This is a genomic window from Brevundimonas sp. T2-11, from assembly GCF_055397675.1.
In genome coordinates, this window is the sequence record NZ_AP027920.1 from 2493390 (window position 1) to 2605717 (window position 112328).

The following is a 112328-nucleotide window of genomic DNA, read 5'->3' on the forward strand; positions in this document are numbered from 1 at the left end:
CCACCTGCCGGGGTCAGCGCCTGGGCATCTTCGCCGGTTCGGGCGTGGGCAAGTCGGTGCTGCTGTCCATGCTGGCCAAGCAGGCCACCTGCGACGTCGTGGTCGTCGGCCTGATCGGCGAGCGGGGCCGCGAGGTCCGCGAGTTCATCGAGGAGACCCTGGGCGAAGAGGGCCTGCGCCGCGCCGTCGTCGTGGTCGCCACCTCGGACGAGCCGGCGCTGAAACGGCGCCAGTCGGCCTATATGACGCTCGCCGTCTCCGAATACTTCCGCGATCAGGGGCTGGAAGTCCTGTGCCTGATGGACAGCGTCACCCGCTTCGCCATGGCCCAGCGCGAGATCGGTCTGGCCGCGGGCGAGCCGCCGACGACCAAGGGCTATACGCCGACCGTCTTCACCGAACTGCCCAAGCTGCTGGAGCGCGCCGGCCCCGGTCCGATCCGCCCCGACGGCACCGAGGCCGGGCCGATCACCGCCCTGTTCACCGTCCTGGTGGACGGCGGCGACCATGACGAACCCATCGCCGACGCCGTGCGCGGTATCCTGGACGGCCACATCGTCATGGACCGCAAGATCGCCGAACGCGGCCGCTTCCCCGCCATCGACGTGCTGAAGTCGGTCAGCCGGACCCTGCCCGGCTGTCAGACCCCGCCCGAGCGTGAACTGAACCGCCGCGCCCGCCAGTGCCTGTCGGCCTACGCCAACATGGAAGAGCTGATCAAGATCGGCGCCTATCGCACCGGAGCCGACCCCATCGTCGACCGCGCCATCGCCCTGAACCCCGCGCTCGAGGACTTCCTCGGTCAGGACAAGGACGACCACACCAGTCTGGACGAGAGCTTCGTGCGGCTGGAGGCCATCCTGAACCAGGGGATGGCCGCCCCCTAGGGCCTTCGCCGACCGTCGTTCCAAAGTATTAACCCCCGCAACCGCATCGTGACGCCATGACCGCCTGGGCCCAATCCCTGATCCGCATCTCTAACTACGAGGTCGAGACGCTGCAGAAGCGTCTGGCCGAGGTCGCGGCTCGCAAGGCCGAGGCCGAGATGCGCGTCGCCGTCCTGGACGCCGAGGTCGAGATCGAGCGCCAGAACGCTCGTCTGGATCCCGCTTCGGGCATGATGCTGCAGGCCTATCTGAAGGGCTGGGCGCTGAAACGCGCCGACGCTGAAGGCGTGGTCGCCGCCGTCTCCGCCGAGGAGGAAGGCGCCCGCGACGCCCTGACCAGCGCCTTCGAGGAGCTGAAGAAGTTCGAGCACGTCGCCGAGACCACCCGTCTGAACAGGCTGATCGCCGCCGCCAAGCGCGAAACCGCCGCCTTCGACGAAATGGGCCTGAGGCGCCGTGCGGGGGGTTAACCGCCTTTCCTCCCCATTTCATGGGGAGGTGGCGCGGGCGCGCAGCGGCCGTGACGGAGGGGGCGACGCCGCCCTATCCTCATCGCATTTCAACGCCAACCGTCGCGCCGCCCCCTCCACCGCTTCGCGGTCCCCCTCCCCACGCGTGGGGAGGAGAGCGGTCCGATGATCGACCGCCGCGCCTTCCTCGCCGCCCCCGTCGCCCTGGCGGCCTGCGGTCCCGGCGAGGCCGCCGTCCTTCCCAGCGGCCCGGTGCGCCCGCTGAAGTCCCTCGTCCCCTTCCCCGTCGGCACGGTCTGCATGACCGGCCAGCTGTCGGATCAGGCCTGGTTCCGCCTGGTGTCGGAGCACTTCTCCCAGCTCACGCCCGAGTGGGAGATGAAGATGGAGTACATCCTCCAGGACGACGGCTCGCTGCGCTTCGACGCGCCTGACCGCATTGCATACTTCGCCCGCGACCTGGGCCTGCGCCTCTTCGGCCACGCCCTGATCTGGTACGCGCAGGACCATCCCTGGTTCAAAGCCCTGACCGGCGACCGCGCCCGCTTCGCCGCCGAGTACGACCGCTATATCGCCGCCGTCGCCGGGCGCTGGCGTAGCCAGGTCGTCGGCTGGGACGTGGTCAACGAGCCGGTGACCCACGACGGCAAGGCCCTGCGCGACTGCGTCTGGAGCGAGGGCCTGGGCGGAACCGACGCCTACATCATCCGCGCCTTCGAACAGGCGAAGGCGGCCGCGCCCGAGGCGGTGCTCTTCCTCAACGACTACGACCTTGAGAACAATCCGGTAAAGGGCGCCACCTATCTGCGGCTGGTCGAGCGGCTGCTGAAGGCCGGAGCCCCGGTCACCGGCCTGGGCACGCAGAGCCACCTCGACATCGACATCCCGAGGGGTCAGAGCGCCGCCTTCATCCGCGAACTGGCCCAGTTCGGTCTGCCCGTTCACGTGGCCGAACTGGACGCCTCGCTGCGCACCGGCAACCGCCTGTTCGACCTGAAGCCTCGTCGCCAAAGGATCGAGCAGCAGACGGCCCGCGTCGCCGAACTGGCCGAGGCCTTCATGGCCCTGCCCCGCGCCCAGCAGTTCGCCTTCACCGTCTGGGGCGTGCGCGACACCGACAGCTGGCTGCGCCGCGGCTCCGAGGACGACGGCAAGGACAGCCCCCTGCTGTTCGACGCAGGCGGGCGGGCCAATCCCATGTTCCACGCGGTCGCGTCTTCCTTCTCTCCTTGAGGGAGAAGGCCAAGAAAACAAAACGCCCGCCGGTTTCCCGGCGGGCGCTTCAATATCCAACCTGAGTGGAGGCTCAGGCCGTCATTCAGGCGGCGACGTTGATCGCGCCTTCCGACGGGTCGCGCAGAACATAGCCGCGGCCCCAGACGGTTTCGATGTAGTGCTTGCCGCCGGCGGCCGTCGCCAGCTTCTTGCGCAGCTTGCAGATGAAGACATCGATGATCTTCAGCTCGGGCTCGTCCATGCCGCCGTACAGGTGGTTCAGGAACATTTCCTTGGTCAGGGTCGTGCCCTTGCGCAGCGAGAGCAGCTCCAGCATCTGGTATTCCTTGCCGGTCAGATGCACGCGGTGACCGTCCACCTCGACCGTCTTGGCGTCCAGGTTCACGGCGATCTCGCCGGTGTGGATGATGGCCTGGGCGTGACCCTTGGAGCGACGGACCACGGCGTGGGTGCGCGCGATCAGCTCGTCCTTGTGGAAGGGCTTGGTCAGATAGTCGTCGGCGCCGCCGCCGAAGGTCTTGACCTTGGTCTCGATCTCGTGGCTGCCCGAGAGGATCATCACCGGGGTATTGATCTTGCCGACGCGCAGCTGACGCAGAACCTCGAGGCCGCTCATGTCGGGAAGGTTCAGGTCCAGCAGAATGAGGTCGTAGTCATAGATCTTGCCCAGATCGATGCCTTCTTCACCCAGGTCGGTCGTATAGACATTGAAGCCTTCCGACTTGAGCATCAGTTCGATGCTCTGGGCCGTGGCGTGATCGTCTTCAATCAGCAGGACGCGCATTCATGCCCCTCCAGGCAAAGCTTTGGTTCGGCCGCCAAGGGAGCGACGGCCAGGTAACCTTGTTCCAACGTTAACGGGTCAAAACCTTAAGAAGGGTTAACGGGTCCCGATATGGAACGCCTAAGGTGATTTGCGAATCGCCGTCCAGAGTCCGGAGTCAAGGATTCGTTAATTTATTAACCATGTGGCGCGTCTTGCCCCCTTGACGCGCGCATCATCCCCCGCCGCGCATCCATTTGCTCCACAGCCGATCCCGCGCCGGACAAGGCGAAGCGACCGATTCTGACGTTCGTTAGGACAAGATTCCTAACCCACCCCTCGGCCTACTGCACGATGGGAGAACAAACGAGCGTTCGGGAGCAACTGACGACATGGAATCCTATCGGGCCGAGCCCTATCGCGTGCCGGTGACGGAGGGCGACCGCATCCGCGCCGACGCGGCCCTGCATCTGGCGGCCTACGCCTTCGGGGTGCCCGCGAGCGAGATGCTGCGGCGCGAGCGGACCCGTCCACGCGCCTGCCGCGCCCGCTGGTCGGCCATGTATCTGGCCCATGTCTCCTATGGCTGGCCGCTGGAGCGGGTCGGCCACGCCTTCGGCCTGAACCGGGCCACGGCCTCGACCGCCTGCCGCTGGGCCGAGGACGCGCGCGACGACGACCGCTACGACGCGGTGATGGACGGCCTGGAGGCGGGCCTGCGCGCCGTCTCTGAACTGCCCGCCGTCGACCTGGCCCTCGCCCTGGGAGCCGCCCGATGAGCCTGCCCCGGAAGCGTATGCTGGAACGCGCCCGGTCCCTGCTGGACCGGCCCGGCGCCTGGCTGGACCAATCGGGCGAAGCCTATCCCTTGAGGCTGGGCGGCGACCGGCGCGGGCGGGTGGTGCTGACCCTGGACGAGGCGGCGTTTCGCGCCCTGGTCGAACGGCCGGGCCTGAGGCGGCGCGACGGCGGCGGCTGGCTGCCCCGCCCGACGCCCGCGGCCAACGCCTCCCTGTCGCCCAAGCCGCCGCCGGGCCGCCCCGGCCTGATCGAGGGCGAACGCCCGGTCATGGAGGCCGACGGGCGCATGACCCTGCGCCGCGCCAATCTGGGCGAAAGCCCCGTCGCCTGGCTGGCCCGGCGCAAGGACGCCTCGGGCCGCCCCTGGTTGACCCCCGCCGAGGTCGTCGCCGGAGAACGCCTGCGGGCGGACGGCGAGATCGCCCTCAGCGGCCCGTCCCTGACCATGCGCTGGGACGCCCTGCCCCGCTCGGGATCGGGCGGCGGCTCAGCCGGGATGGAGCCGGGCGACCGCGCCCTGGCGGCTTCGGCTCGCGTTGAAGCGGCCCTGACCGCCTGCGGTTCGCGCCTTCGCGCCATGGTCGAGCGCGTCTGCATACACGGCGCGTCGCTGCAACTGGCCGAGCAGGACCTGTCCCTGCGTCGCCGACAGGGCAAGACCCTGCTGAAGCACGGCCTTCAGGCCCTGGCGGAGCACTATGGTCTCGGCTGAAGAAAAGCCCGCCCCGGGATCACCGGGGCGGGCCAAGGTCGAGGGATCACACGATCCGTCGACGCGCCCTGCAGGTCAGACGCGTCCGGCCGGTACGATCAGGGCCTTTCCGGGAACCCCATCGCATCGCCATGAAGTCCACCAATTTACTCAAATGTCAATACATCTGGTCCCCGCCCCCAAGGCGCTCATGACTGACGCTTCCGAGACGGCGCGGCGCAGATCGACCAGGCCCCGTCCCGAACACGCCGTCCGCAATCACCTGTTGAGAACCCGGGACGCCCTCTCGACGGGGTCCGCGAACCACCCTTTAGAGCGGCCCATGAAACGACTGACGCCGCTTGAACACGCCCGCGCCAAGGGCAAGATCATCGCCATGAGCACCTCGGATCGCGGCCCCGAAGCCCGCGCCCGGATGATCGCCTGGCTGGAGCAACGCCCGAGCGACGGCTGGTTCTACGCCAGCGGCGACAACTTCTATTTCAGCGCGGCGGTAGACGCCAACGCCTTCAAGCAGCGCCTGATCGCCGAAATGGCGACCTGACCTCGGCGGGCTTCGACGGCGTCCAACAACAGCCTAGATCGCGCCCATCGCCAGGAAGGCGCGAGCGGCGGCGAAATCGCCGGCTTCGAAGCGGGCCTCGGCCACGCTGTCGTCGCGGAAGAGAAATTCGATGACGAAGGTCTCGCGCGGGTCCAACTGGGCCAGGGCGTCGAGCGTCCCCGCCGGGAAGGTCCAGATTTCGCCCTGACGCGCGCCTTCGCTCAGAAGGCCGACAGGCGCTGATCGGGCCGAGGCGGCGAAGAAGACCTGCCGCGCGGATTCAGGCGGCAAGCCGCCGCCGGTCAGCCAGACCCGGGGCGCCTGCCGGCGGTCGCGCATCGCCAGTCGCGCCGCATAGGGCCGGGGCCGCCCGACGAAGGAGACCACCGCCGCCGGCGTCGTCGCCGTCGGCCCGGTTCCCGCCAGACCAAAGCGCACGGGCGAGCCGCCGGTGGCGGTGTCCTGCACCAGACGCCAGCCCGTTTCCCGGCTTTCATAGCGGTCGCCGCGCCAGACGGCGCGGTCGCCAGGGAAACTCATCCGCGCCGCGCGCGACCAGCCGGCGAAGCCCGCCTCGACCCGCGCCCGCACCCGGCCCAGATCACTGTCGTCGCAAGAGGTGCGCGAGGCCCTGGATCGGGCCCGCGCCGCCGCCGCCGTCAGGTCGCCCGCAGGCGCGCCCGCCCGTAGCGCCGCATTGCGCGCCTGCAAGGCCGCGGCGTCCAGAGCGATGATCAGTTGAGGTTCGAACAGGTCGCACTTCTGATGCGCGGCCAGCATGAAGACACGATCGTAGAAGGCGTCGGTCACCGCCGCACGCGCCGCGCCGCCCGGCGCCGCCAGCATCGCCAGCAGGGCCGTCGCGGCCAGCATTCTGCTAGCGGATCGGGGGGAAAGGCCTATCCTCATGCGTCCGACTTTAGAGCCGCAAGGTTCCGGTCCCGTGTCCAATCAGGGTTAGCGAATTGCTTCTTTCCACCGACGTCTGGGCCGGCGCCCTGATCCGCCGCGCCGAACTGGAAGGCGCCTACGCCACCGTGGTGAAAAAGGGCGACGCGCGCGGCGGGGCCGTGATCGTCAAGGCCTACAACACCGCAGACCGCACGGCCCGCCTCTACACGGAGGCGACCGGCCAGGACGGCGAGCCCCTGTGGATTCAGCCCGTCGTCAGCGAAAGCGAGAGCGAACTGGACGCCTATATCGAACGCCAGCGCCGCTACGACCCCGACCTCTGGGTCGTGGAGATCGAGGACCGGCAGGGTCGGCACTTCCTGACGGAGAAGGTGCAGGAGGAATAGAGCGCGCCCGTCTTCCTCCCCATTCCATGGGGAGGTGGCGCGGCGCCGAAGGCGACGTGACGGAGGGGGCGGCGGCGCCCTGTCCAAGTTTGCGTTTCAAATTGCCGCCGTCGCGTCGCCCCCTCCACCGCTACGCGGTCCCCTCCCCACAAGTGGGGAGGAAAGAAGCGGCAGCGCGAAGCGCGATAGGCCCAAGAATAATGGTAACCGTCCTGTTCACCGCGTTCGTGAACGGGACCGCAAGCGAGACGGTCGTAAACCGGTCTCATCGGGCCAGAAGGGCCTGGGTAGCGGTGGACGGCCCATGCTGTTTCTCTTGAACGACGTCGTCTTCGATCTGGACGAGGCCTGCCCGGCCCCGAGCCATGACGTGCGACGCTTCGAGAAGCTGGACTTCGACTATGTGCTGGAGATGGGCTGCGACCTGTTCGCCGAGGACCCGATGCTGCACCGGAACGATCCGGCCCGCGCCCGGCGTCTGGCCTGGCTGATCGCGCACAAGACCGAGGGCGTGAACGCCGCCCTGTTCGCCGCCCCCGACGCCGGCTGCGCGCCCGAACTGGTCGAGCCGCGCTTCTGCGCCCTGCCAGAAATGATCATGCGCCAGCTTCAGGCCCGCGCCGCCCACGGCCGCCTGAGCGCCGTCGCCGCCGACAAGGCCGTCTGGGGCCGGCTGGCGGCCTGACCGCGACGCCGGCTTTTCCCCTTCTTTTACATCGCGCCGTTTGCTAAGCCCCGCCTGCCGGTACGGCGGGGGAACTCAGTATGCTTTTCAAACAGATAGTAGCGATCGTAACGACCTCGATCCTGGCCCTGGCCGCACCGGCCCACGCCGAATGGCGCAAGGCGGAGAGCGATCGTTTCATCGTCTACAGCGACGTCGGCGAGCGCCAGCTGCGCGATTTCGTGCAGAATCTGGAATCCTACGATCGCGTGCTTCGGTTCCGCATGGGACTGCCCGGCGACACCCCCACCCTGCGCAAGCTGCCGATCTATCTGGTGGGGTCGTCAGCGGAGCTGGCCCGCGTTCGCCCCGGCGCATCCGCCACCCTGGCCGGTTTCTATCACAGCTCGAGCGAAGACATCTTCGGCGTCGCCATCCGCGACCGGAGCGTCGACACCCTGAAGCACGAGTATGCGCATCACTTCATGATGCACAACTTCTCCTACGCCTATCCGGGCTGGTTCGTGGAAGGCTTCGCGGAATACTACGCCACGGTCGAGATCAAGCCTGATCGCTTCACCGTCGGACGGTTCAACGAGAACCGCGCCTCGTGGCTGATGAGCGCGCCGTGGATGGAGATGTCGGACCTGCTGTCGCGCCGCCCCCAGGAACGCGTGGCCAATCAGGAGACCTATTATCCGCTGGCCTGGCTGCTGACCCACTGGTTCATGAGCGACCCCGAACGGCAGAAGATGCTGTCGGCCTATCTTCTGGACGTCGGCGCCGGCGGTGATTCCGTCGAGGCGATGGAACGCGCGACCGGCATGACCATGATCCGCCTGCGCGACACCTTGCGCCGCTACACCACGGGGACCCTGTCCTTCCAGATCGTGACGGCGACCATTCCCACCGCGCAGATGACGATCACGTCCCTGCCCGCCTCCGCCGACGACCTGCTGCTGCTGAACCAGAGGCTGAAGCTCGGCGTGCCGCAGGCGATGCGCGCCGCCACGGCGGCCGAGGTGCGCCGCATGGCCGCCCGCCACCCCGATGATCCTCTGGCCCTTCTCGCCCTGGGTCACGCCGAGCTGCATTTCGGCGATCCCGCCGCCGCCGAGGCGCCGCTGCAGCGTCTGCTGGCGCTGGAGCCCGATCATGTCGAAGCCCTGCAATACCTGGCCCGCGCCCGGATGGAGGCGATGGAAAACACCACGGACCCGGCCGAAATCGACAGACTGACGGCCGAGGCGCGCGGCTTCCTGGTTCGGGCCCATCGCCAGGATGATCTGAACTACATCACCCTGATGCTGGCCGCGCGCAATCGCCGGAACGGGCCCGGCTATCCGAACGACAACGACGTCGCGGTTCTGGAACAGGCTTTCGCCCTGGCGCCGCAACTGAGCGAGGCGCGTTTCGACCTGGCCCAGGCCCTGATCACGCAGAACCGCAACCCGGAAGCCATCGCCCTTCTGGAGCCCCTGGCCAACCATCCGCACAACAGTTCATCCGCCGCACGAGCCCTGCTGGCCAAGGCGCGCGGTGAAGCACCGGCCGAAGACGTCGACGATGAAGCGGCGGCCGTCGACACGCCCGACGACGACCCCGCGGTCCGAACGGATCAGGCCCTGAACTTCTAGATCAGGCCGAACAGGATATGTACGCCCGTCGCCAACAGGGCGATCAGGGCGAAACCCGCCACTAGACAGATTGCGGGGTGGATCTCCCTTTCGCTACGCGCGGGCGGGACCTTGCCCGGATGCACCAGAGCCATGTCGTTTCCTTTCCCTTGCGGCGTCGATCTCATGGACCGGCGTCTCACAGAAACGAGCATGCCCCTAAAAGCCCCGCTTCGCGAAGGGTCTTTCACGGCATCGTGACAATCGACTTTCGGCGCTGCGCGCTGTAGGTCCCGCGCCATGTCGAAACTGACCCTGCCCGAAGAAGCTGCGCGCCGTCGCACCTTCGCCATCATCGCCCACCCGGACGCCGGCAAGACCACCCTGACCGAGCACATCCTGCTGGCGGGCGGCGCCGTGCGCGCGGCCGGGGCGGTCAAGGCGCGAGGCGACAACCGGCGCGCGCGCTCGGACTGGATGAAGATCGAGAAGGAGCGGGGCATCTCGGTCACCGCCTCGGTCATGACGTTCGAGCACGACGGCAAGATGTTCAACCTGCTGGACACGCCGGGCCACGAGGACTTCTCGGAAGACACCTATCGCACCCTGACCGCCGCCGACTGCGCCATCATGGTGCTGGACGCCGCCAAGGGCATCGAGCCGCAGACGTTGAAGCTGTTCGAGGTCTGCCGCCTGCGCGACATCCCGATCATCACCTTCATCAACAAGCTGGACCGCGAAGCCCAGGACCCCATGGCCCTGCTGGACGAGATCGCCAACCGGCTGCAGCTGGACCCTTCGCCCATCTGGTGGCCCGCCGAGAGCGGCAACCGCCTGCGCGGCATGGTCCAGGTCGGCGGCGACGGCCGCTTCCAGCCCTATACGCGCAAGATCGCCGGCTCGGACGCCGACGCCGAACACCCCGCTCCCCTTCCCCTGGGCGAGGCGGCGCAATATTTCGAAGGTTCGGAACAGGCCGACCTGACCGACGCCCTGGAGCTGGTCGAGGCCGGCTACAAGCCCTTCGACCGTCAGGCCTTCCTGGAAGGCCACATGACGCCCGTGCTGTGGGGCTCGGCCCTGCGCCACTTCGGCATCGAGGAGCTGCTGAAGGCCATCGGCGAATGGGCGCCGCCGCCCAAGGTCATGAAGGCCCGCAAGGAGGCCCCGCCCGAGACCCGCAACGCCCCGACGCCGGAAGACATCACGGTCGAGCCGGGCAAGGATGAAGTCACCGGCTTCGTCTTCAAGGTCCAGGCCAATATGGACCCCAACCACCGCGACCGCATCGCCATGTTCCGCATGGCCTCGGGCAGCTTCAAGCGCGGCATGAAGCTGAAGGTGCAGAACACCGGCAAGCAGCTCAGCGTCAACGCCCCCATCATGTTCTTCGCCTCGGACCGCGAACTGGCCGAGGACGCCTTCGCCGGCGACGTGATCGGCATCCCCAACCACGGGGTGCTGCGCGTCGGCGACAGCCTGTCGGAAAGCGGCCTGATCCGTTTCGCCGGCCTGCCCAACTTCGCCCCGGAAATCCTGCAGCGCGTCCGCGTCAAGGACCCGCTGAAGGCCAAGCACCTGAAGAAGGCGCTGGAAGGCCTGGCCGAGGAAGGCGTGACCCAGCTGTTCCGCCCCGAACTGGGCTCGGACTTCATCGTCGGCGCCGTCGGCCAGCTGCAGTTCGAGGTCATGGCCGACCGTCTGGGCGAGGAATACAACCTCGACGTCGTCTTCGAGCCCTCGCCCTACGCCGAGGCCCGTTGGGTCGCCCCGGCCGGGGACGGAACCAGGGCCGATCTGGAAGACTTCTCGAGCAAGTACCGCCCGCAGATGGCCGTCGACATCGACCAGAACCCGGTCTTCCTGGCCAAGTCGGCCTGGGAAACGGGCTATGTCGCCGAACGTTTCCCCAAGATCAGCCTGACCAAGACCAAGGAGCGGGGCTGACCGCCCTTGCATAAAGGGCCATGGGCGGGTTCCATCCGTTCATGGCTGTTCAATATCGAAGCAATCTGGTCCTCGGCATCTGCGGTGTCGCCCTGAGCGGCAACATCACCATCGTCATCTGGCGGCTGAGCCAGGGCCCAGACACGCCGCTCGCCTGGATGTTCGTGGCGACGCACGCCCTGATCGCGCTCGCCATGGCCTTCATCCTGCGGCGCCACTGGCGTCTGCCCGCCTGACGACAAGGGCTGCGGACGAACAGCGACGGCGCCCGTCTCAGGTCTTGCTGATCGACACGCCGCCGTCGACCAGCATGGCCGTTCCGGTCATGAAGCTGGAGGCGTCGGACGCCAGGAACAGGGCGGCGCGGGCGATCTCGTCCGGCGTCGCCATCCGCTTCAGGGCGTGCATCCCCTCGACGAAGGCGATGATCTCGGGCGTGTGGGCGAACTCGCGCCCGGCCTCGGTGTCGGTCCCCCCGGGCAGCAGGCAGTTGCTGCGCACGCCCCGTGCGCCGCACTCGGCGGCGATGACCCGCGACAGGCCGACCAGACCCGCCTTGGCCGCCGCATAGGCCGCCATGCCCGGCATGCCGATGGCGTGACCGACAAAGGTCGAGGTGAAGATCAGCGAGCCGCCGCCCCGCTCCAGCATCACCGGGATCTGATGCCTGGCGCCGAGGAAGGCCGCCGTCAGGTTGACGTCCAGGGTGTCGCGCCAGCGCTCCAGCGTGATCTCGGGCGTCGGCTCATTGACCCCGATGGCCCCGGCGTTGTTCAGGGCCACATCCAGCCCGCCGAAGCGCTCGATCGCCGTGCTCACCAGCCGCTCGGCCAGGGCCTCGTCGCGGATGTCGCCCGCCACGGCGACAGCGCGGCCGCCCTCCGCCTCGATCTCCGCCACCAGGGCCAGAAGCTGGACCTCGCGCCGGGCGGTGACGACCACCGCCGCCCCCTCCCGCGCAAACAGGCGGGCGGCGGCGGCCCCGATGCCGGAGCTGGCGCCGGTGATGACGGCGACCTTGTCAGTGAGAGCAGGCATGACGACCTCGTGCGGGATGAAGGAGGCCGCCTTCCTTTCATGGCCCGACGCCGAGGTCTGGCGGTCTTCGGACGCGGCGTTCAGCCTGCGGCCAACCGTCGTTTTGCGATTGTCACGCGCGGTCGGTAATCTGTGAAACGGGGGGATGCCGACATGATGATTCAGCGAGATGGCGCGCGTGGCCGCCGGTCGGCCTCGGCCTGGCGCGGTCTGCTTCTGGGCGGCGTCGTCCTGCTGCTTTCGGCGCAAGCGGCTCAGGCCGAGTGGCGGCGCGCCGAGACGGCCAACTTCCTGGTCCATGGCGAAGGCACCGAGGGCGACCTGCGCCGCCATGCCGAGCGGCTGGAGCGCTTTGACGCCCTGCTGCGCCGCCAACTGAGCGTGCCGCCGATGGACGGGGCGAGAAAGCTGCCCGTCTATCTGGTCTATACCAACAAGGAGCTGCGGCAGGTGAACCCCAACCTGGCCGAGGGGGTCGCCGGCTTCTATTCCGCCAGCGAGACCGACGTCTATGCCGTGCTGAACCGGCGCAGCGGCGACGACATCCTGTTCCACGAATACGCCCACCACTTCATGTTCCAGAACTTCCCCGGCGGCTATCCGGGCTGGTTCACCGAGGGCTTCGCCGAGTTCTTCATGACCGCCTCGGTCGATAATGCGGACAAGGTGACGGTCGGCTATTTCAATCCGGGTCGCCTTCGGACGTTGAACGAAGTCGACTGGATTCCGGTCGAACAGTTGCTGACCAGTCGCCCCCGAGACCTTGAAAACCGACGCGCGCGCAGCGCCTTCTACGCCCAGTCCTGGCTGCTGACCCACTACATGTTCATGGACGCCGGGCGCCGTCAGGGGCTGGACGCCTATCTGGCGGCGGTGGCGCAGGGGACGCCGCCGGTCGAGGCGCTTCAGACCCATCTGGGACACACGCCCGACAGTCTGGAGGCCGCACTGAAGGCCTATCTGCGCGGAACCATGAACTATGCGGAGATCCGCATGGCTGAAACCGGTTCGGCGATGCGCTTCCAGACCCTGCCGCCCAGCGCTGACCGGATGCTGCTGGACAGCCTGAACATCCGCTATCCCAAGGACGAAGCCGAAGGTCAGGCCCTGCTGCAAAAGGTGCGCGCCGACGCCGCTCGCCATCCTGCCGACCGACTGGCCCTGGTCACCCTGGGGCGGGCCGAACTGAACTGGGGCGACGCCGCCGCCGGCGAGGCCGCTCTGGAACAGGCGCTGGTGGTCGCGCCTGAAGATTCCGAAGCGCTGCAACTGCTGGCCGGCGCCCGCATCAAGGCCGGGGACGACGCCCCCGACATGCGGGCTCAGAGATACGTCGAGGCGCAAGCCTATCTGGCGCGGGCGCTGCAGGCCGACCCGACCGACTACCGCATCTATCTGGCCCTCGCCCGCCTCCGACGGATCGCGGACACCTATCCCAATGAAAACGACTTGCAGACCTGGCGGCTCGCCGTAGCCTATGCCCCGCAGGTGATGAGCGCACGGGCCCAGGCCGCCGACGCCCTGCTGCACGTCGGTCAGCGCGAGGAGGCGGCGGCCATGCTGACGCCGGTGGCTAACAACCCGCACGGCGGCCCATACGTGGAGCGCGCCCGCGCCCTGCTGGATCAGATCCGAGCCGAGACGGACGAAGTCGCCTCAGACTGACGGCGCGAGCTCGGTCTCCCGCTTCGGGGCGATCTCGAAGCGGGCCATGAACCACTGGACCAGAGGCCCGTTGGCCAGGGCGTAGAGGACGGTGCCGACCCCGGCGACGCCGCCCAGCAGCCAGCCCATGACCAGGACCCCGACCTCGATGGCGGTCCTGGCCCAGCCGATGCGCCAGCCGGTGATGCGGACCAGACCCGTGGTCAGGCCGTCGCGCGGCCCGGGGCCGAGGCCGGCGCCGATATAGGCCGCCGTCGCCGCGCCGTTCAGCACGATGGCGGCGGTCAGGAAGGCGATCCGCAGCGCCAGACCCTCGATGGGCGGCAGGGCCCACAGGGCCACATCCGCCGCCGTGCCGATCAGCAGGACATTGCAGATGGTGCCCACGCCCGGCTTCTGGCGCAGCGGGATCCAGACCAGCAGGACCAGCAGCCCGACCAGATTGACGACCATGCCCAGACTGATCCCGGTCCGCTCCGACAGGCCCTGATGCAGGACGCTCCACGGATTGAGGCCGAGGTCCGCCCGAACCATCAGGGCCAGGGACGCCCCGTAGAGCAGGAGGCCGATCTGAAGCTGGATGAAGCGACGCATGAACATGGGGCCATACAGGCGTTAATTGGCCTTGTTTTATAGAGCCGCTTTCGTGACGATGGCCTTATGCGCGATCTGCTCGTCAACCCCGTCTCCCTATCGCGTCAGCTGAACAACTGGCGCGGGCCGGACGGCGAGCCCGCCTATCGCCGCCTGTCCGAGTCGCTCAAGCTGCTGATCCTCGACGGGCGGCTGTCGCTGAATGCGCGCCTGCCGGGGGAGCGGCGACTGGCCGAAACGCTGGGCGTCAGCCGCATCACCGTCAGCGCCGCGCTGGACCGGCTGCGGGCCGACGGTTTCGTCGTCAGCCGGACGGGATCGGGCAGCGTCACCGCCCTGCCCGCCAGCGCCGCCTCGCGCCCCCGGCGGCTGGACGGGCCGATGCAGGGCGACGACACGCCCGGCGTCATCGACATGGCCACCGCTTCCATGCCCGCCGACGAACAGGTCCACGCCGCCTATGCCCGCGCGCTGGAGGCCCTGCCCGCCCATCTGCCGGGCCGGGGCTATGAGCCGGTGGGGATCGAGGCACTGCGCCGCGTCGTCGCCGACCGCTACGCCGCCGAGGGTCTGGCCACCGCCCCCGATCAGATCGTGGTCACGGCGGGGGCGCTGGGGGCCCTGGCCATCCTGCTGCGGGCGACGACGCGGCCCGGCGACCGGGTGGTGGTCGAGCATCCCGGCTATCCCCATGCGCTGGACGCCCTGGTGCAGGCGGGGCTGGACCTGACGCCGGTGGCCATGACGCCGCAGGGCTGGGACATGGACGGGATGCTGGCGGCCATCGCCCGCGTCCGGCCGCGCCTGGTCTATCTGATCGGGGCGCACCAGAACCCGACCGGCCATGTCCTGTCGGCGGCGGACGAGGCGGCGCTGGCGACGGCGGCGGCCCGCGTCGGGGCCCTGCTGGTGCTGGACGACACCCTGCGCGAGCTGTGGTTCGACCGCCCGCCGCCGCCGCCCGTCGATCACGGTCCCCACGTCGTGCGGCTGGGCTCGACCAGCAAGCCCTACTGGGGCGGCCTGCGGGTCGGCTGGCTGCGCGCCCACGCCGACGTCATAGACGTGGTGATCCGCCGACGCCCGTCGCTGGACCTGGGCGTGCCGGTCATGGAGCAGTTGGCCGCCGCCGTCCTGCTGAGCGGCGACCCTGCGCCGCTGGACGCGCGGCGCCGGACCATCGCGCGGCAGGAGGTCCATCTGCGCGCCCGGCTGGCCGAGGCCCTGCCGGACTGGAAGACGCGCCGTCCCGAGGGCGGCCTGTCGCTCTGGGTCGAACTGCCCCGGGCCGACAGCACGCGGCTGGCCCTGGCCGCGCCGGACCACGGCGTGCGCATCGCGCCGGGCGTGCGCTTCGGGATCAACGGGGCCTATGAGCGCTTCCTGCGCCTGCCCTTCAGCCGCCACGAGGCCGATCTGGACCGCGCCGTCGAGGGGTTGGCCGCCGCATGGACCAGGCTGGACCGCCGCGCGCCGCGCCGGGCGGCGATGTGCGTGGACGCCGAGCCGGTGATCTAGGCCCGCCGCTCCAGCCCGAAGGTCATGGCGAACATCAGGACGCAGACGAGGCTGGAGGCCAGAAGCGCCAGTCCCGCCGAGCGGTCCAGCACCATACCGTAGCTGAGCGGCGCCGCCGCCTGAAGGAAGCGCGCCGGGGTCAGGATCAGGGCCTGACGCGTGGCGTAGTTCGCCTTGCCGAACAGGTGCAGCGGCAGGACGCCCGAGGCCACGGACAGCAGGCCGTTGCCCGCCCCCTGACCCAAGGCCACCGCCCCGGCCAGCGACTTGCCGCCGAAGAAGGCCACCGCCGCCCCCAGCGGGTGCAGCAGGGTCGCGAAGCGCAGGACCACGACCGGCGAGCCCTTGCCGACGGTCAGGAAGGACAGCAGCCGCACGACCACCGCCGCCCCGGCCATCAGGCTGGCCGCGCCCGCCGCCTGGGCCGGGTCCAGCCCCAGCCGGCCCAGCAGACGCGGCAGGTGGGCGCTCATGGCCGTGGCGATCCACCAGGCCCCGGCGAACAGGACCGCCAGCCGGATCATCCGCCCGTCCCAGCGTACAGGCTCGCCGTCCGCCGAAGGACGCGGCCCCGCCCGCCCGTCCGGCAGCAGGGTCAGATACAGCGGCAGACAGACCAGCAGGTGCAGCCCCGCCCAGCCGAAACAGGCCCCGCGCCAGCCGACCGTCTCGATCATGGCCAGGGTCATGGGCCAGCCCAGGGCCCCGCCGAAGGCCCCGATCAGGGACACCGCCGTGATCGGCTTTTTCGCCTCCTCGCCGTGGATGGCCACAAGCACCGCGAAGGCGGGACCGTAGAAGCCGACGCCCATGCCGATCCCCAGCGTCAGGATGGCCCCGACCACGCTGACCGGCCCCTGCGACAGGCCCAGCCCCGCCAGACCGAGCGTGAAGACCACCGAGGCGACGGTCAGCACCTCGCGGCCGCCGCGCCGGTCGACCCAGCGCCCGCCAAACGGGCTGAGCGCCGCCGAGACCAGAAAGGCTCCGGACAGTCCCGCGAAGACCAGCGACGGCGTGGTCCCCGTCCCCGCCGCCAGCGGCTCGGCCAGCACCCCCAGCAGGTAGTAGCTGGAGGCGAAGGCGACGATCAGGCCGAAGCCGAGGACGGGAACGATCAGGCGGTGAGCAGCGGGCGACGACATGGGCCGGTGTCACCGCATTGCCGCCGGAACGAAAGCGACCTATCGGGAAAGGCATGTTCGAAAACCTCACAGCTTCCGGCGCCCTGCCCTCGCTGAACGCGCTGCGGGCCTTCGAGGCCATGGCGCGGACCGGCAGCGCCACCCTGGCCGGGGCCGAGCTGAACGTGACCCACAGCGCCGTCAGCCGTCAGGTCAAGGCGCTGGAGGCGCAGATGGGGGTCCGGCTGTTCGAAGGGCCGCGTCACGCCCTGAGCCTGACGCGGGCGGGGCGCGACCTGCTGCCGGGCCTGACCGCCGCCTTCGACGGCCTCGCCGCCGCCGTGGCGCGGGCCCGCAGCGAGGGTCAGGACCTGCATGTCGCCGTCAACGCCAGCCTGTCGGTCAAGTGGCTGATCCCGCGCCTGGCCGACTTCGGGCGGCTGCACCCCGAGATCCGGGTGCATCTGGTCGAACTGGCGCCCCATGCGGTCAGTCGGCGCGGGGCCGACGTGGTGCTGCGCCTGCTGGGCCCCGAGCGGATCGAGACGCTGAAGGCCGAGCGCATCATCCCCAACGCCGTCGGTCCGGTCATCGCGCCGTCTCTGGTCGGGGCTCTGGCGGGCGAGGACCTGCACGCGGCGGTGCTGGACGCCCCGCGTCTGGTGGCCCGCACCCATCTCAGCGGCTGGAAGGACTGGTCGGCGCTGAGCGGGCGTCGCTCGACGGCCGCATCCGAACGCCCGGTGGCCCACCTGCACTTCGTGCTGGACGCGGCCCTGGCCGGTTGGGGCGCGGCGGTCCTGCCCTGGGCCCTGGCGGCCGAGGCCGTGGCCGATGGTCGGCTGCTGGCGCCCTTCGGGTTTCAGGCCGACGGCGGAGCGGTCGCGGCCATCCCCGGCGCGGGCGAGCCGTCACGCGCGCGACGCGCCTTTGTCCGCTGGCTGGTCGATCAGGGCCGCGCCATGCCGACCGCGCCCGCAGACGGATGGACTGCAACCTGAAGCTTTACTGAACACGTCTTTCATCCGACACACGACCGTGGTTCTCTAGGGAGATGCGGCGCCGGGCTTCTTTTTCCTCGGGGCGCCGTGGAGTTTCTGATGTTCATCGCTGTCGTCGCAACCGCGCTAGCGGTTCTGGGCCCGGCCCAGACGACCCGGCTCGTCTCCTACGACGAGGCGGTGCGGTGCGCTGGCCTGACCCAGGCGGCGTCGGAACTGGAGGGCGGCGAAAGCCGCTACGGCCGGAGCCTCTATGACGCCGCCCTCTATTGGTCGCTGGCGGCCATGCAGGCGGCCACCGCCGCTGGACGCAATCCGGACGACGCCGAGCTGGAACAGACCCGCGCCCGCCTGGATTCGGTGAAACGCCTGTCAGCGGGCGAGGCCGAGGCGCGCGCCGTGCTGCAGCGTTGTCGTCAGAAGACTCCGCGCCTGGGCTGAACGCGGCGATGACCGCTTTCCTCGCCATGGAATGGAGAGGAAGGCCCGGTCCACAATTCGCGAATATGCTCAAGTCGAACCCATCCGGCGGCGCTGCGTTTGCTTGTGCGTCTGCAGGATCGCCCTCGCGATCCCGAAGCGGGACGACAAAGGTCTGGGATGTTCGAATTCGGCAGGGATCTGCGACGGTTGTTCGAAAAGGCGCGTGACAGCGACGATCTCGGCTGGCTGGAGCTGATCGGAGTCGGTCTGGTCGAGGCGGAGGCCCGCCAACAGTCCGTGGAAGCCGGCCGCGTCTCCTGCGCCCGCCCCCACGACGCCAGCTTGCGCGCCTCGGCCCTGTGGCGCGAGCACGCCCGTCGCAGCGGTGCGGCGAGCAGCCTTGAGCGCGCCGAGGCGGCCGCCCGCGACGCCGCCCGCCACGCCCATAACGACGACCAGACCATTCGCGCCACGCTGGAACTGGCTCAAAGCGGGATGCTGGCCTTCGACCTTTGCGGCGAGCCGGGGCGGCTGGACGCCGTCCTGACCCTGCTGGCCGCCCTGCCGACCGCGCGCCGAAGCGACACCGCCGCCGCGGTCGCCGCCCTGCACGCCCGGCTGCGGGCGCGGCAAGCCTCGCTGTCCGGCCAGAGCGACGCGCTTCAGGAGGCCGCCTTGTTGCTGGACGGCGCCCTGCGCGGGCTGAAGGGACAGCAGCGCCCGATCGAGGACGACCTGCGCCTGGACCGGGCCGGCCTGCTGCTCGAGGCCGGGCTGGCGGCGCATGATCCGGGTTTGCTGGACGAGGCCGGCGGCGACCTGCGGGCCCTGGTCGAGGCCGCCGCGCCTGAACAACGCCCCCTCAGCCGCGCCCGAGCCCTGGCCCTGTGCGCGGCGGGCATGGCCGCCCTGGCCGCCATCGCCGACGACATGCCCGCTCGCGATCAGGCCCAGGCCCTGTTCGACGCCGCCGCCGACCAGTTCACCCCCGATCACAGCCCGCTGGACTGGGCTGCCATCCAGGTGCTGCGCGCCGAACGCGAGGCCCTGCCCCTGCTGGCTCTGGTCCAGGCCGAAGCCCTGACCGAGGGCGGCGGCCTGATCCTGGGCGCCCTGGCCCACGAACGGCGCGTGGCCCAGGAGACGTCACGCGCCGGCTCGGTCGGCGATCTGACCGCCCTGCTGGAGATCGAGGCCGGACTGCGTCGACGCCTGGTGCGTCCTGCCGTGGTTTCGACGCCGCTGGACTGGGCCGCCGATCAGATCGGCATGGCGCGAATCGCCCTGGCCCGCGCCCGCTGGACCGGTCAGGCCCCTCGCGAATTGGGTCTGATGCTGACGGAAGCCGCCGCCACGGCGCGCGAATACGGCGCCCCGGTTCTGGCCCAGCGCGCCGAGCGTCTGGCCCGGGCGCCGGAAACCGCCTGAGCCCTTACGCCGCAGCGGCCTTGACCCGGCCCCATTGGGCGCCTAGCTGACGGGCTTCTCTGAAAGGCCCCTTACCGTGACCGATCAAACCACTGTCGACGCCGCCGCCGATCCCGTCCACGCCTTCATCGCCCAGACCGTGGCCGAGCATGACGTGGTCCTGTTCATGAAGGGCACGCCGGATTCGCCGCGCTGCGGCTTCTCCTCGCTGGCGGTGCAGATCCTCGATCACGTGGGCGCCCCCTTCGTCGGCGTCGACGTGCTTCAGGACGAGGCCCTGCGCGACGGCATCAAGAGCTTCACCGACTGGCCGACCATCCCGCAGCTCTATGTGAAGGGCGAGTTCGTCGGCGGATCGGACATCGTCCGCGAAATGTTCCAGGCCGGCGAACTGCAGGCCCTGATGACCGAGAAGGGCGTCGCCCTCGGCGAGGCTTAAGCCCGGATGGCCCGGCCGCAACTGACCCCGCGCGAGGACCGCGAGGTCTTCGTCGTCCCGCTGGACGTGCGGCCGGAACACATCGACGAGAACAACCACGTCAACAACGTGGTCTATGTCGGCTGGCTGCAGGACGTCGGCACGGCCCACTGGAACGCGCGCTTCGACGAGGAGACCCGGGCGAAGTGGTCCTGGGTCGCCCTGCGGCACGAGATCGACTACCTGCGCGCCATCGCGCCGGGGGCGACCGGCGTGACCGCCCGCACCTGGGTCGGCGAACCGCAAGGCCCGCGCTTCAACCGTTATGTCCGTATCGAGGATAGCGAAGGCCGGGTCTGCGCCCAGGGGCTCTCGGAGTGGTGCCTGGTCGACGCCGCCACCCTGCGCCCCGCCCGCATCCCCGCGGAAATGCTGGGGCCGTTTTCGGCCTAGCCTCTTCCTTCTCCCCTCGAGGGAGAAGGTGGCAGGCGAAGCCTGACGGATGAGGGGTGTGTGCGCCTCGTATCCGATAGAGACTTCGCCGCCTGAGTGACGTAAGCGGTCGTCGCGCCGACACCCCTCATCCGGCCCTAACGGGCCACCTTCTCCCTCAAGGGGAGAAGGGCTTTTCCCTACAAGCTGACGGGATTCAGCACGCGCACGTGCTGGCCGGTGTTCAGGCCCAGCTCGGCGTAGGTCCAGCTGACGGCGACGCCTTCGCGGACGATGGCCTTGCACAGGTCAGGCGCGCGGCGGATCAGGCTGAGTTCGGCCGGGTCCGTATCCTTGATCCTGACCTCGAAGCTGGACGCCTCGGTGCAGCCGTTGGAGCCGACCACGACGGTCAGGCGCTGGCCGTCGAAGTCGACCTTGCGGACGGCTTCCAGGGCTTCGGCCTGGACCACGGCCTGGTTGTTGATGTTGACCTTCCGCTCCTCGCCATCGCTCGAATAGATGACGCAGCCGCCCAGCAGCGGCAGCAGGGCGACGGTCGCGACGACGGCCAGACGCATCAGTTCGACTCGGTCGAGTTCGAGTGGATGACGCGGGTGGTCGGCTTGTCGCTGGCGATGATGATGCAGCCCGAGAGCATGGGCGCGGCGATGGCGGCGACGGCGAGAGCGATGACGATACGGCGCATAGGTGTTCCCCTTCTTTGCTGGCCGGAAACTGCCAGCGTCGCCGTTCCAGATCACGTGAATAATCGGAAAGGCGGGACTTGAACGGAACCGCCACAGTCATAGCTACTGTGGCCGCCTCCCCGGGACATCATCGAAAGATCATTGCATGAGCCTGCTGTTCACCCCGCGCGCCGTCGGGCCGCTGACGCTGAAGAACCGCATCGTCATCGCCCCCATGTGCCAGTATTCGGCCGTGGACGGCGTGCCCCAGCCCTGGCACGCCCAGCATGTCGCCCGCCTGGCCCTGTCGGGCGCCGGACTGGTGGTGATAGAGGCCACGGGCGTCGAGGCGGCGGGCCGCATCTCATGGGCCGACACAGGCCTGTGGAACGACGAACAGGAAGCCGCCTTCGCCCGGATCATCCGCGACATCCGCACCTATTCGGACACGCCGATCGGCGTCCAGCTAGCCCATGCGGGGCGCAAGGCCTCGACCAATCCGCCGTGGATCGACCGGGGCGGCCCCGCCCCCGCCGACAAGGCCTGGGAGACGTTTTCGGCATCCAGCCAGCCCTTCAAGGACGACTGGCACACGCCGACGGCCCTGGATCAGGCCGGCATGGACCGGGTGGTCGAGGCCTTCGTCGATTCGGCCAGGCGCGCCGACCGCGCCGGGTTCGATCTGGTCGAATTGCACGCCGCCCACGGCTATCTGCTGACCCAGTTCCTGTCGCCGCTGTCCAATGAACGGACGGATGAATACGGCGGCTCGCTGGAGAACCGGATGCGCTTCCCCCTGCGGGTGGCCCAGGCCCTGCGCGACGCCTGGCCCCGCACCAAGGCCCTGGGCGTGCGCTTCAACGGCTCGGACTGGACCGAGGGCGGCATCACGCCCGACGAGGCCGCCGTCTTCGGCCAGGCCCTGCACGCCATGGGCTACGACTATCTGCACCTGACCAGCGGCGGCAATGTCGCCACGGCCCGCATCCCCGGCGCCGAGCCCGGCTATCAGGTCGCCTTCGCCGAGACGGTCAAGGCGGCGGTCCCCGAGGCCAATGTCATGGCGGTCGGCATGATCATCACCCCGCAACAGGCCGAAGCCCTGCTGGCCGAGGGCAAGACCGACCTGATCGCGGTCGCCCGCGCCGTGCTGGACGACCCCAACTGGGGCCACCACGCCGCCGTGGCCTTGGGTCAGCCGGAGGCCCTGCCCGTCCAGTACGAACGAGCGGGCGCCGCCCACTGGCCTGGCTATGCGGCGGCGCGGACCCCGGCGGGCTGAGCCTCGCCGGACGGCGGCGTCGCCACCACGGCGGCGCCGTTGGTCAGGGCGTCGGCTTCGGGCTGGGGACGGCCCAGCAGATAGCCCTGGACCTCGTTGCAGCCCTGGGCGCGCAGGAAGGCCAGCTGTTCAGCCGTCTCCACGCCTTCGGCCAGCACGGGGATCGACAGGCTTTCACCGATGGTCAGGACGGCGCGGATGATGGCCTGGGACTGAGGCTCGGCGCCGTCCAGTTCGGTCATGAAGGACCGGTCCAGCTTGATCTTGTCGAAGGGGAAGGCCCGCAGGGTCGACAGCGAGGAATAGCCGGTGCCGAAGTCGTCCATGGCGATGGTGACGCCCAGGGCCTTCAGTTGCCGCAGCACATGGGTGGTCCGCTCCATGTCGCTGATCATGGCCGTCTCGGTGATCTCCAGCTCCAGACGCGTGGCGTCCAGACCCGTCTCCTGCAGGACCTGTTGCACCAGACGCGGCAGGTCCACATGGCCCAGTTGCACCGGGGACAGGTTGACGGCGATCTTGTGCGGCTCGGGCCAGGCGGCGGCGTGCCTGCAGGCCTGACGCAGCACCCATTCGCCGATCGGCAGGATCAGCCCGGTCTCTTCCGCCACCGGAATGAAGTCGGCCGGCGAGATGTAGCGGCCGTCCTCGTCCTTCCAGCGCAGCAGGACCTCATAACCCGTCGCCTTGCCGGTCTGGACCGAGGCCTGGACCTGATAGTGCAGCTCGAAGCGCTGGTTATCGATGGCCTCGCGCAGGGCTTGGGTGACCCGGCGGCGCGCACGAACCGCCTGATCCATGTCCGCCTCGTAGAAGCAGATGTCCTGGGTCAGCGAGGCCTTGGCGCGATACATGGCCAGGTCGGCGTTATTGATCAGGGTCGACAGGTCGTCGGCGTCCTCGGGCCACAGGGAGACGCCGATGCTGGCGCCGCACGACAGGTCGGCGTGTTCGATGGTCACCGGACGGATGACGGCGGCGCGCAGGCGACGGGCCACGGCCTCGGCCTCGGCGCGCGACGACACCGGCGCCATGGCGACGAACTCGTCCCCGCCCTGACGGGCGATGAACTCGCCCTCATGCAGGACCTCGCGCAGGTGGTCCGAGATACGGCACAGCAGCTGGTCGCCGACCGCGTGGCCATAGAGGTCGTTGACCTCCTTGAAGCGGTTCAGATCCAGAGCGAAGAGGGCCAGGGTCTCGCCCGGCCTGATGGTGGCGGTCTGGCGCGTGAGGCGCTCCAGGAAGGAGGCGCGGTTCGGCAAGCCGGTCAGGCTGTCGTTGCGGGCCAGGTGGGCGATGCGACGTTCCTGGGCCTGGCGCGCACGCAGGTCGCGCACGGCGTAGATCATGACCTCGCCCTCGCTGCCGTGGTCGCGCTTGGCCGCCAGTTCGATCGGCAGGACCTCGCCCGCCTCGTTCGTCAGCGACGACTGCACCATGTCCCCGTCGGTCAGGCGCGCGACATCCTCGGCCCAGCGCGACAGCTTCTGGCCCAGCAGGGCCTCGCGTTCGACGCCCACCAGCTGCAACAGGGCGCTGTTGACGCCGACGATGACGCCGTCGCGTTCGACCGCCATGCCGTCCACGCCGCCCTCGATCAGGTGCTGCAGGCGGACTTCGGCCTGGCTGCGCGACTGGGCGTCCAGGACATAGCTGGCGGCGCCGGCGCCCAGGACCAGCAGACCCACGCCCGCCACGCCGATGGCGAGGGCCTGCTTGGCGTCGTCGCCCGTCAGGACGCCGTCCAGCGGCGCGAAGGGCAGAACGGTCATGGCCGACATGGCCGTGAAATGCAGGACGACGATGCCCAGGACCAGCAGAAGAACCGCCAATCCGCCGCCGCGCGCCGTGGTGGACAGCTTCTCGACCTTGAAGGCGGCGGCGCCGAACAGCAGGGAGCCGGCCACGGCCACGGCCACATAGGGGCCGGACCACTGGATCACGGCGTCGACCGCGAAAGCCGCCATGCCGATGAAATGCATCCCCGCCACCGTCAGACCGAACAGAAGGCCGCCGGCCAGGGCCGCCCCCTTGAACCGCTGCGAGGCCGTCAGCAGGGCCGCGCCGCTGCCGCAGATCGCCACCAGCAGCGACAGGCCGGTCAGGCCCGGCTCATAGGTGACCTGGACGCCGGGTTCATAGGCGATCATGGCGACGAAGTGGGTGCACCAGACCGTGGCGCCGCCGGCGACCGAGCCCAGGAAGACCCAGGCGGCGCGCGTACCGGTCCGCGTACTGCGAACCCGCTTCAGCAAGCTTACTGTGATCCAGCTGCCCAGAACGCAGATCAGGGCGGCCAGGGCGACCAGCGCCAGATTATGGGCGTTGGCCAGGCAGTCGACGATACGCATGAAAACCGAACGGAGAATGCGACAGGGGGGATCAGGCCCTTACCCGTCCATTCCTTAATCCGCGGTCGTCCGACATGACTAACAAAGCCTTGCCGAAGATCAGGAGGCCCCGTTGGCGGCGCTGTCCTGCGGCATCATGTAGGGATTGTTGACCGAAACCTCGGCGCCCGGCTCCAGCCCCAGCTCCTCGAACGACCACTGCAGCTGGACCCCGTCCGAACGAACATCCGAACAGCGGTCCTCGTCCACGCGGCGCAGGGTGATGACCGCGCTGTCGCCTGTGTGGGTGATGAAGGGCTGGACGTCCGCCTTGCTGGTGCAACCGTTCGAGCTGACCCGGAAAAGCGCGGTGTCGTGCGTGAAGGCGGCCGCGTGGACGGGCTCCAGCTGTCCCGGCATGCCGGCGGTCGACACCCGGGGATCGCCGGTCAGGGCGCAGCCCGCGACCATAAGGGCGGCGGCGGCGACGCAGAGGGCGGTGGTTCGTCTCATCGGGACCTTCCGGAGCGGAGCCTCTCCGCCGGGGCAGAATGCGCTGCTTCCTTCCGTAAGGGAACAGCGCAGGCTGAATAAGAAAGAAGCCCCGGTTTTCACCGGGGCTTCCATCAACTCTATCGTCGATCGCCTGAAATCAGGACGAGTAGTATTCGACGACCAGGTTCGGTTCCATCTTGACCGGGTACGGCACGTCCGACAGTTCCGGCACGCGCACGTAGCGGACCGAGAAACCACGGTCGCCCTGTTCCAGGTAGTCAGGCACGTCGCGTTCCGACGACTGCTGGGCTTCGAGCACCAGAGCCATGTTGCGCGACTTTTCCTTGACCTCGATGACCTGGCCCGGCTTGACGCGGTACGAACCGATGTCGACCTTCTTGCCGTCGACGGTCACGTGGCCGTGGCTGACGAACTGGCGAGCGGCCCAGACGGTCGGGACGAACTTGGCGCGGTAGACGATGGCGTCCAGGCGCGATTCCAGCAGACCGATCAGGTTTTCCGAGGTGTTGCCCTTGCGGCGGCCGGCTTCGGCGTAGATGGCCGAGAATTGCTTCTCGGTGATGTTGCCGTAGTAGCCCTTGAGCTTCTGCTTGGCCTTCAGCTGCAGGCCGAAGTCCGAAACCTTCGACTTACGACGCTGGCCGTGCTGGCCCGGGCCGTACGAACGCTTGTTGACCGGCGACTTGGCGCGGCCCCACAGGTTTTCACCCATGGCGCGGTCGATTTTGTACTTGGCGCTATGGCGCTTCGACATAGATCACTCTTCATGCTGATGCGGCCCGGCCCCTCCCCGATTGGAGCGGCGATCTCAACGGCGGTCCACGCATCGTCCGTAGTCAGTTCGCGCCTCGGGCCGAAACCCGATGCGAGAAGGGCGGGCTTATGAAGGCCCGCCCCCCCGGAGTCAAGCTGCGCGGGCGTTTCAGCCCTTGGCGGCTTCGTACAGTTCGTTGACCTTGTTCCAGTTCACCACCGACCAGAAGGCCTTGAGGTAGTCGACGCGGCGGTTCTGGTACTTGAGGTAATAGGCGTGCTCCCAGACGTCGGCGGCCAGCAGGACAGCGCCCTTCTCGTCGGCCACGTCCATCAGCGGGTTGTCCTGGTTCGGGGTCGAGGTGACCTTCAGCTTGCCGTCCTGGAGGATCAGCCAGGCCCAGCCCGAACCGAACTGACCGGCGCCGGCGGCGTCGAAGTCAGCCTTGAACTTGTCCAGACCGCCCAGTTCGGCGTCGATCTTGGCGGCCAGCTCGGCCGAGGGTTCGCCGGCCTGGTCGGCCGGGGCCAGCAGTTCCCAGAACAGGCTGTGGTTCCAGTGGCCGCCGCCGTTGTTGCGCACCGCCTTGGGCAGCTTCGACATCTCGGCGAACATCTCTTCCAGCGACTTGCCCTGCAGCGAGGCGTCGGCGTCCACGGCCTTGTTCAGGTTGTCGACATAGGTCTGGTGGTGCTTGTCGTGGTGGAAGGTCATCGTCTCCTTGTCGATGGCCGGTTCCAGCGCGTCATAGGCGTAGGGCAGCGGGGGCAGGGTGAAGGCCATGGGAGGTTCCTCTTCCGGGTTATGATTCGTCTGGCCCCTATCTAGGGCGGCGCACGAAAGACCCAAGCCTTTACGGCGGAGTTTGTTCAGTTTTTTCCCTCGATGCGGCCCAATCCGGAACCGGAAGGGCGAAACAGCCGTTTCCAAGGTTCGCGCCGCCTCCCCGAGGCGCATTGATGGAGGATCGCCGTGCCTGCCCGATCCGCCCGCTCCGTCGCGCCGCTCAGCGACGCCGAAGCGGAGACCCTGAGGCTGCAACTGCTGGAGATCATCCCGCGCCTGCGCCGCCATCACCTGCTCGACCTGGCCGACACCCTGCACGACGCCGCCCGCGAACGCCGCGACGGCGAACCGCGCCATTTCGACCTGAGAATCTAGTCCGCGCCCCGAAACGCGCCTGGGGACTTGTGCGGCCCGCCGCGTCAGGCAGACTGGCGATCGGTCGTTGCGAGGGGGATCCCATGTTGAGATTTTACGTCGTCCTGGCGACCGGACTGGCCCTGTCCGCCTGCTCGACCGGCCCGACGGAGGCCCTGCGCGCGGCGGACGCGGCCGCCAGCACGCAATGCCGAACCACGCCTCAGCCCGGCGGCGGTTCGTCAATGGACTGCACCCTGTGGGAGCGGACCACGACGACGACCACCACCACGACCACCGGCCCCGACGGCGAGAGCCGCACGACCGTGGAACACACCCGGACAGGCGGTGGCGGGTGAAGGGCGAAGGCCCTCGCTTCTCCGCGCCTAGCGAGACGTCGCCGGGCACCGGCGCCGAACGAAGGGTTCGACGCTCTCGCTATATTCCGTGAGGCGGCTTCCATCGGCCGAAACGCCAAGCCGCAAGGCGGTCGTCGAGGTCTCCTCCTCGCCGCTGACCTCAAGCACGATCAGGACCTGATCGGCCCCGTCGAGGAAAGCCCCTCTGACGCGGCCCGAGCTTTCGTAGAAGTCGATCCGGTCGGCCGCGATCACCATCACGGAATCATTGTCGGGCGTTCCGCAGTCGGCCGGATTGCTGTTCCACTCACCGCGAAACCGTTCGGGAATGGTCCGCTCGTCAGGCAGGGGCGCCGCAGCGCACGACATAAGCGCCACAACCGGCATCAGGGCTTTGAGAATTTTCATAAGCTCCGATACCCCACGCGCGCTTCATCGGCCAAGCCGCCGACGATGACGCCTGATCGAGGTCAACAGCAACGATCGGCGCCCGAGCCTTGCCCGAGAGCAGAACCATGGATTGGCCGCCAGGGGTGGGAAGCGGATATTGACGTTTGGACGGAGTCGCTGTCGTTAAACGCATGGCCGTCCGCAAAAAAATAACGCTTCAAGACTTTTTCGAGCGCATCTCATCGGAGTTTCTCTATCAGCGTCCAAAGGCGCGACTGAGGATTAATGGAGATGATGGCCTCCTTATCTGGCGCAGGAATGGGCTTAAGACCGGCGTTGTGGTCAGTCCCTCTCTAAAGGGAGCGTTCGTCTTTCTCGGCCATGCCCGCGTTCAGGTCGAGGCGGTCACTGAATGTGTTGCCATACTTAAGGCGATCTTCGCCGGAGAGATTATCGAAGTGACGGCAACCGGTCGCGACGCCGACATTTGGATGGCTCACGCCTCCGCTCCCGGCACCCACATCAATAAGTATGACCGGAGCAAAAGCGTCGAGGTCCCCGTCTTTGCCCGAATGGATTTCCGATCTTGGCCATCTGACTGATACCGCCGTCTTCGTCCGTAACGGGTCGTGAACCGAAGTTTACCTGAGGGTGGTTAGCGGACGCGCGGTCAGTGAATCGAGCGATCTGGCGAACGAGCGCTGCTCCAATCATACCCATCGAAGCTCCGCCCAAGGCTAGGTCGACCCGGGCCCGAACTCTCGAAGGGGGCGCAGGGTCACGCCACGGTTGCGAGCAGCGATCTTGTCCGCTCCCAGAGCATGATGACGCTCAGGACGGCGAATACACCTGTTGCGATGATGAGCAAGAAGACCAGTCCTGCCTCGGGTCGCTTTTCCATTTCACCCCCCGTGTCGCCAGCGCGGCCTAGGGTACGCGATAATTGATCACATCGGGATGGACGGTGAAGCCTGATCGCACGGCAAGAGCCGAGGCGCTTTCAACGGTGGCCATCATGTGGGTGGGCCGCCGCTTGGGCCTGCCATTCACTAGCGGTGCATACTCGTACCAGATGCGATCCGGCCGATCAGGCATCAATCGCCTGCAACGAAGGATGACTGCGTCCACCATAGCGCCCTCCCCATCGGAGAGGCGATTTGGCGGGGCAAAACCGATGGTTTTCAGCTCGCATTCTACCGTTGATCGGCAGGCAGAAAGCAGTGGCACATATCCCCTGGCTTATCCATCGTTTGATGCCGGAGGCGGGTGAAGCCGAGCAATCGCTTCCGGATCGGCCATCAGGGGTGCTGCTCTCGCAGGAAGCTGGCGACGACCTGAACTGCCCTGAAATCCAGTCCGTCACACCTCTGCCCGGCGGCGACGTTCACAGCGACCACATCGAGCATCGTCGCGGCTTCCGGCAGTGATTTCGGATTGTGCTTGAGGACCATGACCTCCAGCCGATCCATGACGTCATAGTTTTCTGTCTCGCCAATCGCCCGCAACACTTGCGCGGAACGGTTCAGCAACGCTTGCCCCATGGTCAGCCCTCCTGACTGATGATCACGCCCCCGAAAACTCGCGTAACGCGAGTCTCGGAATGGGACAATGCCCAGAATATTGAGCGAATAATCACTCGGCGCACACTGCGCGCCCAGCCGGGCGCGCTTGGGGGCACGCCCAGATACCTTTCCCACAACCTGAACTGGAGACCATAGAGCGCAAAGCAGACGCCGGCCGCCTAGCCGGAAAGCGGTCGCCGTCGACGTCAGCTATCGGCCCTTTTCAACCTCGTCGGCTTGCGCCTTTCGGTTCTTATCGCGGGCCCGCCGATAGCCAATATAGACCGACACAAAGGCGGTGAGCACGATCGGCGCCGCGAAGATCAGATTGGGCTGCAGAGGCAACTCGTAGATCTTGCCGATGGTGAACAAGACGACCATCGCAACAACCGCACCGCAGGCTCCAGCCAGCCAGGCGCCTCCTGTTGGCTTGGGGGCGTAAACCTCAGCACGCTCCGCGGCTTCCTTCCTTCGGGTTTCCATCGCGGTCATCTCAGGCGGGCGCCGTAGCGGTTCGCGCAAGAAGGCGTCCGCTTTGCCATAGCTCAAGAGCCGGCGCTGCATGCCGGGCGGCTGTCATCTCTTTCAGAGCGCATTCGTCGGTTTGGCAATCGACTTCGGTCGTGCCGATCAACTCGCTGGCCAAGCCAAAACGGAAAATACGGTAGGGATTCACAAAACAGCTCCTGCCTTCAGGCGGGAGTGTGCGGCGTGCGTCACCGATCTCTTCCAGCCGCTGACGCCCGATAAGTCTGGCCAGCGATGAACCACCATAACACAGATCATCGCTAGATCGGGCGTCTTTCCGACGGGAGATTTTAGCACTGAGGTCTAGGCGGCGGGCCTCAGCGCCTCTGCATTGACGGCAGCGTCGGCGATTGAGGTGAGATCGACGTCCGTTTGAGACTCTTCTTGAAGCGTCTCGTCGAGCAGGGCTGCTGCATCCGCCAGCCCCAGCACGTTTGCCCATCGTTTCAGCGTTCCGTAGCGAGTGATCTCATAATGCTCGACGGCTTGGGCCGCAGCCAGGAGGCCAGCGTCAAGGGCGGGCGTCCCCTTGTATTCCTCGATAATTTCGTCGCCCTCAGCGAGAATCCCTTCGATGGCGTCGCACGTTTTGCCGCGCGCAGGTTTGCCGATGATTTCGAAAACCTGCTGAAGTCGCTCGATTTGCCCTTCGGTCTGATCCTTGTGCTTTTCGAATGCAGCCTTCAGCTCCGGAGCTTGTGCGGCGCGCGCCATTTTTGGCAGTGACTTCAGGATTTTCCGTTCGGCGTAATAGATGTCCTTGAGCGTGTCATGGAACAGCGTGTTGAGATTTTTCTCAGCCATTTTTCTCTCCTGGCGATCAAGGTCTCGCCGTTGAGGCGAGACCTCTATTGGTGATGCAGGATCAGGCGTTGTCAGCGCGCGATTGCTCCACGCCAGGGTTTTCCTGGCTGTGTTCTTGCCCCTCGTCGTCCCCCTCATTGTCCGGCTCAGGCGCTGGCAAGTCGTTGGGGTCCAAGTCGTCTCCCGGTTCGGGATTCGACGGGTCAGGCTGGATATCTGTCATGTAGTTCTTCCTTTGATCACCCGAAGGAAGCGTCCTGACCGGTGCCTGTTCCGACTGCAGCGCTACACGAAAGAGTGCCCCAAACTATCAAGGGGCGATGCAACTCTGGGAGCAAAAGGCGGTTCGCCCGCGCGCATTACAGGACTCGTCCTGGCCCGGATTAAGACAGGCTCTTGCCGCTCCCTGCATTGTCGATCTTCGACGAGACGCTGACATCATTATCACGGAGGGGTGAAGATCATCCCTGCGCGACAGCCTCGTTGGACCAGGCGGACGCGATAAGGTCGAGGGCGGTGGCGCTGTCACGATCGACAAGCAGACCTGCCCAAGGGCTCATTCGCGTCAAGAATTGCCCTTTGGGCTGGTCCGCCTGAATGTCCGCAATGGGTCGTTTGCGGACATCGGCCCCCGGCTTGAAAGCGGACTTTCGTTCCCGCGCCTTTCCCCGCCGTCATCCCGACCGCAGCGGAGCGAAGAGCCGGGACCCAGGCGCCTGGACCTGCCGGGACCCAGCCTGTGATCCGCCGCCTGGGTCCCGGGTTCTGCGGCGTAGCCCCGGGATGACGGCGGTGCGGGCTCAGGCCGCGTGCAGTTCCTGCTTCACGCGTTCGGCCAGGGTCTTGATGTCCAGCGGCTTGGGCAGGAAGGAGACGCCGGTCTCGTCCTGCAGCAGGTCCGAGAAGTCGCTCTCGGCATAGCCCGAGATGAACATGACCGGGGCGTCGCCCAGATAGGGCCGCGCCTTGCGCAGCAGGGACGGACCGTCCAGGCCCGGCATGATGACGTCGGAGATCATCATGTCGATCTGACCCGCCCATTCCTCGGCCAGGATCAGGGCCTCCTCGCCGTCGGCGGCCTCGATCACCTCATAGCCGCGCTGGCGCAGCAGGCGGGCGGCGATGCCGCGCACGGCGGCTTCGTCTTCCACGAACAGGATGCGGCCCGCGCCCGACAGGTCGCGCGGCGCGGCCTTGACCGCTTTCTCGACCACCGGGGCCGCGACCAGTTCCTCGGCCGAGGCGGCGGGCAGGAAGATGCGGAAGGCGGCGCCCGCCCCCTCGATATTGGTCACGCTGATGTGGCCGCCAGCCTGCTGGACGATGCCGTAGACGGTGGCCAGGCCCATGCCGGTGCCTTCGTTGACCGCCTTGGTGGTGAAGAAGGGCTCGAAGATCTTGTCCAGCAGTTCGGGCGGCACGCCGGGGCCGGTGTCCGACACCTCGATCAGGGCGATCTCGCCCGCGGCCTCGCGCCAGCCCATGTCGCGGGCCTGGGCCTCGGTCAGGCGGCGGGTCTTGATGGTGACCACGCCCGCGCCCGGCTCGACCACGCCGCGCATGGCGTCGCGGGCGTTGACCGCCAGGTTCATGACGGCGGTTTCCAGCTGGCTCTTGTCGGCCAGAACCAGAGGCATGTCGCGGCCGTAGTCGGTTTCCAGACGCACGTCCTCGCGCAGCAGGCGGCGCAGCAGGACGGCGAACTCGCCGACCAGTTCGCCCAGGTCCAGCCGCTCGCGCCGCACCGTGGACTTGCGCGAGAAGGCCAGCAGCTTGCGCACCAGATCGGCGGCGCGGATGCCGGTCTGGCGGATCTGGTTCAGGCCGTCATAGGAGGGGTCGCCGACCGGGTGGCGCTCCAGCAGCTCCGACAGTTGCATCTGGATGGCGGTCAGCAGGTTGTTGAAGTCGTGGGCCACGCCGCCCGCCAGCTGGCCCACGGCCTGCATCTTCTGGGCCTGCGACAGCTGCAGCTCCATCGACTTCTGCGACGAGACGTCGAACAGCCAGACGCGGCGCTTGTCGCCTTCCGGCGCGACATAGAGGTGCAGGTGGCGATCCGGATAGGCGCGGGCCACCAGCTCGATCGGTCCCGAAGACCCGGCGGCCAGCTTGGCCTTGGCCTCGGTCACGCCCGCCAGGTCGAACAGGTGGCCGAAGGCGGCGTCACCCGAGGCGGCGGGGCCGGTCAGGACGGCCAGGGCCGCATTGGAATCCTCGGCCCTGCCCGCGAACAGGTCGTCGCCGGCGATGACGGTCGAGCCGAAGGGGGCGCCGGCGGCCATGGCGCGGGCCTCGCCGCTGACCTTGGCGGGTGCGGCGGCGGGGGCGGTCTGCGGCACCGGCAGGACGGCGTCGGGCGCGGCGCGGACCAGGAAACGCCCCTGCCCCGCCTGACCGATCAGGACCTCGATCTCGCGGGCGCCGATCTGGACGATGGCGCGGCCCTGATGCCCTTCGCGGGCCTGGGCGAAGGCCATGTAGAGGGCCTGGGCGGACTTGCCGCGCGGAAGGGCGGTGACGGCGCCGTTCTCCTCGGCCCAGGCGCCGTTGTAGGCCAGGACCTGACCCGAGGGCCAAACGAGGGCGGCCGGCTCGGCCATGGCGTCCAGCATCTCGACCGCCGTGTCGCCGTGGGCGCGGCGCACCTCGGCCCGGCCGAAGGCGAACAGCCAGATCAGGGCCGTGGCCCCCGCCGCGAAGATCAGGATCAGCCCCGGCGCCGTGAAGGCGTTGGCGCGGAACGCCGGATAGACCATGGCGGCGACCGCCAGGGCGAAGCCCAGGGCCATCACCACCAGCAGGGGATCAAAGGTCGGACGGCGCGTCGTCGCCGCCTTCGGCCGGGAAATCGTCATGGCGTCCTGCCCGCGCGAATCATTAACCATCAGCATACCGAAGCTCGTTCGTGCGCCCTAACGAGAGAGCGATCCTCCCCTGCAACGCGGGGGAGGGGGACCATGCGCAGCATGGTGGAGGGGGCGGGATCGAGACGCGTCCAGGAAGAGCCAAGGCGCGGCTCACGGCGCAAGAAGATCAGAGCGCCAGCCTGAAGCCGCCCCCTCCACCGCCTGCGGCGGTCCCCCTCCCCCGTTGCACGGGGGAGGATCAAGTGGGCGCGCCTCACCGCCGCTTGCGTCCCTGCATGACGAAGCCGATCACCTTGGCCGCCGCCTCGAAGTGTTCGCGCGGGATGACCTCGTCGACATCGACCGTCGCATAGAGGGCGCGGGCCAGGGGCACGTTCTCGACGATCGGCACGCCGCTCTCCCTGGCCAGCTCGCGGATGCGCAGGGCTACCGCGTCCACGCCCTTGGCCACGCAGATGGGCGCGCCGTCGCCCTGATCCGGCTCATAGCGCAAGGCCACCGAATAGTGGGTCGGGTTGGTGACGATGACGGTGGCGGTCGGCACGGCCTGCATCATCCGCTGGCGGCTGCGCTGCATGCGGATCTGACGCAGCTTGCCCTTCACATGGGGGTCGCCTTCGGTCTGCTTGTAGTCTTCCTTGGTCTCTTCCTTGGTCATCCGCATCCGCTTGGCGAAGCGGAACTTCTGCCAGATGAAGTCGGCCCCGGCGGTGAAGCCCAGGAAGATCAGGGCGGCGATCATCAAGGACCCCGCCAGGTCACGTGCGAAGGGCAGGATCATGGCCGGGCTCATGGCGGCCAGGTTCTCGAACTCGCGCGTGTGCGGCTTCAGCACCCACCAGCAGACGGCGCCGATGGCGATCAGCTTGAGGAAGGTCTTGATGAACTGGACGATGCCGTCCGGGCCGAAAATGCGCTTGAAGCCCGACAGCGGGCTGACCGCCGACCACTTGGGCTTGATCTTCTCGGCGGTGAACAGGAAGCCCGACTGGGCCAGGTTGCCGCCCACCCCGCCGATGACGACCGCCAGCATCAGGGCCGCCAGAAAGGGCGTCACGGCCCAGACGGCGCGCATGCCGATCTCGATCCCGGCACCGGCCTCCAGTCCGCCGATCATGGCGTGTGGCTCGGCCAGGAAGGGCAGCATGTCCTCGGCCATCTGCTGCGAGAAATAGCCGCCCCCGATCAGCAGGACCGCGACCGCCCCGGCCAGGGACATGGCCGCCGCCACGTCCGGCGACTTGGCGACGTCGCCCTTTTTTCGGGCCTCCTCAAGCTTTCGCGGGGTGGCCTCTTCGGTTTTCGACTCGGGATCGGAACCTTCAGCCAAGGCTCCCTCCCGTGAACACCCGCGCCAGGGCGCGATAGCGGTCGATGAAGATGGTCCCCATCACGCCCAGACTCAGCGCGAAGATCGACAGGCCCAGAAGGACGCTGAGCGGGGCGGCGGCGAAATAGACCTGAAACGCCGGCATGACCCGCGCGATCAGGCCAGAGGCCAGGTTGAAGATCAGGGCGAAGACCAGGACCGGCGCCGACAGCTGGACCCCCAGCATGAAGCTCTGGCCCAGGGTCTTGACGGCCAAGGCGGCGAAATCGGAGGCGATCATCGGCTTGGCCGGAGAAATGGCCTCGTAGGACCCCAGGATGCCGGCGATGAAGAGGTGATGGGTGTTGGTGGCGAAGATCAGCGTCACCCCCAACAGCATCAGGAAGGCCGACAGGGTCGAGCCGGGCGAGGCCTGCAAGGGGTTGGCGGTCTGGGCGAAACCGAGCGTCGTCTGCTGCGAGATGATCTCGCCCGCCGTGACCAGGGCCGTCATGAAGCTGCGCAGGATGACGCCGATGGCCAGGCCGGTCAGAACCTCGCGGATGATCCAGCCCACCATGCCGCCCAGGGTCGGCGGCAGGGCCGGCAGGGTCCCGGCCACCAGCGGCCACATGACCAGCGACAGCAGGAGCGCCAGCGACAGGCGCACGCGCGGCGGCACATAGGATTCACCAATGCCGGGAATGGTCATCAGGATCGCGCCGATGCGCGCGAAGATCAGGCCGCCGGCCCAGATCTGTTCGGCGGTGGCGTAAGGCTCCATGCGGCGACCTACATGCCGGCGATGCGGGCGGCGATCTCGCGCATGAAGCCGCCCAGAAGCGCCCCCATCAGCGGCAGGAACAGCAGCAGCGAGACGAAGATGGCGATGATCTTGGGCGCATAGATCAGGGTCTGCTCCTGGATCTGCGTCAGGGCCTGAAACAGGCCGATGACCACGCCGACCACCAGTCCGACGACGAGCACGGGGGCGCACAGCTGGATCGTCAGCCAGATGGCGTCACGGCCAATATCCAGAACTTCCGCGCCGCTCATCACCACTCCCGGGAACTGGGCAGAAAATGCCGACAGGATGGTTAACAGGCCGTTTAGAAACGCACGATCTCCCTTCTCCCCTTGAGGGAGAAGGTGGCAGGCGAAGCCTGACGGATGAGGGGTGTGAGCGCCTCGTATCCGATGAAGCCCGCCGCGCTCGCGCCACAGCTTCCAAGGCGTCCCGCCGACACCCCTCATCCGGCCCTGACGGGCCACCTTCTCCCTCAGGGGGAGAAGGAAGATGCGGTGACGGCTGGATTGATCGGCCGGTCCGGCTATATGGACAAGCCATGACCGACCACGCGCACAAACCCTCCGTCTCGCAGGCCGAAGCCGAAGCCGCCGTCCGCACCCTGATCCAGTGGGCGGGCGACAATCCCGACCGCGAGGGCCTGCTGGAAACGCCCAAGCGCGTGGCCAAGTCCTATCGCGAGCTGTTCCAGGGCTATGAGGTCGAGCCGCGCGAATACCTGGAGAAGACCTTCGAGGAAGTCGGCGGCTACGACGAGCTGGTGGTCCTGAAGGACATCCGCTTCGTCAGCTTCTGCGAGCACCACATGCTGCCGGTGGTGGGCAAGGCCCACGTCGGCTACCTGCCGACCGATCGCGTCGTCGGCATCTCCAAGCTGGCCCGGGTGGTGCGCGGTTTCGCCCGCCGCCTGCAGATCCAGGAAAAGATGACGTCCGAGATCGCCAACGCCATCCAGGACGTCCTGCGTCCCCACGGCGTCGGCGTGGTCATCGAGGCCGAGCACAGCTGCATGACCATGCGCGGCGTCGACGTCCCCGGCGCCAGCCTGTCGACCAGCTGCCTGCTGGGCACCGTCCGCGAAGACCCCCGGACGCGCGAGGAATTCCTGCGCCTCGTCCGGGGCTGATCCCCGCGCCCTAGCTTCTGATGAAGGCCAGCAGGTCGGCGTTGATGACGTCGGCGTGGGTGGTGCACATGCCGTGCGGCAGGCCGGGATGGATCTTCAGCGTCCCGTTCTTCAGCAGGGGCGCCGACAAGCGGGCCGAGTCGTCGATCGGCACGATCTGATCGTCGTCGCCGTGCAGGACCAGGGTCGGCACGGTGATGGCCTTCAGGTCCTCGGTGAAGTCGGTTTCGGAAAAGGCCTTGATGCAGTCGTAGTGGGCCTTGGCCCCGCCCTGCATGCCCTGCCGCCACCAGTTGTCGATGACGCCTTGCGACACCTGCGCGCCGTCCCGGTTGAAGCCGTAGAAGGGCCCCGACGGCACGTCGCGATAGAACTGCGCCCGATTGGCCGCCAGGGCGGCGCGGAAGCCGTCGAACACCTCCAGCGGCAGGCCGCCGGGATTGGCCTCGGTCTTCAGCATCAGCGGCGGCACGGCGCCGATCAGCACCGCCCTGGCCACGCGTCCGTCCGGCTCGCCGTGGCGGGCGACGTAGCGCGCCACCTCGCCCCCGCCGGTCGAATGGCCGATGTGGACGGCGTCGCGCAGGTCCAGATGCCGGGCCAGCGCCGCCACGTCGGCGGCGTAGGTGTTCATCTCATTGCCCTCGGCCGTCTGGGTCGAGCGGCCATGTCCGCGCCGGTCATGGGCGATGACGCGATAGCCCTGCCCTAGAAAGAACAGCATCTGGGCGTCCCAGTCGTCCGCGCTCAGCGGCCAGCCGTGGTGGAAGACGAGCGGCTGCCCGCTTCCCCAGTCCTTGTAGAAGATCTCGGTCCCGTCGTCGGTCGTGATGAAAGGCATGGTTCAGCATCCTGTGGCCATGGGCCCGCGGGCCCGTCGGAAGGGAGCACGCACGCGCCTGCGCCACGGACGAAGACCGTGCGTCAGGTCGGGAACTGGAACTGAAGGGGCCGGGAAGGTCGCCCCGTGTCGCAGCCTAGCATGGCCGGAGCCGCGCCGCGCCCAAGCCGCTGATCACGAATCCGCGCGGCCCCCTTCTTGCGAGTCTCGCGGCCGAAGGAGGCCTCGTCATGGGCTGGAAGGTGTTTTCGTCTCATAATGAGCCGCCGCCGATCATGCGCGGCGGGTGGCTGGACGCCCTGCGATTCATCGTGGCGTCGCTGATCATCCTGCATCACTTCCAGGCCTCGGCTCCCGTTCACCTGGCCGACGCCGTGCATCCGGTGTTCGAGCGGGGCGGCTTCCTGCTGACCAACTTCTTCCTGATCGACAGCGGCTATGTGCTGATGCGCGTCTACAGCGCCTCGGTCGCGGGGGGGCGGATGTCGAAGACCGACTTCTTCCTGAAGCGCTCCCTGCGGGTCTATCCCGCGCACCTGATCATGGGCGGCTTGCTGGTGGCCATGGTGCTGCTGGGCACGGCCATCGGCCTGCCGCCCAGCCACCCCGAGTGGTTCGCCTGGGACCAGCTGCCGGCCCAACTGGCCCTGGTCCAGTCGTTCGGCGTGTATGGCGGGCTGGGCTGGAACGCCCCCAGCTGGTCGATCTCGGCCCTGCTGGGCTGCTACCTGGCCTTCCCCTGGGTTCTGCGCGGTCTGACGCGGGTCGGGCCGTGGCTGGCGCTGGGGCTGGTGGTGGTCGGCTATCTGGCGGCCAATGAACTGAGCTGGGCCCTGCTGGACTATCCCGTCTATCAGATGCCGCTGAACCTGGGCATCTGGCGCGCCCTGCCCCTGTTCGTGCTGGGCATGGGGCTGGCCTGGTTCGCGCAAGGGGTCTGGATCGAGCCGCGCGCCGCCGGCTGGGCCCTGTTGCTGGGCTCGGTCGGCCTCGCTGTGGTGCAGTACTTCGACAAGAACGCCCTGATCTCCCTGGCCTTCATCTCCATCATCATCCTGGCGGCCGGGGCCGTGCCGGTGACGAAGCCGTCGAAGCTGGTCGAGCAGGCGGCCGTGGTCTCCTTCGCCATGTTCATCTCCAACGAAGTGGTCCGCATCGGCTGGTTCGGCCTCGCCGAGGCCACGGCGAACCGGCTGAACCTGGGCGAGGCCTGGCGCTGGCTGCTGTGGGTCATGGGCGTCGGCGCGGCCTTCGTCTTCGCCTTCCTGTTCCACTACGGCGTCGACAACCCGATCCAGAAACGCATCCGCGCCTGGCTGAAGAAGCGCGGCCACGCCAAGGCGGAAATCAAGGAGCCTGTGGTCTCGCTGGAGGGCTGAAGTTGATCCTCCCTTGTCGCGAAGCGACGGGGGAGGGGGACCGCCGAAGGCGGTGGAGGGGGCGAGCGTCGCGCGCCGTCCCTTGGTCTTTCAGAGCCGGTACTGCATCCGCCCCCTCCACCATGCTGCGCATGGTCCCCCTCCCCCGCTGCGCAAGGGAGGATCGCCCATTTCACCCCGTCGAACCGACCAGATGCAGGATGTTGCCGTCGGGGTCCTTGAACCAGGCCAGACGCATCGAGCCGCAGACGTGGATGTCGCCCTGACGACCCATGTCGTCATAGTGCTCGAACGCCACCCCCTTGGCCTTCAGCCCCGCCACGATGTCGTCGAGTTCGACGCCGACGTCCCAGGTCACGGCGTTGGCCTGATTGGTCCCGGCGAAGTCGGATTTATAGACGGTCAGCCAGGTCGAGCCGGTGCGATAGCCCAGCACGCCCTCATTGGAGGTGTCGGCCAGATTCAGCTCCAGCACGTCGGAATAGAAGGCCTTGGCGCGATCCAGATCCTTCACCGCCACGATGGCCGAGGAGTTCTTGTTCTTGAGCATGGGGTCTCTCCGTGATGCGGAGAGAACCGCTGAGGGCGGGGGTTCGATCCCTTTCCTCACTGTCGCGAAGCGATGGGGAGGTGGATCGGGCGCGACAGCGACCGAAACGGAGGGGTCGGCTCCGCGCTGTCATGTTGAGCGGCTCAAGGTCAGGCGTCGCGTCGCCCCCTCCACCGCTACGCGGTCCCCCTCCCCACGAGTGGGGGAGGAAAGCCCTCAGATCGGCATCCGCATGATTTCCTGATAGGCGGAAATGACCTGGTCGCGGACGGCCATGACGGTTTCCAGCGAGGCTTCGGCCGAGGAGACGGCGGTGACGACGTCGATCAGGCTGCCCTGGCCCTGAACCATCTGGGCCATCTGGGTTTCGGCGCCGCGCGTCTGTTGCGCCGTCTGGGTCATGACGTTCTGCAGCAGTTCCGAAAAGCCCGGTCCCTGGGCCGCCGAGGCCGCGCCGGGCGGCGTCGCGGTCGGCATGGCCCCGCCCTGAACCGCCGCATAGGCCTTGGCCACCATCATGGGATTCATGGCCTAGCCCCTACTTCTTGATGATGTCGAGGGTGCGGGACTCCATGTTCCGCGCCGTCTCGATGACGTTCAGATTGGCCTCGTAGGCGCGCTGCGCCTCGCGCATGTCCATGGCCTCGACCAGGGTGTCGACATTGGGCCGCTGGACATAGCCCTCGGCGTTGGCCGCCGGATGCGAGGGGTCGTATTCCACGCGGAAGGGGCTCTGGTCCGGGCGGACCTCGGCCAGGACCACGCCGGTGGCGCCGTCGACCTTGCGCGCCTGGAAGACCGGGGTCTGGCGGCGATAGGGCTCGCCGCCCGCCACGAGGGCCGTCGACTGGGCGTTGGCGATGTTCTCGGCGATGATGCGCATGCGCGACTGCTGCGCCTTCAGGGCGCCGGCGGCGACGCCCATGGCGGTGTTGCGCGGGGTGACGGGACGGCCGTTGACGGGATCGGGCATGGTTCAGTCTCCCTCAGACGCCGGGCTTCTTGGCGGCCATGCGGATCATCTGCATGGACTTCTGGTAGAAGCCGATGGCCGCGTCATAGGCCATGCGGCTCTCGGCCATCTTGAGCATCTGCTCCTCGACCACGACCGAGTTGCCGTCCAGCGTGGTTTCCGAATCCGGCGCGTTCAGCGACTCGAACCGCGCGGTCTGCCCCGCGGGCGTGATGTGGCGGGCGTTGGTGGCGACCATCCGCAAGCCGCCGCCGGTGCGCATCGCCTCGGCGAAGTCGGTCGGCGCCTTCAGGTCGCGGGCCATGAAGCCGGGGGTGTCGGAGTTGGCGACGTTCTGGGCGATCACGCGCTGACGATCATCAAGCCATCCGAGACGGCCCTTGATCTGGTTCAGCAGCGGAATGTCGGTGACGGACACGAAGGACCCTCGAACGATGGACCGGCAGAATTTGCCGCCTGCATGGTTAATATTCCGTGTTTCTAAACGCGGCGTTAACCACGAGCCGCGAAACGTGCGGGCGAAGCGGCGCGTCTGTGAGCGCCGTCGGGGCCTCGAAACCGCATGAATTTCCTCGATCTGTTCCGGGCGGTGTTCGGCCTGGCGATCACCCTGGGCCTGATCGGCCTGACCGCCTGGGCGGCGCGTCGCTATGCGCCCCAGGTGCTGGCCAGGTTCCAGGCCGAACGCGGCGCGCGGCGGCTGCAGGTGATCGAGACCCTGGTGCTGGACCCTGCAAGGCGTCTGGTCCTGGTGCGGGTGGATGCCGAGGAGCGGCTGATCCTGCTGGGCGAAGGGCGCGAACTGATCGAACCGCGCGGTCAGGGAGAAGTGAAATGAGCCGGCTCAGCCTTTCCTCCCTGTTCGCATCGCGAATGGTGAGGTGGCGCGGGCGCGCAGCGACCGTGACGGAGGGGGCGACGTCGCCTTGCTCCCGTTCGCACTCTGACGCCCGCCGTCGCGCCGCCCCCTCCACCGCTTCGCGGTCCCCCTCCCCACGTCGTGGGGAGGAAAGTCGAGCGGTTTTCGCCCTGCCCAGCCGCGCCGAGCTGAAGCGCGCCGCCCTGCTGTCGCTGATCACCACGGCCCTGTGTCTGGTCTGGCCGCTGGGCGCGCTGGCGCAGGAGGTGGCGCAGGGCGGTTCCGCCATCAACATCGACCTGGGCACCGGCGCGGGCCTGACCCAGAGGGTGGTGCAACTGGTCGGGCTGATGACCGTCCTGTCGCTGGCCCCCTCCATCGTCATCATGACCACCAGCTTCGTGCGCATCATCGTGGTGCTGTCCTTGCTGCGCACCGCGCTCGGCATGCAGCAGTCGCCGCCCAACGCCGTCCTGGTGTCCCTGGCCCTGTTCCTGAGCGCCATCGTCATGGCCCCGACCTGGCAGGACGCCTATGATTCGGGCATCCGTCCGCTGATGGATCAGCAGATGGAGCTGCCCCAGGCCTTCGATGCGGCGTCCGAACCGGTGAAAACCTTCATGCTGGCCCAGGTGGATCGCGGCGACCTGGCCCTGTTCACCCGACTGTCGAAAGTCACCCCTCCGACAGACGTGCAGGAACTGCCCCTGCGGGTGGTCACTCCGGCCTTCATGATCAGCGAGTTGAAGAAGGCATTCACGATCGGATTTCTCCTTTTCGTTCCGTTCCTTGTCATCGATCTGGTGGTCGCCAGCGTGCTCATGTCCATGGGCATGATGATGCTGCCGCCGGTGGTCATTTCCCTGCCGTTCAAGCTGATCTTCTTCGTCCTGGTGGACGGCTGGCGACTGGTCGCGGGCAGCCTGGTCGAGAGCTTCCAGAGAGGCGTCGGCGGGGGATAAGTCCCGCCCTCAGGGGCTTTGAGCGTCATGCGGGCTTGCCAAGCTGAGGCAAACGCGTGTTGATCCTCCGGTCTTCGCCCGGGAATCGGGCGACCACCACTGGGAAAACCCTTATGACCACTCAAGCCGAACTGATCGCCGCCGTCGCCAAGGACGCAGGTGTTTCGCAGGCCGACGCCGGCCGCGTCCTCGACGCGATCGTCAAGAACATCCACAAGAGCCTGGTTTCGGGTTCGGACGTCCGCATCTCGAACCTGGGCGTCTTCGACACCGCCGAGCGCGCCGAGCGCGAAGGCCGCAACCCGGCCACGGGCGCGACCATCAAGATCGCCGCTTCGAAGGCTGTGCGCTTCCGCGTGTCGAAGCCGCTGAAGGACGCCGTCAACGGCTAAGCCTTTCCGGCTCGCCCTTCCCTCCGCGCGAGGGAAGGGCATCGGCCCGTCTCCCTGTGGGAGAGGGCTTGAGCCTCCAGGAGCGAAGCGATTGGATCAGGCGAAAGGGTGAGGGTTCTCGGCATAAGTCGGCGCAAGCCGCCGCGCGGCGCTCCTTCGGAAACCTTAGCCCCTCACCCTTTCGCTTTGCGGATCGCCTTCGGCTCTCCGAAGCTCAAGCCCTCTCCCGCCGGGAGAGGGTTTTTCATTTAGGCCCCGGTCCGGGTCCTGAACTCGGCCTTGGTCGCCGCGATCCAGCCGGCATAGGTGTCGGCCCCGGCGCTGAGCGTGGCGAAGTCCTGCGGACGACCCGAACCGTCGGCTCCGTCCAGACCGGCCAGGGCGATGCGAATGCCGCCCGGCGAGCGGGCCTTGTCGGCGAAGCCCGAATAGTTGGCCGACAGACGGTTGAGCGCCCCGGCGTCGCGGGCCAGTGAATAGCCCACCCCGGCGCGGATCAGGCGATTCTCCTCGTCCGCGGTCAGCGGGATCAGGGCGTCGCGATAGCGATTGCCCAGTTGCTGTTCGTAGAGGGCGGCCGCCGCCCCCCACTGCTGCTGCTTCCAGAAGATTTCGGCCCGCACGTCGCGAGCGGCGGGCGAGGCGTCCCGGGCCAGGACCTCCAGCGCGTGGTCGTAGCGCCCCAGCTCCATCAGGGCGCGCGCTTCCAGCGCCCGGCGTTCGCTGTTCATGGCCGTGGGCAGCAGGGTCGTGCGCGACGACCACAGGGCCTGCAAGGCCTCCTCCGGCTGACGGTTCATCAGATAGACCATGGCCAGATTGGTCGAGACCTGGGCCTTGGCCACACCGTCCAGACGATTGTCGGCCTGATACTTCAGCAGCTCGGCCGCCTGATCCAGCAGGTCGACGTCGATCAGGCGGCGGGCCAGACGGCGCACCATCTCGTCGCCGTCGGCGCCGACCGGGGTCAGTTCGCGGAAGTCGAAGAAGAGGGCCAGGGCCTGAACCGGCTGCAGGCCGTCGGCGGCGCCGTCGAGGAAGAGGGCGCGGAAGGCGTTGTCGAGGTCGGTCTGCAGCTTGTCGCCGCCGGGCAGGACCACGATCTTGCGCCCCGCCGCCTTCAGCGTGGTCAGGGACTCGCGATAGCGGCCCTGCGACAGATAGAGCTCGCCCAGGCTGCGGATCACGGCCAGCTCCGTGCCGTCGCCGCGCCAGCGCCACTTCAGCGCCTCCAGCTGGGCGGCGGCCGCGTCGGGCTTGAGCGTCCCCCTGGCCATCTCCAGTCGGACCACGCCGAGGCGGGCGGGCGTCGAAATCCCGTCCAGCGGGGCGCGGGCCACGGCCTTGTAGAGGGCGAGGGCCTGGGCCGGCTTCTGTTCCAGCTCGAACAGCCGGGCCTGCACCAGACGGGCGGTCAGCTGGTCCGCCGCCGAAATCCCCGGCTGGCTGAAGACATAGGCCAGCAGCTCGCGCGCGGCGTCCAGATCGCCGGTCTCGACGGCGGCCAGAGCGTGGGCCGTGCCGAAGCGGGCGCGCCATTCGGGGGTGAAGTTGTCGACCACCCCGGCCCCGGCGGCGAAGGCCTGACGCGCCGTGGTCCAGTCGCTGCGCTGGGCGGCGATATAGCCCTGCCAGACGCGGGTCGAGGAATCGCCCGCCAGGGCGCCGGACGAGAAGTCGGCCTCGGCCTCGGCGTAGCGGCCGATGGAGGCGCGCGCGGCGCCGCGCAGACCGCGCACCTCGGCGACGCCCTGCATGGCCGGGGTCTGCTTGACCAGGGCGTTCAGCACGCCGATCGCCTCATAGCCCAGCCCCTGCCCCACCAGGAAACGGGCGTAGGCCAGACGGGATTCAATAGGGGCGCGCGGGTCCTCGGCGGCGCGTCCGCTTTCCAGCTCGGCGGCGGTTTGAAGAAGGCGATGACGCTCGCTGAAGCTGTCGTCGCCCAGATCGGCCCAGTCGGAGATGATCAGGGCGGGACGGACGGCGGCGCGCGGGGCGCGGGCCTCGGCGGCGACGGCTTCCAGCCCCACGGTCGGGGGCGACAAACGCAGGCCTTTCGGCCGCGACAGGGTGACGATATCGCCCTCGGCCTTGACCGTCAGATCGTCGGTCGGGGTCTCGACCGCCAGGCCGTGGGCGGTCGGCAGCAGGGCCAGGTCGACCGTGCGCCGCCCGGTCCTCAGCCCCTTGCCGGGGGCCAGGGCGGTGACGGCGGCGAAGCGGTCGCCGACCATGGGATCGGTCAGCCAGACGGTCTTGGTCGCCCCGGCCATGCGCGCGATCAGGGCCGTCTGGACGCTGTCGTCGCGGCCGATGTCGATGCCGCCGGCGGCGGCGGTCGGCCCGCCCAGGGTGATGGTCCAGGCGGCGCCGTCGGCACGGGCGGACACCCCCTGCCCCTCGGCCACGGGAATGCGGATGGCGGTGAAGTCCGGCCCGGCGGCCCAGCGCGCCTTGCTGGCCAGTCCCGCCCCGGCGGCGGCGGGCATGTTCATGCGAGCGGCGGCGTCGAACACCACCCAGACCGCATCGCCCCGGCGGAAGACGGCGGCCCCGACCGGCGCGGCCCAGGCGAAGGTCAGGCGGGTCGTCTCGTCCGCAAGCTCGGCGGTGACCGGAACAGCGCCGCCGGCGGGCACGACCGAGGGCTTGCTTCCCTCCGGCGCAGCGCCCGGGGCGTAGAGGTTGAGCCAGACCGCGCCGTCGGCGGCGCCGGAGCGGACGCCCGCCCCCTCGGCCAGGGTCAGAACCAGTTCGGTCGCGCCCTGGACCGCGCGGGTCTCGACCTTCTCGACCCCCTTGGGCGGATCAACGCGCAGGCGGCTGATGTCGGGAGCGGCGGTCGTGCCGATGCGGATGATGACGGCGCGGCCGTCCTGACGCACCCTGGCGCGCGAGCCCACGGCCCCGGCGAATTCGATCTTGGTGAAGCCGGTGTTGGCGCCGACGCGGATCTCGACCGGGCCGCCGCCGAGATTGGCCCCCTCGGCGTGCGGGGCCAGGGGCGCGAGCACGACGACGCCCGCCGCGGCGGCCGCCACGGTCGTCTTCAGAACACGCTTGCTGGCGGTGGCCCCGGACATACGCGCGCATGCTCGCGCGAAAGGGCTTTAATCACAGTTAACGCCGGTTAAAGAGGCGACGGAAAAACCTTACCGCCCGGGTAGGACAAATCACCCGCTTGCGACGCGCGCGCGAAAGGCCGACATCGGCGGTATCGACGTTATCGTCACCCCGTTCTGTCAGGTGTAGCCGTGTCCGACCCCGTCTATCCGCCCCTCAGCCCGCTGAAGACCGGCGTGAGCTGCCGCTGCCCGCGCTGCGGCGAGGGCCCGCTGTTCCAGGGGTATCTGACCATCCGCAAGGAATGCACGAACTGCGGCCTGGACTACGGCTTCGCCGACCCGGCCGACGGCCCGGCCTTCTTCGTCATGTCGGCGGTGGGCGTGGTCGGCATGATCGGCTTCATGATCTTCGAGTTCAACGTCCACCCGCCGGTCTGGGTGCATTTCGTCGTCACCCTGCCGATCCTGGCCCTGATGTGCCTGGGCGTTCTGCGCCCCTTCAAGGGCTGGATGGTGGCCGAGCAGTATTTCCACAAGGCCGAGGAAGCGACCTTCGTCAGCGTCGGCAAGCATGGCGAAGGCTACGGCTGGCGCGGCCAGGCCGAGCGGGCGGCGCGGGATGAAGCCCGCGACAAGGGGTAGTCGCAGACCGTCTTCTGTCCCTTCTCCCTGTGGGAGAAGGTGGCCCGCAGGGTCGGATGAGGGTCGTCGGCTTCCGTCGGCGCAAGCCGCAGCGCGACGACGGCTTGCGCCGACTGAAACCTTGGCCCCTCACCCTTTCGCCTATCCAATCGCTGCGCTCTTGGAGGCTCAAGCCCTCTCCCGCCGGGAGAGGGTGAGGCTTTAGCGCACTATCCTTAGCGTCACGCCCACGGTGCGCGGGGCGCCGAGGAAGGCGCCGAGGGTGCCCGACTGGAAGGGCGCGCCGAAGGCCACCTGGCGGTAGTCCTGATCGAACAGGTTGCGGCCCCAAAGCTCGACGCTCCAGGCCCCATCCCCAGCATCGTTCTTGGCCAGGGCCACGCGACCGTCCACCAGCCAGAAGCCGGGCTGGCTCTTGGCCGGGTCCAGGTCCGAGCCGGTGTTGTATTCCGACGAATACTTGGCGGCGAGGGTGACGCGGCCCGTCAGGCCGGCGCCGAGCGGCCGCTCATAAGTCCCGGCCAGCGAACCGCTCCACAGGGGGGCGAAGTTCAGGCGGCGGCCCGCCAGCAAGGGCAGGCCGGCGATCGGGTCATGACCATATTCGGTCTGGGCGTAGGTCACGCCGCCCTGCAGCGACAGGCCCTCGACCGGCAGGAACATGAAGTCCGCCTCGACGCCCTTGGCCCGGACCTGCGGGATCGAGCGCACCAGGAAGGTGGTGCCGAGGAAGGTATTGAGCTGGAAGTCGTCATAGGTCTGACGGAAGGCGGCGGCGCCGACCAGCAGGCGGCGCTCCAGCATCACGCTCTTGATCCCGGCTTCCCAGGCGTCGGCGGTTTCGGCGCCGAAGGCGCGCGAGGCGTCGGGCGCCAGATTGGTCTGGCCCCGGTCCAGGTTGAAGCCGCCGTTCTTGCGACCGCGCGACCAGCCGGCGTAGAGGCGCGCCCCCTCGGTCGCCTGATATTCGGCGCGCGCCAGACCGGTCCAGGCCTGATCCTTGACCGTCTCGGACGTCTTCAACCCGTTGAAGGCCGGGTTGGACCAGGGCAGGCACAGGGTGCCGTTGACCACGCCGTTAGCCAGGGCGGCGGCGCAGGCGCGACCGCCGTCCGTGTTTTCATAGGCCGCGTCCATGTCCTTGGTCTCATGGGTGCGGCGCAGGCCTCCGGTCAGGGTCAGACGGTCAGTCACAGCGTAGGAGGCCTGGGCGAACAGGGCCGCGCTCTGCGTCGTCTGCCAGTAGCGATCCAGTTGCCCCTCGCCCTCGACGAAGCTCTGGCCGACAGCCAGTCCGGTCAGGGTCGAGACATAGGCCGGGTCGCCCAGCGGAGCGCCGCTGTTGCGCGACAGCAGACGGCTGACGTAGCCCTCGTAGTCGGCGCCGTAGAGTAGGCTGTCGCGACGCGTCAGCTTCTCGTCGGACAGGAAGAGCCCCGCCGACCAGTCCAGACGATCGCGCCGGCCCGACAGGCGCACCTCCTGCGTCAGGGTGCGGAAGCGGTTGGACCAGCTGCCGTCGTCGGGGCGATAGGCCAGGTCGGCGGAGGTGAAGTCCCAGTCCTGACTGATGACGCCGCGCCAGTCGCGCACCGCCGTGGTGCTGTCCAGCCGCGCCCAGCCCAGGTCGGCGCTCAGATGCAGGGCCAGGCCCTTGTCGCGGATGCGGGTGTTGGTGTCGCGGTTCGACCAGGCTGTCCGCGCCCAGGGGTTGGGCGTGGCCGCCACCCCGCCGTCGGGGGCGAAGGTGGCCAGCAGGGGCGCCGTCCCGCCCGTCGCCAGTTGCACGCCGACGCAGCAGCGCTCGTCTCGCTCGGTCCAGTCGGCGGTCAGGCGGGCGGTCAGGTCGGGCGTCGCGCGCCACAGCAGCTGACCGCGCACGGTGTCGTAGTGCTCGTTCTGATCATCGGTTTCGGTGCGGGGGCCGTCGCCGGTCTTCACGTCATAGAGGCCGTCGCGGCGGCGTGCGGCCACATAGAGCCGCCCGGCCAGAACCTCGTCCACGATCGGGCCGGTCAGGGAGACGGAGCCGCCTGCGGTCCCATAGTCGCCGAAGGTGGCCTCGCCCGCCATCCGGGGCGTGAACGACGGGGCGGCGGTGACGACATTGATCACGCCGGCCGAAGTGTTCTTGCCGAACAGGGTCGCCTGCGGCCCCTTCAAGACCTCGATGCGCTCGACCTCGCCGAGATCGCCCAGGGCCACGCCGTTGCGCGGGCGATAGACGCCGTCGATCATGACTCCGACCGAGCTTTCCAGCCCCGGATTGTCGCCCACCGTGCCGACGCCGCGAATACGGGCCGTGGTGAAGGTCTGGTTCGAGGTCGAGGCCACCACCAGGCCGGGCGTCAGGATCTGCAGGTCCTTGATGTCGCGCACGCCGACGTCGTTCAGAAGGGGCTGGGCCGCCACCGTCAGCGACAGGGGCGTGGACGCCAGGGTCGCCTCGCGCCGCTGGGCCGTCACCACGATCTCGGACACCTGGGTCGGCCCCTCGGTCGCCGCATCCTCCGCAAAGACAGGCGCGGCGAAAACAAGCAGGGGCAAGGCGACGGACGCGAGATACGCGGCGCGGACAGGGGAGTTCATGAAAGGGGAAACCGCTTTGCGGAGCGACGGCGCACGGCCTTTGTCGCGGACAGAAACCGCGCTCTAGCAGTCGGTTTCAGCCGTTGAAAGCCTTACCTCGGGTCAGCAATCGGTGACTTTTCGTCAGCAGACGATGACTTTTCAGGCCCGACCGGCGAGAGGACCCGAAGCCTGAGGGGCGAAACTGACCTCGACGCGACTGCCGTGGCGGCCGATGTCGTTGCGCACCGCCCCGCCGACCCGGCACAGTCCTCCGAGGTCGTCGCCGGCCCCCGTTTCATGGACCGCGATCAGATCCAGAAGACGCTCGGCCTCCGCCAGCGAACTCGGCCTCTGATCCAGAAGCCAGGATTCCACCGCGTCGAGGTCGACCGACAGCCCGGCGAGACGGACCGCCCCCTCGACCTTGCGTCTATTCCATTGAAGCAGCAGCGCGCGCGCCGCCTCCATGGTCCATTCTTGCGCCATCACGCCCCTCCCGGGCGAAACGTCGGTCGGCCATAACCTCCCAGACGCCGAAGAACACCGTAATGCTGACAAGGGTCCAAACGCCCCACAGCAAGGTCACCAGAGCCCAGGCCAGGCGCTCCTGCGCGAGGAAGGGTGCGAAATGCCCGAGCAAGCCGATCAGTTGGAAGCCCGCCGCCAGCACCAGCCACCAGCGCCCCCCGCGCTCAGCCAGCGCCCACAGGAACAGGAAACAGAGCAGGTCCATCGACAGCAGCCCCGCCCGCATCCCGTTCCACGTGACTTCGGTCAGCGCGAACGACCCGATCTGGGTCAAGGTCATGACCAGCACCGCCAGGCGATCGTCCAGCCGCCCCTTCCACAACAGAAGGGAAAAGCCGACGGCGTTGGCTGCGATGAGGGTAATCTGAAGAGGATGCATCCTCAGGCTCCAGCGCGCTGCGCACGACAGGGACAGCCGACCTCGGCCGTGAAATTATCTAAATCTGACGCCCACGCCCACCTCCGATGACGACCACGTCACCGCAGGCGATGGATCAGCTCTAGAACGGGATTGGCGAGACTGGCGCCGACCGCGGCGATCAACAGCCAGGCGAGCGCCCAGCCCAGGATCAGCCACAGCAGGGAGCCCCCCAGCTTCCTGGGCCGGCGCCAGCCGTCCAATGCGGCGTAGCGTTCGTAGAGCGAACGCCGCATCGTCCCGTTCTCGAGCGCTGTCGAAAGCGCTGCGGAGACAGGCGCAGATGGCTCGGCGTCGGGTGTCGGGGATATGGGGATTGATCCCCCTGAGTAGAGATCACTCAGGCGACGCGCGGCCTGCAAACGGTCGGAAACGCCCAGCTTTTCGTAGGCGCGATGCAGGTGGTTCTGAACGGTGCGCGGCGACAGGTTCAGCTGTTGCGCGATCTCCTTGTCGCCCAGCCGACGGCCCGCCAGCAGGAGGATCTCCTGCTCTCGCGGCGTCAGTCGGGGAATCTCGGCATCCTGTGTCACGCTTCGCCGTTAACGATGGAAACCATGCTTCGTCCAGTGGGCAGGGCGCGCAACCTGACGTTTTATTGACTCCGTGGTCATCAAGCTTCACCCGCCCGGCGAGGTCGGCATGGCCCGATCCAGCACCCATCCTTGATCGACGGCCGCGTCAAAGGCCCCATACTGGGCGCCGCGCGACTGCAGGCGCAAACGGCAGAAGGCCTCGGCCGCCGGACTTTCCGCCTCCAGCAAGACCGCCGCCTGCAGCGCCAGGGCCAGACGTTCGACAGTCCAGCGCGCGCCTGCCTCCGACGCGCCCGCCAGATCCAGACCGGCGAGCCAGGCGTCATAGACCGCATCATGCCCGCCTTGCGCCTCAAGGAAGGCGCGCAGGGCGGCGACCGCCTCGGGCTCTCGACCGAAGGCGCGCTGGACGTCCAGGGCGATGACATTGCCCGAGCCCTCCCAGATGGCGTTCAGCGGCGACTGGCGGAACAGGCGCGGCATGGGGCCGGTCTCGACGTAGCCTGCGCCGCCCAGGCTCTCCATCGCCTCATAGACCATCCCCGGCGCGCGCTTGCAGACCCAGTATTTGGCGATCGGCGTGGCCAGGCGGGCCAGGGGATCGTCCTGATCGAAGGCCTGGGCCAGACGCATGGACAGGGCCGTGGCCGCCTCGCTCTCGACCGCCAGATCGGTCAGGACGGCCGCCATCATGGGCTGGTCAATCAGGCGTTTCTGGAAGGCGGTGCGGTGGGCGGCGTGCCAGACGGCTTGCGCCAGAGCGCCGCGCATCTGCTGCGCCGAGCCGATCACGCAGTCCAGCCGCGTGTGCTGGACCATGCGGATGATGGTGGCGACGCCCCGCCCCTCCTCGCCGATCCTCTGGGCCAGGGCGCCATGGTACTCGACCTCGGACGAGGCGTTGGAGCGGTCGCCCATCTTGTCCTTCAGCCGCATGACGCGGAAGCCGGCGTTGCGCGTCCCGTCCGGCAACCAGCGCGGCAGCAGGAAACAGGTCAGGCCGCCCGGCGCCTGGGCCAGGGTCAGGAAGGCGTCGGACATGGGGGCCGAACAGAACCACTTGTGCCCGGTCAGGCGATACCAGCCCTCCTCGCCCGTCGGCTCGGCGCGGGTGGCGTTGGCGCGCACGTCAGACCCGCCCTGTTTCTCGGTCATGGCCATGCCCAGGGTCACGCCGGCCTTGTCCGGCGCAGGCCGGACGGCGGGATCGTAACGCCCGCCTCTGATCTTCTCGATCCACGACGCGCCGACGCCCGGCTCGACCGCCAGCGCCGGAACCGAGGCGTAGGTCATGGTCATGGGACAGCTGGTCCCCGAGTCCGCCTGGCCCGTCAGGAACAGGACGGCGGCGTGCAGGACATGGCCGTTCGCCGTCCCGTCCCAGGCGGCGGAGGCCAGCCCCGCCTCCAGCCCCAGCGCCATCAGCTGATGATAGGCCGGATGAAAGGTCACCTCGTCGATGCGCCGGCCATAGCGGTCGTGGGTGTCCAGCACCGGCGGGACGCGGTTGGCCTGAACGCCCCAGTCGATGACCTCGGCCGAACCGCAGCGCGCGCCCAGGGCCGACAGTCGCGCCTCGTGCTGCTCGCCTCCCGCACGGCGCACGGCGTCGGCCAGGGCCCGGTCGCCGGTGAACAGGTTGACGTCCTCCAGCGCCGGCGGCTGGTTGGTCACCTCATGGGTGTCCAGATCGGCGACGGGACGGAAGGACGACATGGGCGGGCTCCGTTCAGGCTGGGAGCGAGCATGGCACGCACGTCGCCCTGCCGCGAGCCTCCCCTCTCCCGATGGGAGAGGGCAGGTCTATTTCTGCGCCGCGCCCACATGCCCGACGCCACGCCGCGCCGCGATCTCCATCTGCTTCTGCCGCTCGGCGTAGCCCTCGCGCTGCTCGTCGGTGCGCGTGTCGTGGCAGCGGTCGCAGCAGACGCCCTCGACATAGAGGGGCGACAGGCGCGCCTCGGGGCTGACCGGCATGCGGCAGCCGCGGCACAGGCTGTGGTCGCCCTCCTTCAGGCCGTGACCCACCGCGACCCGCTCGTCGAAGACGAAGCAGTCGCCGCGCCACAGGCTCTCGGGCTCGGGGATGGTCTCGAGGTATTTCAGGATGCCGCCTTCCAGGTGGAAGACCTGCTCGACGCCCTCGGCCTTGAGGAAGGCCGTCGCCTTTTCGCAGCGGATGCCGCCGGTGCAGTACATGGCCACCTTGGGCGGATTGGGCCGGTCCAGCAGGGCGCGGCCCTCGGTCCGGAACCAGTCGGGAAACTCGCGGAAGGTGCGGGTGTTGGGCTGGATGGCGCCCTCAAACGTCCCGACCTCGACCTCGTAGTCGTTGCGGGTGTCGATGACGATGGTGTCGGGATCGGCGATCAGGGCGTTCCAGTCCCGGGGCGAGACATAGGCGCCGACGCCCTCGACCGGGTCGATGTCGGTCACGCCCATGGTGACGATCTCGGCCTTCAGCCGCACCTTCAGGCGGTGAAACGGCATGACCCCGGCGGTCGAGTATTTCAGCTCCAGCCGGTCGAAGCCGGGCATGGCGCGCACCCCGTCCACCACGCGGGCGACGGCGGCTTCGGGTCCAGCGATGGTGCCGTTGAGGCCTTCGTGCGCCACCAGAAGGGTGCCGCGCACTTCGCTACCGCACAGGTCCAGCAGGCGCGCCTGCACGGCTTCGCGATCCGCAATCGGCGCGAAACGATAGAGGGCGGCGACGCAGACGGGCGTTGCAGTTTCAGTCGTCACGAAAGGCGTCCCGGCGGGCGGCGGAGAAAAGGGAGCGGCCTCTATAGGCCCTGCGGCCCCGCGCGTCACGGCGACGGCTTGTTTACAACTCTGGGTTACATCCAGCGTTCAACCCAGAGGACCGATCGCCTTGCTGGACACCGCCCCCACTCCGGTTCGAGACCCTCGCATTCGCGTCATGGTGGTGGACGACAGCGCCATCGTGCGCGGCCTGATCGTGCAGACCCTGGAACGCGATCCGGCGCTCAGCGTCGTGGCCCGCGCCGCCCATGGCGAGGCGGCTCTGATCGAGCTGGCGCGCACCCCGGTCGACGTGGTGGTGCTGGACATCGAGATGCCGGTCATGGACGGGCTGACCGCCCTGCCCCTGATCCTGCAACGTCAACCGGACGTGAAGGTGGTCATGGCCTCGACCCTGACGCGGCGCAACGCCCGCATCAGCCTGCAGGCGCTGCAGGCCGGGGCCGCCGACTATGTGCCCAAGCCCGAGACGGGAGGGCTGGTCGGGGCTGACGAGTTCGCGCGGGAACTGGTCGCCAAGGTGAAGGCCCTGGGCCAGAGCCGGGGTCGGCCGGGTTCGACCGCCAGCGCCCCGACCCTCGCGGCTCCTGTCGTCCGCCCCGCCCCCCTGTCGCCGCCGGTCCGACCCCGGGTCGTGGCCATCGGCGGCTCGACCGGGGCGCCGCCCGCCCTGATGAGCCTGTTCGCCGACCTGAAGGGCGAGCTGGAGCAGGCGGTGCTGCTGACCCAGCACATGCCGCCGACCTTCACCGCCATGCTGGCCGAGCAGTTGGAGCGCGCGGGCGGACGTCCGGCGGCCGAGGCCCTCGACGGCGAGCCCGTTCTGCCCGGCCGGATCTATGTGGCGCCGGGCGGCTGGCACATGGCGGTGGGTCAAAGCGGACGTGTGCCGGTGATCCGTCTCAATCAGGAAGCGCCCGAGCACTTCTGCCGGCCCTCGGTCGATCCCATGCTGCGCTCGGCGGCGGCGGTCTATGGCCCCGGCCTGCTGGCGCTGATCTTGACAGGCATGGGCTCGGACGGGGCCGAGGGCTGTCGCGCCGTGGCCGAAGCCGGTGGGCGCTTCGTCGTGCAGGACGAGGCGACCAGCGTGGTCTGGGGCATGCCCGGCGCCGCCGCGAAGACGGGACTGGCCGAGGCCGTCCTGCCGCTCGACCAGATCGGCCCCTGGCTGCGGAGGGCCTGCGCATGACCGTCGCCTATGAGGGTTTCCGCAAGCTGGTGCTGGATCGCTCCGGCCTCGTGCTGACGGCGGACAAGGACTATCTGCTGAAGAGCCGGCTGGAGCCGCTGGCGCGCAAGGACGGCTTCGACGGGCTGGACCAGATGCTGGCCCGCGTCGGGGCCGAGCCATCCGGAGCCCTGGCCCAGCGCTGCATCGACGCCATGGCGACGCATGAGTCCTTCTTCTTCCGGGACACGACGCCCTTCGACCAGTTGCGCGACGTCATCCTGCCCGACCTTCTGGTGGCGCGGGCGCAGAGCCGTTCCTTGCGCATCTGGAGCGCCGCCTGTTCCAGCGGACAGGAGCCCTACTCCCTCGCCATGCTGTTGATGGAGGAACAGCACCGGATGCCGGGCTGGTGCCTCGACATCCTGGCCACGGACATGTCCCAGCCGATACTGAAGCGCGCCCGCAGCGGCCTTTACAGCGACTTCGAGGTCAGGCGCGGTCTGACCGAAACGCGGCTGGCCCGCTGGTTCACGCGTCAGGGGGATCAGTGGCTGCTGTCGCCGCAGGTGCGGTCGATGGTGCGGTTCGCGCCGCATAACCTGCTGGCCGGGACGGCGGGTCTGGGCCGGTTCGACCTGATCTTCTGCCGCAACGTGCTGATCTACTTCGACCGCGAGCACAAGCGCGCGGCGCTGAGCCAGATCGGTCAGGCGCTGGAGCCCCATGGGGCGCTGGTTCTGGGCAGCGCCGAGACGGTGGTGGGGCTGGAGAGCGGATTCGCGCCGGCTGTGGGGCTGAGGGGCGTGTTCAGACCGGGCGGCTGACCTTGATCCTCCCCCGCCTGCGGGGGAGGGGGACCACGCGCCAGCGTGGTGGAGGGGGCGGCCTCACGCACAGGCTCCAACAAGAAGGCGCGGCATTCGTTGCTCGCCCCCTCCACCGCTACGCGGTCCCCCTCCCCCGTCGCTGCGCGACAAGGGAGGATTGGGTGAATGACTCGGGGGGCGAAGGCGTGTCGCGCGCCCTCGCCCCCTCTCCGTCCCGTCGCGGCCTGCTGGGGGTCAGGCGGCGGCGAGACGATCCATTTCCGCCGTCAGGGCCTCGGCCTGGCGGGCCAGTTCGCCGGAGGCGTTGAGCAGTTCCGAGGAGGCGTCGCTGGTCTGGACCGCCGCGGCGTTGACCCCGGCGATGCTGGTCGAGACCTGACGCGTCCCCTCGGCCACCTGGGTCACGTTGGCGGCGATTTCGCGGGTGGCGGCCGATTGCTCCTCGACCGCCCCGGCGATGGCCGAGGCGATATCGGCCACGTTGCGGATGGTGTCGGTGATGCTGCCGATGGCCCCGACCGAGGTCTGGGTCGCCGCCTGCATGGCCGAGACCTGGGACGAGATTTCATGCGTCGCCCGCGCCGTCTGGTCGGACAGGCTCTTCACCTCGGACGCCACGACAGCAAAGCCCTTGCCCGCTTCGCCCGCCCGCGCCGCCTCGATGGTGGCGTTGAGCGCCAGCAGCTTGGTCTGGCCGGCGATGTCGTTGATCAGGGTGACGACGTTGCCGATCTTCTGAGCGGCGTCGGCCAGTGTGCGGATGGCCTCGCTGGTGCGGTCGGCCTCGGTCACGGCGTGCTGGGAGATGCTGCTGGACTCGGCCACCTGACGCGCGATCTCGGCGATGGAGGCGGTCAGTTCCTCGCCCGCTGACGAGACGGTCTGGACGTTGACCGAGGTGACCTCGGCCGCCGCCGTCACCGATCCGGCCTGACGCGTGGTTTCCTCGGCCGTGCCCGCCATGCCCTCGGCCGTGGCCCGCATCTGCGAGGCCGCCGAGGCGACGATGCCCGAGATCTCCGTCACCCGCGCCGCCACCTGCTTCTGGGCGCTGATGTCGGTGGCGAACTTGACCACCTTGAGCGGCGTGCCGCGCGCGTCGAGGATGGGATTGTAGCTGGCCTGCAGCCAGACTTCTCGCCCGTCCTTGCCGACCCGGCGATACTGACCGGCGTCGTATTCCCCGCGCCCCAGCTTCTCCCAGAAGGCGCGATAGGCGCCGGACTGGACTTCGGCGGGATCGACGAACATGGAGTGATGGCGGCCGACGATCTCCTCCAGCCGATAGCCCGTGGTGCTCAGGAAGTTGCCGTTGGCGCTCTGGATCACGCCGTCCAGGCTGAACTCGATCACCGCCTGGGCCTTGCTGAGCGCCTCCAGCATGCCGGCGTGCTTGCGCAGTTCGGTGACGTCGTTCCACTCCAGCACATTGCCGACGTAGTCGCCGCCGGCATCCAGAACCGACATGACCCTGAGGGCGAACCTCAGGTCGCCGACGCTGATCTCGGCGATGTGCGGGCGGGCCAGGGGCTGGGCCAGCATGGCGCGCTGATGGCTGGGGTCCTTGTGGAAGACGTCGATGGAGGTGCCGACCATCCGGTCCAGCGCCACCCCGGGGAAGGCGCGGGCGAAGGCGGCCTCGTTGGCCTTGAGCAGGGCGCGCGTGGCGTCGTTCAGGTCGATGATGGTCAGGTCGCGGTCGACCATCATCAGGGCGGCGGAGGTGGACCGCACCACTGCGCGGGCGAAGGCGTCGGGATCGTCCTCAGGTCCGGCCACGATCAGGTCGTCCAGGCGTTCAGCGGCGTGGGCAGCGGCGTTGGCGGTGCGCGACATGGCAGGCTCCTTGGTGCTCCGCTCAGGCCGCGACGGCCGGGGCGGACAGGGTGAAGGTCTGTTCGATGTTGAGGATCAGCAGGGAGGCGTCGTCGTGGCGGTAAAGGCCGTCGCACAGGGCCCGCCATTCGGGCGCCAGGGTGACGGGCAGAGGCTCCCTGGCCGCGCGATCCAGCCACAGGACGTCGCCGACATCCTCGACCTGCAGGGCGTAGAGCTCGCCCCCGCGTTCGACGATGACGCTCATGTGCGGCTGGCCGATCTCGCGCGGCGGCAGGCCCAGACGGCGGCGCATGTCGACGGCGGTGATGATGCGGCCGCGCAGGTTCAGCGACCCGGCCACCTCGAACGGGGCCAGAGGCACGCGATCGATGCGCACGGGGGCGATCACGTCCTGAACCCGCAGAAGCGGGACGCCGATCATCTGATCGCCGACGCGGACGGCGACGAATCCTTCGAGCGAAGGGTCTGTTGAAGCAGGGCTCATGCGGCCTCCTGATCATTGGAAAGGACTTCGGCCACCTCGCTCAGCAGGGCCTCCTGCGGCGGACCGCTGAGGAAGGCGGCGCCCAGACCCAGCAGGGGCGTGGCGTGCCAGGCCGAGGCCCGGCCAAAGGCGGTCGCCATCCGCCGCGCCGCCGATCCGGCGGGGCTGGTGTCGGCCAGGATCAGGTCGAAGGCTGCGCCCGCGTCGTGCAGGGCCAGAGCCGCCTCGGGGTCGGACGCCACCTCGACCTCATAGCCGGCCTGGGCCAGCAGGGGGCCGAGCAGCATCCGCACGAAGGGGCTGTCGTCCACGACCAGCAGGCGTTTGGCGGCGCGGACCGAGGTCTCGGCGCGTGGCTCGCTCAATCCGTCGCAGCGCCGCCAGTAGTAGTCCACGTCGATCAGTTCGGTCGCCCGGCCCGCCACCACCAGACTGCCGCTGACCCCGGTCGAGGCCCCCGTAAGCTCGGCGTTGGCCGCCGCCTCGACGATGTCGACGATCTCCTCGGCCATCAGGCCCAGGCTGCGCGCCCCGCGCGAGAAGACCAGCAGGGGCCGCTTGGCCTCAGGCGCGCGCGACAGGGCCGCCCCGTCGGCGCCCAGCACCGGCATCAGCTGGCCGCGATACTGGACCAGCGAGCGCCCGTCGGCCCATTCCAGCATCGAGGGCTCCAGCTCCTCGATGCGCGCCACGCCCGCCAGGGGCGCGGCCTTCAGCCCGTCGTCGGCGGCGCGGAAGACCAGCAGGGCCTCGGCGTCCGCCTCGCCGGTCGCGGCCTCGATCGGGACCTCGTCGCCGCCGTTCAGCAGGGCGCCGGCGCCCGCCTCGACCGCCATGCCCTTGAAGTCCAGGATCATGATGACCGCCCCGTCGCCGAGGATGGTCGCGCCGGAATAGAGCTTCAGGTGACGCAGGATCGAGGCTGTCGGCTTGACCACGATCTCCTCGGTGTCGAACACCCGGTCGACGATAACGCCGAAGTCGAAGGCCCCGACGCGCGCCACGACGATGCAGGCCTCGCCGCGCGGCCCCTCGGGCGCCTCCAGCCCCAGCAGGGCCTGCAGGGACACCAGCGGCAGCAACCGGTCGCGCAGGCGCAACACCTCGGCGCCGTTGATCTGTTCGATGCGGCGACCCGCCGTCCCGTTGGCGCTGACCAGTTCGATGATGCTGGCCTGGGGCATGGCGAAGCGCTCGCCGCAGCATTCGACCACCAGTCCGGCGATGATGCTGAGCGTCAGGGGGATGCGGATGGTGAAGCGCGTCCCCTGCCCCTCGACCGAGGTCAGTTCGACCGCCCCGCCTATGGCCTCGATATTGGTGCGCACCACGTCCATGCCGACGCCGCGTCCCGACACCGCCGTCACCGAAGCGGCGGTCGAGAAACCGGGCAGGAAGATCAGCTGGCGCGCCTCGGCGTCGCTCATGGCCGTCGCCTGGGCCGGGGTGATCAACCCCGCCTCGACCGCCTTGTCGCGCAGACGGGCGGCGGGCAGGCCGCGCCCGTCGTCGGCCATCTCGATCAGGATCGCCCCGCCCTCGTGGCGCGCCGACAGGGCGATGCGGCCCATCTCCGGCTTGCTCGCCGCCCGGCGCTGGTCCGGCGTCTCCAGGCCGTGATCAGCGGCGTTGCGGATCATGTGGGTCAAGGGATCGCGGATCAGCTCCATGACCTGACGATCCAGCTCGGTCTCCTCGCCGGTCATGACCAGATCGATGCGCTTGCCCAGGTCCGAGGCCAGGTCGCGCACCAGACGCGGCAGCTTGGCCCAGGCCCCGCCGATCGGCTGCATCCGGGTGGTCATCACCCCTTCCTGCAGTTCGCTGGTCACCTGATTCAGGCGGTGCAACGGCCCGGCGAAGGGAGTCTCGGGCTGGTCGCGCAGGGTCTGGATCAACTGGTTGCGGATCAGCACCAGCTCGCTGACCATGGTCATCAGGCCTTCCAGCGTGTCGACGCCGACGCGGATGGTCTGCGGCCCCTTGGCGGGCTCGGCGGCGGCGCGGTCCGCGCGCGACGGCTCAGCCTCGCCCCCGGCGGACGGAGCGGCCAACAGGACATCGACCGCCTCGACCTCGGCTTCCAGGTCCAGCAGACACTGGCGCACGGCGTCGATGAAGGCCGCTTCCCGCCCCGCCAGCGCCGCGCCGAAGGTCTCGACCAGGGCCCGCTGAAAGGCGCCGGGCGCCGCCGTGGCGCGGGCCACGCCGCACAGGGCCTCGCGCCATTCAGCCTGCACCCGGTCGAGGTCGATCCCGGCGAACAGGGAGCCGATGTCGGGAGCCGTGACCAACAGGGCCAGCGCCCCTTCGCAGGCGGCGTCCAGCGTGGCCTCGCCGCCGACCCGTTCCAGCAGGGAGCGCGACGCGGCGGGCGCGACCGTCGCCGATGCGCCTTCGCCCGCGTGAATGCGGTCCAGCCGGGCGATCAGGGCGCGGTCGTCGCCTTCCGGCTCCACGCCGGCTTCGGCCAGACCCTCGATGATGTTGCGGACCACATCGACCGCGTCGAGGATGACGGTGACGGAAGGCCCGTCCACCGCCAGCGTTCCGTCGCGATAGAGGCCCAGCACGTTCTCGGCGGCGTGGGTCACGCTCTGCAGCCGCATCAGGCCGAGAAAGCCGGAGCCGCCCTTCAGGCTGTGGATCAGACGAAAGATGTCCCCCAGCAGGTCCGGATCGTCCGGCGTCTGCTCGAAGCGGACCAGCTTGGCGTCCACGGCCTCGATGCCCTCTCGGGCCTCGGACACGAACTCGATGATGACGTCGTCCACGGCTCATCCCCCGGCTAGGGCGTCCCTGCGGGGCAACCTGCGCCGCCCCACGAACACAACCATGAGTCGCATCGGTTAAGTCAAGCTTAAGCGAATACACCTTATGAGTGTGTCGCGACTTCGCGAAGTCGGCGCGTCCTTCAATCACAGCGGCCCGTTCGGCCGCGCCTGTGCAAAGAGGAATGGAATGGCGGCGGACAAGAGCATGAACGTCCTGGTGGTGGACGACTACAAGTCGATGGTGCGGATCGTGCGGGGCATGCTGAACCAGCTGGGCTTCGTCAACGTCGATGATGCGCCCGACGGGGCGGCGGCCATGGCCCTGCTGAAGGAGAAGAATTACGGCCTGGTGCTGTCGGACTGGAACATGCAGCCCGTCACGGGTCTGGAGCTGCTGAAACAGGTTCGCGCCGAGGAGAAGACCAGGGCCACCCCCTTCGTCATGGTCACCGCCGAAGCCAAGGTCGAGAACGTCATCGCCGCACGTCAGGCGGGGGTGAACAACTATGTCATCAAGCCCTTCACCCTGGCGGTGCTGAAGCAGAAGCTGACTTCGGTCATCGGCGAGATCTGACGCCATGACGCTCTCCATGACGCCGCAACAGATCCTGGCCGAGATCGACCATCTGAGGCGCGAACTGGCCGCCGCAGCCGACGACCTTCTGTCCGCCGCCGAACAGGGCCTGGCCCTGACCCGGGCGAAGCCTCTCGACGCCGACGCGGTGACGGACAGCTTTCATCGCATCCTCGCCGCCTGCAGCTTTCAGGACCTGGCCGACCAGAGGATCGCCCGGCTGCTGACCGCCCTGACCGGACGCAAGGCCCCGCCCCGGAGTTCGGAAGAGCACCCCGACGCCGCCCTGCTGAACGGCCCGGCCCTGGCGGGCGAGACGGGATTGAACCAGTCGGCGGCGGACGCCCTGTTGGCGAGATAAACACCCCCTCTTCCCCGCTCATCCCGGCGGACGCCGGGACCCAGTGCTTGGGCTGCATACGCAGAGCTGAACTCACTCCGCCGTGGTGGTTGAGGCTCTTACTAGGCCCCGGCGTCCGCCGGGGTGAGCGGGGTCAAGCGTTCACGCCAATATAAACCCTTCACGGCTTGCCAAGCCGTCGCCAAAGGGGTGCAGTAGGGGCTCGTTCCGCAGTCACTGTTCAGGCGTCGCCATCCTGATCTCCCGTTCCAGCCGGTCCGCCTCATGAGCGCCCCCGAGACCGCGCCGCCCGCGCGCACCGGGGCGCTGGCCCCGCTGAACCATCCGGTCTTCCGCGCCGTCTGGATCACCAGTCTGGTGACGAATTTCGGGGGGCTGATCCAGTCTGTCGGCGCCGCCTGGATGATGTCCTCCATCGCCTCGGCCCAGATGGTGGCCCTGGTCCAGGCCTCGGTCACCCTGCCCATCATGCTGCTGTCGCTGGCGGCCGGCGCCCTGGCCGACACGGTGGACCGGCGCAAGATCATGCTGGCGGCCCAGAGCTTCATGCTGCTGGTGTCGGCCGGGCTGGCGGTCATGACCTATGTGGGCTGGATCACGCCCTGGGTGCTGCTGACCTTCACCTTCCTGATCGGCTGCGGCACCGCCTTCAACGGCCCGGCCTGGCAGGCCTCGGTCGGCGACATGGTCCCGCGCGAGGATCTGGCCGGGGCCGTGACCCTCAACTCCATGGGTTTCAACCTGGCCCGCAGCGTCGGCCCCGCGATCGGCGGCATGATCGTGGCGGCGGCGGGTGCGGCGGCGGCCTTCGCCGTCAACGCCGTCAGCTATCTGGGCCTGCTGGTGGTCCTCTTCCGCTGGAGGCCCGAGCGGCCGAAACAGACCCTGCCGCGGGAGGGCCTGCTGGCGGCCATGGCCGGGGGCCTGCGTTACGCCTTCCTGTCGCCGCGCGTGACGGCGGTCCTGCTGCGCGCCGTGGTCTTCGGCGTCGGGGCCAGCGCAGTTCAGGCCCTGATGCCCCTGGTGGCGCGCGAAGGCGGCGGCGGGCCTCTGGTCTTCGGCCTGTTGCTGGGCGCCTTCGGGGTCGGCGCTGTGGGCGGGGCCCTGTTCGTCGGCAAGCTGCGCGCCAAGTATGAAACCGAGACCGTGGTGCGGGCCGCCACCCTCGGCTTCGCCGCCGCAGCCGCCGTGATCGGTTTCAGCCCCTGGCTGATCCTGACCCTGCCGGCCCTGATGATCGCGGGCGCCGGCTGGGTGCTGACCCTGTCCAGCTTCAACGTGACGGTGCAGATGTCGGTGCCCCGCTGGGTCGTGGCACGCGCCCTGGCCCTCTATCAGATGGCGGCCTTCGGCGGCATGGCGGGCGGCAGCTGGCTGTGGGGCTCGCTGGCCCAGACCCAGGGGCTGGACATGGCGCTCGGCCTGTCGGCGGGCGTGCTGGTCCTGTGCGTCCTGATCGGCCTGCGCGTCCCCCTGCCCTCGACCGCCAACCTGAACATGGACCTGCTGCGGCGCTGGACCGAGCCTCAGACCCGGCTGCCCATCGAACCGCGCAGCGGGCCAGTGGTCGTCACCATCGCCTATCGCATACGGGAAGAGGACATCGACGCCTTCCTGGCCGTAATGGACGAGCGCCGCCGCGTGCGCCGCCGCGACGGGGCGCGCCAGTGGCACCTGATGCGCGACCTGGCCGAGCCGGACGTCTGGGTCGAGAAATACCAGACCGCGACCTGGCTGGATTACGTCCGCCACAACCAGCGCATCACCCAGGCCGACGCCGACATCTCGCAGCGCATCTACGCCCTGCATCAGGGGCCGGACAAACCGGTGGTGCATCGCCTGATCGAGCGGACGACCGCGCCTCTGGCCGCCAACCTGCACGGCGACCGCCACTATGGCGAGCCGCTGACGGACGCGACGCGCTCGTCGTAACCCTCCACAGAAAAGGCCGCGCCCGAGCGATCGGACGCGGCCCCTTCATGTCCACGTCGTGAACCTAGTGCGGCGAGGCGACCGGGCCTTCGCTATCCCGGCCCTTGGTGCGGGCGCAGGCCACGGCGAAGACGGTCAGCAGCAGATAGCCCGCCACCGGCACGAAGAAGCCCAGGTGGATGTCGCCCGAGCGGTCGGCCACCTGGGCCGCCAGCAGGGGCAGCAAGGCGCCGCCGATGATGCCGAAGACCAGCAGGCCCGAGGTCGCGGCGGCGGGCGCCGAGGACCGCTCCAGCGTCAGGGTGAAGATGCTGGGGAACATGATCGAGTTGAAGAAGCCGACGGCCAGGGCCGCATAGGCCGCCGTCACGCCGCCCGTCTGGGTGACGATCAGGCACAGGGAGGCCGCGACCACGGTGCAGACGCTGAGCAGGACCCCGGCGTGGATGCGGGTCAGCAGCCAGGAGCCGATGAAGCGGCCGACCATGGCTCCGCCCCAGTAGAGGGCGACCATCTTGCCCGCCGCCTCGACCGGGATGTTCAGCACGTCGGGGCCCGACAGGAAGTTGGTCAGCATGTTGCCGATGGCCACTTCCGAGCCGACGTAGATGAAGATGGCCAGGGCGCCGAACAGGGCCCAGCGCGACTTCAGCGCCGAGAAGATGGCGGCGGCGCCGACCGGCTCGGCGGCGTCATGAACCGGGGCGGCGGCGTTGATCTGCTTGCGCGCCGAGAAGATGAAGGCGGCGATCAGGGCGAAGAAGGCGCCCATGCCCAGAAAGGCGATGTCGATGCTGCGCAGGGACTCGCCGCGCGTAGCGACCGTGACGACCGCCCCGGCGGCGAAGACCCCACCGGTCAGCAGGACGTGCGCCCCCAGCCACGGCCCGACCGTGGCCCCGAGCGAGTTGAAGGCCTGGGAGAAGACCAGGCGGAAGTGCGAGCTCTTCTTGGTGCCCAGCTCCGCCACCAGAGGATTGGCGGCCACCTGCAACAGGGTCACGCCCGAGGCGATCACGAACAGGGCCAGCAGGATGCCGGGATAGAAGTCGATGATGGTGGCGACCGGCACGATCAGACAGCCCAGGACCATGGTCAGCAGGGCGGCGATGATCGAGCGGCTGTAGCCGAGACGCGTCAGCACCGCCGCCGCCGGCAGGGAGGCCACGCCGTAGGCGATGAACCAGGCGAAGGTGGTCAGGAAGGATTCAGTATAGCTGAGGTCGAACACCCGCCGCACCGCCGCGATCAGCGGATCGATCAGCGAGGTGGCGAAGCCCCAGGCGAAGAAGAGGCTGGTGACATAGGCGAAGGCGAGGCCCGTGCCGCGCACGGCTCCCCCCGTCCCGTTTTGCGGTTGGCTCATGGTCGCTCCCCGAAGGACCGCGACGACGGCGCCGCGATTTACAAGAACTGTCTAGGCAAGAGGGCTGTGCGTCCAGAGCGGTCGCCGCCCCCGAAATCCCGTCTGGCCAAAAAAGAGGGGGCCGGCCTCGAAAGACACGGCCCCCAGTCGGCTCAGAAGAGAGAAGGGATCAGAAGCGGTAGTTGACGCCGACCAGGAAGGTGCGGCCGTACTTCTGGAAGTCGATGGTGCGGCGCTCGTCGCCGTTTTCGAAGGTCTTGAACGGCTCGTCGGTCAGGTTGTTGACCTGGGCCAGGATCGACAGACCCTCGGCCGGTCCCGACTGGAACTCGTAGCCGATCTGGGCGTCGATGATGCTTTCCGCCGCGACCGAGCGCAGGGTGCGGCCGTTGCCGAAGCCGGCGACCTCGCCCAGGAAGTCCGAACGGTAGCGGTGCGAGACGCGGGCCTGGAAGCCGGCCCTTTCATAATAGACCGTCGTATTGACCACGGTTTCCGACAGACCCGGCAAGGCCGTCGGGGCCTGGGTCGGATCAGGCTGGATCTCGCTGTCGGTCCAGGAGGCGCTGAACTGGCCGCCGAAGCCTTCCAGCATCGGGTGGAAGATTTCGAACGGCGCCGAAACCGTGAATTCCGCCCCCTTGATCCAGCCGCCGTCGCCGTTGTCCGGCGCCCCGATCAGGCCTTCACGCAGGACCGGTTCGGGATTGCCGACGCCGATCGGATAGCCGGAGAAGTCGAAGATCTGGTTGTGGTTGTAAACATAGCTCTCGAGGTTCTTGTAGTAGGCCGCCAGCGAGACATAGCCTCGACGGTTGGCGAAATACTTCTCGATCGAAATGTCGGCCACGTCGGCGATGAAGGGACGCAGTTCCGGGTTGCCGCCGCCGCCGGACCAGGGCGAACGGTTGATGTCGCCGGACTGGGCCAGGGCCGGATTGTAGCTGTAATTCCGCGAGGCGCGCATGTCGTCCATGCGCGGACGGGCCAGGGTGCGGGCCGCCGCGAAGCGAACGAACAGGTCGTCGCCGGCTTCCACGATGAAGTTGGCGCTGGGCAGGATCTCCAGGTATTCCGCGCCGCCCTGCACGGCGAGCGTCTGCGACACGCCCGGCGCCAGCTGGCTGGCCGAGAAACCGCTCGAGGACTGATCGGTGTAGACGGCCTGGACGCCGACGTTGCCGGTCAGCGGCTTGCCGAAGAAGTTGTGGTCGATGTTGGCGCGGATGAAGGTGGTGGTGACCTTCTCCGACACTTCCCAGTTGCCGGCGGCGACGTCGGCGTTGGGGTTGCGGATGCGATCCAGGGCGCCGCTGTTGACCAGGGCCAGGGCGTCGTAGCTGATGACCTGCGAGATGCCGAGGTAGCCCAGGTCGGTCGGCGACAGCAGGAACTGCGCCGGGATCGACAGATCGCCGCCGCCCGGAACGGCCAGATAGTACTGGTCGTTGACGAAGGACTTGCTGCGTTCCGAATAGTTGACGCCGAAGTCGATCGAGCTGAACGGGCTCTGGTGCAGCTGACGGGTGGTGACGAAGCGGACCGCCTTGATCTCGTCCTCGATGGAGGGCGTGTTCATATAGCCGGCCTGACCGCCCGGAATGACGTCGCCGCCCCAACCCTGCGGGCTGGTGATCTTGATCAGGGTCGGATCGGCGTAGTTCAGCTGGCTGGTGAAGCGGGTCACGCCGTCGCTGGTCAGTTCGAAGCCCAGGGTGTCCAGGGCGCCGTTGATGTTGCGGCCGGTGCCGGCGTTGGTCTCCAGGATGATGTCGTTGCGCTCGACCTTGGAGTAGTTGAGGTCCAGGTTGAACGACCAGTCGTCATTGGCGAAGAACTCGGTGTTCCAGCCGATGGCCGTGATGTTGCTGTCGCGCTTGTTCAGGTCGTTGCGGACCACGCCCTTGATGTTGTCCCACGTCCCGGCGACGATCATGCCGTCCTCGACGGTGTAGCCGGGGCGCAGCGACGGGCCGGGACGGCAGACGTCCGGGGTGGCGACATTGCCGACCGAGGCGCAGTCGCCCGACGATCCGCCCCAGGCCAGCGGGAACTCGATGCCGCGCAGGACCTGGGTGTTCTTGAACTCGGAGTAGAAGGCGTCCAGCGTGGTGTGGAACCGGTCGTTCGGGCGCCATTCCAGCACGCCCATATAGCCGTCGCGCTCCAGTTCCGACGACATGACATAGGGCTTGACCCCGCCGGTCAGCAGGTTGCCGTCGCTGTAGTTGGGATAGCCCCAGGCGTTGAAGCGCTCGGACTGATAGGGCGACGTCATGTGGGCGTAGCCCAGGGCGATGCCGATGGTGTCGTCCGCGAACTGGTCGACGTAGCTGAGGGTGTAGCGCTGGCCGTGGTCGGTGGTGCCCGAGTTCAGGGCGCCGATGTCGTTCCACTCATAGCGGGCGTTGGCCACGATGGCCCGGCGGCCGTAGTCCAGCGGACGGATGGTCTTCATGTCGACCGTGCCGGCCAGGCCCTGGCCGGTCAGGGCGGCGTCGGGCGTCTTGTAGACCACGACGCTGGACATCATTTCCGACGGGAACTGGTCGAACTCGACGCCGCGGTTGTCGCCGGTCGTGACCATCTCGCGCCCGTTCAGCAGGGCGGTGGTGAAGTCCGGGCCGAGGCCGCGAATGGAGATCAGCTGGCTGCGGCCGTCGAGGCGCTGCATGGTCACGCCAGGCAGGCGGGCCAGGGATTCGGCGATCGACACGTCGGGCAGCTTGCCGATGTCTTCAGCCGAGATGACCTCGACGATCGAGGTGTTGTTGGCCTTGGCCGAGATCGAGGCCTCGATCGAGCGGCGGATGCCGGTGACGACGATCTCGTCGACCTGGGTCGCCTGCTCGTCCTGCGAAGCCGTCTGCGCCTGAACGCCGCCCGCGAGAGCCAGGGTCATGACGACGCCCAAGGCGCCGCCGGTCATGAGGCGCGCACGCCGGGTGAAGCCATAAGCCATCGTCATCCTCCCATGAGTGTCGCTCTCTGATGAAGCGATCTGACGCAAACTTATGCAAATCTATGACAACCTTGCAAGCCGGTAATATTTGGGGCCGGACGATGTTCGCTCAAAAACCCCGCAATATGGATTATTATTGCGACGCAACATGGAAGCAGCCTTGGAAAACAAGGCGAAAACGGCGCAGTTGACAGGCCCGCCCGTCGCTGCAAAAACTTGCAAATCGATCTTTCCGGCATCGTATCGGAAGGACAGGACAGGGAGGGCCGCCAATGCCCAGGACGCCACGCCGCTGGAACGCTCTGCTCGGAGCCGTGTCCGGACTGAGCCTGCTGGCCGCCGGAGCCGCCACGGCCCAAACAGCGACCCAGACGCCCGCCGCCTCGACCGTGGAGGCCATGCGCCAGCGCCCGCCCCAGGACGAGGTCATCTACTTCCTGCTGCCTGACCGGTTCGCCAACGGCGACGCCGCCAACGACCACGGCGGCTATGCGCCCGACCGACTGGTCAGCGGCTTCGATCCGTCCAGCCCCGAATTCTATCACGGCGGCGATCTGGCCGGGGTGATCCAGAAGCTGGACTATCTGCAGGGCCTGGGCGCCACCGCCATCTGGCTGGCCCCCGTCTTCAAGAACAAGCCGGTGCAGCCCACGGTCGGCCGGCCCATGGCGGGCTTCCACGGCTACTGGATCACAGATTTCACCCGCCCCGACCCTCACTTCGGCGAGCCGGAGACGATGAAGGCCCTGGTCGAGGCGGCCCATGCGCGCGGCATGAAGGTCTATCTGGACATCGTCACCAACCACACGGCCGACGTGATCCAGTATCGCGAATGCCCGGCCAATGACTGCGCCTATCGCTCGGTCGCCGACTATCCCTGGACCCGTCGCGGCGGCATGGACGGGGCGGCGATCAACGACGGCTTCCGCGGCGACGGAGATGCGTCTGACTTCGCACGGCTGACCGATCCGACCTGGGCCTACACGCCCTACATCCCGGCCGGCGAAGAGACGGTGAAGGTCCCGGCCTGGCTGAACGATCCCCTGCTCTACCACAACCGCGGCGACTCGACCTTCCGGGGCGAGAGCTCGACCCACGGCGACTTCGCCGGTCTGGACGACCTGTTCACCGAGAACCCGCGCGTGGTTCAGGGCATGATCGAGATCTTCGGCGACTGGATCGACGACTACGGCATCGACGGTTTCCGCATCGACACCGCCAAGCATGTGAACCCCGAGTTCTGGCAGGCCTTCGTCCCGGCCATGATGGAGCGGGCCCGGGCGCGCGGCATTCCCAACTTCCACATCTTCGGCGAGGTCTATGACCACGACCCGGCGGCCCTGGCCCGGCACACGCGGGTCGACAAACTGCCCGCCGTGCTCGATTTCGCCTTCCAGTCGGTCGCCACGGACGTGGCCAACGGTGCCAAGGCCCCGGACGCCCTGGCCCAGCTGTTCGCCGCCGACGCCCTCTATGAAGGGGGCGCCGAGGCTGCGCTGCAGCTGCCGACCTTCCTGGGCAATCACGACATGGGGCGCATCGGCGGTTTCGTGCTGAAGGCCCATCCGCAGGCGTCGGATGACGAACTGCTGGCCCGCACCACCCTGGCCCACGCCCTGATGATGTTCAGCCGCGGCGTGCCCACCCTCTACTACGGCGATGAACAGGGCTTCGCGGGCGGCGGCGGCTATGGCGGCGGACGCCAGGACATGTGGAACGGTCAGGTCGAGACCTATCGCACCGAGCAGCGCATCGGCGGCCTGCGCGACGCTTACGACCGCGAGGCCCCGCTCTATCGCGCCATCAGCGAAATGGCCCGCCTGCGCGCCGCAGATCCGGCCCTGCGTCGCGGCGCGCAGACGGTGCGCGCCGCCGCCGAAGCGCCCGGCCTGTTCGCCATCACCCGCGCCCTGCCCGATCAGGCCGGCGAGACCCTGGTGGTGTTCAACACCGGGACCGAACCGCTGAGCGCCAATGTCGTGGTCGACGCCGCCTCGACCCGCTGGACCGCATCGCGCGGGTCCTGCCCCACAGCTTCCGCCGCGCCGGGCGTGGTCCGCGTGACCGTGCCGCCGCTCGACTACATGATCTGCGTTTCCGAAGGCCCCGCCCAGTGACCCTTGCGACCCTCCCCGTCGTCCCCTCTCCGGAGCAGGCCCACCAGGAATGGTGGCGCGGCGCCGTCGTCTATCAGGTCTATCCGCGCAGCTTCGCCGACAGCAACGGCGACGGCGTCGGCGATCTGAACGGCATCACGGCCCATCTGGATCATGTGGCCTCCCTGGGCGTGGACGCGGTGTGGATCTCGCCCTTCTACACCTCGCCGATGAAGGACTTCGGCTATGACGTCGCCGACTATTGCGACGTCGATCCGGTGTTCGGGACCCTGGCCGACTTCGACCGGCTGGTGGAGAAGGCGCACGGCCTGGGGCTGAAGGTCATCGTCGATCAGGTCTGGTCGCACACCTCGGACCAGCATGAGTGGTTCAAGGCCAGCCGTCAGGACCGCGCCAACCCCCATGCCGACTGGTATGTCTGGGCCGACGCCAAGGCCGACGGCTCGCCGCCCAACAACTGGCAGTCCGTCTTCGGCGGGCCGGGCTGGACCTGGGACGCGCGGCGCGGCCAGTATTACCAGCACAACTTCCTGCCCGAGCAGCCGCAGCTGAACGGCCGCCATCCGGCGGTGCAGGACGCCCTGCTGGCCGCAGGTCGTTTCTGGCTGGATCGCGGAGTGGACGGCTTCCGCCTGGACGCCATCAACTTCATGATCAACGACCCGTCGCTGAAGGACAATCCGGCCTTCCCGGCGGGCGGCAAGCGGACCCGGCCCTTCGACTTCCAGGACAAGATCTACAACCAGTCCCACCCCGACATCGCCCTCTTCCTGGAGCGGGTGCGGGCGCTGACCGACTCCTATGGCGACGGGCGCTTCACCGTGGCCGAGGTCGGCGGCGACCACGCCGACCGCGAGATGAAGGAATACACGGCCGACGACCGTCACCTGCACAGCGCCTACGGTTTCCTCTACCTCTACGCCGAGCGGATGTTCGCCGACCTGGTGAAGACGGGCGCGGCCATGTGGCCCGGCGCTCAGGGCGAGGGCTGGCCGTCCTGGACCTTCTCCAACCATGACGCGCCGCGCGCCATCTCGCGCTGGGCCGAGGGCCGCAACGAACGTCAGCTGGCCGAGATGCTGATGCTGCTGCTGGTCAGCCTGCGCGGCAATGTCTTCGTCTATTACGGCGAGGAGCTGGGCCTGCCTCAAGGGCAGGTGCCGTTCGAGCGTCTGGTCGATCCCGAGGCCATCGCCAACTGGCCGCAAACCCTGGGCCGCGACGGCGCCCGCACGCCGATGCCGTGGACGGCCGACGCCCCCTTCGCCGGCTTCTCGACCGTCGAGCCGTGGCTGCCGGTGGACGCGCGCCACCCGGCGATGGCGGTCGACGTCCAGAACGCCGATCCGAAGTCGATGCTGAACGCCACGCGCCGCATCCTGACCCTGCGTCGCGCCCATGCGGCCCTGCGCGTCGGCGAGATCGAGGTGCTGACCACCGAGCCTGTGCTGACCTTCACCCGCGAAGGCGGCGGCGAGGCCCTGCTGGCGGCCTTCAATCTGGGGCATGAGGCCCAAGAATGGACCGCGCCTGCGGGCTACGCCGTCATCGACAGCGTGAACCTCGGCGAGGCGGGCGCCCTGCCGCCGCTGGGCGGCGTCCTGCTGCGCAAAGAGGCGGGCTGAGGTGGGATCAGCCGCCGCAGCTCTCGCGCACGATAAGGTCGGTGGGCACGCGCTCCGAGCGGCCGGCGGCGTCGCCGCCGTGGTCCAGCAGCTTGGACACCATCAGGCGGCCGGCCTTCATCGTATCCTGGGCGATGGTGCTGAGGGCCGGGCTGGAGTAGCGGCTGAAGGGCACGTTATCGAAGCCGATGACCGAGACGTCGCCCGGCACGCTGCGACCGGCGTGGATCAGGGCGCGCACGGCGCCCAGGGCGATCTGGTCGCTGGCGCAGACCACGCCGTCAAAATCCACGCCGCGGCGGATCAGGGATTCGACCGAGGCCTCGGCGGACTCGACCTCGAAGTGGGCGTCCACGATCAGGGCCGGATCGACCGGCAGGCCCGCGCTGGCGAGGGCGTCCAGATAACCGCGATGGCGCTGCATGGCCTCGGGCGGATCGAGGTCGCCAAGGAAGACGATGCGCTTTCGCCCCAACCGCGCCAGATGCAGGGTCGCCCGACGCCCGCCGTTGATGTTGTCCGAGCCGATCGAGCAGTAGAGCTGATCCGGCAGTTCGGCGCCCCAGACGACAAAACGCGCCTCGGTCTCGACCAGACGGTTGAAGGCGGCGTGCAGGGTGCTCTGGCCCAGGAAGATGACGCCGTCGGCGCGGCTGGTGGTCATGGCGGCGGCCACGTCCTCATAGGTCGCCGGGGCCAGATGGCTCATGATCAGATCGCAGCCGCGTTCGCGCGCCGCCTCGCCCACCCCGGCCAGAAGCTCGAGGAAGAAGGGGTCGCTGAGACGCCCCTCGCGCCCCTGCGGACGCGGCACGACCAGGGCGATGGTCGCCTCGGCGCCGATGGGTCCGGCGGGCATGTAGCGGCGGAACGGATAGTCGTGCTCGCGCGCCAGCTTCCAGATCAGCTGCTTGGTCCGGTCATTGACCGCCGGGTGGTCGTTCAGGGCGCGCGACGCCGTGGAGATCGACACCCCCGCCAGCTGGGCCAGGTCTTCCAGTCGCGTGGACTTGCGGCTCAAGGGTCGCGGGCTCCGGAATCAGTCGCTGCAAAATTTGCTGCAAATCTTGCTCTTTCATGCGCCCGTCAAACGGCGTCTGGCAAGAGCCTTCGTAACAGGACGTGATTATGTTGAAACGCCGGTCATTCCTCGCCCTCGGGACCGTCTCCGCTCTCGCCTTCGGCGCGCCGGTTGCGGCGCAGACGACCTCGAACGCCGTGCGCGCCTCGTCGCCGGGCGGGGTGCTGACGATCGAGATGGCCACCGACAACGACGGGCGTCCGACCTATGCGGTCAGCCGTCTGGGCAGGAAGGTCGTGGACACCTCATGGCTGGGCTTCCTGCTGACCGACGCCCCCATGCTGGAGCGCAACATGACCCTGACGGCGGGCGCCCCCGTCACGGTGGACGAGACCTGGGAGCAGCCCTGGGGCGAGCGCCGCTATGTGCGCAACCACTACAACGAATGGCGGGTCACCTTCACCGAGAAGGCGGGTCTGCGCCGTCGCTTCGACGTGGTCTGCCGCCTCTATGACGACGGTCTGGGCTTCCGCTACGAATTCCCCGAGCAGGACGGGCTGAAGACCGTCCGCATCGGCGCCGAACTGACCGAGTTCAACCTGTCCGAGGACGGCGAGGCCTGGTGGATTCCGGCCTGGGAATGGAACCGCGAAGAATACCTCTACAACCGCACCCGCATTGACGCGGTCGGCAGCGCCCAGACGCCGATGACGGTGCGCGGCGACAGCGGCCTGCACGTCTCCATCCACGAGGCGGCCCTGATCGACTATGCGGGCATGAACCTGCGCCGCGCCGAGGGACTGAAGTTCCGCGCCCAGCTGACGCCCGGCCTGACCAACGCCGCCGTGGTGCGCGAGGCCCCCTTCCACACCCCGTGGCGGACCCTGCAGATCAGCGACAGCGCCGCCGGCCTGGTGGAATCCAGCCTGATCCTGAACCTGAACGAGCCCAACAAGCTGGGCGACGTCAGCTGGTTCAAGCCGATGAAATACCTCGGCGTCTGGTGGGAGATGCATCTGGAGCTGAAGTCCTGGGGCTCGGGCCCGAAACACGGCGCCACCACCGAGAACGCCATCAAGCACATCGACTTCGCCGCCGAACACGGCTTCGGCGGGGTGCTGGTCGAGGGCTGGAACAAGGGCTGGGACGGCGACTGGTTCGCCAACGGCTCGGACTTCAGCTTCACCGAGGCCTATCCCGACTTCGACATCGAGCGGGTGACGGCGCACGGCCGGGCCAGGGGCGTGCAGCTGATCGGCCACCACGAGACGGGCGGCAACGCCTTCCACTATGAGCAGCAGCTCGAACCGGCCATGGCCCTGTATCAGCGACTGGGCATGCATTCGGTGAAGACCGGCTATGTCGCCGATGCGGGCGGGGCGCGCGTGGCCGGTCCCGACGGTCGCGCCGTCATGGTCTGGCATGAGAGCCAACCCATGGCCCAGCACCACATGCGCGTCATCGAGACGGCGGCGAAACATCAGGTCGCGGTCAACGCCCATGAGCCGTTCAAGGACACTGGCCTGCGCCGCACATACCCCAACATGATCAGCCGCGAAGGCGCGCGGGGCATGGAGTTCAGCGCCTGGGGCCAGCCGGGCAACCCGCCCGAGCACGAGGCCAATCTGGTCTTCACCCGCCTGCTGGCCGGGCCGATGGACTATACGCCCGGCATCTTCGGCATGGAGACGCGCAGCCCCGGCGGCATCCAGACCACCTGGGCCAAGCAGCTGGCCCTCTATGTCGTCATCTACAGCCCGATCCAGATGGCGGCGGACCTGCTGGTCCACTACGAGGCCAACCCCGCGCCCTTCCAGTTCATCAAGGACGTGCCGGTCGACTGGGCCGAGACGAAGGTTCTGGCCGGCGAGATCGGCGACTTCGTCGTCATCGCCCGCAAGGATCGCCATTCCGACGTCTGGGCCCTGGGCGCCGTTTCGGACGAACATCCGCGCAGCCTGAGCGCCGCGCTGAGCTTCCTCGACGCCGGTCGCCGTTATCGCGCGGAGATCTATCGCGACGGCCCCGACGCCGATTATCGCGGCAAGCGCGAGGACATCGTCATCGAGCAGCGCGAGGTGACGTCCACTGATACCCTGACGCTCAACCTGGCCTCCGGCGGCGGTCAGGCCATCCGCTTCGTGCCGCTGGGAAGGAAGTCGCGCCGATGAAAGACGCCCTGTCCGCTGAAGGCCGGACGCCGCGCGCCACGCGTCCGAAACTGCCCCGACCTCGTCTGTCGATGTGGGCGATCTGGAACATGTGCGTCGGCTTCTTCGGCATCCAGATCGGCTTTGGTCTGCAGAACGCCAACACCAGCCGCATCTTCCAGACCCTGGGCGCCGAGATCGACAGCCTGGCCATCCTGTGGATCGCCGCGCCGGTGACGGGCCTGCTGGTCCAGCCGATCATCGGCCATTTCAGCGACAAGACCTGGGGGCGGCTGGGCCGTCGTCGGCCCTACTTCCTGTTCGGGGCCCTGCTGACCTCGGCGGCGCTTGTGCTGATGCCGAACAGCCCGACGTTGTGGTTCGCGGCGGCCATGCTGTGGATCATGGACGCCTCGATCAACATCACCATGGAGCCGTTCCGCGCCTTCGTCGGCGACAACCTGCCCGAGGAGCAACGCACCGCCGGCTATGCGATGCAGAGCTTCTTCATCGGCACGGGCGCGGTCTTCGCCTCGGTCCTCCCGTGGCTGCTGTCGAACGTCTTCCACGTCGCCTCGATGGCGGCGGAGGGGGCGGTGCCCCTGTCGGTGAAGATCGCCTTCTACGTCGGGGCGGCGGGCCTGCTGGCCACGGTGCTGTGGACCGTCTTCACCACGAAGGAATACAGCCCCGCCGAGATCGCCGCCTTCGACGGCGTGACCGAGAACGATCCGGCCCCCACCTCGCCGGAGCGCGGCGCCGGCCTCTATGGCCTCGGCGGCCTGACCTTCCTGGGCCTGGGCGCGGCGGTCGCCGCCGTGGTCTTCACCGCTGGATGGGAAAAGGAGCTCTATATCCTGGCCGGGGCTTTGGCCGTCTTTGGCGCCCTGCAGTTGGCTGTCTCAGCCTTCCGCCGGGCGGCGCAGACCAACGGCCTGACAGAGATCCTCGACGACGTCTTCGCCATGCCCGACACCATGAAGGGTCTGGCCGTGGTCCAGTTCTTCAGCTGGTTCGCCCTGTTCTCGATGTGGATCTACACCACCGCCACGGTGACTGCGGTCCACTATGGCTCCTCCGATCCGACCAGCGCGGCCTACAACGCCGGGGCCGACTGGGTGGGAGTGCTGTTCGGGGTCTATAACGGGGTGGCGGCGCTGGCCGCCTTCCTGATCCCGGTCGTCGCCCGACGGACGGGTCGGCGCGGCGCCCACGCTATCAATCTGGTGCTGGGCGGTCTCGGCCTGATCGGCGTCGCCATGATCCGCGATCCGGCCCTGTTGTGGCTGCCGATGATCGGGGTGGGCTTCGCCTGGGCCTCGATCCTGTCCATGCCCTACGCCATCCTGGCGGGCGCCCTGCCGGGGCGGAAGATGGGCGTCTACATGGGCGTCTTCAACATCTTCATCGTCGTGCCCCAGCTGCTGGCTGCGACCATCCTGGGCCTCATCCTGAAGCACCTGTTCGCGGGTGAGGCGGTCTACGCCCTGATCATCGGCGGGGTCAGCTTCTTCATCGCCGCCGTCTCGGCCCTGTTCGTGCGCGAGCACAAGGCATGAACCTCTCGCGCCGCACGGCGCTGGGCCTGCTGGCCGCCTTGCCCTTCGCAGGCAAGGCGATGGCGGACGTCCCGGTGGATGGAAGGCTGGTCGAACACCCGGACTTCGCCTCCGCCCACGTCCAGCCGCGCAACGTCACCGTCTGGCTGCCGCCCGGCTATGAGGCGGGGTCAGGCCGCCATCCCGTCCTCTACATGCACGACGGCCAGAACCTGTTCGACGCGTCGAAAGCCAATTTCGGCGAGTGGGGCGTGGACGAGCATCTGGGCCGGCTGATCGCCAAGGGTCAGGTCCGCGCCCCGATCGTGGTGGGGATATGGAACACGCCGCTTCGCTTGCGCGAATATGTCCCCGCCGACCTGATAAGCGCCCTCCCGGCCGAGGTCCGCGACGATGTTCAGGCCATCTATGGGGGCGCGCCCCTGTCGGACCAATACCTGCGCTTCATGGTCGAGGAGCTGAAGCCCTTCGTTGACCAGACCTATCGCACCCTGACCGGGCCGGCCGACACCCTGATCAGCGGCTCCAGCATGGGCGGCCTGATCTCGCTCTATGCGGTGATGAAGCACCCCGAGGTCTTCGGAAGCGCCGCCTGCCTGTCGACCCACTGGCCGCTGCGCATCGACGGTCTGGACGACCCGGCGGCCCTCGCCGTCTGGCGCGACAAGGTGGTCGGGGCCTGGACCCGCGTGGTGGCGAACGGCCTGCCCGCGCCGGGGTCGCACCGCTTCTACTTCGATCGCGGCGACGAGACGCTGGATCAGTTCTACGCCGTCTTCCAGAGTCGCATCGACGCCGTCTTCCGCGAGCGCGGCTACGGCCCGCGTGACTTCCAGACCCTTCTGTTCCCAGGCGCACAACACAATGAGGCGTCGTGGAACGGCCGCCTCGACGTGCCGCTGAAATTCCTGCTGACGCCTGCCTGAGTGAGAGATTTTCCCATGCGTGTTTTCAAGAGCCTGATCCTCGCCGGCGCCGCCGCCTCCGTCCTGACCGGCGCCGCAAACGCTCAAACGGCGCCGGGCGCGCCGGGCGAGGCCCCGACCTGGGCCTATGCCGCCAAGGTCGGCGCGGGCACGGCCTACGAGGCCTATGTCGACGGCGCCTATCGTGATGGCGGGCCTACGGGAACGGTGTCGAAGGTCTGGTTCTCCATCGCAGACGGGGTGCTGACCGAAACCATGTACGGCCTGATCCACGAGGCCCAGATCAAGCAGCTGCGCCTGGCGGTCGCCACCGACAGCGGTCTGGCCGTCGAGGGCGCGGACACCGACTTCACCATCGACTACCTGCACAAGGACGCACAGGGTCGCCCCCTGTCGCCCGCCTATCGCGTCACCACCACGGACAAGGCCGGGCGTTTCGCCATCGACAAGCAGGTCTTCACCGATCCGGACGGTCAGGCCCTGATCCTGCGCGTCACCGTGCGGGCGCTGAAGGACGGCGTGACCCCCTATGTCCTGCTGGAGCCGCACATGGCCAATACCGGCGTGGACGACCGGGGCGAGGCGTCGGCGACCGGCCTCTACGCCCACGAAGGAACCGTCCATCTGGCCTTGCGACCCGGCGCCCCGTTCGAGGCCGCCAGCGTCGGCTTCATGGGCGCATCGGACGGCCTGACCGGGCTGAAGGGCGGCGCCCTGCCCGCCTATTCGACCACGGGCGACGCGGGCGGCAACATCATGCTGACCGGCGCCCTGCCGCGTCTGGAACAGGGCCAGAGCCTGAGCCGCGACTTCGTTATCGGTTTCGGCGACAGCCGCGCCGCCGCTGAAGCTCAAGCCGACGCCGCCTTCGCTACAGGCCTCGACGAAGTGCTGAAGCGCTTCAACGGCGAGGGCGAGCGGGTGGGCTGGGAGGACTATGTCGCCTCCCTGAGCGAGCTGCCGCGCGTGGCGGCGCAATCCACCGACGGCGGCAAGCTGGCCTACGCCTCGGCCCTGATGATCAAGTCGCTGGAGGACCACACCCACGCCGGCGCCCTGATCGCTTCGCTGTCCAACCCCTGGGGCGACACGGTGGACGCGTCGAAGCCCTCGACCGGATACAAGGCGGTCTGGCCGCGCGACTTCTATCAGGTGGCCATGGCCTTCGCCGCCCTGGGCGACAAGGAGACGCCCCTGGCGGCCTTCCACTACCTGCCCCAGGTCCAGGTCGGGCCGGACACGCCGGGCAACAAGGGCGACGGCGGCTGGTTCCTGCAGAAGACCCATGTCGACGGCACGCTGGAGTGGATGGCGGTCCAGCTGGACCAGACGGCCATGCCCATCATGCTGGGCCATCGCCTGTGGACCATGGGCTGGCTGTCCGACGCCGACATGGCCGAGATGTATGCTAAGATGCTGAAGCCCGCGGCCGACTTCCTGGTCGACGGCGGTCAGGTGGACATCGACTGGAACCAGAACGAGATCCGCCCGCCCTTCACCCAGCAGGAGCGCTGGGAGGAGCAGCAGGGCTATTCCCCCTCCAGCACCGCCGCCGTGGTGGCCGGCCTGACGGTGGCCGCCGAGATGGCGCGGGCCGCAGGCGACGCCCCGGGCGCCGCCCGTTATCAGGCCGCCGCCGATCGCTATGCCGGTCAGATCGAGGCCGGCATGTTCACCACGAATGGCGACTTCGGCGACGGGCGCTACTACGTCCGCATCACCCGCAACAACAATCCGAACGACAAGGCCCCCATCGGCGAGGCCAACGGCCAGATCGCGCCCCCCGAGGACCACGTGATCGACGGCGGCTTCCTGGAGCTGGTCCGCTATGGCGTGCGGGCGGCCGATGACGACCATGTCGTGGCGACCCTGGGCGAGTACGACGACACGGCGCGCGAGGACATGTACCGCGTCCGCTACGACTTCGGACCGGCGGGCGACACCACGCCCGGCTGGCGCCGCTACGGCGTCGACGGCTATGGCGAGGACGTCTCGGACGGCAAGGGCTACGGCGTCGGCGGGATCATGGCGCCGGGCCAGCGCGGCCGGGTCTGGCCCTTCTTCACCGGTGAACGCGGTCATTATGAACTGGCCCGCGCCCTTCAGGCCGGGACCGCCGACGAGGCTTCGCTGAGCGCCATCCGCCAGACCTATGTGCGCGGCATGGAGCGCTTCGCCAACGCGGGCCTGCTGCTGCCCGAACAGGTCTGGGACGGGGTCGGCGCTCCGACCGCGCACCAGGAGGCCATGGGCGAAGGCACCAACTCGGCCACGCCCCTGGCCTGGACCCACGCCGAATACCTGAAGCTGCTGCGTTCGCTGGCGGACAAGGCGGTCTGGGATCGCTACGCCCCGGTGGAGGCGCGCTTCATAAAATGAGCAAATAATCGGCCCGGATCAGCGTGATCCGGGCCGAACTGTTTCAACAAACACACATGGTGCAGCGCACACGTTCCGGCGGCGCTCGACAAACGCAAAAACTGGTCTAGGGAACTGGCGCGGGGAACTTCGCGTAAGGTCAAGACCATGAAGATCGCAGTCCTGGGCGCCGGCGTCATCGGGGTGACGACGGCCCACTATCTGGCCAAGGCCGGGCATGAGGTCACGGTGATCGACCGCCAGAGCGGCCCGGCGCTGGAGACCAGCTTCGCCAACGCCGGCGAACTGTCGCCCGGCTATTCCTCGCCCTGGGCCGCGCCCGGCATTCCGGCCAAGGCGGTCAAGTGGCTGTTCATGCGCCACGCCCCGCTGATCCTGCAGCCCCACATGAACGTGGCGACCGTGCGCTGGCTTCTGGCCCTGCTGCGCAACTGCACCTCGGCCCGCTATGCCCTGAACAAGGCGCGGATGGTGCGTCTGGCTGAATACAGCCAGGAGATCCAGACCGCCCTGAACGCCGAGCTGGACCTGCAATACGACCACCGCACCCAGGGCACCCTGCAGCTGTTCCGCACGCAGAAGCAGCTGGACGGCATCTACAAGGACACCGAGGTCCTGCGTCAGGGCGGCGTGCCGTTCGAGGTTCTGGATCAGGACGGCTGCATCGCCGCCGAGCCGGGGCTGAAGGCCACGCGCGACCTGTTCGTCGGCGGCCTGCGTCTGCCGAAAGACGAGACCGGCGACTGCTTCAAGTTCACCAATGCGCTGGGCGAGGTGGCGGCGGGGCAAGGCGTGACCTTCCTCTACGACACCGCCATCAAGGCTCTGGTCACCGACAAGGGCCGCATCTCGGGCGTCCAGACCGACAAGGGCGTGATCACGGCCGACGCCTATGTCCTGGCCCTGGGCAGCCATTCGCCGCAGATGGTCAAGCCGCTGGGCCTGACCCTGCCGGTCTATCCGGTGAAGGGCTATTCGATCACCGCCCCGATCGTGAACGAGCCCGCCGCCCCCGTCTCGACCATCATGGACGAGAGCTACAAGGTAGCCATCACGCGTCTGGGCGACCGCATCCGCGTCGGCGGCATGGCCGAGATCTCGGGCTACAACAACGTCCTGCCGGAACAGCGCCGCAACACGCTGGAGCATTCGGTGGGTTCGCTCTTCCCCGGCGCGGGCGATCTGAAGGCGGCGACCTACTGGTCCGGCCTGCGCCCAATGACGCCGGACGGGACCCCGGTCATCGGCAAGACGAAGTTCGACAACCTGTTCCTGAACACCGGCCACGGGACGCTGGGCTGGACCATGGCCTGCGGCTCGGCCCGCGTCATCGCCGACATCGTCAGCGGCCAGACCCCGGACATCGAGACGGCGGATCTGGGGATTGCGCGGTACGGCCAGTAAATCCTTCTCCCCTTGAGGGAGAAGGGATTATGTATCCTGCCGCGCCTTCGCCGCCACGGATCGCAGACCCAGCAGAAGGGCGTCGCTGGTGGCGTCGGCCTTGCAGCCGCCAGTCAAGATCAGGCGCATGGCCTGGACGTGGACGGCGACCGTGGGCCAGCTCCAGGCGCCGCTGGTCTGCATCCGGTCGGCCACGTCGCACAGGCTGTAGCCCGCCTCATACAGCGGCCCGGTATCGAAGAAGCCTGCTGTCGCCAGCAGGTTCGAAGCCAGGCTGTAGACCTGCGGCTCGCTGCCGGGCGCGGCGGCGGCGGCGACCAGTTCCAGCTCGGTGACGGTCCCGGCGACGGTGATCATGACGTCTTCGCGGTGCCGCTCCAGCCGCTCGTTGGCGCGACGCTCGATGTCGGCGACAGTGCGGCCGCCCGGCTGGGCCATCTGACGCGCCAGGGTGGTCTTGATCTTCAGGGTACGGGCTTCGGTCACTTGGCGGTGCTCACAGGGCGACCCTTTGGGGCTTCATCAGCATGTCGATATCGGACTGGTCCATATTCTCCTCGACGGCGGCGCCGACGTGAGCGGACAGATCGTCCTTGCGGCGTCCGGCCATGCCAAGCGGCGGGCCGAAGTTGCGCACGCGGCGGTCGGGTCCGACATAGTTCTCGCTCTCGACGAACTCGCGCTCGTCGCCCGCCAGCCACAGGATGCGGCGCAGCAGGACCGCCGGGGTCAGCGGCTTGGTGACCACGAAGCTGACGCCGCAATCGCGACCTTCCTGCACCTTGGCCTGGGAGGCGTGGCCGGTCAGCAGGATCACAGGAATGAAGCGCAGGGGCGCCGGGGTCTCGCGCCGCAGCCAGCGCGCGAAGGCGTAGCTGTCCATCTCGGGATCGGCGCAGTCGATGACGATCAGGTCGACGGCGCGGTTCTGGATGACGCGCACGCCCTCGGTCGCCGAGGCGCACTTGATCTGCTCCTTGACGCCGAAGCCCTGGAAGACAGAGCTGAGCATGTCCAGCGCCTGCGGATTGTCGTCGATCAGCAGGACGGTCGACTGCTCCAGATTGACGCGTTCGGCGGCGCTCATCAGTCGAACAGCAGCAGGTCGCCGGAGACGGCGGCAGGCGCGGACGCCGAGGTCGCCGGCTTCACGCGGAAGGACAGTTCACGCAGGCGGTCGGCCATTTCGGCCAGAGGCAGGGCGGCCAGGGCCGTGTCCATCGGCTGATCGGCGGCCAGGGCGCCGGCCAGACCCGACAGGGCGTCCACGCGCTGGCTCAGGACGTCAAAGGCCTGCATGCGGGTCAGATAGGTCAGGCGCTGCTCGGGCGGGGCCAGGCGCAGCAGTTCGGAGACCAGGCCGCCGGCCTCGTCCACGCCCGCGCGGATGTCGGCCAGTTCGGCGGCGACCGCCGTCAGCAGGCCCTTGGTGTCGTAATCGCTCATCAGAACAACTCCAGCGCACCGGAATCGACGGGCGGCGGCGGGGGCGGCGTCGGGCGCGGGGCGACCGCATCCGTGACCGCGCGTTGCAGCGCCCGACCGGTCACCGGCCAGTAATGCAGTCGACGCCCCCCGGCGCCCCTGAGGCTGGCGCCGACGACGGGGATGCCCTCGTCGGCCAGAAAACGCTCGGCGAAGTCGGCGTTGGAGGTTCCCACGTCCTTCAGCGAGTCGAACATGCGGCCGCCGCCGAACAGCTTGGCTTCCAGACGGTCGCGTCGCCCGCCGGCCTTCAGCACGTCGTTGATCAGCAGTTCCATGGCGTAGGCGCCGTAGCGACGCCCCGCGTCGGTCCCCGCCCCCGCGCCTTCGGGCAGCAGGAAGTGGTTCATGCCCCCGACCCCGGCCACGGGATCGCGCAGGCACATGGCGACGCAGCTGCCGAGCACGGTCGAGAGCACGACATCGGGATCAGACGTCACATAGTGCTCGCCCTGACCGACGTGGACCCGCCGTTCCATCATGTGCTGGTCGCCCGCGCGGATCATGTCAGCGGGCCGAACACGCCTTCCAGCTTGTCTTTCAGCTGGGCGGTGGTGAAGGGTTTGACCAGATAGTTGTTCACGCCGAACTGCACGGCGCGCTGCACCAGTTCACGGTCGGCGCGGCCGGTCAGCATGATGAAGGCCGTCTTGGAGGTCGGCGGGTGGGCGCGAATGGCGCGCAGCAGGCCCAGGCCGTCCAGGTTCGGCATGTTGAAGTCGGAAATGACCAGGTGAACCGGCTTGGTGATGATGGAGCGCAGGGCCAGTTCGCCGTCGGCGGCTTCTGATATCTCGCGCACGCCGATCTGCTGCAGACTGTTGCGGATCAGGGAACGCATGGTCAGTTGATCGTCGACGACCAGGACATTGAGGGCGGAGGCGGCAGGCATACGGGTAGTCCTTACGCGACAGGCTTTGAGGCGTGGGCGCCGGCGGCGCACAGGTCGAGAATGGCGGGGGCGAGACGGGGCAGAGACAGCTGGCGCTCCACGGCGCCCAGCTCGAAGGCGGCGCGCGGCATGCCGTAGACGACGCTGGAGGCTTCGTCCTGGCCCAGGGTGCGGGCGCCGGCCTGACGCATGGCCAGCAGGCCCTTGGCGCCGTCCTTGCCCATGCCCGTCAGGATGACCCCGGTCATGGGCCGCCCCAGACGGGCGACCGAGTTGAACAGGACGTCCACAGAAGGACGGTGGCCGTTGACCGTATCGGCGGCGACCAGACGGCAGCGCCCGCCGGACACCTCCAGGTGCTTCTCGCCGCCCGGGGCGATGTAGACGTGACCGGGCGCCAGGGGGGCGCCGTCGACGGCCTCGGTGACCGTGGCGCCGGACGCCTTGTCCAGACGGGCCGCGAAGCTCCTGGTGAAGGTGGCGGGCATGTGCTGCGTCACCACCGTCGCCGGGCAGTTGGCGGGGAAGGCCGTCAGGATGTTCAGCAGGGCCTCGACCCCGCCGGTCGAGGCGCCGATGGCCAGGATGTGGTTGGGATCGGCTCGATAGGCCCCGTCCACCGCGCGCGCTTCACGCGTCTCCAGCGGACGGACCCGGGATCGGGCGGCGATCTTCACCTTGTCGGCCAGGTCGGCGAAGGCTTCCTGGGCCGGAACGCCCGGCGCGGGCTTGGCCACAGCGTCCACGGCGCCGACTTCCAGCGCCGCCAGGGTCACGTCGGTCCCCGCCTGGGTCAGGGTCGAGACCATGACCACGGGCATGGGCCGCAGGCGCATGATCTTCTCGAGGAACTCCAGCCCGTTCATATTGGGCATCTCGACGTCCAGGGTGATGACGTCGGGATTCAGCTCCTTGATCGCCGCGCGGGCTTCCAGCGGGTCAGCCGCCGTGCCGACCACCGAAATCTCGGGATCGCGGCGCAGGACGGCGCTGATCAGGCTGCGCATGGTGGCGCTGTCGTCGACGATCAGGACGCGGACCGGGTTCTGGCTCATGCCCGGCCCGCCAGCTTGTAGGCGGTCAGGCCGCAGGTCTGAAGCTGGCTGGTCGCCGGGCCGCTGACGCGCTCGGAATGACCGATGTAGAGGGTGGCGCCGGGCGTCATCATCGGGGTGAAGCGGCTCCAGACCATTTCCTGGGTCGCGTCATCGAAATAGATGACCACGTTGCGGCAGAAGATGACGTCGAACTTGCCGCGCATGGGCCAGTCGCCGATCAGGTTCAGTTCGCGGAAGGACACCAGACGCCGCAGGGTCGCGTCGGCGCTGAACAGGCCGGGACGACCCGCGACGGGCTCGAAATGCTTGCGGCCCGAGGCCGGGACCGGCGACAGCAGCTCCTCGGAATAGACGCCCGCCGCCCCCTCGGCCACCATGTTGGGATCGATGTCGGTGGCCAGGATGCGCACGTCCAGATCGGCGGCTTCCGGCAGGACGTCCAGCACGGTCAGGGCCATGGAATAGGGCTCCTGTCCGTTGGAACAGGCCGCCGACCACAGGCGCACGCGCCCGCCCGCCCGCGCCCGCGCCGCCAGCTCCGGCATGACGTGGTCGCGCAGGTGATCGAAGTGGTGCGGCTCGCGGTAGAAGCGGGTGACGTTGGTGGTCAGGGCCGCCGTCATGGCCTGACGCTCGTCGACGCCCTCCACGCCCTCGATCAGGGCGCAGTAGTCGCGGAAACTGCGCAGCCCCAGCAGGCGCAGGCGCTTGGCCAGGCGCGAATAGACCAGGGCGGCCTTGCCCTCGCTCAGGGCGATGCCGGCGTGGGCGTGCAGGGTCTGGGCGATGTGGCGGAAGTCCTCGGCGGTGAAGACGAACTCGCCTTCCACCAGGGACGCCCGCCCGGAGGCGGTGGTCATGCGGCTTCGACTTCGCTTTCGGCCGGCAGGACGTGCTCCAGGTCGATCAGGCTGATCATGCGGCCGCCCTCGACGGCGAAGATGCCCTTGACGAAGGTCTTCACGTGATCGCTGGCGACGTCGGGCGTCGGCTGGATGGTCGAGTCCGTCAGCTGCACGATGTCCGACACGGCGTCGACCAGCAGACCGACCAGTCGGTTGCCGATATGGGCCACCATGATGACGTGGCGGGCGGTCGGCTCGGCGGTTTTCAGGCCGAAGCGGGCGCCCAGGTCGATGATCGGCAGGACGATCCCGCGCAGGTTGATCACGCCCTTCATGTAGGAGGGCGAGCGCGGCAGCGGGGTCGCCGGGGTCCAGCCGCGAATCTCGCGGACGTTCATGATGTCGACGCAGAATTCCTGCTCGCCGATGCGGAAGGCGATCAGTTCGCGGTCGGCGCCGGCGACGTTGGAGGTGACTTCGGTCATGGGTCTCAGCTCGCCATCTTCAGTTCGGGGCGGTTGGATTTGCGGCGCCCGGCGATGACCAGGGCGTCGATGTCGAGGATCAGGGCGACGCTGCCGTCGCCCAGGATGGTCGCGGCGGAAACGCCGTCGACGTGGCGATAGTGGGTTTCCAGGCTCTTGATGACGACCTGGCGCTGGCCGTTGATGGCGTCCACGAGCAGGGCGGCGCGCGAGCCGGCCTCGGTCTCGACGATCATCACCACCCCGCCAGCCAGCGGCGTGGCGTCGTCGCGGAAGCCCATGACCCGTCCCACGTCCACCAGGGGCACGAACTCCTCGCGGAAGCGGATCACGGCGTCATGGCCGCCGACGTAATGGATATCCTCGACGCGCGGGGTCAAGCTTTCGACGATGGCCGACAGGGGTGCGACCAGGGTCTGATCGGCGGCCGACACCACCATGCCGTCCAGCACGGCCAGGGTCAGCGGCAGGCTGAGGGTGAAGGTCGAGCCCTTGCCCGGAACCGAGCTGATCGAGATGCGGCCGCCGAGCGCCTGGATCGAGCGCTTGACCACGTCCATGCCGACGCCCCGGCCCGAAACGTCGGTGACGGTCTCGGCGGTCGAGAAGCCCGGCAGGAAGATCAGGTTGTCGACCTCGTCGTCGGTCAGGACGGCGTCTTCGGCGATCAGGCCGCGCGCCACGGCGATGCCGCGCACGCGGGGACGGTTGATGCCTTTGCCGTCGTCGGCGATCTCGATGACGATCCGGCCCGAACGGTGCAGGGCGGCCAGACGCACCGTGCCCTCGGCGGGCTTGCCGGCGGCCTCGCGCTCCTCGGCGTTTTCCAGCCCGTGGTCGATGGCGTTGCGCAGCATGTGGGTGATGGGCTCGGCCAGACGTTCGACCACGGTCTTGTCGACCTCGGTGTCCTCGCCGGACGTGACCAGACGGACGCGCTTGCCGGTCATGTCGGCGACTTCGCGAACCAGACGAGGCATGCGCTGGAAGACCGATTTCACCGGCTGGGCGCGGATGGCCATGACGCTGTCCTGGATGTCCCGCGTCAGCAGTTCCAGGTCTTCCAGACCCAAGGCGATGTCGGACGACCGGGCCAGACCGCTCTCCATGACGCGCTGGGCCAGCATGGCCTGCTGGATGACCAGTTCGCCGACCACGTTGATCAGGCGATCGACCCGATCCAGATCGACGCGAATGGTCACCGGGGCGACGGCGGCCGGGGCCGAGGGCGTGGCGGCCAGAGTCGGAGCCGGAGCGGCGGGTGCGACCGGCTTGGGCGCGGCGGCGACAGGCGCGACAGGCGCGGGCGCAGGCGGGGGCGCGGCAGGCGCGACAGGGGCCGGGGCGGCGACGACCGGAGCGGGCGCGGGCGCCTCGACCGGCGCGGCGGCCTTGGCCAGCAGGGCGGCGATGTCGATCTCAGGCTCGGCGGGGCGCGCGTCCAGAACCGGCAGCGGCGGCAGCGAGGCCTCGACCGCAGGCTGGGCGCCGCCCAGGGCGGTGATGCTCAGGTCGCAGTCCATCTCGACGAAGTCGAAGACGTCGCGCACGGCCGCCTCGGCCACGTCGCCCGACAGCTCGATCGTCCAGATCAGGTGGGCGTCCTCGGCGTCCAGGGCGTCCAGCGACGGCAGCCCGCTGTCGTCCAGCTCGACCGAGGTCGGGCCCAGACGCGCCAGTTCGCGCAGCAGCAGGCTGACGTCGTTGGCGCTGGCGTAAAGACGCGGATGCGGACGGAAGACGATCCGCCAGCCGGCCGTCGCGACGGCGGCGCTCGCCGTCTCCAGCGAGGGCAGGCCCAGCGGCGGCAGGTCCAGAGACGGCAGCCCGGCCGGAGCGCCGAAGTCGGCCAGATCCAGCGTCAGGGGCGTGAAGCCGAAATCGTCTTCATCGGCGGCGACGACCGGCGCCGGGGCGACCGAGGCGGCCTGGCCGTGGGTCAGGACTTCCAGCTCGGCGACCAGGCCAGCGGAGCGCGCGGCGTCCACCGGCGCGCCGGTCCCCTGCGCGGCGGCGATATGGTCGGCCAGGACGTCGGAGGCGCGCAACAGGGTCTTGATCGTGACGTCGTCGCAATCCTTGCGGCCCGAGCGCAGCTCGTCCATCAGGGTCTCGAAGACGTGGGCGAAGCGGACCAGGTCTTCGAGACCAAAGGCCCCTGCCCCGCCCTTGACCGAGTGGACGGCGCGGAAGACGGCGTTGATCGTCTCGATGTCGCCGTCGCCGGTCTCCAGCGCCAGCAGATTGGCTTCCAGATCGCCCAGCAGCTCGCTGCATTCCTGGAAGAAGGTGACCTTGATGGTCTCGAACGGATCGTCGCTCATCCTGTAGTCCTCAATCCTCTAGGCTCAGGCCGCGACGCGACGAACAGCGTCGACCAGCTTGGCCGGGTCGAAGGGTTTGACGATCCAGCCGGTGGCCCCGGCCTCGCGGGCGCGCTGCTTCTTGGCGGCGTCGCTCTCGGTGGTCAGGACCAGAACCGGGGTGGCCTTGTGGTTGGGGTCGGCGCGCATGCCCTCGATGAAGCCGAAGCCGTCCATGCGGGGCATGTTGATGTCGGTGATGACGATGTCGGGGTTTTCGGCCCGCAGCACCTCCAGACCGTGGACCCCGTCCTCGGCCTGAACCACGCGATAGCCGGCGTCTTTCAGCGCCAGCATCAGCATGTCCCGCATGGTGCGGGAATCATCGACGGTCAGAATGGTCTTGGTCACGCGAGTTGTCCTTGCGGAGCGAGGTCCGCGGCGGAGGCCCCGAAGGCGCTCCATTGCGAGGCCAGGGCCTCGGAAACATTGATGAAGGTCAAGGCCTGACCGTCGGCGCGCCAGGTCGCCAGCGCCGACAGCAGGACCTGAAGGCAGAGGCCGCCCAGACGCTCGACGGCCGAGGCGTCCAGGGTCGCCTCCTGGCCGCGCACGGCCAGGAGTTGCGCCTTCAGGGGCTCGGCCGCGCGCAGGTCAAGCACGGCCGAAAGCGCGATCAGGTTCGACATCAGAACTCTTCCCAGCCGTCTTCGACCGGTTGCGCCTTGAGGGCGGCGCCGCCGCGACCGACGGTCTTGAGCGCGGCGATGGTCTGGGCCACCGGTTCCGGGGTGCGGACCGGAGCGGGAGCCGCGACCGGAGCCGGCTTGGGCGCGGCGACCGGCGCCGTCGCCTGACCGGTGCGGAAGCGCGACACCGAGGCGGCCAGGACGTCGGCCTCCTGGGCCAGGGAGTGGCTGGCCGCGGTCGATTCCTCGACCATGGCGGCGTTCTGCTGGGTCACCTGATCCATCTGGTTCACGGCGGTGTTGACCTGTTGCAGGCCGGTGGCCTGCTCCTGGGCCGAGGCCGAGATTTCGCTCACCAGACCGTCGATCTCCGCCACGCGGCTGACGATGCGCTGCAGGGCTTCGCCGGTCTGGCCGACCAGGGTCACCCCCGCCCCGACCTGCTGGCCCGAGGCCGAGATCAGGGTCTTGATCTCCTTGGCGGCTTCGGCCGAGCGCTGGGCCAGGGCCCGCACTTCCGAGGCGACCACGGCGAAGCCGCGACCAGCGTCGCCCGCACGGGCGGCTTCGACGCCCGCGTTCAGGGCCAGGAGGTTGGTCTGGAAGGCGATCTCGTCGATGACGCCGATGATGTCGCCGATCTGGTTGGACGAGGATTCGATCTGGCTCATGGCGGCGACGGCGTCGCGCACCACCTGACCGCTCTTCTCGGCGTCGCCGCGCGCGGCCTGGACCACGCCGGACGCCTGACGGGCGCCGTCGGCGGTCTTGTTCACCGTGGCGGTGATCTCATCCAGGGCGGCGGCGGTCTCTTCCAGCGAGGCGGCCTGCTGTTCGGTGCGACGCGACAGGTCGTCCGAGGCTTGGCTGATCTCGCTGGAGCCCGAACGGATGGCGGCGACGTTGGACACAACCACCGAAACAGCCTGCTCCAGCTGCGAGATGGCGGCGTTGAAGTCGCTCTTCAGCTGCTCGGCCTTGGGGGCGACCTGGGCCGTCATGCGGTGGGTCAGGTCGCCGCCGGCCATGGCCTGCAGGCCCTCGGCCAGGGCGGTGATGGCGACGCGGTCCTCCTCGGCGGCGCGGGCCTTCTCGGCTTCGACGCGGGCGCGCTCTTCCTCGGCGGCGGCGCGCTGGGCCACGGCCTCGGCTTCCAGACGGGCGTTGGCGATGGCCGCGTCCTTGAAGGCGACGACGGCGGCGGCCATCTGACCGACCTCGTCCTTGCGGCCCATGGCCGGGACGATGATCGAGGTGTCGCCGCCGGCCAGTCGACGCATGGCCGAGGTCATCGACAGCAGGGGCTTGCCGAGCAGGTTGGTCAGCATGAAGGCCATGGCGGCGGCGATGATCAGGGCCAGGACGACCCCGCCGATCAGCACCATTCGCACCGACTTGGCGACGGAATCCTGGATCTCGCCATAGACGCGGCTCTGTTGCGCCTTCTCTTCGACCAGGGTTTCCAGCGCGTCCTCCGCCGGGCTGATATACTTGTCCGCAGCGCCTTCACGGCCGACCATGGCCACGGCCTGGCCATAGGTCGCGGAGTCGGCGACCAGCACGCGTCCGGTCTCGACCACGTTCCGGGTCCATTCGGCGGCGGCGGCGCGGGCGGCGCGGACTTCATCCTCGCTGGCGCGGTCCAGCTGGGTGATCCGGTCCAGGCTCTTGCCGAAATTCTCGCCGTGAGCGGACAGACGCTCCAGGTAATAGGGATCACGCGACAGCAGGAAGCCGCGATAGCTGCTCTCCTGGCGCGCCAGATAGAATTTGGCGGACTCGGCCTCGCGCTGCACGGCGGAGGCGCGCACGCGGTCCATGCGCGCCTTCTCCAGCGCATTGACCTGCATGAAGACCGTGCCGCCCATGGCGACGATGGCCAGGATGACCACGGCGAAGGCCGCCATCAGTTTTCTTTCGATCTTCAGATCGTTCAACATGCTCATCTTCTCTTCCCCCCGGAATTCGGTTCAATCGGCTCAGAGCGCGAACGTCAGCGCGCCCACCAGGCGGCCGTCGTAGTTCTCGCCCAGGGCGTGGCTGTCGGTGTCGTACCAGCGCAGATCAGCCGACAGCTTGTCGGTCAGCTTGTGCTTCACGCCGATGTTCCATGCGGCGTATTCGGCCCCGCCGTCGGCGGTGCGGTCGGCGATGGCGACCGAGGCCCTGGTCCTGGGTCCGACCGAAACCGTGCCCTGTAGTTCGACCCACCAGGCTTCCTTGGTCCCGGCGAAGCCGTCGAGCGTATAGTTGACGCGCAGGCGGGTGTTGACCGGTCCCAGCTTGCGCGAGGCGTCGGCCTGATATTCCCAGTAGTTGGCGTCGACGCCGGCGCGGGTGCCGGGCAGGTCGCGGTTCACCACCGAGAAGTCGAACTTGTAGCCGGCCGCCTCGGGGCGCCAACCGATGGCGCTGACGATCTCGGCGTCCGAGCCTTGCGACAGCTTGGCGCTGGAAACAAAGACGCTGGCGTAGAAGTCGCCGCTGGACGCTTCAACCGAGCCGTTGAAGCTGGGGTCGCCGGCGCTCTTGCCCAGGCCCTTGCCGACATATTGGCTGGCGACGCCGATCTGGGCTTCGAATTCGGGCGGCTGAATGGATTGCGCCTGCACGGCGCCGGCGCCCATCGCCACGGCGAAGCCGGCAATGAGCGGAATGATGGCGGCGCCGTTCTGGCGCGTTACGCAACGCTGTTCGAGCATTTTTACCTCAATGATCCTGAGGTTCTGTTTGACCGAACAAGCGTAGATTTTTGTAAATCAGCGACTACGTAGAAATCCGCACATCGTCAGATGTCGGACGGGCCGTCGCGCCGACGCCGGCTCCCGGCCCAGGGACGCAGAAGCAGACGCTTCAGAGTTAACGACAGAAAATCTACGCTTTAGTAATGGACATTTTTTCGCCACTATATAATCCGGCGACAAAGATCGAACATCAACACGCTTGCCCAAAGGTCGTAGTTAACGTCGTGTTGCGAAACGTCCCGCCTGTGTATAGAAGGCCCGCCGCGGCCGGATACGCACAATGACGGATCGCAGCCCTCTCTGTCAGTATTCCAAAAGTCCGAGGACCACCCCCCATTCAACCGGTGATGGAAAGCCTGCTATCTGCCGCCAGCGCCGTGTCGCGCCGGCGTTGGAGCGGTGTCTTGCTGGCGATCGTCGCGGTCAGCGGCGCCGTCGGCTTCCGAAGCCTGCTGGAGGGGCTGGGTCAGTTCTACTATCTGCCCATGGTCCCGGCCGTCATGATCACGGCCCTGCTGGCGCGACGACCGGCCACGGCCCTGGCCGTCGCCCTGTCCATCGCCGTCAACCTGGTCCTGGTGCCGCGCGAGAGTCTGACCGATGCGGCGACCAACGCCGTCCTGTTCGCCAGCGTCTCCTGGATTCTGGCGGAACTGTGCTGGGCCTTTCGGGCGCAGGACGGCCAGCGCCGCGATCTGGCGCGGGAGTTGGCCGCCAAGGACGCCATCCTGAACACCGCCCTGGCCTCGGTGCCGGTGGTGATGCTGACCGCCAATGGCGCGATCCAGCGCCTGAACCCCGCCGCCGCCGCGCTATTCGCCCTTGACGACAAGGCCGCGCGCGGGCGTCCGTTCAGCGAACTGGCGCCCGGCTTCGACCTGACCGCCATCCTGACGGACAAGAAGGCCGGCGGTTCGCTGGAGGCCAAGGACGGTCACTGGACCGGTCTGCGTCCCGACGGCGCCAGCTTTCCGCTGAGCATCCAGTACGGTCTGGTGCCGGCCTCGACCGGGGGCGAACTGGTCGCCCTGTGCCTGACCGACCTCAGCCGCTGGCACGCCGCCGACGCCCAGGCCCGTGAACTGCACGCCCAGTTGAACAAGGTCTGGCGCCTCAACTCCCTGGGTGAAATGGCCGCCACCCTGGCCCACGAACTGAACCAGCCCTTGAGCGCCGCCGCCACCTATCTGCACGCGAGCCAGGTGGACATGGAAAGGGCCGGCGCCCTCGGCGACAGCGCCCTGCGCACCGTCGAACTGGCCAAGGGCCAGCTTTTGCGAGCCGGCAAGATCATCCGCCGCATGCGCGAGCTGCTGACGCTGGAAGCGCGCAAGCTGGACAGCGAACGCGCCTCGTCCATGGTCGAGGACCTGAACCCTATTCTGACCATGATCGGATCCGCCCGAGGCGTCGCCATTCGCCTGGACATGGCCGCCGAGGACGACCGGGTTCTGGCCGAGCGCATCCAGTTCCAGCAGGCCATGGTCAATCTGACCCGCAACGCGGTTGAAGCGGTCGGCGACCGTCCGTCGCCGGAAGTGCTCATCATCGGCCGCGCGATCTCGGACACCCATTATAGCGTCAGCGTCGAAGACAACGGCCCCGGAATTCCCGACGACCAGATCGAGCGCATCTTCCAGCCGCTCACCACCACCAAGACCGGCGGCATGGGCCTGGGCCTGTCCGTCACCCGCACCATAGTCGAAAGCCACGGCGGACGACTGCAAGTCGCGAGAAGCGCGCTGGGGGGCGCCGCCTTCTCGTTCAACCTCAACCGAGAATCGAGCGTCGAGAACGCATGAGCCTCCACTCCGTCTTCATCATCGACGACGACGCCGCCGTCCGCGATTCCCTGCTGATGCTGCTGCGCGGCGAAGGCATCCGGGCCCGCGGTTTCGCCAGCGGCGTCGACTTCTTCAACAACCTGCCCGAGGACGCCACCGCCTGCGTCATCACCGATGTGCGCATGCCGGACATGGACGGCGACGAGGTCGTCCGTCGCCTGGCCCAGTTGCGCGGCCACGCCTGGCCCGTCATCGTCATAACCGGCCACGCCGACGTGCCCATGGCGGTGCAGATGATGAAGGCCGGCATCGTCGACTTCATCGAAAAGCCCTTTGATCCGCGCCGACTGATCGAAACCGTGCGCGGCTGCCTGGCCCGACTGAACGACGTCGGCCATGAACAGGCCGCTCGCGTGGCCGCCGAACAGCGACTGACCCGCCTGACCCCGCGCGAACGCCAGGTCTTCGACGCCCTGATCCACGGCCACTCGAACAAGGCCATCGCCCTGGAGCTGGACATCAGTCCGCGCACCGTCGAGGTCTTCCGCGCCAAGGTCATGACCAAGATGGAGGCCGACAGCCTGTCCGCCCTGGTCCGTCTGGGGATGACCCTGGGCTAGGCGACCGCCTTGCTCCGGCCCTTGGACATTTCATCGTCTTGCAGCTGCGGGCTTTGCGGCGCGTTATGACGGCTCCCCTCTCGTCAGGAGCCGCCCCATGTCCGATCCCGCCCGCTTGATCCGCACCCAGGCCTATGTCGACGGCCGCTGGATCGACGCCGACGGCGGCGGAACCTTTGAGGTGACCAACCCGGCCACGGGCGAGGTGCTGGCCACGGTTCCAGACATGGGCGCACACGAGACTCGCAGCGCCGTCGCCGCCGCCGAGGCCGCGATGAAGCCCTGGGCCGCGAAGACAGCGGGGGAACGCGCCCGCATCCTGCGCCGCTGGTTCGACCTGATGATGAGCGAACAGGACGCCCTGGGCCGCCTGCTGACCCGCGAACAGGGCAAGAGCCTGACCGAGGCCAGGGGCGAGATCGCCTACGCCGCCAGCTTCATCGAATGGTTCGCCGAGGAGGGAAAGCGGACCTATGGCGAAGTCATCCCGACCCATGACGCCGGCAAGCGGCTGATGACCCTGCGCCAGCCGGTCGGGGTGGTGGGGGCCATCACGCCGTGGAACTTCCCCGCCGCCATGATCACCCGCAAGGTCGGCCCGGCCCTGGCCGCCGGCTGCGCCGTGGTGCTGAAGCCCGCCAGCCAGACGCCGCTGACCGCCCTGGCCCTGGCCGTGCTGGCGGAAGAGGCGGGCCTGCCGGCCGGCCTGTTCAACGTCGTCACCGGCTCGGCCTCGGCCATCGGCGGCGAACTGACGTCCAACCAGGCGGTGCGCAAGATCAGCTTCACGGGGTCCACGGAAATCGGCCGCCTGCTGATGCAGCAGTCGTCGCAGACCATCAAGAAGATGAGCCTGGAGCTGGGCGGCAACGCCCCCTTCCTGGTCTTCGACGACGCCGATGTGGACGCCGCCGTGGCGGGCGCCGTGGCCTCGAAGTACCGCAACGCGGGCCAGACCTGCGTCTGCACCAACCGCTTCTATGTCCAGGCCGCCGTCCACGACGAATTCGTCGCCAAGCTGACCCGGGCCACGCAGGCGCTGAAGGTCGGAAACGGCCTGGACGACGGCGTCCAGATCGGCCCCCTGATCGACGAGAAGGCGGTGAAGAAGGTCGAGGAGCACGTCGCCGACGCCCTGGCCAAGGGCGCAAGCCTGCTGACCGGCGGCCAGCGTCACGCCCTGGGCATGACCTTCTTCCAGCCGACGGTCCTGTCGGGCGTGACCCAGGACATGCAGATGTGCCGCGAGGAGACCTTCGGCCCCGTCTCGGGCGTGGTCCGCTTCGAGACGGAAGAGCAAGGGATCGCCCTGGCCAACGACACCATCTTCGGTCTGGCCGGCTATTTCTACGCCCGCGACCTGAGTCGCGTCTGGCGCGTGGCCGAGGCGCTGGAGACCGGCATGATCGGCGTCAACACCGGCCTGATCTCGACCGAGGTCGCGCCCTTTGGCGGCATCAAGCAGTCGGGCCTGGGGCGCGAAGGCTCCAGCCACGGCATCGAGGACTACCTGGAGATCAAATACCTCTGCATGGGGCTGTAAGCCCGATCAGTCCTCGGACGGTTCGGTCTCGCCGCCCTCGGCGCGGCCGGCCGCCTTGGCGGCGCGCTTGGCGGCTTTCGCCGCCGCCTTGGCCTCGGCCTTCTTGGCCTCCGCGCGTTCGCGTTCCTGTCGTTCGAAGCTGTAGTTGGGCTTGCGGGCCATGGATGTCCTCTCGCGCCAAGGTCGCCGAACAGCGACGCCAAGTCTTCATGTGATGCCTGTCGCGGCCCGGGACAACACGGAAACGCCCGCGCGCCACGGATTTCGCATCCCACACGGACGATAGACGCCGTTCGACCAAAGTCGCTCTCTCCAAAACCCGCGACCTGCTGTCACTCTCCCTTTCGACGATCCGGCCACAGGATCGCGAGGAAACGGCCGCGCCACGCGGCCATACAGGAAGGGACTGCCCATGACCGACCGCACCGTGGGTGCGGCGGAGGGCGCGGAGCACACGGTCGACAAGAACGACCGGCTGGTGATCCTTGCGTCGTCCGTCGGCACCGTCATCGAATGGTACGACTTCTATCTCTACGGCTCTCTGGCCGCGATCATCTCGGCCCAGTTCTTCTCGGGCGTGAACGAGACCACCGGCTTCATCTTCGCCCTGATGGCCTTCGCCGCAGGCTTCGCGGTGCGTCCGTTCGGGGCCATCGTCTTCGGGCGCATGGGCGACCTGTGGGGACGCAAGAACACCTTCCTGGTCACCATGCTGCTGATGGGCCTGTCGACCTTCGTCGTCGGCCTGCTGCCGCCCTATGCGGCCATCGGCATCGCCGCACCGATCATTCTGGTGCTGATGCGTCTGATCCAGGGTCTGGCGCTCGGCGGCGAATACGGCGGGGCCGCCACCTACGTCGCCGAGCACGCCCCGCACGGCAAGCGCGGCTTCTACACCTCCTTCATCCAGATCACCGCCACCGTGGGCCTGCTGCTCAGCCTGATGGTCATTCTGGGCGTCCGCTTCGCCGTGGGCGAGGAAGCCTTCGTCAGCTGGGGCTGGCGCATCCCCTTCATCGTCTCGATCCTGCTGCTGGGCGTGAGCCTGTGGATCCGCCTGAAGCTGTCGGAAAGCCCGGCCTTCAAGCGCATGAAGGCCGAAGGCAAGGGCTCGACCACGCCCCTGAAGGACAGCTTCATGAAGTGGCCGAACCTGAAGCTGGTGCTGATCGCCCTGTTCGGTCTCGCCGCCGGTCAGGCCGTGGTCTGGTACACGGGTCAGTTCTACGCCCTCTTCTTCCTCGAGAAGACGCTGAAGGTCGATCCGGCCCTGTCGAACATCCTGATCGCCGCCGCCCTGGCCCTGGCCACGCCCTTCTTCGTCTTCTTCGGCTGGCTGTCGGACAAGATCGGGCGCAAGCCCATCATCCTGGTCGGCTGCCTGCTGGCCGCCCTGACCTACTTCCCGCTGTTCAACGCCCTGACCGGCGCGGCCAACCCGCGTCTGGCCGCCGCCGCCGCCTCGGCGCCGGTGACCGTCTACGCCGACCCGGCCGACTGCCACTTCCAGTTCGACCCCGTGGGCAAGACCGTCTTCAACAGCTCGTGCGATCTGGCCAAGACCCATCTGGCCAAGGCCGGCGTCACCTATGTCAACGAAGCCGCTCCCGCCGGAACCGTGGCCCAGGTCCGCATCGGCGACCGCGTGGTCGACAGCTTCAACGGCAAGGTCCTGGCCAAGGCCGACTTCGACGCCCAGAAGAAGACCTGGGACGCCGGTCTGACCGCCGCCCTGACCGAGGCCGGCTATCCGGCCAAGGCCGACAGCGCCCTGGTCAACAAGCCCATGGTGATCGGCATCCTGTTCCTGCTGGTCCTCTATGTGACCATGGTCTACGGCCCGATCGCCGCCGCCCTGGTCGAGATGTTCCCGACCAAGGTGCGCTACACCTCCATGTCCCTGCCCTATCACATCGGCAACGGCTGGTTCGGCGGCTTCCTGCCGACCACGGCCTTCGCCATGGTCGCGGCCACGGGCAATATCTACTACGGCCTCTGGTATCCCATCGCCATCGCGGTGCTGACCCTGATCATCGGCGTCCTCTTCGTGAAGGAAGGCAAGGATGTGAACATCCACGACTGAGGTCGATAAACTTCGCCAACCTGCAGGGGCGGTCCGGTTTCCGGCCGCCCCTCTTTTTGTTCTTGTCCCACAGCCCCGCTCCGTCCCAGATGCCGGTCATGTTCAGCCTCGCGACCCTGGCCCTGGTGGCCGCCTATATGGCCGTCCTGTTCGCGGTGGCCTGGTGGTACGAACGGCCGTCGATCAAGACGCGCGGCGGGGCGCTGGGACCGTCGCTCTACGCCCTGTCCCTGGCCATCTACTGCACCTCCTGGACCTATTACGGCGCCGTGGGGACGGCGGCGCGCTCGGCCTGGGAATACCTGCCCATCTATATCGGTCCGGCGCTCGGGGTGACGGTGCTGTTCCCGCTGTGGAAACGGATCGCGGCGGCGGCCCGGCGCGAGAACGTCGGCTCGATGGCCGACTTCATCTCCTCGCGCTACGGCAAGAGTCCGGCGCTCGGCGCGGCGGTCGCCGCCGTCGCCATCCTGGGGTCCCTGCCCTATATCGCGCTTCAGCTGAAATCCCTGTCGATGGCCGGCGAGATGCTGACCGAGGGGACGCCGGTCGCCGGCTCCGAGAGCCTGACGGTGCTGGTCATGGCCGGGGTTCTGGCCGGGTTCGCCATCCTGTTCGGGGCGCGCCGTCCCGACCTGACCGAGCACAACCGCGGCCTGATCCAGGCCATCGGCATCGAGTCCATCGTCAAGCTGGCCGCTCTGCTGGCGGTGGCGATCTTCGCCCTGATGCTGCTGCGCCATGCGCCCGCCTCCGCCGACGTGACCGTCAGCCTGGGCGAGCTGGCGCGCTGGCCCGATCTGGACGGGCGCTTCTGGGCCATCGTCCTGGTGGCGACCCTGGCCATCTTCTGCCTGCCGCGTCAGTTCCACGTCGCCTTCGTCGAGGGCGGGGATCCGGCCCAGGTGCGGCGCGCGCGCTGGATCTTTCCGCTTTACCTGCTGCTGACCAGTCTGGCCGTCCTTCCCCTGGTGGCGGCGGGCGGTCTGTTCGCGCCCAGCGTCAATCCCGACCTGCTGGTCCTGGCCCTGCCGCTGAACAGCGGACATTCGACCCTGACGGCCATCGTCTTCGTCGGCGGCTTCTCGGCCGCGACCGCCATGGTCATCGTCGAGGCCGTGGCCCTGTCGGCCATGGTGTCCAACAACCTGGTCCTGCCCTTGCTGGCCGCCGAACGCCGCCGTCGCGGCGAACGCGCCGGAGACATGGCCCGCGCCATCCTGAACATCCGCCGGGTGGCCATCGTCGCCCTGCTGCTGATGGCCTGGGTCTATTATCAGGCCATGGACCAGTCCAGCGGACTGGCGGCCATGGGGCTGGTCTCCTTCGCCGCCCTGGCCCAGTTGGCCCCCGCCCTGTTCGGCGCGGTGCTGTGGCGCGGCGGGCGTTCGCGCGGGGCCCTGGCGGGGCTGATCGTCGGCATGACGGTCTGGCTGGTCATGCTGGCGGCGCCGCAACTGGCGCCCGGCTTCGGCCTGAACGTTCCGGCCATGCTGGGACTGGCCGACCCGTTCGCGGCGGGGGTCTTCCTCAGCCTGACCCTGAACCTCGGGGTCTTCGTCGCCGTGTCCAGGCTGGGGACCCCGCGTCTGATCGACCGGGTCCAGGCCCGCGCCTTCGTCGATCGGCTGGGGCCGGACTGGATGGAGGGGCGCGGGGCCTCCGCCGGGGCCTCGGTCGGAGACCTGAAGGCCCTGGTCGCCCGTTTCATCGGCGACGAACGCGCCGAGCGCGCCTTCGCCGCCTGGGCGCGCGAGACCGACCGCAAGCTGCGTGACGCCGACCCGGCCGACGCCGGCCTGGCCCGCGCCGCCGAGCGGATGCTGGCGGGGGCGGTCGGCGCCGCCTCGGCCCGGCGGGTCATCGCCGCCGCCCTGGCCGCCGGAGGGCGCGCGCCCGAGGACGTGGTGCGGATGCTGGACGAGGCCTCGCAGGCGGTCCAGTTCAACCGCGACCTGCTGCAGACCACGCTGGACAACATCGACCAGGGCGTCAGCGTGGTGGACGAGGACCTGCGCCTGACCGCCTGGAACCGTCGCTATGTCGAGATGTTCGACCTGCCCGTCGGCTTCGTCCACGTCGGCCTGCCCATCGCCGCCGTCTATCGCCTGAACGCCGAGCGGGGCGAGACCGAGGCGGGCGACATCGAGGCCTGGATCGAGCGGCGGCTGGAGGCCCTGTCGCGCCGCATCCCCCACGACCATGAACGCGAACAGCCGGACGGCCGCATCCTGCGCTCCTCCGGCGCCCCCATCCCCGGCGGGGGCTACGCCACCAGCTATACCGACATCACCGCCCTGCGCCGCGCCGCCCGCGATCTGGAAGAGGCCAACGAGCGACTGGAGGCCCGCGTCGCCGACCGCACCGAACGACTGGAGGAGGCCCGCCGTCTGGCCGAGGACGCCACGGCGTCCAAGACCCGCTTCCTGGCCGCCGCCAGCCACGACCTGTTGCAGCCCCTGCACGCCGCGCGCCTGTTCATCGCCGCCCTGAAGGAGGAGCCTTCGCTGGCTCCGGGGTCGGCCGGTCGCGGGCTGGCGACCAACGCCGACCGTTCGATCGACAGCGCTCACCGCCTGCTGACCGCCCTGCTCAACCTGTCCAAGCTGGAAGCGGGCGGGGTCCAGCCCGCCGTGGCCCCCCTGTCGCTGGACGCCCTGTTCGCCGAACTGCGCCGCGAGTTCGCCCCCATGGCCCGCGCCAAGGGGCTGCGCCTGACCGTCATGCGCTCCGGACTGTGGGTCGCCTCCGACCCCGACCTGCTGAGGTCGATGCTGCAAAACCTGACGGCCAACGCCATCCGCTACACCGACCGGGGCCGGGTTCTGGTCGGGGCCCGGCGCGACGGCGACGCGGTGCAGATGCTGGTCTGCGACACCGGACGCGGCATTCCCGACGCCGACCGCGAAAACGTCTTCGGCGAGTTCGTGCGCCTGCCCGGCGCTCCGGTGGACGAGCCCGGCGCCGGTCTGGGCCTGGCCATCGTGCAGAAGCTGTCGGACCTGTTGCGACATCCGCTGTCGATGGCGTCGCGCGTGGGACAGGGCACCACCTTCCGCATCAGCGCGCCGCGCGCCGCCGCCCTCGGCGCGACCGCTCTTCCCGCCGAAGGCGACGCCCGCCTGCCGCTGGCCGGGCTGCGGGTCCTGTGCGTGGACAACGAACCCGCCATCCTCGACGCCCTGACGGCCCTGCTCAGCCGCTGGGGCGCCCAGACGACGACGGCGCGCACCGTGGCCGACGGCATCGCGGCGGCAGGACCGTTCGACGCGGCCCTGGTCGATCTGCACCTGGGCGACGGGGCGGACGGATTGACGGTGGTGGACGCCCTGCGCGCGCGCGGCCTGCGCCGCATCGGACTGGTGACCGCCGACACGCGAGAAGGTCTGAAGGAAACCGCGACGGCGGCGGGCGCGACCCTGCTGCCCAAGCCGGTCAAGCCGGCGGCGCTGAAGGCGTTTCTGTCGCGCTGACTCTTTCCTCCCTGTCGCGCAGCGATGGGGAGGTGGATCGGACGCGAAGCGGACGAGACGGAGGGGGCGGCGCGGTCGCTCGCCTCATCTGCGTTTCACATCTCAGACGTCGCGTCGCCCCTCCACCACTTCGTGGTCCCCCTCCCCATGGAATGGGGAAGAAAGAAGCGGCGTTACAGATCGATCGACTGGGCCAGGATCACCGCCTGGGTGCGGTTGTGGACGCCCAGCTTGCGGAAGACGCTGGTCAGATGGGCCTTGATCGTGGCCTCGGTGACGCCGAGGTCGAAGGCGATCTGCTTGTTCAGGCGTCCGGCCTTCAGTCCTTCGAGGATGCGCAGCTGCGACGGCGTCAGGCTGGCGATGCGGGCCTCAAGGTCGCCCTCGTCCGCCCCGGCCTCGCCCACGTCGGGCGCCCAGCTGTCGCCGGACAGGATGGCCTCGATGGCCTCGACCATGACCGGCAGGGCGGCGGACTTGGGGATGAAGCCGGCGGCGCCCAGGGCCAGGGCGCGGCGCACGGTCGGCGGCTCCTCGCTGGCCGAGACCACGGCGACCGGCACGGCGGGATGGTCCGCGCGGATGCGGGTCAAGCCGCCCATGCCCTCGCTGTCCGACAGCTTCAGGTCCAGCAGCAGCAGGTCGGCCGCGCCCTCGCCTAGCGTCGCCAGAACCTCGGCCAGACTGGCGCATTCCGCAATCACGGCGCCAGGCGCGGCCTTTTCGACGGCCGATCTCAACGCCGCCCGAAACAGAGGGTGGTCGTCAGCGACGACGATGCGATCCATGAAAATCCTTCCCGCGCGCGCTTCTTTTTCGGGTCGAGGCCGCGCTGTGACGACACCATGCCGCGCCTCGACTTTGGTCGAAACTAGACCAATGGCTAATGGCCGCATACCGCCCTCGCGCGGAATGCTGCCGTCTCGAGGTTCGCATCAGATGAACCCGGGAGGACATGACATGGGAAGATTCCGTCTGCTCGGCGGCGCGGCTGCGGCTGCGCTCCTGTTCGCGCCCGGCGCCGTCTGGGCGCAGGACGCCAATGCGGCCCTCGAGGCCCGCATCGCCCAGCTAGAAGCCGAACTGAACAGCCTGAAGTCCGAGGTCGCCGCCGCGCGCACGCAGCAGAGTGCGCAAGCGCAGGACATCATCCGTCTGGAAACCCGCCCGGCCGCGCCGCCGGCGCCGACGCCCGTCTCGACCACGACGCGCGAGGAAGGCTTCCGCATCGGCGACCACACGGTCAAGTTCGGCGGCTTCATCAAGGTCGACGCCACGGCCTCGAACTACTCCGGCGGCGACCCGGCCAACGGCGACCTGCTGCGCGACTATCACCTGCCCGGCTCCATCCCGGTCGGCGGCGCCGATGAAGACACGGCGATGGACTTCAACGCCCGCCAGACCCGCTTCTGGCTGACCACCGACGGTCTGGTCGGCGGCCACAAGGTCGGAACGCGTCTGGAAATGGACTTCCAGAGCCTGCCCGGAACCGGCGACCAGCGCATCACCAGCGCCTCGACCCCCGCCCTGCGCCGCGCCTTCGTCACCATCGACAACTGGCTGATCGGTCAGGAGTGGACCAACTTCCAGAACACCGCCGTCCTGCCGGAATCGGCCGACTTCGTCGGCGCCGCCGAGGGCACGGTCTTCGCCCGTCAGGTCCAGGTCCGTTACACCCGCGGCCCCTTCTCGATCGCGGTCGAGAACCCCGAGACCACCGTTACCCCCTTCAATGGCGGCGCCCGCGTGATCGCCGACGACAGCAGCCTGCCCGACCTGACCGCGCGCTATGCGATCAGCCGTCCCTGGGGCGATCTTCAGTTCGCAGGCCTGCTGCGTCAGCTCAAGTATGAGAACCCGGCCAGCAATATCGACGACACGGCTGTCGGCTGGGGTCTGTCGGCATCGGCCAAGGTCAAGGTCGGCGCCCGGGACGACATCCGCCTGATGCTGACCGGAGGCGAGGGCATCGGTCGCTACGTCGGGCTGAACTTCTCCAACGATGCGGTGCTGGACGCCTCGAGCCAGCTGGACGCCATCGGCGTGCTGGCCGGGTTCGCCGCCTATCGCCACGTCTGGACGCCGGGCTGGCGCTCCAGCCTGATCTGGTCGGCCCAGCGCGTGGACAACGACGTCCTGCTGACCGGGACGGGCGCCAACCGCTCGGCCCAGAGCCTCCACGCCAACCTGATCTGGTCGCCGGTCACGGCGTTTGATGTCGGAGCCGAACTGATGTTCGCTGACCGCAAGCTGGAATCGGGACTGGACGGCGACATGACCCGTCTGATCCTGTTCGCCAAATACGGCTTCTGACCAAGAAAAAGAACGAGACTGGAGGAAACGCGTGTCCACTGATCCGGAAATCTATCCCGTCCCCGCCGACCTGGCCGCCCGCGCCCACATGGACCGCGCCGGCTATGACGCGGCCCGGATCGCGGCGCGCGAGACCCCGGACGCCTACTGGGGCGAACAGGCCAGGCGCCTCGACTGGATGACCTTCCCGTCCAAGATCAAGGACGTGTCGTTCAACAAGGAAGACTTCCGCATCCGCTGGTTCGAGGACGGGGTGCTGAACGTCTCGGCCAACTGCATCGACCGCCATCTGCCTCACCGTGAAAACGATGTGGCCATCATCTGGGAAGGCGACGAGCCGACCGACAGCGAGCACGTCACCTACGGCCAGTTGCATGAACGCGTCTGCCGCATGGCCAATGTGCTCAAGGCCAACGGCGTCCAGAAGGGCGACCGCGTCACCATCTATCTGCCCATGATCCCCGAGGCCGCCTACGCCATGCTGGCCTGCGCCCGCATCGGCGCGGTCCACTCGGTTATCTTCGGCGGCTTCTCGCCCGACAGCATCGCCGGGCGCATCGAGGACTGCGGCTCGACCTTCGTCATCACCGCAGACGAGGGCTGCCGCGGCGGCAAAAAGGTTCCGCTCAAGGCCAATGTCGACAAGGCGCTGGAAAAGGTTTCGGGCGTCGACGGCGTCCTGCTGATCCGCCACACCGGCGCCGACGTGGGCTTCGTCGAGGGCCGCGATCTGGACTATGAGACCGAGGCGGCCAAGGTCACGACCAGCTGCCATCCCGAGCCGATGCAGGCCGAGGACCCGCTGTTCATCCTCTACACCTCGGGCTCGACCGGAAAGCCCAAGGGGGTGCTGCACACCACCGGCGGCTATCTGTTCTGGGCCAGCTACACCCACGAACTGGTCTTTGATTACCGCCCCGGCGAGGTCTTCTGGTGCACCGCCGACGTGGGCTGGGTGACCGGCCACTCCTATGGCGTCTATGGCCCCCTGGCCAATGGGGCCACGACCCTGCTGTTCGAGGGCGTGCCCAACTATCCGAGCGTCAGCCGTTTCTGGCAGGTCATCGACAAGCACAAGGTCGAGATCTTCTACACCGCTCCCACGGCCCTGCGCTCGCTGATGCGCGAAGGCGACGCCCCGGTGAAATCGACCAGCCGCCAGTCCCTGCGTCTGCTGGGCAGCGTCGGCGAGCCGATCAATCCCGAGGCCTGGCGCTGGTATCACGAGGTGGTCGGCGACGGCCGCCTGCCCATCGTCGACACCTGGTGGCAGACGGAAACCGGCGGCGTCCTCGTCTCGCCCCTGCCGGGCGCCACGGACCTCAAGCCCGGATCGGCCACCAAGCCCCTGCCCGGCGTCGAGTTGCAGATCGTCGACGCCGAAGGCGGCGTGCTGGAGGGTGCGACCGAGGGCAACCTCTGCATCACCGACAGCTGGCCGGGCCAGATGCGCACCGTCTATGGCGATCACCAGCGCTTCTTCGACACCTATTTTTCGACCTATCCGGGCAAGTATTTCACCGGCGACGGCTGCCGCCGGGATGAGGACGGCTACTACTGGATCACCGGCCGGGTCGACGACGTCATCAACGTCTCGGGCCACCGCATGGGCACGGCCGAGGTCGAGAGCGCCCTGGTCCTGCACGACGACGTGGCCGAGGCCGCCGTGGTCGGCTTCCCCCACGACATCAAGGGTCAGGGCATCTACGCCTATGTCACCCTGAACAAGGGGGTCGAGGCCACCGACGCCCTGCGCAAGGCCCTGGTCGCCCAGGTCCGCGAGGAGATCGGCCCCATCGCCGCGCCCGACGTGATCCAGTGGGCGCCGGGCCTGCCCAAGACCCGCTCGGGCAAGATCATGCGGCGGATCCTGCGCAAGATCGCCGAGAACGAGATCGGCGCCCTGGGCGACACCTCGACCCTGGCCGACCCTTCGGTCGTCGACGACCTGGTGAAGAACCGGGCCGCCTGACGACCCTCCCCTGCTCTCCCCGGAGCAAGCGGCCGGCGTTCCTGAAAAGGGCGTCGGCCGTTTCGTCATTTGAGCCTGGGCTGCGGCGGCGCTAGACAGCCCCGACAGCGAACAGGAGCAGATCATGAGCGGAACCGTCCTCATCACCGGCGCCACGGCGGGCATCGGACAGGCGGCGGCGCGCCGCTTCGCCTCGGCCGGCTGGAGGATCATCGCCACCGGCCGCCGCGCCGCGCGTCTGGACGCACTGGTCGCCGAACTGGGCGCCGACGTGGTCCATCCCCTCGCCTTCGACATCCGCGACGAGGCCGCCATCGACGCCGCTCTGGACGCCCTGCCCGAGGGTTTCCGCGACATCGACGTCCTGATCAACAACGCCGGCCTGGCGCTGGGCACGGCCGCCGCGCAAGACGCCGATCTGGATCAGTGGCGTCAGATGATCGACACCAACATCACCGGTCTGGTCACCATCACGCGCCGCCTGCTGCCGCGCCTGATCGCGCGCAAGGGCGCCATCCTGAACATCAGCTCGGTGGCCGCGACCTATCCCTACAAGGGCGGCAACGCCTATGGCGGCACCAAGGCCTTCGTGCGCCAGTTCTCGCTGGGCCTGCGCTCGGACCTGCACGGCACGGGCGTGCGCGTCACCTCCATCGAGCCGGGCATGACCGAGACCGAGTTCACCCTGGTCCGCACCAGCGGCGACCAGGCGGCCTCCGACGCCCTTTACGGCGGCGCCCAGCCGATGACGGGCGAGGACATCGCCGAGACCCTGTTCTGGGTCGCCACCCTGCCGCCGCACCTGAACATCAATGCGCTGGAGCTGATGCCGGTCAGCCAGTCCTTCGCCGGCTTCCAGGTGGCGCGGGACTAAAACCTCCCATCCTCCCCCGTTCACGGGAGAGGGGGACCGCCGCAGGCGGTGGAGGGGGCGGATGCAAACACCGCCCGCAATCCGCTGCACGCCGCCTCCTCCCAGCTTTCGCAACACCGTCCCCGATCTCGCCCCCTCCACCATGCTGCGCATGGTCCCCCTCCCCCGCTGCGCAGGGGAGGATCGCCCTCCAGCTTCGCTGCTTCCGGGATGACGCCGAGAGGCCTACAATCCCCCCCATGGCTTCGTCCGCGACCGAAACCGAACTGAAGTTCCGGCTCGGCCCCGGCGCGGTCGTGCGTCTGTCGGGGCATCCGGCGCTGCAGGGGCCGCAGACCAGCCAGTCGCTGCGTTCGGTCTATTTCGACACCCCCGACGGCGTGCTGCGCGCGGCGGGGTGCGGCCTGAGGGTGCGGACCACGCCCGACGGCTTCGTCCAGACCCTGAAGCGCCAGACCGCCCCCGGCCAGACCGCCCGCGACGAATGGGAAGCTCCCGTCGTCTCCGAGGCGCTGGACCGCGCCGCGCTCAAGATCACCCCCGCCCACAGGCTGCTGAAAGGCCGCCGCGACGACCTGTCCCCCCGCTTCGCCACCACGGTCGTGCGTCGCGTCCGCATGGTCGACTGGGAGGGCGCCCGGATCGAGGTCGCCTTCGACGCGGGCGAGCTGTCGGCGGACGACAAACGCGAGCCCATCTATGAACTGGAACTGGAACTGAAGGCGGGCGAATCCGCCGCCCTGTTCAGCCTGGCCCGGCGGCTGGCGCGCGACCTGGCCATCGTTCCGGTGTTCGAGAGCAAGGCCGAGCGCGGCTGGCGGCTGGCCGACGGGATCAGCCGCAGCCCGCGCCGCGCTGTCGCCACGCCCCTGTCGCCCGACGCGACAACCGCGACCGCCTTCCGCCGCATCGCCATGGCCTGTCTGGCCCAGGTCTCGGCCAACGCCGAACTGCTGCGCGTCGTGCGCCGCCCCGAGGCCGTGCATCAGATGCGTGTAGGCCTGCGCCGCCTGCGCGCCGCCGTCGGCGTCTTCAAGCCCCTGCTGGCAGAGGCTGATCGCGAGAGGATCGAGGCGGAACTGAAGTGGCTGGCGCATGAGGCCGACGCCGCGCGCGACCTCGACGTCTTCATCCGCGACATCTTCCACCCGACCGCGCTCGAGGCGCCGTCGCCCGACCTGGCCCCCTTGGGGCGCCACCTGCTGACCATGCGGAGTCAGGCCTATGATCGCGTGCTCAAGGCCGTCGCCTCGCCGCGCTACGCCCTGCTGATGCTGGAGACGACCGCCTGGATCGAGACGGCGCCCCTGCCGGACGGCCCCGTCGCCCCCTTCGCAGCCGAGGCCCTCGATCGGCTGCACCATCAGGTCGAGAAACGCGCCCGTGACCTGACCGATCTGGACGCCGACGCCCGGCACCACCTGCGTATCCGCGCCAAACGCCTGCGCTACGCCGCCGAGTTCTTCGCCGACCTCTTCCCCGCCCGTCGCCGCAGGCCCCGCTACCTGAAGGCGTTGGAACGGCTGCAGGACGAACTCGGCGCACTGAACGATCTGGCCGTGGCGCGCGACCGCATCCCCGGCGAGGCCGCCCTGGACGACGCAAGCGTGGCCTTCGCCGCCGGCCGCGTCATCGGCCGACGCGAGCGCGACGAGGCCGCCCTGCTGGCCGCCACGGTCCAGGCCTGTGGGCGTTTTCACGACGCCCGCGCCTTCTGGACCGGGCGCCGGTCACGTCAAAATCGGTCGTAGATCGCATTTTGTTCTCATCGCGCAAATGAGAACATCTTGTGAACCAGAACAAACCATGCACATAGTCCGCCTCACAGAGGGAGCGGGTCCTGGCGGGTCTCTCCCAAAGCCCAGAATGGAATCATGGCAAGGGAGAGAAAACCAATGGCACAGGCGGCATTGAAGCTCGTGGGTAAAGAAGACGGCGAAAAGCAACGCGCTCTTGAGGCGGCGATCGCACAGATCGATCGCGCCTTCGGCAAGGGCTCGGTGATGAAGCTCGGCAAGGCCGGGCAGGTGAACGAAATCGAGAGCGTCTCGACCGGTTCGCTGGGACTGGACATGGCGCTGGGCATCGGCGGTCTGCCGGTCGGGCGGGTGATCGAGGTGTTCGGCCCGGAATCCTCGGGCAAGACGACGCTGGCCCTGCACACCGTGGCCGAGGTCCAGAAGAAGGGCGGCGTGGCCGCCTTCGTCGACGCCGAGCATGCGCTCGACCCGGTCTATGCGCAAAAGCTGGGGGTGAACCTGGACGACCTGCTGGTGTCGCAGCCCGACGCCGGCGAACAGGCGCTGGAGATCGTCGACACCCTGGTGCGCTCGGGCGCTGTGGACATCGTGGTGGTCGACTCGGTCGCCGCCCTGACGCCCCGCGCTGAAATCGAGGGCGAGATGGGCGACAGCCTGCCCGGCCTTCAGGCCCGCCTGATGAGCCAGGCCCTGCGCAAGCTGACGGCCTCGATCTCCAAGTCCAAGTGCATCGTCCTCTTCATCAACCAGATCCGTCACAAGATCGGCGTCATGTACGGCTCGCCGGAAACGACGACGGGCGGCAATGCGCTGAAATTCTACGCCTCGGTCCGCCTCGACATCCGCCGCACCGGCGCGATCAAGAACCGCGACGAGGTCGTCGGCAACACCACCCGCGTCAAGGTCGTGAAGAACAAGGTCGCCCCGCCGTTCCGCGAGGTCATCTTCGACATCATGTACGGCGAAGGCATCTCCAAGATCGGCGAGATCATCGACCTGGGGGTCAAGGCCAACATCATCGAGAAGTCGGGCTCCTGGTTCTCCTACGACTCCACCCGCATCGGTCAGGGCCGCGAGAACGCCAAGGAGTTCCTCAAGAACAACCCCGACATGGCCGCCGCCATCGAGAAGGCCGTGCGCCAGTCCACGGCCAAGATCGCCGACGACATGCTGGGCGCGCCCGAGCCTGATGAAGGTCAAGATCTGGAGGGCTGATCCAGCCCTCCGACACCGCTTCCGTCCGTCGTCCCCGCGACCCGCCTACCGACCCCGCGGGGTCGGTCGGACGGAGCCGGCCCGCCCGAGCAATCGGGCGGGCCTCTTTTTTGTTTGGAGACGAAATTTGAGCCCTCCCCCTTGATGGGGGAGGGTTGGGTGGGGGTGACACACGGCTCGATAAATGGCGACGCCCACACCCCCATCCCCGACCCTTCCCCCATCAAGGGGGAAGGGGGCCGGTCAGCGACATCCCCGCATGACCAGAGGAAGTCGCGCCTCTTTTCTCACCGTCCCGACTGTTCCTCCCCCTCCCCGCCGGGCAAACTTGGCCGCGAAGAACCGGAGCCTCCCCATGTCCACCGCCACCGCCGACCTCTGCGACGCCCACCCCGACGTGGTGAAGGTCTGCCACATCCCCTTCCGCAGCTTCGGTCAGACGGCGGCCTTCCACGGCCCGATCCGCACCCTCAGCGTGCTGGACGACAACGCCCTGGTCCGGCAGGCGCTGGAGCGCCCTGGTCAGGGGGCGGTGCTGGTGGTCAACGGCGGCGGCTCGCTGAAACGCGCCCTGGTCGGCGACAACCTGGCCAAGCTCGCCATCGACAACGGCTGGGCCGGGATCGTCGTCCATGGCGCCATCCGCGACAGCGGCGTCATCGACACCATGCCGATCGCCGTGAAGGCCGTCGGCACCATCCCCCTGCGCGCCGACCGCGACGCCATCGGCGAGATCGACATCCCCACCGCCTTCGGCGGCGTCATCTTCACCCCCGGCGACTGGCTCTACGCCGACGCGGACGGGGTCATCGTCACGCCGCATCGCCTGCACGATTAGAGCCCGCCCGGCCGGAAAAGCGCGCGCCGACGCACGCGATCACGCGCCAATGATGCGCTCGGCGCAAAATCCCTATATGACGCCCGTTCCGATATTCTCCCCGCGCGCCCGAATTCCTTAGAGCGATACGCCATGACCAGCCTGAAACAGATCCGCTCCACCTTCCTCGACTACTTCGCGGCCGACGGCCACGAGAAGGTGCAGTCGGCTCCGCTGGTGCCGCAGAACGACCCGACCCTGCTGTTCGTCAACGCCGGCATGGTGCCGTTCAAGGACTACTTCACCGGCGCCGCCGTCCCGCCCTACAAGCGCGCCACCTCTTCGCAGAAATGCGTCCGCGCCGGCGGCAAGCACAACGATCTGGACAACGTCGGCTATACCGCGCGTCACCACACCTTCTTTGAAATGCTGGGCAATTTCTCGTTCGGCGACTATTTCAAGGACCACGCCATCGAGAGCGCCTGGACCCTGCTGACCAGGGAGTTCGGCCTGGACCCTGCGCGTCTGCTGGTCACCGTCTATCACACCGATGATCAGGCCTTCGACATCTGGAAGAAGGTCACCGGCTTCGCGGACGAGAAGATCATCCGCATCCCGACCAACGACAACTTCTGGGCCATGGGCGACAGCGGCCCGTGCGGCCCCTGCACCGAGATCTTCTACGACCACGGCGACCACATCTTCGGCGGTCCTCCCGGTTCGCCCGACGAGGACGGCGACCGCTTCGTCGAGATCTGGAACAACGTCTTCATGCAGTTCGAGAAGGAGAACGACGAGATCGTTCGCGAACTGCCCAAGAAGTCGGTCGACACCGGCATGGGTCTGGAGCGCATCGCCGCCGTCCTGCAGGGCGTTCATTCCAACTATGAAGTCGACCTGTTCAAGAGCCTGATCAACGCCTCGGAAGAGCTGACCTCGACCAAGGCCGAGGGCGAGCGCGCCCCGTCGCACCGGGTCATCGCCGACCACCTGCGCTCGACCGCCTTCCTGATCGCCGACGGCGTGACGCCCTCGAACGAGGGCCGGGGCTATGTCCTGCGCCGCATCATGCGCCGCGCCATGCGCCACGCCCACCTGCTGGGCGCCGCCGATCCGCTGATGCACCGTCTGGTGCCGACCCTGGTGCAGGAAATGGGCGAGGCCTATCCGGAACTGGGCCGCGCCCAGGCCTTCATCGAGGACACGCTGAAGCAGGAAGAGATCCGCTTCCGCACCACGCTCGGCCGCGGCATGAACCTGTTCGATCAGGCGACGGCCGATTTCAAGGCCGGCGACATGCTGGACGGCCAGACGGCCTTCACCCTGTACGACACCTACGGCTTCCCGCTGGACTTGACGCAGGACGAAGCCCGCCGTCGCGGCTTCAGCGTCAACGTCGACGGCTTCGAGAGCGCCATGGCCGAGCAACGCGACCGCTCGCGCGAGCACTGGAAGGGCTCGGGCCAGACGGCCTCGGCCGGCGCCTGGCTGGCCCTGCGCGACCAGCACGGCGGCACCGAGTTCACCGGCTATGAGTCCGAAACCGGCGAGGGCAAGGTCCTGGCCATCGTCAAGGACGGCGCCGAGGCTGCGTCCGCCGCGACCGGCGAAACGGTCGAGGTCCTGCTGGACAAGACCCCCTTCTACGGCGAAGGCGGCGGTCAGGCGGGCGACAAGGGCGCCTTCGTCTGGAGCGGCGGCGAAGGCCGCGTCCTGGACACCAAGAAGCACGGCGGCGACCTGCATGTTCACACGGTCCAGGTGACCCAGGGCTCCCTGGCGACCGGCGCATCCGTGACCGCCACGGTCGAGGAAGGCTCGCGCCCGACCACCCGCGCCAACCACTCGGCCGCCCACCTCTTCCACGCCGCCGTCAAGAACGTCCTGGGCGCCCACGTCGCCCAGAAGGGCCAGATGGTCGACGCCGAGCGCATGCGCTTCGACTTCAGCCACAACGCCCCGATGACGGACGAGGAGATCGCCCGCGTCGAGGACGAGGTGAACGCCGTCATCCGCCAGAACGTCCCGGTCACGACCGAGCTGATGACGCCGGACGCCGCCATCGCGGCCGGCGCCGTGGCCCTGTTCGGCGAGAAGTACGGCGACGAGGTCCGCGTCCTGACCATCGGCCGCGCCCTGAACGGTCCCGGCGCCTATTCGGTTGAACTGTGCGGCGGCACCCACGTCTTCCGCACCGGCGACATCACCCTGTTCAAGATCGTCTCGGAAGGCGGCGTGGCCGCCGGCGTGCGCCGCGTCGAGGCCCTGACCGGCGAGGCGGCACGCCGCTTCCTGCTGGATCAGGCCAATGTCGCGCGTTCGCTGGCCCAGGGCTTCAAGATCCAGACCGCCGAGGTTCCGGCCC

Annotated in this window: 105 protein-coding genes (2 of these 105 cut by a window edge); 52 read left to right on the forward strand and 53 right to left on the reverse strand. The window is 68.4% G+C overall.

The genetic code is table 11. The annotated features are described in order from the left end of the window. The 3 genes from fliI to ACZ5XO_RS12200 all read left to right on the forward strand — a co-directional run. On the forward strand, positions 1–887 hold the 3' portion of the coding sequence (fliI, locus tag ACZ5XO_RS12190; RefSeq protein WP_464162606.1) for a flagellar protein export ATPase FliI. Its footprint begins 457 nt before the window's first position; only the last 887 of its 1344 coding nucleotides appear in the window; its start codon lies beyond the left edge, outside the window; it ends in the stop codon at positions 885–887. Between the two features lie 56 nt (positions 888–943). Then, complete coding sequence (locus ACZ5XO_RS12195; RefSeq protein ID WP_464162607.1) at positions 944–1357, forward strand: flagellar export protein FliJ; 414 nt, start codon at positions 944–946, stop codon at positions 1355–1357. Positions 1358–1522: 165 nt separating this feature from the next. Continuing rightward, positions 1523–2590 (forward strand): endo-1,4-beta-xylanase, encoded by a 1068-nt coding sequence (locus ACZ5XO_RS12200; RefSeq protein ID WP_464162608.1) that lies wholly within the window; start codon positions 1523–1525, stop codon positions 2588–2590. 85 nt (positions 2591–2675) lie between these two features. Here ACZ5XO_RS12200 and ctrA read toward each other — a convergent pair whose 3' ends face one another. After that, positions 2676–3377, reverse strand: a complete 702-nt coding sequence (gene ctrA, locus ACZ5XO_RS12205; RefSeq protein ID WP_207825828.1) for a response regulator transcription factor CtrA — start codon at positions 3375–3377, stop codon at positions 2676–2678. A gap of 371 nt (positions 3378–3748) precedes the next feature. Between ctrA and ACZ5XO_RS12210 the strand changes: the two genes are divergently transcribed. From ACZ5XO_RS12210 to ACZ5XO_RS12220, 3 genes are all read left to right on the forward strand, one after another. After that, a complete protein-coding gene (locus tag ACZ5XO_RS12210) occupies positions 3749–4135 on the forward strand; it encodes a chromosomal replication initiator DnaA (RefSeq protein ID WP_464162609.1) in 387 nt (128 codons plus the stop codon). Then, the gene (locus tag ACZ5XO_RS12215) at positions 4132–4869 is read left to right on the forward strand and encodes a DUF6456 domain-containing protein (RefSeq protein WP_464162610.1); all 738 of its coding nucleotides are present in this window, start codon (positions 4132–4134) and stop codon (positions 4867–4869) included. Before ACZ5XO_RS12210 ends, ACZ5XO_RS12215 begins: the two co-directional genes overlap by 4 nt. Positions 4870–5191: 322 nt before the next feature. Further along, positions 5192–5413, forward strand: coding sequence for a hypothetical protein (locus tag ACZ5XO_RS12220; RefSeq protein ID WP_464162611.1), 222 nt, complete (start codon positions 5192–5194; stop codon positions 5411–5413). A gap of 33 nt (positions 5414–5446) precedes the next feature. On the opposite strand, the gene ACZ5XO_RS12225 is transcribed toward ACZ5XO_RS12220, so the two are convergent. Continuing rightward, positions 5447–6286 (reverse strand): hypothetical protein, encoded by an 840-nt coding sequence (locus ACZ5XO_RS12225; protein WP_464162612.1) that lies wholly within the window; start codon positions 6284–6286, stop codon positions 5447–5449. Positions 6287–6378: 92 nt separating this feature from the next. On the opposite strand from ACZ5XO_RS12225, the gene ACZ5XO_RS12230 reads away from it, so the two are divergent. The 3 genes from ACZ5XO_RS12230 (at position 6379) to ACZ5XO_RS12240 (ending at position 9012) form a co-directional block, all read left to right on the forward strand. Beyond that, positions 6379–6711 (forward strand): DUF1491 family protein, encoded by a 333-nt coding sequence (locus ACZ5XO_RS12230; RefSeq protein WP_464162613.1) that lies wholly within the window; start codon positions 6379–6381, stop codon positions 6709–6711. Positions 6712–7015: 304 nt separating this feature from the next. After that, positions 7016–7396, forward strand: a complete 381-nt coding sequence (locus tag ACZ5XO_RS12235; RefSeq protein ID WP_312782548.1) for a hypothetical protein — start codon at positions 7016–7018, stop codon at positions 7394–7396. Positions 7397–7476: 80 nt separating this feature from the next. Further along, complete coding sequence (locus ACZ5XO_RS12240) at positions 7477–9012, forward strand: tetratricopeptide repeat protein (protein WP_464162614.1); 1536 nt, start codon at positions 7477–7479, stop codon at positions 9010–9012. Here the strand turns inward: ACZ5XO_RS12240 and ACZ5XO_RS12245 are convergent. Then, positions 9009–9146, reverse strand: a complete 138-nt coding sequence (locus ACZ5XO_RS12245) for a hypothetical protein (protein ID WP_464162615.1) — start codon at positions 9144–9146, stop codon at positions 9009–9011. The two genes, ACZ5XO_RS12240 and ACZ5XO_RS12245, sit on opposite strands and share 4 nt — an antisense overlap. A 145-nt stretch (positions 9147–9291) precedes the next feature. Here ACZ5XO_RS12245 and ACZ5XO_RS12250 point away from each other — a divergent pair, with 145 nt between their 5' ends. Both ACZ5XO_RS12250 and ACZ5XO_RS12255 read left to right on the forward strand, forming a co-directional pair. After that, a complete protein-coding gene (locus ACZ5XO_RS12250) occupies positions 9292–10938 on the forward strand; it encodes a peptide chain release factor 3 (RefSeq protein ID WP_464162616.1) in 1647 nt (548 codons plus the stop codon). Between the two features lie 41 nt (positions 10939–10979). Further along, the gene (locus ACZ5XO_RS12255; protein ID WP_464162617.1) at positions 10980–11174 is read left to right on the forward strand and encodes a hypothetical protein; all 195 of its coding nucleotides are present in this window, start codon (positions 10980–10982) and stop codon (positions 11172–11174) included. Positions 11175–11211: 37 nt separating this feature from the next. Here the strand turns inward: ACZ5XO_RS12255 and ACZ5XO_RS12260 are convergent, their stop codons facing one another. Continuing rightward, the gene (locus ACZ5XO_RS12260; protein ID WP_464162618.1) at positions 11212–11976 is read right to left on the reverse strand and encodes an SDR family oxidoreductase; all 765 of its coding nucleotides are present in this window, start codon (positions 11974–11976) and stop codon (positions 11212–11214) included. Positions 11977–12129: 153 nt separating this feature from the next. Here ACZ5XO_RS12260 and ACZ5XO_RS12265 point away from each other — a divergent pair, with 153 nt between their 5' ends. Then, positions 12130–13641 carry a DUF1570 domain-containing protein gene (locus tag ACZ5XO_RS12265; RefSeq protein ID WP_464162619.1) on the forward strand — a complete coding sequence of 504 codons (1512 nt, stop codon included), beginning with the start codon at positions 12130–12132 and terminating at the stop codon, positions 13639–13641. On the opposite strand, the gene yczE is transcribed toward ACZ5XO_RS12265, so the two are convergent. Continuing rightward, positions 13633–14235, reverse strand: coding sequence for a membrane protein YczE (gene yczE, locus ACZ5XO_RS12270; RefSeq protein ID WP_464162620.1), 603 nt, complete (start codon positions 14233–14235; stop codon positions 13633–13635). The two genes, ACZ5XO_RS12265 and yczE, sit on opposite strands and share 9 nt — an antisense overlap. A 66-nt stretch (positions 14236–14301) precedes the next feature. Here yczE and yczR point away from each other — a divergent pair, with 66 nt between their 5' ends. Then, positions 14302–15753 (forward strand): MocR-like transcription factor YczR, encoded by a 1452-nt coding sequence (yczR, locus tag ACZ5XO_RS12275; protein ID WP_464162621.1) that lies wholly within the window; start codon positions 14302–14304, stop codon positions 15751–15753. Here yczR and ACZ5XO_RS12280 read toward each other — a convergent pair. Beyond that, on the reverse strand, positions 15750–16898 hold the full coding sequence (locus ACZ5XO_RS12280) for an MFS transporter (RefSeq protein ID WP_464162622.1): 1149 nt from the start codon (positions 16896–16898) through the stop codon (positions 15750–15752). The genes yczR and ACZ5XO_RS12280 overlap by 4 nt on opposite strands. Before the next feature lie 53 nt (positions 16899–16951). Between ACZ5XO_RS12280 and ACZ5XO_RS12285 the strand changes: the two genes are divergently transcribed. From ACZ5XO_RS12285 to ACZ5XO_RS12305, 5 genes are all read left to right on the forward strand, one after another. Further along, the gene (locus ACZ5XO_RS12285) at positions 16952–17878 is read left to right on the forward strand and encodes a LysR family transcriptional regulator (RefSeq protein ID WP_464162623.1); all 927 of its coding nucleotides are present in this window, start codon (positions 16952–16954) and stop codon (positions 17876–17878) included. 99 nt (positions 17879–17977) lie between these two features. Beyond that, on the forward strand, positions 17978–18319 hold the full coding sequence (locus tag ACZ5XO_RS12290) for a hypothetical protein (protein WP_464162624.1): 342 nt from the start codon (positions 17978–17980) through the stop codon (positions 18317–18319). 159 nt (positions 18320–18478) lie between these two features. Next, positions 18479–19729: a hypothetical protein gene (locus tag ACZ5XO_RS12295; RefSeq protein ID WP_464162625.1), complete on the forward strand. Its 1251-nt coding sequence runs from the start codon at positions 18479–18481 to the stop codon at positions 19727–19729. Between the two features lie 76 nt (positions 19730–19805). Continuing rightward, positions 19806–20168, forward strand: a complete 363-nt coding sequence (gene grxD / locus ACZ5XO_RS12300) for a Grx4 family monothiol glutaredoxin (RefSeq protein ID WP_464162626.1) — start codon at positions 19806–19808, stop codon at positions 20166–20168. 6 nt (positions 20169–20174) lie between these two features. After that, positions 20175–20600: a thioesterase family protein gene (locus tag ACZ5XO_RS12305; RefSeq protein WP_464162627.1), complete on the forward strand. Its 426-nt coding sequence runs from the start codon at positions 20175–20177 to the stop codon at positions 20598–20600. 179 nt (positions 20601–20779) lie between these two features. Here the strand turns inward: ACZ5XO_RS12305 and ACZ5XO_RS12310 are convergent, their stop codons facing one another. Together ACZ5XO_RS12310 and ACZ5XO_RS12315 are read right to left on the reverse strand one after the other, a co-directional pair. Then, positions 20780–21160 carry a hypothetical protein gene (locus tag ACZ5XO_RS12310; RefSeq protein ID WP_464162628.1) on the reverse strand — a complete coding sequence of 127 codons (381 nt, stop codon included), beginning with the start codon at positions 21158–21160 and terminating at the stop codon, positions 20780–20782. Beyond that, complete coding sequence (locus ACZ5XO_RS12315) at positions 21160–21288, reverse strand: hypothetical protein (RefSeq protein ID WP_464162629.1); 129 nt, start codon at positions 21286–21288, stop codon at positions 21160–21162. The genes ACZ5XO_RS12310 and ACZ5XO_RS12315 overlap by 1 nt, the downstream gene beginning before the upstream one ends. A 146-nt stretch (positions 21289–21434) precedes the next feature. Here ACZ5XO_RS12315 and ACZ5XO_RS12320 point away from each other — a divergent pair, with 146 nt between their 5' ends. After that, entirely contained in the window at positions 21435–22550 is a 1116-nt protein-coding gene (locus ACZ5XO_RS12320) for an NADH:flavin oxidoreductase/NADH oxidase (RefSeq protein ID WP_464162630.1), read from the forward strand. On the opposite strand, the gene ACZ5XO_RS12325 is transcribed toward ACZ5XO_RS12320, so the two are convergent. The 4 genes from ACZ5XO_RS12325 to ACZ5XO_RS12340 form a co-directional block, all read right to left on the reverse strand. Further along, positions 22520–24904 (reverse strand): bifunctional diguanylate cyclase/phosphodiesterase, encoded by a 2385-nt coding sequence (locus tag ACZ5XO_RS12325; protein ID WP_464162631.1) that lies wholly within the window; start codon positions 24902–24904, stop codon positions 22520–22522. The genes ACZ5XO_RS12320 and ACZ5XO_RS12325 overlap by 31 nt on opposite strands. A gap of 99 nt (positions 24905–25003) precedes the next feature. Continuing rightward, entirely contained in the window at positions 25004–25396 is a 393-nt protein-coding gene (locus tag ACZ5XO_RS12330) for a hypothetical protein (protein ID WP_464162632.1), read from the reverse strand. Positions 25397–25535: 139 nt separating this feature from the next. After that, positions 25536–26153, reverse strand: coding sequence for a 30S ribosomal protein S4 (gene rpsD, locus ACZ5XO_RS12335; protein ID WP_464162633.1), 618 nt, complete (start codon positions 26151–26153; stop codon positions 25536–25538). A gap of 168 nt (positions 26154–26321) precedes the next feature. Continuing rightward, positions 26322–26936 carry a superoxide dismutase gene (locus ACZ5XO_RS12340; protein ID WP_464162634.1) on the reverse strand — a complete coding sequence of 205 codons (615 nt, stop codon included), beginning with the start codon at positions 26934–26936 and terminating at the stop codon, positions 26322–26324. A gap of 189 nt (positions 26937–27125) precedes the next feature. Between ACZ5XO_RS12340 and ACZ5XO_RS12345 the strand changes: the two genes are divergently transcribed. Further along, positions 27126–27314: a hypothetical protein gene (locus tag ACZ5XO_RS12345; protein WP_464162635.1), complete on the forward strand. Its 189-nt coding sequence runs from the start codon at positions 27126–27128 to the stop codon at positions 27312–27314. Positions 27315–27397: 83 nt separating this feature from the next. Continuing rightward, complete coding sequence (locus ACZ5XO_RS12350; protein WP_464162636.1) at positions 27398–27652, forward strand: hypothetical protein; 255 nt, start codon at positions 27398–27400, stop codon at positions 27650–27652. A gap of 27 nt (positions 27653–27679) precedes the next feature. Here ACZ5XO_RS12350 and ACZ5XO_RS12355 read toward each other — a convergent pair whose 3' ends face one another. Then, positions 27680–28060: a hypothetical protein gene (locus tag ACZ5XO_RS12355; RefSeq protein WP_464162637.1), complete on the reverse strand. Its 381-nt coding sequence runs from the start codon at positions 28058–28060 to the stop codon at positions 27680–27682. 173 nt (positions 28061–28233) lie between these two features. Between ACZ5XO_RS12355 and ACZ5XO_RS12360 the strand changes: the two genes are divergently transcribed. Then, on the forward strand, positions 28234–28644 hold the full coding sequence (locus ACZ5XO_RS12360; RefSeq protein ID WP_464162638.1) for a hypothetical protein: 411 nt from the start codon (positions 28234–28236) through the stop codon (positions 28642–28644). 696 nt (positions 28645–29340) lie between these two features. On the opposite strand, the gene ACZ5XO_RS12365 is transcribed toward ACZ5XO_RS12360, so the two are convergent. The 7 genes from ACZ5XO_RS12365 to fliQ form a co-directional block, all read right to left on the reverse strand. Further along, positions 29341–29583 carry a hypothetical protein gene (locus ACZ5XO_RS12365; RefSeq protein ID WP_464162639.1) on the reverse strand — a complete coding sequence of 81 codons (243 nt, stop codon included), beginning with the start codon at positions 29581–29583 and terminating at the stop codon, positions 29341–29343. 231 nt (positions 29584–29814) lie between these two features. Continuing rightward, positions 29815–30168, reverse strand: a complete 354-nt coding sequence (locus ACZ5XO_RS12370) for a hypothetical protein (RefSeq protein ID WP_464162640.1) — start codon at positions 30166–30168, stop codon at positions 29815–29817. 267 nt (positions 30169–30435) lie between these two features. Then, a complete protein-coding gene (locus ACZ5XO_RS12375) occupies positions 30436–30936 on the reverse strand; it encodes a YciE/YciF ferroxidase family protein (protein ID WP_464162641.1) in 501 nt (166 codons plus the stop codon). A gap of 800 nt (positions 30937–31736) precedes the next feature. Then, positions 31737–33794: a cell cycle histidine kinase CckA gene (cckA, locus tag ACZ5XO_RS12380; RefSeq protein WP_464162642.1), complete on the reverse strand. Its 2058-nt coding sequence runs from the start codon at positions 33792–33794 to the stop codon at positions 31737–31739. A gap of 265 nt (positions 33795–34059) precedes the next feature. After that, positions 34060–35136 (reverse strand): flagellar biosynthesis protein FlhB, encoded by a 1077-nt coding sequence (gene flhB, locus ACZ5XO_RS12385; protein WP_464162643.1) that lies wholly within the window; start codon positions 35134–35136, stop codon positions 34060–34062. Further along, positions 35129–35899 (reverse strand): flagellar biosynthetic protein FliR, encoded by a 771-nt coding sequence (fliR, locus tag ACZ5XO_RS12390; RefSeq protein WP_464162644.1) that lies wholly within the window; start codon positions 35897–35899, stop codon positions 35129–35131. The genes flhB and fliR overlap by 8 nt, the downstream gene beginning before the upstream one ends. 8 nt (positions 35900–35907) lie before the next feature. Next, the gene (gene fliQ, locus ACZ5XO_RS12395) at positions 35908–36174 is read right to left on the reverse strand and encodes a flagellar biosynthesis protein FliQ (RefSeq protein WP_199183609.1); all 267 of its coding nucleotides are present in this window, start codon (positions 36172–36174) and stop codon (positions 35908–35910) included. A gap of 287 nt (positions 36175–36461) precedes the next feature. Between fliQ and folE the strand changes: the two genes are divergently transcribed. Further along, complete coding sequence (folE, locus tag ACZ5XO_RS12400) at positions 36462–37049, forward strand: GTP cyclohydrolase I FolE (protein ID WP_464162645.1); 588 nt, start codon at positions 36462–36464, stop codon at positions 37047–37049. 10 nt (positions 37050–37059) lie between these two features. Here folE and ACZ5XO_RS12405 read toward each other — a convergent pair whose 3' ends face one another. Next, positions 37060–37890: an alpha/beta fold hydrolase gene (locus tag ACZ5XO_RS12405; protein ID WP_464162646.1), complete on the reverse strand. Its 831-nt coding sequence runs from the start codon at positions 37888–37890 to the stop codon at positions 37060–37062. Positions 37891–38120: 230 nt separating this feature from the next. Here ACZ5XO_RS12405 and ACZ5XO_RS12410 point away from each other — a divergent pair, with 230 nt between their 5' ends. Further along, positions 38121–39269, forward strand: coding sequence for an acyltransferase family protein (locus ACZ5XO_RS12410; RefSeq protein ID WP_464162647.1), 1149 nt, complete (start codon positions 38121–38123; stop codon positions 39267–39269). 172 nt (positions 39270–39441) lie between these two features. Here the strand turns inward: ACZ5XO_RS12410 and ACZ5XO_RS12415 are convergent, their stop codons facing one another. The 4 genes from ACZ5XO_RS12415 to flgB all read right to left on the reverse strand — a co-directional run bounded on the left by ACZ5XO_RS12415 (position 39442) and on the right by flgB (position 41210). Beyond that, positions 39442–39819: a VOC family protein gene (locus tag ACZ5XO_RS12415; RefSeq protein WP_464162648.1), complete on the reverse strand. Its 378-nt coding sequence runs from the start codon at positions 39817–39819 to the stop codon at positions 39442–39444. A gap of 216 nt (positions 39820–40035) precedes the next feature. Then, positions 40036–40347 carry a flagellar hook-basal body complex protein FliE gene (gene fliE / locus ACZ5XO_RS12420; protein WP_464162649.1) on the reverse strand — a complete coding sequence of 104 codons (312 nt, stop codon included), beginning with the start codon at positions 40345–40347 and terminating at the stop codon, positions 40036–40038. A gap of 10 nt (positions 40348–40357) precedes the next feature. Beyond that, the gene (gene flgC, locus ACZ5XO_RS12425; RefSeq protein WP_296178689.1) at positions 40358–40792 is read right to left on the reverse strand and encodes a flagellar basal body rod protein FlgC; all 435 of its coding nucleotides are present in this window, start codon (positions 40790–40792) and stop codon (positions 40358–40360) included. A 13-nt stretch (positions 40793–40805) separates the two neighbouring features. Further along, complete coding sequence (gene flgB / locus ACZ5XO_RS12430) at positions 40806–41210, reverse strand: flagellar basal body rod protein FlgB (protein ID WP_464162650.1); 405 nt, start codon at positions 41208–41210, stop codon at positions 40806–40808. A 144-nt stretch (positions 41211–41354) separates the two neighbouring features. Between flgB and ACZ5XO_RS12435 the strand changes: the two genes are divergently transcribed. The 3 genes from ACZ5XO_RS12435 to ACZ5XO_RS12445 all read left to right on the forward strand — a co-directional run bounded on the left by ACZ5XO_RS12435 (position 41355) and on the right by ACZ5XO_RS12445 (position 43005). Further along, a complete protein-coding gene (locus ACZ5XO_RS12435) occupies positions 41355–41630 on the forward strand; it encodes a flagellar biosynthetic protein FliO (protein ID WP_464162651.1) in 276 nt (91 codons plus the stop codon). Positions 41631–41821: 191 nt separating this feature from the next. Beyond that, positions 41822–42613 (forward strand): flagellar type III secretion system pore protein FliP, encoded by a 792-nt coding sequence (fliP, locus tag ACZ5XO_RS12440; RefSeq protein WP_464164918.1) that lies wholly within the window; start codon positions 41822–41824, stop codon positions 42611–42613. Positions 42614–42726: 113 nt separating this feature from the next. Next, positions 42727–43005, forward strand: a complete 279-nt coding sequence (locus ACZ5XO_RS12445; protein WP_105564062.1) for an HU family DNA-binding protein — start codon at positions 42727–42729, stop codon at positions 43003–43005. A gap of 248 nt (positions 43006–43253) precedes the next feature. On the opposite strand, the gene ACZ5XO_RS12450 is transcribed toward ACZ5XO_RS12445, so the two are convergent. Next, positions 43254–46091 (reverse strand): tetratricopeptide repeat protein, encoded by a 2838-nt coding sequence (locus ACZ5XO_RS12450; protein ID WP_464162652.1) that lies wholly within the window; start codon positions 46089–46091, stop codon positions 43254–43256. Between the two features lie 171 nt (positions 46092–46262). Here ACZ5XO_RS12450 and ACZ5XO_RS12455 point away from each other — a divergent pair, with 171 nt between their 5' ends. Next, the gene (locus ACZ5XO_RS12455; RefSeq protein WP_464162653.1) at positions 46263–46715 is read left to right on the forward strand and encodes a DUF983 domain-containing protein; all 453 of its coding nucleotides are present in this window, start codon (positions 46263–46265) and stop codon (positions 46713–46715) included. Positions 46716–46916: 201 nt separating this feature from the next. Here the strand turns inward: ACZ5XO_RS12455 and ACZ5XO_RS12460 are convergent, their stop codons facing one another. The 6 genes from ACZ5XO_RS12460 to trhO form a co-directional block, all read right to left on the reverse strand. Continuing rightward, positions 46917–49304 (reverse strand): TonB-dependent receptor, encoded by a 2388-nt coding sequence (locus tag ACZ5XO_RS12460; protein WP_464162654.1) that lies wholly within the window; start codon positions 49302–49304, stop codon positions 46917–46919. 141 nt (positions 49305–49445) lie between these two features. Further along, complete coding sequence (locus ACZ5XO_RS12465; protein ID WP_464162655.1) at positions 49446–49772, reverse strand: hypothetical protein; 327 nt, start codon at positions 49770–49772, stop codon at positions 49446–49448. Beyond that, positions 49717–50193 (reverse strand): hypothetical protein, encoded by a 477-nt coding sequence (locus tag ACZ5XO_RS12470; protein WP_464162656.1) that lies wholly within the window; start codon positions 50191–50193, stop codon positions 49717–49719. Before ACZ5XO_RS12470 ends, ACZ5XO_RS12465 begins: the two co-directional genes overlap by 56 nt. 98 nt (positions 50194–50291) lie before the next feature. Beyond that, positions 50292–50765 (reverse strand): helix-turn-helix domain-containing protein, encoded by a 474-nt coding sequence (locus tag ACZ5XO_RS12475; protein WP_464162657.1) that lies wholly within the window; start codon positions 50763–50765, stop codon positions 50292–50294. A gap of 87 nt (positions 50766–50852) precedes the next feature. Continuing rightward, positions 50853–52484 carry an acyl-CoA dehydrogenase family protein gene (locus ACZ5XO_RS12480; protein ID WP_464162658.1) on the reverse strand — a complete coding sequence of 544 codons (1632 nt, stop codon included), beginning with the start codon at positions 52482–52484 and terminating at the stop codon, positions 50853–50855. An 87-nt stretch (positions 52485–52571) separates the two neighbouring features. Continuing rightward, entirely contained in the window at positions 52572–53513 is a 942-nt protein-coding gene (gene trhO / locus ACZ5XO_RS12485) for an oxygen-dependent tRNA uridine(34) hydroxylase TrhO (protein ID WP_464162659.1), read from the reverse strand. Between the two features lie 130 nt (positions 53514–53643). Between trhO and ACZ5XO_RS12490 the strand changes: the two genes are divergently transcribed. Both ACZ5XO_RS12490 and ACZ5XO_RS12495 read left to right on the forward strand, forming a co-directional pair. Further along, entirely contained in the window at positions 53644–54726 is a 1083-nt protein-coding gene (locus ACZ5XO_RS12490) for a protein-glutamate methylesterase/protein-glutamine glutaminase (RefSeq protein WP_464162660.1), read from the forward strand. Continuing rightward, positions 54723–55532, forward strand: coding sequence for a CheR family methyltransferase (locus tag ACZ5XO_RS12495; protein WP_464162661.1), 810 nt, complete (start codon positions 54723–54725; stop codon positions 55530–55532). The genes ACZ5XO_RS12490 and ACZ5XO_RS12495 overlap by 4 nt, the downstream gene beginning before the upstream one ends. Positions 55533–55769: 237 nt before the next feature. Here the strand turns inward: ACZ5XO_RS12495 and ACZ5XO_RS12500 are convergent, their stop codons facing one another. Genes ACZ5XO_RS12500 through ACZ5XO_RS12510 form a run of 3 tightly spaced genes read right to left on the reverse strand, consistent with a single transcriptional unit; the run spans position 55770 to position 60632 of the window. After that, positions 55770–57371: a methyl-accepting chemotaxis protein gene (locus tag ACZ5XO_RS12500; protein ID WP_464162662.1), complete on the reverse strand. Its 1602-nt coding sequence runs from the start codon at positions 57369–57371 to the stop codon at positions 55770–55772. A gap of 22 nt (positions 57372–57393) precedes the next feature. Beyond that, entirely contained in the window at positions 57394–57858 is a 465-nt protein-coding gene (locus ACZ5XO_RS12505; protein ID WP_464162663.1) for a chemotaxis protein CheW, read from the reverse strand. Then, complete coding sequence (locus ACZ5XO_RS12510; RefSeq protein WP_464162664.1) at positions 57855–60632, reverse strand: hybrid sensor histidine kinase/response regulator; 2778 nt, start codon at positions 60630–60632, stop codon at positions 57855–57857. The genes ACZ5XO_RS12505 and ACZ5XO_RS12510 overlap by 4 nt, the downstream gene beginning before the upstream one ends. Positions 60633–60819: 187 nt before the next feature. On the opposite strand from ACZ5XO_RS12510, the gene ACZ5XO_RS12515 reads away from it, so the two are divergent. The 3 genes from ACZ5XO_RS12515 (at position 60820) to ACZ5XO_RS12525 (ending at position 63499) form a co-directional block, all read left to right on the forward strand. After that, the gene (locus tag ACZ5XO_RS12515; protein ID WP_464162665.1) at positions 60820–61206 is read left to right on the forward strand and encodes a response regulator; all 387 of its coding nucleotides are present in this window, start codon (positions 60820–60822) and stop codon (positions 61204–61206) included. Positions 61207–61210: 4 nt separating this feature from the next. Further along, positions 61211–61567, forward strand: a complete 357-nt coding sequence (locus tag ACZ5XO_RS12520; protein WP_464162666.1) for a hypothetical protein — start codon at positions 61211–61213, stop codon at positions 61565–61567. A gap of 264 nt (positions 61568–61831) precedes the next feature. After that, on the forward strand, positions 61832–63499 hold the full coding sequence (locus ACZ5XO_RS12525) for an MFS transporter (protein ID WP_464162667.1): 1668 nt from the start codon (positions 61832–61834) through the stop codon (positions 63497–63499). Positions 63500–63563: 64 nt separating this feature from the next. Here the strand turns inward: ACZ5XO_RS12525 and ACZ5XO_RS12530 are convergent, their stop codons facing one another. Together ACZ5XO_RS12530 and ACZ5XO_RS12535 are read right to left on the reverse strand one after the other, a co-directional pair. Continuing rightward, positions 63564–64865: a sugar MFS transporter gene (locus ACZ5XO_RS12530; protein WP_464162668.1), complete on the reverse strand. Its 1302-nt coding sequence runs from the start codon at positions 64863–64865 to the stop codon at positions 63564–63566. A gap of 169 nt (positions 64866–65034) precedes the next feature. Further along, entirely contained in the window at positions 65035–67833 is a 2799-nt protein-coding gene (locus ACZ5XO_RS12535; protein WP_464162669.1) for a TonB-dependent receptor, read from the reverse strand. A 266-nt stretch (positions 67834–68099) separates the two neighbouring features. Here ACZ5XO_RS12535 and ACZ5XO_RS12540 point away from each other — a divergent pair, with 266 nt between their 5' ends. Both ACZ5XO_RS12540 and ACZ5XO_RS12545 read left to right on the forward strand, forming a co-directional pair. After that, on the forward strand, positions 68100–69944 hold the full coding sequence (locus ACZ5XO_RS12540) for an alpha-amylase family glycosyl hydrolase (RefSeq protein ID WP_464162670.1): 1845 nt from the start codon (positions 68100–68102) through the stop codon (positions 69942–69944). Then, on the forward strand, positions 69941–71569 hold the full coding sequence (locus tag ACZ5XO_RS12545) for an alpha-glucosidase (RefSeq protein WP_464162671.1): 1629 nt from the start codon (positions 69941–69943) through the stop codon (positions 71567–71569). Before ACZ5XO_RS12540 ends, ACZ5XO_RS12545 begins: the two co-directional genes overlap by 4 nt. A gap of 7 nt (positions 71570–71576) precedes the next feature. Here ACZ5XO_RS12545 and ACZ5XO_RS12550 read toward each other — a convergent pair whose 3' ends face one another. Further along, on the reverse strand, positions 71577–72590 hold the full coding sequence (locus tag ACZ5XO_RS12550) for a LacI family DNA-binding transcriptional regulator (RefSeq protein WP_312065354.1): 1014 nt from the start codon (positions 72588–72590) through the stop codon (positions 71577–71579). 107 nt (positions 72591–72697) lie between these two features. Between ACZ5XO_RS12550 and ACZ5XO_RS12555 the strand changes: the two genes are divergently transcribed. From ACZ5XO_RS12555 to ACZ5XO_RS12575, 5 genes are all read left to right on the forward strand, one after another. Further along, a complete protein-coding gene (locus ACZ5XO_RS12555) occupies positions 72698–74761 on the forward strand; it encodes a glycoside hydrolase family 97 protein (RefSeq protein WP_464162672.1) in 2064 nt (687 codons plus the stop codon). Next, positions 74758–76299 (forward strand): MFS transporter, encoded by a 1542-nt coding sequence (locus tag ACZ5XO_RS12560; protein WP_464162673.1) that lies wholly within the window; start codon positions 74758–74760, stop codon positions 76297–76299. The genes ACZ5XO_RS12555 and ACZ5XO_RS12560 overlap by 4 nt, the downstream gene beginning before the upstream one ends. Then, complete coding sequence (locus tag ACZ5XO_RS12565) at positions 76296–77225, forward strand: alpha/beta hydrolase (RefSeq protein WP_464162674.1); 930 nt, start codon at positions 76296–76298, stop codon at positions 77223–77225. The genes ACZ5XO_RS12560 and ACZ5XO_RS12565 overlap by 4 nt, the downstream gene beginning before the upstream one ends. Before the next feature lie 15 nt (positions 77226–77240). After that, positions 77241–79604 (forward strand): glucan 1,4-alpha-glucosidase, encoded by a 2364-nt coding sequence (locus ACZ5XO_RS12570; protein ID WP_464162675.1) that lies wholly within the window; start codon positions 77241–77243, stop codon positions 79602–79604. A gap of 147 nt (positions 79605–79751) precedes the next feature. Beyond that, complete coding sequence (locus ACZ5XO_RS12575; RefSeq protein WP_464162676.1) at positions 79752–81008, forward strand: D-amino acid dehydrogenase; 1257 nt, start codon at positions 79752–79754, stop codon at positions 81006–81008. Between the two features lie 27 nt (positions 81009–81035). Here ACZ5XO_RS12575 and ACZ5XO_RS12580 read toward each other — a convergent pair whose 3' ends face one another. Genes ACZ5XO_RS12580 through ACZ5XO_RS12640 form a run of 13 tightly spaced genes read right to left on the reverse strand, consistent with a single transcriptional unit; the run spans position 81036 to position 91467 of the window. After that, positions 81036–81494, reverse strand: a complete 459-nt coding sequence (locus ACZ5XO_RS12580; RefSeq protein ID WP_464162677.1) for a chemotaxis protein CheE — start codon at positions 81492–81494, stop codon at positions 81036–81038. A gap of 10 nt (positions 81495–81504) precedes the next feature. Further along, the gene (locus tag ACZ5XO_RS12585; RefSeq protein ID WP_464162678.1) at positions 81505–82095 is read right to left on the reverse strand and encodes a response regulator; all 591 of its coding nucleotides are present in this window, start codon (positions 82093–82095) and stop codon (positions 81505–81507) included. Then, positions 82095–82454, reverse strand: coding sequence for a hypothetical protein (locus ACZ5XO_RS12590; protein ID WP_464162679.1), 360 nt, complete (start codon positions 82452–82454; stop codon positions 82095–82097). Before ACZ5XO_RS12590 ends, ACZ5XO_RS12585 begins: the two co-directional genes overlap by 1 nt. Then, positions 82454–82999 carry a chemotaxis protein CheD gene (locus tag ACZ5XO_RS12595; protein WP_464162680.1) on the reverse strand — a complete coding sequence of 182 codons (546 nt, stop codon included), beginning with the start codon at positions 82997–82999 and terminating at the stop codon, positions 82454–82456. The genes ACZ5XO_RS12590 and ACZ5XO_RS12595 overlap by 1 nt, the downstream gene beginning before the upstream one ends. Beyond that, complete coding sequence (locus tag ACZ5XO_RS12600; protein WP_431565929.1) at positions 82996–83385, reverse strand: response regulator; 390 nt, start codon at positions 83383–83385, stop codon at positions 82996–82998. Before ACZ5XO_RS12600 ends, ACZ5XO_RS12595 begins: the two co-directional genes overlap by 4 nt. 11 nt (positions 83386–83396) lie before the next feature. After that, positions 83397–84440, reverse strand: a complete 1044-nt coding sequence (locus ACZ5XO_RS12605; protein WP_464162681.1) for a protein-glutamate methylesterase/protein-glutamine glutaminase — start codon at positions 84438–84440, stop codon at positions 83397–83399. After that, on the reverse strand, positions 84437–85303 hold the full coding sequence (locus tag ACZ5XO_RS12610; protein WP_464162682.1) for a CheR family methyltransferase: 867 nt from the start codon (positions 85301–85303) through the stop codon (positions 84437–84439). Before ACZ5XO_RS12610 ends, ACZ5XO_RS12605 begins: the two co-directional genes overlap by 4 nt. Beyond that, positions 85300–85773 carry a chemotaxis protein CheW gene (locus tag ACZ5XO_RS12615; protein ID WP_464162683.1) on the reverse strand — a complete coding sequence of 158 codons (474 nt, stop codon included), beginning with the start codon at positions 85771–85773 and terminating at the stop codon, positions 85300–85302. Before ACZ5XO_RS12615 ends, ACZ5XO_RS12610 begins: the two co-directional genes overlap by 4 nt. A 5-nt stretch (positions 85774–85778) precedes the next feature. Next, a complete protein-coding gene (locus ACZ5XO_RS12620) occupies positions 85779–88097 on the reverse strand; it encodes a chemotaxis protein CheA (protein ID WP_464162684.1) in 2319 nt (772 codons plus the stop codon). Positions 88098–88121: 24 nt separating this feature from the next. Then, positions 88122–88487 carry a response regulator gene (locus tag ACZ5XO_RS12625; RefSeq protein ID WP_312780796.1) on the reverse strand — a complete coding sequence of 122 codons (366 nt, stop codon included), beginning with the start codon at positions 88485–88487 and terminating at the stop codon, positions 88122–88124. After that, positions 88484–88765, reverse strand: a complete 282-nt coding sequence (locus tag ACZ5XO_RS12630; protein ID WP_464162685.1) for an STAS domain-containing protein — start codon at positions 88763–88765, stop codon at positions 88484–88486. Before ACZ5XO_RS12630 ends, ACZ5XO_RS12625 begins: the two co-directional genes overlap by 4 nt. After that, on the reverse strand, positions 88765–90705 hold the full coding sequence (locus tag ACZ5XO_RS12635) for a methyl-accepting chemotaxis protein (RefSeq protein WP_464162686.1): 1941 nt from the start codon (positions 90703–90705) through the stop codon (positions 88765–88767). Before ACZ5XO_RS12635 ends, ACZ5XO_RS12630 begins: the two co-directional genes overlap by 1 nt. 39 nt (positions 90706–90744) lie before the next feature. Then, entirely contained in the window at positions 90745–91467 is a 723-nt protein-coding gene (locus ACZ5XO_RS12640; RefSeq protein ID WP_464162687.1) for a TorF family putative porin, read from the reverse strand. Positions 91468–91913: 446 nt separating this feature from the next. Here ACZ5XO_RS12640 and ACZ5XO_RS12645 point away from each other — a divergent pair, with 446 nt between their 5' ends. From ACZ5XO_RS12645 to ACZ5XO_RS12655, 3 genes are all read left to right on the forward strand, one after another. Next, entirely contained in the window at positions 91914–93311 is a 1398-nt protein-coding gene (locus ACZ5XO_RS12645) for a sensor histidine kinase (protein ID WP_464162688.1), read from the forward strand. Continuing rightward, entirely contained in the window at positions 93308–93913 is a 606-nt protein-coding gene (gene fixJ / locus ACZ5XO_RS12650; RefSeq protein WP_464162689.1) for a response regulator FixJ, read from the forward strand. Before ACZ5XO_RS12645 ends, fixJ begins: the two co-directional genes overlap by 4 nt. Positions 93914–94010: 97 nt before the next feature. Next, the gene (locus ACZ5XO_RS12655) at positions 94011–95456 is read left to right on the forward strand and encodes an NAD-dependent succinate-semialdehyde dehydrogenase (protein ID WP_464162690.1); all 1446 of its coding nucleotides are present in this window, start codon (positions 94011–94013) and stop codon (positions 95454–95456) included. A 6-nt stretch (positions 95457–95462) separates the two neighbouring features. Here the strand turns inward: ACZ5XO_RS12655 and ACZ5XO_RS12660 are convergent, their stop codons facing one another. Next, positions 95463–95618, reverse strand: coding sequence for a hypothetical protein (locus ACZ5XO_RS12660; RefSeq protein WP_464162691.1), 156 nt, complete (start codon positions 95616–95618; stop codon positions 95463–95465). A gap of 250 nt (positions 95619–95868) precedes the next feature. Between ACZ5XO_RS12660 and ACZ5XO_RS12665 the strand changes: the two genes are divergently transcribed. Together ACZ5XO_RS12665 and ACZ5XO_RS12670 are read left to right on the forward strand one after the other, a co-directional pair. Beyond that, positions 95869–97539, forward strand: a complete 1671-nt coding sequence (locus ACZ5XO_RS12665; RefSeq protein ID WP_464162692.1) for an MFS transporter — start codon at positions 95869–95871, stop codon at positions 97537–97539. 98 nt (positions 97540–97637) lie between these two features. Beyond that, positions 97638–101012, forward strand: a complete 3375-nt coding sequence (locus ACZ5XO_RS12670; protein ID WP_464162693.1) for a hybrid sensor histidine kinase/response regulator — start codon at positions 97638–97640, stop codon at positions 101010–101012. Positions 101013–101185: 173 nt separating this feature from the next. Here ACZ5XO_RS12670 and ACZ5XO_RS12675 read toward each other — a convergent pair whose 3' ends face one another. Next, a complete protein-coding gene (locus tag ACZ5XO_RS12675) occupies positions 101186–101800 on the reverse strand; it encodes a response regulator (protein ID WP_464162694.1) in 615 nt (204 codons plus the stop codon). Between the two features lie 172 nt (positions 101801–101972). Between ACZ5XO_RS12675 and ACZ5XO_RS12680 the strand changes: the two genes are divergently transcribed. The 7 genes from ACZ5XO_RS12680 to alaS form a co-directional block, all read left to right on the forward strand. Further along, positions 101973–103325, forward strand: a complete 1353-nt coding sequence (locus ACZ5XO_RS12680) for a DcaP family trimeric outer membrane transporter (protein WP_464162695.1) — start codon at positions 101973–101975, stop codon at positions 103323–103325. A gap of 88 nt (positions 103326–103413) precedes the next feature. After that, positions 103414–105297 carry an acetate--CoA ligase gene (gene acs / locus ACZ5XO_RS12685; RefSeq protein WP_464164919.1) on the forward strand — a complete coding sequence of 628 codons (1884 nt, stop codon included), beginning with the start codon at positions 103414–103416 and terminating at the stop codon, positions 105295–105297. 124 nt (positions 105298–105421) lie between these two features. Further along, positions 105422–106171: an SDR family NAD(P)-dependent oxidoreductase gene (locus ACZ5XO_RS12690; protein ID WP_464162696.1), complete on the forward strand. Its 750-nt coding sequence runs from the start codon at positions 105422–105424 to the stop codon at positions 106169–106171. Between the two features lie 239 nt (positions 106172–106410). Then, positions 106411–107922: a CYTH and CHAD domain-containing protein gene (locus ACZ5XO_RS12695; RefSeq protein WP_464162697.1), complete on the forward strand. Its 1512-nt coding sequence runs from the start codon at positions 106411–106413 to the stop codon at positions 107920–107922. 144 nt (positions 107923–108066) lie between these two features. After that, the gene (recA, locus tag ACZ5XO_RS12700; protein WP_464162698.1) at positions 108067–109146 is read left to right on the forward strand and encodes a recombinase RecA; all 1080 of its coding nucleotides are present in this window, start codon (positions 108067–108069) and stop codon (positions 109144–109146) included. Positions 109147–109501: 355 nt separating this feature from the next. Beyond that, complete coding sequence (gene rraA, locus ACZ5XO_RS12705) at positions 109502–109984, forward strand: ribonuclease E activity regulator RraA (RefSeq protein ID WP_464162699.1); 483 nt, start codon at positions 109502–109504, stop codon at positions 109982–109984. 132 nt (positions 109985–110116) lie between these two features. Then, a protein-coding gene (gene alaS, locus ACZ5XO_RS12710) for an alanine--tRNA ligase (protein ID WP_464162700.1) crosses the window boundary here: on the forward strand, positions 110117–112328 show its 5' portion. It continues 434 nt past the right edge of the window; 2212 of the gene's 2646 nt are visible here — the first part of the coding sequence; its start codon is at positions 110117–110119; the stop codon falls past the right edge of the window.

What these genes read in the sequence shown, in the direction of transcription:
- ACZ5XO_RS12250 (WP_464162616.1), top strand. Translation starts at nt 9,292, where the DNA reads ATGTCGAAACTGACCCTGCCCGAAGAAGCTGCGCGCCGTCGCACCTTC.
- ACZ5XO_RS12555 (WP_464162672.1), top strand. Translation starts at nt 72,698, where the DNA reads ATGTTGAAACGCCGGTCATTCCTCGCCCTCGGGACCGTCTCCGCTCTC.
- ACZ5XO_RS12610 (WP_464162682.1), bottom strand. Translation starts at nt 85,303, where the DNA reads ATGACCACCGCCTCCGGGCGGGCGTCCCTGGTGGAAGGCGAGTTCGTC.
- ACZ5XO_RS12215 (WP_464162610.1), top strand. Translation starts at nt 4,132, where the DNA reads ATGAGCCTGCCCCGGAAGCGTATGCTGGAACGCGCCCGGTCCCTGCTG.
- ACZ5XO_RS12210 (WP_464162609.1), top strand. Translation starts at nt 3,749, where the DNA reads ATGGAATCCTATCGGGCCGAGCCCTATCGCGTGCCGGTGACGGAGGGC.
- ACZ5XO_RS12225 (WP_464162612.1), bottom strand. Translation starts at nt 6,286, where the DNA reads ATGCTGGCCGCGACGGCCCTGCTGGCGATGCTGGCGGCGCCGGGCGGC.
- ACZ5XO_RS12305 (WP_464162627.1), top strand. Translation starts at nt 20,175, where the DNA reads ATGGCCCGGCCGCAACTGACCCCGCGCGAGGACCGCGAGGTCTTCGTC.
- ACZ5XO_RS12360 (WP_464162638.1), top strand. Translation starts at nt 28,234, where the DNA reads ATGGCCGTCCGCAAAAAAATAACGCTTCAAGACTTTTTCGAGCGCATC.
- ACZ5XO_RS12560 (WP_464162673.1), top strand. Translation starts at nt 74,758, where the DNA reads ATGAAAGACGCCCTGTCCGCTGAAGGCCGGACGCCGCGCGCCACGCGT.
- ACZ5XO_RS12640 (WP_464162687.1), bottom strand. Translation starts at nt 91,467, where the DNA reads ATGCTCGAACAGCGTTGCGTAACGCGCCAGAACGGCGCCGCCATCATT.
- ACZ5XO_RS12350 (WP_464162636.1), top strand. Translation starts at nt 27,398, where the DNA reads ATGTTGAGATTTTACGTCGTCCTGGCGACCGGACTGGCCCTGTCCGCC.
- ACZ5XO_RS12495 (WP_464162661.1), top strand. Translation starts at nt 54,723, where the DNA reads ATGACCGTCGCCTATGAGGGTTTCCGCAAGCTGGTGCTGGATCGCTCC.
- ACZ5XO_RS12540 (WP_464162670.1), top strand. Translation starts at nt 68,100, where the DNA reads ATGCCCAGGACGCCACGCCGCTGGAACGCTCTGCTCGGAGCCGTGTCC.
- ACZ5XO_RS12680 (WP_464162695.1), top strand. Translation starts at nt 101,973, where the DNA reads ATGGGAAGATTCCGTCTGCTCGGCGGCGCGGCTGCGGCTGCGCTCCTG.
- ACZ5XO_RS12615 (WP_464162683.1), bottom strand. Translation starts at nt 85,773, where the DNA reads ATGACCGAAGTCACCTCCAACGTCGCCGGCGCCGACCGCGAACTGATC.
- ACZ5XO_RS12220 (WP_464162611.1), top strand. Translation starts at nt 5,192, where the DNA reads ATGAAACGACTGACGCCGCTTGAACACGCCCGCGCCAAGGGCAAGATC.
- ctrA (WP_207825828.1), bottom strand. Translation starts at nt 3,377, where the DNA reads ATGCGCGTCCTGCTGATTGAAGACGATCACGCCACGGCCCAGAGCATC.
- ACZ5XO_RS12415 (WP_464162648.1), bottom strand. Translation starts at nt 39,819, where the DNA reads ATGCTCAAGAACAAGAACTCCTCGGCCATCGTGGCGGTGAAGGATCTG.
- ACZ5XO_RS12235 (WP_312782548.1), top strand. Translation starts at nt 7,016, where the DNA reads ATGCTGTTTCTCTTGAACGACGTCGTCTTCGATCTGGACGAGGCCTGC.
- ACZ5XO_RS12315 (WP_464162629.1), bottom strand. Translation starts at nt 21,288, where the DNA reads ATGCGCCGTATCGTCATCGCTCTCGCCGTCGCCGCCATCGCCGCGCCC.
- ACZ5XO_RS12320 (WP_464162630.1), top strand. Translation starts at nt 21,435, where the DNA reads ATGAGCCTGCTGTTCACCCCGCGCGCCGTCGGGCCGCTGACGCTGAAG.
- ACZ5XO_RS12405 (WP_464162646.1), bottom strand. Translation starts at nt 37,890, where the DNA reads ATGCCTTTCATCACGACCGACGACGGGACCGAGATCTTCTACAAGGAC.
- ACZ5XO_RS12535 (WP_464162669.1), bottom strand. Translation starts at nt 67,833, where the DNA reads ATGACGATGGCTTATGGCTTCACCCGGCGTGCGCGCCTCATGACCGGC.
- ACZ5XO_RS12365 (WP_464162639.1), bottom strand. Translation starts at nt 29,583, where the DNA reads ATGGGGCAAGCGTTGCTGAACCGTTCCGCGCAAGTGTTGCGGGCGATT.
- ACZ5XO_RS12690 (WP_464162696.1), top strand. Translation starts at nt 105,422, where the DNA reads ATGAGCGGAACCGTCCTCATCACCGGCGCCACGGCGGGCATCGGACAG.
- ACZ5XO_RS12255 (WP_464162617.1), top strand. Translation starts at nt 10,980, where the DNA reads ATGGCTGTTCAATATCGAAGCAATCTGGTCCTCGGCATCTGCGGTGTC.
- ACZ5XO_RS12310 (WP_464162628.1), bottom strand. Translation starts at nt 21,160, where the DNA reads ATGCGTCTGGCCGTCGTCGCGACCGTCGCCCTGCTGCCGCTGCTGGGC.
- fliE (WP_464162649.1), bottom strand. Translation starts at nt 40,347, where the DNA reads ATGAATCCCATGATGGTGGCCAAGGCCTATGCGGCGGTTCAGGGCGGG.
- ACZ5XO_RS12260 (WP_464162618.1), bottom strand. Translation starts at nt 11,976, where the DNA reads ATGCCTGCTCTCACTGACAAGGTCGCCGTCATCACCGGCGCCAGCTCC.
- acs (WP_464164919.1), top strand. Translation starts at nt 103,414, where the DNA reads ATGGACCGCGCCGGCTATGACGCGGCCCGGATCGCGGCGCGCGAGACC.
- ACZ5XO_RS12595 (WP_464162680.1), bottom strand. Translation starts at nt 82,999, where the DNA reads ATGATCCGCGCGGGCGACCAGCACATGATGGAACGGCGGGTCCACGTC.
- fixJ (WP_464162689.1), top strand. Translation starts at nt 93,308, where the DNA reads ATGAGCCTCCACTCCGTCTTCATCATCGACGACGACGCCGCCGTCCGC.
- ACZ5XO_RS12660 (WP_464162691.1), bottom strand. Translation starts at nt 95,618, where the DNA reads ATGGCCCGCAAGCCCAACTACAGCTTCGAACGACAGGAACGCGAACGC.
- yczR (WP_464162621.1), top strand. Translation starts at nt 14,302, where the DNA reads ATGCGCGATCTGCTCGTCAACCCCGTCTCCCTATCGCGTCAGCTGAAC.
- ACZ5XO_RS12265 (WP_464162619.1), top strand. Translation starts at nt 12,130, where the DNA reads ATGATGATTCAGCGAGATGGCGCGCGTGGCCGCCGGTCGGCCTCGGCC.
- ACZ5XO_RS12525 (WP_464162667.1), top strand. Translation starts at nt 61,832, where the DNA reads ATGAGCGCCCCCGAGACCGCGCCGCCCGCGCGCACCGGGGCGCTGGCC.
- ACZ5XO_RS12605 (WP_464162681.1), bottom strand. Translation starts at nt 84,440, where the DNA reads ATGAGCCAGAACCCGGTCCGCGTCCTGATCGTCGACGACAGCGCCACC.
- ACZ5XO_RS12195 (WP_464162607.1), top strand. Translation starts at nt 944, where the DNA reads ATGACCGCCTGGGCCCAATCCCTGATCCGCATCTCTAACTACGAGGTC.
- ACZ5XO_RS12590 (WP_464162679.1), bottom strand. Translation starts at nt 82,454, where the DNA reads ATGAGCGATTACGACACCAAGGGCCTGCTGACGGCGGTCGCCGCCGAA.
- folE (WP_464162645.1), top strand. Translation starts at nt 36,462, where the DNA reads ATGACCGACCACGCGCACAAACCCTCCGTCTCGCAGGCCGAAGCCGAA.
- ACZ5XO_RS12325 (WP_464162631.1), bottom strand. Translation starts at nt 24,904, where the DNA reads ATGCGTATCGTCGACTGCCTGGCCAACGCCCATAATCTGGCGCTGGTC.
- ACZ5XO_RS12530 (WP_464162668.1), bottom strand. Translation starts at nt 64,865, where the DNA reads ATGAGCCAACCGCAAAACGGGACGGGGGGAGCCGTGCGCGGCACGGGC.
- ACZ5XO_RS12505 (WP_464162663.1), bottom strand. Translation starts at nt 57,858, where the DNA reads ATGAGCCCTGCTTCAACAGACCCTTCGCTCGAAGGATTCGTCGCCGTC.
- ACZ5XO_RS12675 (WP_464162694.1), bottom strand. Translation starts at nt 101,800, where the DNA reads ATGGATCGCATCGTCGTCGCTGACGACCACCCTCTGTTTCGGGCGGCG.
- ACZ5XO_RS12465 (WP_464162655.1), bottom strand. Translation starts at nt 49,772, where the DNA reads ATGGCGCAAGAATGGACCATGGAGGCGGCGCGCGCGCTGCTGCTTCAA.
- ACZ5XO_RS12585 (WP_464162678.1), bottom strand. Translation starts at nt 82,095, where the DNA reads ATGAGCGCCGCCGAACGCGTCAATCTGGAGCAGTCGACCGTCCTGCTG.
- ACZ5XO_RS12330 (WP_464162632.1), bottom strand. Translation starts at nt 25,396, where the DNA reads ATGAGACGAACCACCGCCCTCTGCGTCGCCGCCGCCGCCCTTATGGTC.
- ACZ5XO_RS12500 (WP_464162662.1), bottom strand. Translation starts at nt 57,371, where the DNA reads ATGTCGCGCACCGCCAACGCCGCTGCCCACGCCGCTGAACGCCTGGAC.
- rraA (WP_464162699.1), top strand. Translation starts at nt 109,502, where the DNA reads ATGTCCACCGCCACCGCCGACCTCTGCGACGCCCACCCCGACGTGGTG.
- ACZ5XO_RS12670 (WP_464162693.1), top strand. Translation starts at nt 97,638, where the DNA reads ATGTTCAGCCTCGCGACCCTGGCCCTGGTGGCCGCCTATATGGCCGTC.
- ACZ5XO_RS12665 (WP_464162692.1), top strand. Translation starts at nt 95,869, where the DNA reads ATGACCGACCGCACCGTGGGTGCGGCGGAGGGCGCGGAGCACACGGTC.
- cckA (WP_464162642.1), bottom strand. Translation starts at nt 33,794, where the DNA reads ATGACGATTTCCCGGCCGAAGGCGGCGACGACGCGCCGTCCGACCTTT.
- ACZ5XO_RS12240 (WP_464162614.1), top strand. Translation starts at nt 7,477, where the DNA reads ATGCTTTTCAAACAGATAGTAGCGATCGTAACGACCTCGATCCTGGCC.
- ACZ5XO_RS12445 (WP_105564062.1), top strand. Translation starts at nt 42,727, where the DNA reads ATGACCACTCAAGCCGAACTGATCGCCGCCGTCGCCAAGGACGCAGGT.
- ACZ5XO_RS12295 (WP_464162625.1), top strand. Translation starts at nt 18,479, where the DNA reads ATGTTCGAATTCGGCAGGGATCTGCGACGGTTGTTCGAAAAGGCGCGT.
- ACZ5XO_RS12520 (WP_464162666.1), top strand. Translation starts at nt 61,211, where the DNA reads ATGACGCTCTCCATGACGCCGCAACAGATCCTGGCCGAGATCGACCAT.
- rpsD (WP_464162633.1), bottom strand. Translation starts at nt 26,153, where the DNA reads ATGTCGAAGCGCCATAGCGCCAAGTACAAAATCGACCGCGCCATGGGT.
- flgC (WP_296178689.1), bottom strand. Translation starts at nt 40,792, where the DNA reads ATGCCCGATCCCGTCAACGGCCGTCCCGTCACCCCGCGCAACACCGCC.
- ACZ5XO_RS12600 (WP_431565929.1), bottom strand. Translation starts at nt 83,385, where the DNA reads ATGCCTGCCGCCTCCGCCCTCAATGTCCTGGTCGTCGACGATCAACTG.
- ACZ5XO_RS12355 (WP_464162637.1), bottom strand. Translation starts at nt 28,060, where the DNA reads ATGAAAATTCTCAAAGCCCTGATGCCGGTTGTGGCGCTTATGTCGTGC.
- fliR (WP_464162644.1), bottom strand. Translation starts at nt 35,899, where the DNA reads ATGGAGCCTTACGCCACCGCCGAACAGATCTGGGCCGGCGGCCTGATC.
- ACZ5XO_RS12280 (WP_464162622.1), bottom strand. Translation starts at nt 16,898, where the DNA reads ATGTCGTCGCCCGCTGCTCACCGCCTGATCGTTCCCGTCCTCGGCTTC.
- ACZ5XO_RS12410 (WP_464162647.1), top strand. Translation starts at nt 38,121, where the DNA reads ATGGGCTGGAAGGTGTTTTCGTCTCATAATGAGCCGCCGCCGATCATG.
- yczE (WP_464162620.1), bottom strand. Translation starts at nt 14,235, where the DNA reads ATGCGTCGCTTCATCCAGCTTCAGATCGGCCTCCTGCTCTACGGGGCG.
- ACZ5XO_RS12515 (WP_464162665.1), top strand. Translation starts at nt 60,820, where the DNA reads ATGGCGGCGGACAAGAGCATGAACGTCCTGGTGGTGGACGACTACAAG.
- ACZ5XO_RS12620 (WP_464162684.1), bottom strand. Translation starts at nt 88,097, where the DNA reads ATGAGCGACGATCCGTTCGAGACCATCAAGGTCACCTTCTTCCAGGAA.
- ACZ5XO_RS12245 (WP_464162615.1), bottom strand. Translation starts at nt 9,146, where the DNA reads ATGGCTCTGGTGCATCCGGGCAAGGTCCCGCCCGCGCGTAGCGAAAGG.
- ACZ5XO_RS12450 (WP_464162652.1), bottom strand. Translation starts at nt 46,091, where the DNA reads ATGTCCGGGGCCACCGCCAGCAAGCGTGTTCTGAAGACGACCGTGGCG.
- ACZ5XO_RS12435 (WP_464162651.1), top strand. Translation starts at nt 41,355, where the DNA reads ATGAATTTCCTCGATCTGTTCCGGGCGGTGTTCGGCCTGGCGATCACC.
- ACZ5XO_RS12565 (WP_464162674.1), top strand. Translation starts at nt 76,296, where the DNA reads ATGAACCTCTCGCGCCGCACGGCGCTGGGCCTGCTGGCCGCCTTGCCC.
- ACZ5XO_RS12575 (WP_464162676.1), top strand. Translation starts at nt 79,752, where the DNA reads ATGAAGATCGCAGTCCTGGGCGCCGGCGTCATCGGGGTGACGACGGCC.
- ACZ5XO_RS12460 (WP_464162654.1), bottom strand. Translation starts at nt 49,304, where the DNA reads ATGAACTCCCCTGTCCGCGCCGCGTATCTCGCGTCCGTCGCCTTGCCC.
- recA (WP_464162698.1), top strand. Translation starts at nt 108,067, where the DNA reads ATGGCACAGGCGGCATTGAAGCTCGTGGGTAAAGAAGACGGCGAAAAG.
- ACZ5XO_RS12370 (WP_464162640.1), bottom strand. Translation starts at nt 30,168, where the DNA reads ATGCAGCGCCGGCTCTTGAGCTATGGCAAAGCGGACGCCTTCTTGCGC.
- ACZ5XO_RS12470 (WP_464162656.1), bottom strand. Translation starts at nt 50,193, where the DNA reads ATGCATCCTCTTCAGATTACCCTCATCGCAGCCAACGCCGTCGGCTTT.
- ACZ5XO_RS12570 (WP_464162675.1), top strand. Translation starts at nt 77,241, where the DNA reads ATGCGTGTTTTCAAGAGCCTGATCCTCGCCGGCGCCGCCGCCTCCGTC.
- ACZ5XO_RS12290 (WP_464162624.1), top strand. Translation starts at nt 17,978, where the DNA reads ATGTTCATCGCTGTCGTCGCAACCGCGCTAGCGGTTCTGGGCCCGGCC.
- ACZ5XO_RS12635 (WP_464162686.1), bottom strand. Translation starts at nt 90,705, where the DNA reads ATGTTGAACGATCTGAAGATCGAAAGAAAACTGATGGCGGCCTTCGCC.
- ACZ5XO_RS12695 (WP_464162697.1), top strand. Translation starts at nt 106,411, where the DNA reads ATGGCTTCGTCCGCGACCGAAACCGAACTGAAGTTCCGGCTCGGCCCC.
- ACZ5XO_RS12655 (WP_464162690.1), top strand. Translation starts at nt 94,011, where the DNA reads ATGTCCGATCCCGCCCGCTTGATCCGCACCCAGGCCTATGTCGACGGC.
- ACZ5XO_RS12340 (WP_464162634.1), bottom strand. Translation starts at nt 26,936, where the DNA reads ATGGCCTTCACCCTGCCCCCGCTGCCCTACGCCTATGACGCGCTGGAA.
- ACZ5XO_RS12480 (WP_464162658.1), bottom strand. Translation starts at nt 52,484, where the DNA reads ATGTCGTCCTTCCGTCCCGTCGCCGATCTGGACACCCATGAGGTGACC.
- ACZ5XO_RS12200 (WP_464162608.1), top strand. Translation starts at nt 1,523, where the DNA reads ATGATCGACCGCCGCGCCTTCCTCGCCGCCCCCGTCGCCCTGGCGGCC.
- ACZ5XO_RS12630 (WP_464162685.1), bottom strand. Translation starts at nt 88,765, where the DNA reads ATGTCGAACCTGATCGCGCTTTCGGCCGTGCTTGACCTGCGCGCGGCC.
- ACZ5XO_RS12285 (WP_464162623.1), top strand. Translation starts at nt 16,952, where the DNA reads ATGTTCGAAAACCTCACAGCTTCCGGCGCCCTGCCCTCGCTGAACGCG.
- ACZ5XO_RS12375 (WP_464162641.1), bottom strand. Translation starts at nt 30,936, where the DNA reads ATGGCTGAGAAAAATCTCAACACGCTGTTCCATGACACGCTCAAGGAC.